The organism is Streptomyces sp. NPDC002643, from assembly GCF_053592555.1.
Genome location: NZ_JBSFVY010000005.1, coordinates 230,178 through 345,520, shown reverse-complemented (window position 1 = coordinate 345,520; position 115,343 = coordinate 230,178). Strand labels below are relative to the sequence as shown.

At 71.7% G+C, this 115,343-nt stretch carries 75 protein-coding genes and 2 pseudogenes (2 of these 77 cut by a window edge); 34 read left to right on the top strand and 43 right to left on the bottom strand.

Going from position 1 to position 115,343, the window contains the following annotated elements:
- Positions 1–436, bottom strand: the start of a protein-coding gene (locus tag ACWD4G_RS10355; RefSeq protein ID WP_451292191.1) for a dihydrolipoyl dehydrogenase family protein. 1,046 nt of this gene lie to the left of the window's left edge; 436 of the gene's 1,482 nt are visible here — the first part of the coding sequence; it begins with the start codon at positions 434–436; the stop codon falls past the left edge of the window.
- 128 nt (positions 437–564) lie between these two features.
- On the opposite strand from ACWD4G_RS10355, the gene trxA reads away from it, so the two are divergent.
- The gene (trxA, locus tag ACWD4G_RS10350) at positions 565–951 is read left to right on the top strand and encodes a thioredoxin (protein ID WP_451292189.1); all 387 of its coding nucleotides are present in this window, start codon (positions 565–567) and stop codon (positions 949–951) included.
- Between the two features lie 174 nt (positions 952–1,125).
- Here trxA and ACWD4G_RS10345 read toward each other — a convergent pair whose 3' ends face one another.
- Complete coding sequence (locus ACWD4G_RS10345) at positions 1,126–2,160, bottom strand: LacI family DNA-binding transcriptional regulator (protein ID WP_451292187.1); 1,035 nt, start codon at positions 2,158–2,160, stop codon at positions 1,126–1,128.
- 170 nt (positions 2,161–2,330) lie between these two features.
- Between ACWD4G_RS10345 and ACWD4G_RS10340 the strand changes: the two genes are divergently transcribed.
- The 3 genes from ACWD4G_RS10340 to ACWD4G_RS10330 all read left to right on the top strand — a co-directional run bounded on the left by ACWD4G_RS10340 (position 2,331) and on the right by ACWD4G_RS10330 (position 5,618).
- A complete protein-coding gene (locus ACWD4G_RS10340; protein ID WP_451292186.1) occupies positions 2,331–3,359 on the top strand; it encodes an FkbM family methyltransferase in 1,029 nt (342 codons plus the stop codon).
- A 355-nt stretch (positions 3,360–3,714) separates the two neighbouring features.
- Complete coding sequence (locus ACWD4G_RS10335) at positions 3,715–4,695, top strand: alpha/beta hydrolase (RefSeq protein ID WP_451292184.1); 981 nt, start codon at positions 3,715–3,717, stop codon at positions 4,693–4,695.
- Between the two features lie 59 nt (positions 4,696–4,754).
- Positions 4,755–5,618 (top strand): Fpg/Nei family DNA glycosylase, encoded by an 864-nt coding sequence (locus tag ACWD4G_RS10330; RefSeq protein ID WP_451292182.1) that lies wholly within the window; start codon positions 4,755–4,757, stop codon positions 5,616–5,618.
- Here the strand turns inward: ACWD4G_RS10330 and ACWD4G_RS10325 are convergent.
- From ACWD4G_RS10325 to ACWD4G_RS10310, 4 genes are all read right to left on the bottom strand, one after another.
- Positions 5,575–6,786: an iron-containing redox enzyme family protein gene (locus ACWD4G_RS10325; RefSeq protein ID WP_451292180.1), complete on the bottom strand. Its 1,212-nt coding sequence runs from the start codon at positions 6,784–6,786 to the stop codon at positions 5,575–5,577. The genes ACWD4G_RS10330 and ACWD4G_RS10325 overlap by 44 nt on opposite strands.
- A 6-nt stretch (positions 6,787–6,792) precedes the next feature.
- Positions 6,793–7,005: a CDGSH iron-sulfur domain-containing protein gene (locus ACWD4G_RS10320; RefSeq protein WP_451292178.1), complete on the bottom strand. Its 213-nt coding sequence runs from the start codon at positions 7,003–7,005 to the stop codon at positions 6,793–6,795.
- Entirely contained in the window at positions 6,989–7,669 is a 681-nt protein-coding gene (locus ACWD4G_RS10315; RefSeq protein WP_451292176.1) for a HemK2/MTQ2 family protein methyltransferase, read from the bottom strand. The genes ACWD4G_RS10320 and ACWD4G_RS10315 overlap by 17 nt, the downstream gene beginning before the upstream one ends.
- A 159-nt stretch (positions 7,670–7,828) precedes the next feature.
- A complete protein-coding gene (locus ACWD4G_RS10310) occupies positions 7,829–9,415 on the bottom strand; it encodes an FAD-dependent oxidoreductase (RefSeq protein WP_451292174.1) in 1,587 nt (528 codons plus the stop codon).
- 141 nt (positions 9,416–9,556) lie between these two features.
- Here ACWD4G_RS10310 and ACWD4G_RS10305 point away from each other — a divergent pair, with 141 nt between their 5' ends.
- The 3 genes and pseudogenes from ACWD4G_RS10305 to ACWD4G_RS10295 all read left to right on the top strand — a co-directional run.
- On the top strand, positions 9,557–9,745 hold the full coding sequence (locus ACWD4G_RS10305; protein WP_451292172.1) for a hypothetical protein: 189 nt from the start codon (positions 9,557–9,559) through the stop codon (positions 9,743–9,745).
- Positions 9,746–9,780: 35 nt separating this feature from the next.
- Complete coding sequence (locus tag ACWD4G_RS10300) at positions 9,781–10,821, top strand: SDR family oxidoreductase (protein WP_451292170.1); 1,041 nt, start codon at positions 9,781–9,783, stop codon at positions 10,819–10,821.
- A gap of 17 nt (positions 10,822–10,838) precedes the next feature.
- Positions 10,839–12,057: pseudogene (locus tag ACWD4G_RS10295) on the top strand (aminotransferase class I/II-fold pyridoxal phosphate-dependent enzyme); the annotation flags it as partial.
- 58 nt (positions 12,058–12,115) lie between these two features.
- Here the strand turns inward: ACWD4G_RS10295 and ACWD4G_RS10290 are convergent.
- The 5 genes from ACWD4G_RS10290 to ACWD4G_RS10270 form a co-directional block, all read right to left on the bottom strand.
- Entirely contained in the window at positions 12,116–14,524 is a 2,409-nt protein-coding gene (locus ACWD4G_RS10290) for a bifunctional serine/threonine-protein kinase/ABC transporter substrate-binding protein (protein ID WP_451292168.1), read from the bottom strand.
- Positions 14,524–16,848, bottom strand: a complete 2,325-nt coding sequence (locus tag ACWD4G_RS10285; protein WP_451292167.1) for a bifunctional serine/threonine-protein kinase/ABC transporter substrate-binding protein — start codon at positions 16,846–16,848, stop codon at positions 14,524–14,526. Before ACWD4G_RS10285 ends, ACWD4G_RS10290 begins: the two co-directional genes overlap by 1 nt.
- Positions 16,848–17,636, bottom strand: coding sequence for a hypothetical protein (locus ACWD4G_RS10280; protein ID WP_451292165.1), 789 nt, complete (start codon positions 17,634–17,636; stop codon positions 16,848–16,850). Before ACWD4G_RS10280 ends, ACWD4G_RS10285 begins: the two co-directional genes overlap by 1 nt.
- A 275-nt stretch (positions 17,637–17,911) precedes the next feature.
- On the bottom strand, positions 17,912–18,178 hold the full coding sequence (locus tag ACWD4G_RS10275; RefSeq protein ID WP_451292163.1) for a DUF1876 domain-containing protein: 267 nt from the start codon (positions 18,176–18,178) through the stop codon (positions 17,912–17,914).
- Between the two features lie 95 nt (positions 18,179–18,273).
- Positions 18,274–18,972 carry a polysaccharide lyase family 7 protein gene (locus ACWD4G_RS10270; protein WP_451292161.1) on the bottom strand — a complete coding sequence of 233 codons (699 nt, stop codon included), beginning with the start codon at positions 18,970–18,972 and terminating at the stop codon, positions 18,274–18,276.
- 214 nt (positions 18,973–19,186) lie between these two features.
- Between ACWD4G_RS10270 and ACWD4G_RS10265 the strand changes: the two genes are divergently transcribed.
- Positions 19,187–21,523 (top strand): glycosyl hydrolase family 95 catalytic domain-containing protein, encoded by a 2,337-nt coding sequence (locus ACWD4G_RS10265; protein WP_451292309.1) that lies wholly within the window; start codon positions 19,187–19,189, stop codon positions 21,521–21,523.
- A 25-nt stretch (positions 21,524–21,548) separates the two neighbouring features.
- Positions 21,549–23,468: a glycoside hydrolase family 97 catalytic domain-containing protein gene (locus ACWD4G_RS10260; protein WP_451292159.1), complete on the top strand. Its 1,920-nt coding sequence runs from the start codon at positions 21,549–21,551 to the stop codon at positions 23,466–23,468.
- Positions 23,469–23,550: 82 nt separating this feature from the next.
- On the opposite strand, the gene ACWD4G_RS10255 is transcribed toward ACWD4G_RS10260, so the two are convergent.
- Positions 23,551–24,483, bottom strand: coding sequence for an NADP-dependent oxidoreductase (locus ACWD4G_RS10255; protein WP_451292157.1), 933 nt, complete (start codon positions 24,481–24,483; stop codon positions 23,551–23,553).
- Between the two features lie 120 nt (positions 24,484–24,603).
- On the opposite strand from ACWD4G_RS10255, the gene ACWD4G_RS10250 reads away from it, so the two are divergent.
- Entirely contained in the window at positions 24,604–25,152 is a 549-nt protein-coding gene (locus tag ACWD4G_RS10250) for a MarR family winged helix-turn-helix transcriptional regulator (RefSeq protein WP_451292155.1), read from the top strand.
- Here the strand turns inward: ACWD4G_RS10250 and ACWD4G_RS10245 are convergent.
- The 10 genes from ACWD4G_RS10245 to ACWD4G_RS10200 form a co-directional block, all read right to left on the bottom strand.
- Positions 25,133–26,365 carry a PP2C family protein-serine/threonine phosphatase gene (locus tag ACWD4G_RS10245; protein ID WP_451292153.1) on the bottom strand — a complete coding sequence of 411 codons (1,233 nt, stop codon included), beginning with the start codon at positions 26,363–26,365 and terminating at the stop codon, positions 25,133–25,135. The genes ACWD4G_RS10250 and ACWD4G_RS10245 overlap by 20 nt on opposite strands.
- Before the next feature lie 251 nt (positions 26,366–26,616).
- Positions 26,617–28,944, bottom strand: a complete 2,328-nt coding sequence (locus tag ACWD4G_RS10240; protein ID WP_451292151.1) for a hypothetical protein — start codon at positions 28,942–28,944, stop codon at positions 26,617–26,619.
- Positions 28,941–32,930 carry a DUF5682 family protein gene (locus ACWD4G_RS10235; RefSeq protein ID WP_451292149.1) on the bottom strand — a complete coding sequence of 1,330 codons (3,990 nt, stop codon included), beginning with the start codon at positions 32,928–32,930 and terminating at the stop codon, positions 28,941–28,943. The genes ACWD4G_RS10240 and ACWD4G_RS10235 overlap by 4 nt, the downstream gene beginning before the upstream one ends.
- Positions 32,927–34,087: an ATP-binding protein gene (locus tag ACWD4G_RS10230; RefSeq protein ID WP_451292147.1), complete on the bottom strand. Its 1,161-nt coding sequence runs from the start codon at positions 34,085–34,087 to the stop codon at positions 32,927–32,929. Before ACWD4G_RS10230 ends, ACWD4G_RS10235 begins: the two co-directional genes overlap by 4 nt.
- A gap of 155 nt (positions 34,088–34,242) precedes the next feature.
- A complete protein-coding gene (locus ACWD4G_RS10225) occupies positions 34,243–39,156 on the bottom strand; it encodes a DNA-binding protein (protein ID WP_451292145.1) in 4,914 nt (1,637 codons plus the stop codon).
- Positions 39,153–40,025: a DUF4132 domain-containing protein gene (locus ACWD4G_RS10220; RefSeq protein ID WP_451292143.1), complete on the bottom strand. Its 873-nt coding sequence runs from the start codon at positions 40,023–40,025 to the stop codon at positions 39,153–39,155. Before ACWD4G_RS10220 ends, ACWD4G_RS10225 begins: the two co-directional genes overlap by 4 nt.
- 375 nt (positions 40,026–40,400) lie before the next feature.
- Positions 40,401–41,645, bottom strand: a complete 1,245-nt coding sequence (locus ACWD4G_RS10215) for a MalY/PatB family protein (RefSeq protein WP_451292141.1) — start codon at positions 41,643–41,645, stop codon at positions 40,401–40,403.
- Positions 41,646–41,730: 85 nt separating this feature from the next.
- The gene (locus ACWD4G_RS10210) at positions 41,731–42,657 is read right to left on the bottom strand and encodes a hypothetical protein (RefSeq protein WP_451292140.1); all 927 of its coding nucleotides are present in this window, start codon (positions 42,655–42,657) and stop codon (positions 41,731–41,733) included.
- Positions 42,658–42,737: 80 nt separating this feature from the next.
- The gene (locus ACWD4G_RS10205) at positions 42,738–45,431 is read right to left on the bottom strand and encodes a right-handed parallel beta-helix repeat-containing protein (protein ID WP_451292138.1); all 2,694 of its coding nucleotides are present in this window, start codon (positions 45,429–45,431) and stop codon (positions 42,738–42,740) included.
- Positions 45,428–55,648 (bottom strand): scabin-related ADP-ribosyltransferase, encoded by a 10,221-nt coding sequence (locus ACWD4G_RS10200; protein WP_451292136.1) that lies wholly within the window; start codon positions 55,646–55,648, stop codon positions 45,428–45,430. The genes ACWD4G_RS10205 and ACWD4G_RS10200 overlap by 4 nt, the downstream gene beginning before the upstream one ends.
- 285 nt (positions 55,649–55,933) lie before the next feature.
- Between ACWD4G_RS10200 and ACWD4G_RS10195 the strand changes: the two genes are divergently transcribed.
- The 5 genes from ACWD4G_RS10195 to ACWD4G_RS10175 all read left to right on the top strand — a co-directional run bounded on the left by ACWD4G_RS10195 (position 55,934) and on the right by ACWD4G_RS10175 (position 65,636).
- Positions 55,934–58,186 (top strand): hypothetical protein, encoded by a 2,253-nt coding sequence (locus tag ACWD4G_RS10195; protein ID WP_451292134.1) that lies wholly within the window; start codon positions 55,934–55,936, stop codon positions 58,184–58,186.
- A gap of 105 nt (positions 58,187–58,291) precedes the next feature.
- Positions 58,292–58,591, top strand: a complete 300-nt coding sequence (locus ACWD4G_RS10190) for a hypothetical protein (protein WP_391805905.1) — start codon at positions 58,292–58,294, stop codon at positions 58,589–58,591.
- A 377-nt stretch (positions 58,592–58,968) separates the two neighbouring features.
- Positions 58,969–59,544, top strand: a complete 576-nt coding sequence (locus ACWD4G_RS10185) for a sigma-70 family RNA polymerase sigma factor (RefSeq protein WP_451292132.1) — start codon at positions 58,969–58,971, stop codon at positions 59,542–59,544.
- Complete coding sequence (locus ACWD4G_RS10180) at positions 59,541–60,806, top strand: hypothetical protein (RefSeq protein ID WP_451292130.1); 1,266 nt, start codon at positions 59,541–59,543, stop codon at positions 60,804–60,806. Before ACWD4G_RS10185 ends, ACWD4G_RS10180 begins: the two co-directional genes overlap by 4 nt.
- Positions 60,807–61,001: 195 nt before the next feature.
- On the top strand, positions 61,002–65,636 hold the full coding sequence (locus ACWD4G_RS10175) for an FtsK/SpoIIIE domain-containing protein (RefSeq protein WP_451292128.1): 4,635 nt from the start codon (positions 61,002–61,004) through the stop codon (positions 65,634–65,636).
- 59 nt (positions 65,637–65,695) lie between these two features.
- Here the strand turns inward: ACWD4G_RS10175 and ACWD4G_RS10170 are convergent, their stop codons facing one another.
- The 6 genes from ACWD4G_RS10170 to ACWD4G_RS10145 all read right to left on the bottom strand — a co-directional run bounded on the left by ACWD4G_RS10170 (position 65,696) and on the right by ACWD4G_RS10145 (position 74,343).
- On the bottom strand, positions 65,696–67,501 hold the full coding sequence (locus ACWD4G_RS10170) for an RICIN domain-containing protein (protein WP_451292126.1): 1,806 nt from the start codon (positions 67,499–67,501) through the stop codon (positions 65,696–65,698).
- A gap of 19 nt (positions 67,502–67,520) precedes the next feature.
- Positions 67,521–69,677 carry a beta-galactosidase gene (locus tag ACWD4G_RS10165; protein ID WP_451292124.1) on the bottom strand — a complete coding sequence of 719 codons (2,157 nt, stop codon included), beginning with the start codon at positions 69,675–69,677 and terminating at the stop codon, positions 67,521–67,523.
- A gap of 69 nt (positions 69,678–69,746) precedes the next feature.
- Positions 69,747–70,673, bottom strand: a complete 927-nt coding sequence (locus tag ACWD4G_RS10160) for a carbohydrate ABC transporter permease (protein ID WP_451292122.1) — start codon at positions 70,671–70,673, stop codon at positions 69,747–69,749.
- On the bottom strand, positions 70,670–71,611 hold the full coding sequence (locus ACWD4G_RS10155) for a carbohydrate ABC transporter permease (RefSeq protein WP_451292120.1): 942 nt from the start codon (positions 71,609–71,611) through the stop codon (positions 70,670–70,672). The genes ACWD4G_RS10160 and ACWD4G_RS10155 overlap by 4 nt, the downstream gene beginning before the upstream one ends.
- Before the next feature lies 1 nt (position 71,612).
- Positions 71,613–72,998, bottom strand: a complete 1,386-nt coding sequence (locus ACWD4G_RS10150; protein WP_451292118.1) for an ABC transporter substrate-binding protein — start codon at positions 72,996–72,998, stop codon at positions 71,613–71,615.
- A gap of 184 nt (positions 72,999–73,182) precedes the next feature.
- Positions 73,183–74,343 (bottom strand): LacI family DNA-binding transcriptional regulator, encoded by a 1,161-nt coding sequence (locus ACWD4G_RS10145; RefSeq protein ID WP_451292116.1) that lies wholly within the window; start codon positions 74,341–74,343, stop codon positions 73,183–73,185.
- Positions 74,344–74,606: 263 nt separating this feature from the next.
- Between ACWD4G_RS10145 and ACWD4G_RS10140 the strand changes: the two genes are divergently transcribed.
- The 3 genes from ACWD4G_RS10140 to ACWD4G_RS10130 all read left to right on the top strand — a co-directional run bounded on the left by ACWD4G_RS10140 (position 74,607) and on the right by ACWD4G_RS10130 (position 78,275).
- On the top strand, positions 74,607–75,896 hold the full coding sequence (locus tag ACWD4G_RS10140; RefSeq protein ID WP_451292114.1) for a CaiB/BaiF CoA transferase family protein: 1,290 nt from the start codon (positions 74,607–74,609) through the stop codon (positions 75,894–75,896).
- Between the two features lie 263 nt (positions 75,897–76,159).
- Complete coding sequence (locus ACWD4G_RS10135) at positions 76,160–77,179, top strand: sugar ABC transporter substrate-binding protein (RefSeq protein ID WP_451292112.1); 1,020 nt, start codon at positions 76,160–76,162, stop codon at positions 77,177–77,179.
- Between the two features lie 79 nt (positions 77,180–77,258).
- Entirely contained in the window at positions 77,259–78,275 is a 1,017-nt protein-coding gene (locus tag ACWD4G_RS10130) for a Gfo/Idh/MocA family protein (RefSeq protein ID WP_451292111.1), read from the top strand.
- 179 nt (positions 78,276–78,454) lie between these two features.
- Here the strand turns inward: ACWD4G_RS10130 and katG are convergent, their stop codons facing one another.
- The gene (gene katG / locus ACWD4G_RS10125) at positions 78,455–80,647 is read right to left on the bottom strand and encodes a catalase/peroxidase HPI (protein ID WP_451292109.1); all 2,193 of its coding nucleotides are present in this window, start codon (positions 80,645–80,647) and stop codon (positions 78,455–78,457) included.
- A gap of 34 nt (positions 80,648–80,681) precedes the next feature.
- Entirely contained in the window at positions 80,682–81,116 is a 435-nt protein-coding gene (locus tag ACWD4G_RS10120; protein ID WP_451292107.1) for a Fur family transcriptional regulator, read from the bottom strand.
- A 329-nt stretch (positions 81,117–81,445) separates the two neighbouring features.
- Between ACWD4G_RS10120 and ACWD4G_RS10115 the strand changes: the two are divergent.
- Together ACWD4G_RS10115 and ACWD4G_RS10110 are read left to right on the top strand one after the other, a co-directional pair.
- Positions 81,446–84,156: pseudogene (locus ACWD4G_RS10115) on the top strand (FAD-binding and (Fe-S)-binding domain-containing protein).
- A complete protein-coding gene (locus tag ACWD4G_RS10110; protein WP_451292105.1) occupies positions 84,153–84,839 on the top strand; it encodes a UdgX family uracil-DNA binding protein in 687 nt (228 codons plus the stop codon). Before ACWD4G_RS10115 ends, ACWD4G_RS10110 begins: the two are co-directional and overlap by 4 nt.
- Before the next feature lie 34 nt (positions 84,840–84,873).
- Here the strand turns inward: ACWD4G_RS10110 and ACWD4G_RS10105 are convergent, their stop codons facing one another.
- The 7 genes from ACWD4G_RS10105 to rhaI all read right to left on the bottom strand — a co-directional run bounded on the left by ACWD4G_RS10105 (position 84,874) and on the right by rhaI (position 93,845).
- Positions 84,874–85,668 carry an SAM-dependent methyltransferase gene (locus ACWD4G_RS10105; RefSeq protein WP_451292103.1) on the bottom strand — a complete coding sequence of 265 codons (795 nt, stop codon included), beginning with the start codon at positions 85,666–85,668 and terminating at the stop codon, positions 84,874–84,876.
- A 130-nt stretch (positions 85,669–85,798) separates the two neighbouring features.
- A complete protein-coding gene (locus ACWD4G_RS10100) occupies positions 85,799–86,452 on the bottom strand; it encodes a LutC/YkgG family protein (protein WP_451292101.1) in 654 nt (217 codons plus the stop codon).
- Positions 86,449–87,969 (bottom strand): LutB/LldF family L-lactate oxidation iron-sulfur protein, encoded by a 1,521-nt coding sequence (locus ACWD4G_RS10095; RefSeq protein ID WP_451292099.1) that lies wholly within the window; start codon positions 87,967–87,969, stop codon positions 86,449–86,451. The genes ACWD4G_RS10100 and ACWD4G_RS10095 overlap by 4 nt, the downstream gene beginning before the upstream one ends.
- The gene (locus ACWD4G_RS10090; protein ID WP_451292097.1) at positions 87,966–88,721 is read right to left on the bottom strand and encodes a (Fe-S)-binding protein; all 756 of its coding nucleotides are present in this window, start codon (positions 88,719–88,721) and stop codon (positions 87,966–87,968) included. Before ACWD4G_RS10090 ends, ACWD4G_RS10095 begins: the two co-directional genes overlap by 4 nt.
- Before the next feature lie 171 nt (positions 88,722–88,892).
- Positions 88,893–90,368 (bottom strand): rhamnulokinase, encoded by a 1,476-nt coding sequence (locus ACWD4G_RS10085; protein ID WP_451292095.1) that lies wholly within the window; start codon positions 90,366–90,368, stop codon positions 88,893–88,895.
- Between the two features lie 8 nt (positions 90,369–90,376).
- Complete coding sequence (locus ACWD4G_RS10080; protein ID WP_451292093.1) at positions 90,377–92,416, bottom strand: bifunctional aldolase/short-chain dehydrogenase; 2,040 nt, start codon at positions 92,414–92,416, stop codon at positions 90,377–90,379.
- Positions 92,417–92,684: 268 nt separating this feature from the next.
- Complete coding sequence (gene rhaI, locus ACWD4G_RS10075; protein ID WP_451292091.1) at positions 92,685–93,845, bottom strand: L-rhamnose isomerase; 1,161 nt, start codon at positions 93,843–93,845, stop codon at positions 92,685–92,687.
- A gap of 257 nt (positions 93,846–94,102) precedes the next feature.
- Here rhaI and ACWD4G_RS10070 point away from each other — a divergent pair, with 257 nt between their 5' ends.
- The 10 genes from ACWD4G_RS10070 to ACWD4G_RS10025 all read left to right on the top strand — a co-directional run bounded on the left by ACWD4G_RS10070 (position 94,103) and on the right by ACWD4G_RS10025 (position 105,079).
- On the top strand, positions 94,103–95,620 hold the full coding sequence (locus ACWD4G_RS10070) for a sugar ABC transporter ATP-binding protein (protein WP_451292089.1): 1,518 nt from the start codon (positions 94,103–94,105) through the stop codon (positions 95,618–95,620).
- On the top strand, positions 95,617–96,657 hold the full coding sequence (locus tag ACWD4G_RS10065; RefSeq protein ID WP_451292087.1) for an ABC transporter permease: 1,041 nt from the start codon (positions 95,617–95,619) through the stop codon (positions 96,655–96,657). Before ACWD4G_RS10070 ends, ACWD4G_RS10065 begins: the two co-directional genes overlap by 4 nt.
- Positions 96,650–97,675: an ABC transporter permease gene (locus ACWD4G_RS10060; RefSeq protein WP_451292085.1), complete on the top strand. Its 1,026-nt coding sequence runs from the start codon at positions 96,650–96,652 to the stop codon at positions 97,673–97,675. Before ACWD4G_RS10065 ends, ACWD4G_RS10060 begins: the two co-directional genes overlap by 8 nt.
- Before the next feature lie 96 nt (positions 97,676–97,771).
- The gene (gene rhaS, locus ACWD4G_RS10055) at positions 97,772–98,854 is read left to right on the top strand and encodes a rhamnose ABC transporter substrate-binding protein (RefSeq protein ID WP_451292083.1); all 1,083 of its coding nucleotides are present in this window, start codon (positions 97,772–97,774) and stop codon (positions 98,852–98,854) included.
- 17 nt (positions 98,855–98,871) lie between these two features.
- Positions 98,872–99,192, top strand: coding sequence for an L-rhamnose mutarotase (locus tag ACWD4G_RS10050; RefSeq protein ID WP_451292081.1), 321 nt, complete (start codon positions 98,872–98,874; stop codon positions 99,190–99,192).
- Between the two features lie 56 nt (positions 99,193–99,248).
- Complete coding sequence (locus tag ACWD4G_RS10045; RefSeq protein ID WP_451292080.1) at positions 99,249–100,673, top strand: BNR repeat-containing protein; 1,425 nt, start codon at positions 99,249–99,251, stop codon at positions 100,671–100,673.
- Positions 100,674–100,797: 124 nt separating this feature from the next.
- The gene (locus tag ACWD4G_RS10040; protein ID WP_451292078.1) at positions 100,798–101,829 is read left to right on the top strand and encodes a LacI family DNA-binding transcriptional regulator; all 1,032 of its coding nucleotides are present in this window, start codon (positions 100,798–100,800) and stop codon (positions 101,827–101,829) included.
- Between the two features lie 169 nt (positions 101,830–101,998).
- Complete coding sequence (locus ACWD4G_RS10035) at positions 101,999–103,300, top strand: alpha/beta fold hydrolase (RefSeq protein WP_451292076.1); 1,302 nt, start codon at positions 101,999–102,001, stop codon at positions 103,298–103,300.
- Positions 103,301–103,451: 151 nt separating this feature from the next.
- Positions 103,452–104,207 (top strand): PIG-L deacetylase family protein, encoded by a 756-nt coding sequence (locus ACWD4G_RS10030; protein ID WP_451292074.1) that lies wholly within the window; start codon positions 103,452–103,454, stop codon positions 104,205–104,207.
- A complete protein-coding gene (locus ACWD4G_RS10025; protein ID WP_451292072.1) occupies positions 104,204–105,079 on the top strand; it encodes a pentapeptide repeat-containing protein in 876 nt (291 codons plus the stop codon). The genes ACWD4G_RS10030 and ACWD4G_RS10025 overlap by 4 nt, the downstream gene beginning before the upstream one ends.
- Here the strand turns inward: ACWD4G_RS10025 and ACWD4G_RS10020 are convergent.
- Complete coding sequence (locus tag ACWD4G_RS10020) at positions 105,047–106,594, bottom strand: cytochrome P450 (RefSeq protein WP_451292070.1); 1,548 nt, start codon at positions 106,592–106,594, stop codon at positions 105,047–105,049. The two genes, ACWD4G_RS10025 and ACWD4G_RS10020, sit on opposite strands and share 33 nt — an antisense overlap.
- Positions 106,595–106,702: 108 nt before the next feature.
- Between ACWD4G_RS10020 and ACWD4G_RS10015 the strand changes: the two genes are divergently transcribed.
- Entirely contained in the window at positions 106,703–107,314 is a 612-nt protein-coding gene (locus tag ACWD4G_RS10015; protein ID WP_451292068.1) for a TetR/AcrR family transcriptional regulator, read from the top strand.
- Positions 107,315–107,432: 118 nt separating this feature from the next.
- Positions 107,433–108,158, top strand: a complete 726-nt coding sequence (locus ACWD4G_RS10010; RefSeq protein ID WP_451292066.1) for a DUF2470 domain-containing protein — start codon at positions 107,433–107,435, stop codon at positions 108,156–108,158.
- Here ACWD4G_RS10010 and ACWD4G_RS10005 read toward each other — a convergent pair.
- The 4 genes from ACWD4G_RS10005 to ACWD4G_RS09990 form a co-directional block, all read right to left on the bottom strand.
- Positions 108,126–109,373 (bottom strand): lactonase family protein, encoded by a 1,248-nt coding sequence (locus ACWD4G_RS10005; RefSeq protein ID WP_451292064.1) that lies wholly within the window; start codon positions 109,371–109,373, stop codon positions 108,126–108,128. The two genes, ACWD4G_RS10010 and ACWD4G_RS10005, sit on opposite strands and share 33 nt — an antisense overlap.
- Before the next feature lie 136 nt (positions 109,374–109,509).
- Positions 109,510–110,676 carry a hypothetical protein gene (locus ACWD4G_RS10000; protein ID WP_451292062.1) on the bottom strand — a complete coding sequence of 389 codons (1,167 nt, stop codon included), beginning with the start codon at positions 110,674–110,676 and terminating at the stop codon, positions 109,510–109,512.
- A gap of 115 nt (positions 110,677–110,791) precedes the next feature.
- A complete protein-coding gene (locus tag ACWD4G_RS09995; RefSeq protein ID WP_451292060.1) occupies positions 110,792–112,042 on the bottom strand; it encodes an FUSC family protein in 1,251 nt (416 codons plus the stop codon).
- A 170-nt stretch (positions 112,043–112,212) separates the two neighbouring features.
- Complete coding sequence (locus tag ACWD4G_RS09990) at positions 112,213–112,707, bottom strand: FBP domain-containing protein (protein ID WP_451292058.1); 495 nt, start codon at positions 112,705–112,707, stop codon at positions 112,213–112,215.
- A 318-nt stretch (positions 112,708–113,025) separates the two neighbouring features.
- On the opposite strand from ACWD4G_RS09990, the gene ACWD4G_RS09985 reads away from it, so the two are divergent.
- The gene (locus ACWD4G_RS09985) at positions 113,026–113,991 is read left to right on the top strand and encodes a phosphotransferase family protein (protein ID WP_451292056.1); all 966 of its coding nucleotides are present in this window, start codon (positions 113,026–113,028) and stop codon (positions 113,989–113,991) included.
- A gap of 45 nt (positions 113,992–114,036) precedes the next feature.
- Positions 114,037–114,693, top strand: coding sequence for a M15 family metallopeptidase (locus tag ACWD4G_RS09980; RefSeq protein WP_451292054.1), 657 nt, complete (start codon positions 114,037–114,039; stop codon positions 114,691–114,693).
- A 241-nt stretch (positions 114,694–114,934) separates the two neighbouring features.
- On the opposite strand, the gene ACWD4G_RS09975 is transcribed toward ACWD4G_RS09980, so the two are convergent.
- Positions 114,935–115,343: the end of a PHP domain-containing protein gene (locus tag ACWD4G_RS09975; RefSeq protein WP_451292052.1), read on the bottom strand. It continues 638 nt past the right edge of the window; only the last 409 of its 1,047 coding nucleotides appear in the window; the start codon falls outside the window, past its right edge; it ends in the stop codon at positions 114,935–114,937.

Genomic DNA, 115,343 nt, shown 5'->3' with positions numbered 1-115,343 from the left:
GGGCCTCGACCTCGACCCGGCGGGCCCCGGCGAGCCGTCCCCGCCCCCGGTACAGGTCGGCGCCGATGCTCTCCAGCCAGGAGGCCTGGCCGTCGTCCTTCCAGTGGGCGGTCTCGTAGTCCCGGTGGGCGAGCACCTCGGCGGCGTCCAGGTCACCGCCCACCAGATGGCGCAGCCCGGGGACGCGACGGGCGTCGGCGCGGGCGATCACCGGCCGCAGCAGGGCCTTGCTGGGCATGCACGCCCAGTACGAGCACTCCCCGCCGACCAGTTCGCTCTCCACGACCGCGGTGGCGAGGCCCGCGGCGCGGGTACGGTCGGCGACGTTCTCCCCCACGGGTCCGGCCCCGAGCACCACGACGTCGTACTCGCGCACCGCGGCTGCCTCGGCGTTCTCGGCGGTCCCGGCGTTCTCGGCAACTTCCGTATCCGTCATGGGGTCAGTCTGGTTGGTGGTGTGCGCCGTGGCCACACGGGTACGCGCGCGGAATACGCCGCCGGTGGGCGGCGTTGTCGACGACGGCTCGCCCCCGAGCACCGAGACCAGGAAGAGGGATGCACGCCATGAGCAGCACCGTGGAGCTCACCAAGGAGAACTTCGACCAGACGGTCACCGAGAACGGCTTCGTCCTGATCGACTTCTGGGCGTCCTGGTGCGGTCCGTGCCGTCAGTTCGCGCCGGTCTACGAGAAGGCCGCCGAGGACAACCCGGACCTGCTGTTCGGCAAGGTGGACACCGAGGCGCAGCCGGAGCTGGCCGCCGCGTTCGGCATCCAGTCGATCCCGACGCTGATGATCGTCCGTGACCAGGTGGCCGTGTTCGCACAGCCGGGCGCGCTGCCCGAGGCCGCGCTGACCGATGTCATCGGACAGGCCCGCAAGCTGGACATGGACGAGGTCCGCAAGGCCGTCGCCGAGCAGCAGGCGCAGGCCGGACAGAACGGCGCCTGACCGGGCGGACCCACTTCGGCACAACTCGCCTCGGACACAACTCGCTTCGGACACAACTCCGAGTGGCGGTCGATAAGTTGTGCCGATCCCCCGTCGTGCGCTCGGACGAACGCACGCACTGACGTCGTACACGTCATGCGGGTCGTGCAGGTAATGCGGGTCGTTCGCGGGCCCTCAGCTGGATTCGCGCTGGACGATCCGCGTGCCGAGGATCTCGTGGGTCGTGGGCAGTGTGCTGGAGTCCCGTACGGCGCGGTCGACCAGTTCGGCGAGGTCGCGTCCGGCGGGCAGTTCGATGTGGACGGTGCTGAGGCGGGGCCGCAGCAGCCTGCCGAGCATGAGGTCGTCGGCGCCGACGACGGCCGTCTCCTCGGGGATGGCGATGTCCTTGTCCTGCAGGGCCCGCATCAGAAGACTCGCGTAGTCGTCGTTGTACCCGAACACCGCGTCCAGTTCGAGGGATCTCCAGCGCTTGGCGAGGTCCGCCGCGGCCTCCTCGTCGTAGGACAGCGGCAGTTCGGTGACGGTCGCCTCGGTGCCCTGCACCGCGCGCCGTACGCCCGCGAGCCGGGGCCGGGAGAAGACCCCGTGGCCGGGTTCCTGGGGCACCACGACGCCGATACGGCGATGGCCGCGCTCGACCAGGTGCCGGCCGGCGCTGTGGCCGACATAGCCGTGGTCGAGGACGAGGACATGGGCGCCCTCGACGGGTTCGGGGCTGAGGGTGACGACCGCGCGGGCGCCCGAGCGCTTGAGGATGGCCACGCCCTGCGGGCCGAGCCCCTCGCCGGGCACGATCACCGCGACGGGGCGCAGCTCGGCCCAGGCACGGGCGGCCTCGTCGCCGCGCAGACCGATGCCGCCGTACTGCACGACGGTGTAGTCGAGGCGGCTGAGGGCCCACTGGAGGTCGCTGAAGAACTGGCTGTAGAGCGGGCCGGCGGGCACATTCGGGGTGGGCATGACCACCATGCGGCTGTGTCCGGCGCGCAGGCTGCGGGCCGCCGCGTGCGGCACGTATCCGAGTTCCTTCGCGGCCTCGTGGACCCGACGGCGCGTGGGCTCGCTGATACGGACGGCGCTGGTGTTGTTCAGGACGTAGCTGACGGTCGCGCGCGAGACACCCGCCAGGCGGGCCACATCGGCGCTTGTGGGTACGGATCGTTGCAGGGGAGCGGGCGGAGCGGGCTCTTTCGGTATCTGCACCATGAGGTGGGCATCCTTGCAGAAGCGGTGAGGGGCGTTCCGGCCGGGGCACTTCCGGCCGCCGATGGCTCGGGTCCGGGCCATCGATCTTTGTGGCTGGGCAGTTTGGCGAATGCGTTCGAAACCCGTTCGTGGCTACAACCATTTCGCGCCATTTCTGCGAAGGTGGGTTGATGGCAACCCTCTACCGAAGGCTCCTCGGGTTCCTGCCCCGTCTGGGCCTGCAGACCACCGACCTCGGCCCGGGCACCGCCGTGGTCTCCCGACGCGGTGCGCGCACCGCGATTCCGCTGGAAGCGGGCGCCGACCTGGTGGTCGGAAAGAAGAACCGGTACACCGTCTCCCGACCCGCCCAAGATATGTGGCTGATCCACGGAAAACCCTCCCAGCGGCCCGCGAAGGCCACTTCCCGCCCGGAACGGCCCTCCGACGACTGCAAAGCGGTCCGATTGGGCGACAGCGGGGCATATCTGCTGGTGGACGGGCATGCGAGGGCCGACGAACGCCGAACGCAGCTCGCCGCAGCCGAGTTTCTGTGCGCCCAGCACGTCGCCGCGATGCTCGAAACGTATGGCGTGAACTGTGTGTTCGATGTGGGTGCGAACGCGGGTCAATACGGCAGACGATTGCGCAGTCATGGCTATCGCGGCCGCATCGTGTCCTTCGAGCCCACGGCCGACGCCTTCGCCCGGCTCCGGCGTACGGCCGAGAAGGACCCGGACTGGCACGTGCACCACCTGGGGCTGGGCCGCGAGGACACCGTGGCGGAGATCCACACGGGCTGGAATTCCATGAACTCCCTTCTCCCGCCCACCGATTACGGCCGCGAACGCTACAAGCGCTTCGCCCGCACCCGCACCGAACACATCGACGTCCGCCGCCTCGACGGCCTCCTCGACAAGGCCCTCGACGGCATCACCGACCCCCGCCCCTATCTCAAGATGGACACCCAGGGCTATGACCTGGAGGTCTTCGCCGGCGCCGGCCGACGCGTCGACGACTTCGTGGGCATGCAGTCGGAGGTGGCCGCGCTCCGGCTCTACGAGGGCAGCCCCACGATGAACGAATCACTCAGGGTGTACGAGTCGAGCGGCTTCCGGATCACCGGGATGTACCCCGTCACCCGTGAGCCGAGGACGGGGTGTGTCGTGGAGTTCGACTGCGTGATGATGCGGGGGGAGGCGGTACGGGGACGGGATTGAGCGGGGCGCCCCGCCGGGGTCGGCACCACCCGCCCGGGGATCGGCAAGGGGCGCGGGGAACCGCGCGACAAGCCACAACGATCCCGCACCCGCCAACGATCCCCACCCCCCGAGCCATCAGGCGCCCAAGGGGGCCCAAGGGCACAGCCCCTGGGGAAGGGACGGGTAGGGGCGGCGGGGGCGAGAACACCGGGGCCGCCGGGACCGGCACCTCCCGGGATCAGCACCACCCGCCGGATGGCGGGTAACCGCCGCCGTACGACGGCCCTCGTATGCCCCGGGACGCGCCCAGGATCACCGTACGCACCGCGTTTCACGGCCGTCCGTACGGCACCCGCATGCAGGAGGAGAAGCCATGAGCCCGACCCCGCCCCCACCGCCGTTCGATCCGGAACTCGCGGCAGTGCTGCGGATCGTTCGGGACCGGCTTCCGGAGGAGCTGACCCTGGACATCATCCCGGCCATGCGTGAGGGCTCGGACGCCGAACTCCTCGCGCAGCCGGACCTGACGATGGGCGGGGCCTTCGAGGTCGAGGACCGGTGGGTGCCGGGGCCGGAGGGGGCTCCGGAGATCTCGCTGCTCATCTGTCGCCCGACCGCTCCCCCGAGGCCGGGCCCGCTGCCGGTGATCTACTACGTCCACGGCGGCGGCATGGTCATCGGCACCAACCGGGTCGGCGTCGACTCGGCCCAGGCCTGGGCGCGGGAGGTGGGCGCGGTGGTCGTGTCCGTGGAGTACCGGCTCGCGCCCGAGCATCCGCATCCGGCGCCCGTGGAGGACGTCTACGCCGGGCTGCTGTGGACGGCGGAGCACGCGGAGGAGATCGGGGGCGACGCGGAGCGGATCGTGATCGCGGGGGCCAGTGCGGGTGGGGGGCTGGCCGCCGCGCTGGCGCTGTTGGCGCGGGACCGGAAGGGGCCTCGGCCGGTCGGGCAGATGCTGCAGTGCCCGATGCTCGACGACCGCAACGACACGCCCTCGGCCCTTCAGATGGCGGGCCTCGGTATCTGGGATCGCCAGGCCAACGAGGTCGGGTGGACCGCGCTGCTCGGTGAGGGGCGGGGTGGGCCGGATGTCTCCGCGTACGCGGCTCCCGCCCGGGCCGCGGATCTCTCCGATCTGCCGCCGGCGTTTCTGGATGTGGGGTCCGCCGAGACGTTTCGGGACGAGGTGGTGGCGTATGCGTCGCGGTTGTGGCAGGCCGGGGGGTCGGCGGAGTTGCATGTCTGGCCGGGAGGTTTCCATGGTTTCGACGGGCTCGCGCCTCAGGCGAGGTTGTCGCAGGATGCGCGGGGGGCGCATGTGCGGTGGCTCCGCCGGGTGCTTGCGGAGTAGTGAGCGGCGGGGGCGCCCAGTAGCTCGGGTGGAGGCGGTTGCGTGGCGGCTGCGGGTGGGTGGGGGTCGTTCGCGCAGTTCCCCGCGCCCCTGAAAAAGCGGGGGCTGCGCCCCGCTTTTTCACGGCCCGAAGGGCCGCCTTTGAGGGCCTGAGGCCCGAAAACAAGGGGCGCGGGGAACTGCGCGACCAGCCCCCACCAACCCGCAGCCGCCCCACCACCTCCCCACCCGAGCTGCGGGGCGTCACCGCGCGAAGGCTGCGGCAGGACCTGCGCGGCAGACGCTTCGGCACGGCGTGGCGGCACGGCAAGTGGCTGTTCGTGCCGACCGACGGCGAGCAGACCCTCGTCTGCCACTTCGGTATGACCGGCTCCCTGTTCTGCTGCTCCCCGGACGACCCCGTCGAGGCCCACGACCGCGTCCTGCTCACCCTCGACGGCACCCGGGGGACCCGCAGCCTGCGCTACCGCGACCAGCGCAAGCTGCAGGGCGTACGGCTGGCCGACGGGCCGGCGGTCGACCGGATCGAGGCGAAGCTCGGCCCCGACGCCCTGACCGTCGGACGCGACGAGTTCCGTGAGCTGCTCTCCGGCCGCAGGGGTGCCGTCAAGGCGGCGCTGATGGACCAGTCGGTGCTCGCGGGACTGGGCAACCTCCTCTGCGACGAGATCCTGTGGCGGGCCCGCATCCTCCCGCGCACCCCCGCGCGCGACCTCGACGACAAGGCGGTCCGCCGCCTCCACACGGCCATGAAGGGCGTCCTGGACACCTCCGTCCGCGCCACCCGCGTACCCCCGCGTCGCACCTGGCTCACCGGCCACCGCGACGACCCCGACCCGCACTGCCCCCGCTGCGGCCACCCGCTGTCGTCGGGCCGGATCACCGGCCGCCACACGGTGTGGTGCCCCGACTGCCAGGCATGACGGCGTGGGCGGGTGCCGGCGTCCGCAGGGCCGTCGTCCCGTTGCGCCAGGCGCCCAGCAGACGGACCGTCAGCCGGTTCTCCAGATACGAGGTCGCCCGGATGCCGAACACCACATCGGCGTCCAGCCGAGGCTCGCTCTCCAGCAGCCCTCCCACGACGTCGTGCCGTACGACCTGCTCGTGCACCGCGTCCGCCTCGACATGCTCCATGTAGAACCGGACGGCAGCGGGCCCCGCCCCCACGCGGCGCAGCGCCTCGGCCAGTCGGCGCGAGGCCGGGGGCGAGGTCACCTCCACGGCGGCGAAGTGCCCGACGAGCGCCCCGCGCAGCTCCCGGTGCAGCCCGAACAGCGACATCAGATTGACGGTGGCCAGCGCCTCGCCCGGCGCGGCGTCGACATAGTGCCCGTAGGAGGTGTTCAGTCCCAGGTCCGCCATCAGACCGGCGAACAGCTCGGCGTGGATCTCGTCCGCCCGGCCCCCGCCGAACTCGTCGAACTCCACGGCGACCATCGCCGCCTTGGCCCGCCCACGCAGCCGGGGGATCACCCAGGCGTGCGGATCGGCCTCCTTGAGGTGGTACAGCGAGCGCAGCGCCGCGTACTCGCGCAGATGCCTCAGGGTGCCCTCGTCACGGAGGAAGTGGGAGACACCGGTCCCGTCGCCGCCCGCGGGTTCACGCTGAAGTTCCTCCAGCGCCCGCTCGGCCGTCTCGGCGGGGCCGACCCGTACATCGGTGCGCAGCGCCCCGAGGAAGTGTTCCTCCAGCGCGCCACGACAGGCCAGCAGCCCGAGGTCCCACTCGAAGTGCTCGGGCACCCCCGCGAAGCCCTGGTAGTACAGCTCGTACAGGACATACAGCGCCAGATGCAGATCCTCGCCGTACGCGGAACCGTACCCGGGGGCGGGCAGCCGACAGGGGTCCGGTCCGCGCAACGCGGACAGCACGGCGGCCGAGATCGGACCGCGCGGCTGGGGGAGCGGGGGCGGACGCAGGGGCACGGCGGGCCGGGCACGCGAGGTCTCCGCGCAGCCGGACGGCGTGGGGGCGCCGGACGGTATGAGGGCGCCTGATGGCGCGGGGGTGCCGGACGGTATCGGGGCGCTGGGCGGCGCGGGGGCGCCGGAGGGCGTAGGGATGCCCGGCGGTGTGGGGACGGTTGTCATACGGCATCACTCTCGCGGTTCGCGCCGCTCGCGGCGGCGGTGGCTGGTGTCGCACCAGGGAGGAGTGCGGGTGCGGCGGCAGGTGCAGACCGCGACGGTGAAGCGCGTCGAGACGGTCAGCTCGCCGTCCTCGCCCACCACTTCCACCGGCCCCTCCACCAGCAGGGGGCCGTCGCGCTGTATCCGGATGCGGCGCGGCCGCTCAGGAGGGTTCGGCACGGATCACCACCAGCTCCTCCGTCGTACCGTCCGTCGCCAGCCCCCGTTCGCGCAGCAGGCCCAGCCGGGAGCGCAGTACACGGCCGAAGGGCAGCCGGACCCGGTCGACCACCTCGGCGCGCAGCCCGGCCCCGGTGAGCCGGGCCAGTGTGTCGTCGACGCCGCACAGATGCGAGTGCACGAGCAGCAGCGCGCCCGCCGACCGCAGGATCAGCGGGGCCATGTCGCAGACCCGGTCGATCAGCAGCCGGCCGTTCCACCCCGCGTCCCAGGCCCGCGCGGTGCCCCGGGGCGGGACGGCGCCCGGCGCGGGGACGTACGGCGGGTTGGCGACGACGAGGTCGAAGCGGCGGCCGGGCAGCACGGCCGAGGCCAGGTCGCCATGGCGTACGCGTACGCTCTGGCCGTTGAGCAGCGCGTTGAACCGGGCGGCGGCCACAGCCCGCCAGGAGATGTCCACGGCGGTGACCCGACCGCCCATCCGGGCCGCCTCCACCGCCAGCACACCGCTGCCGGTGCCCAGATCCAGCACGTCCGCCCCACCGGCGATCCCCTCACGGCGCATGGCACGCCCCAGCAGCCGGGTGTCGGCCTGCGGCCGGTACACACCCCGGGGAACCCAGTAGCGGGCGCAGGGCGCGACGGCGTGGGAGTCGGTGGTCATCAGCAGTGCTCCGTGAGCGATCGACGGAAGGTGACCGGTTGCGCGCCGGACACGCTCCGGCGGTGCCACACGGGTACCCCTGGGACGCGGACGTAACGACGGCGGCGGAACGCGACCGGGATCGCGGCCATGGCGGCGGTGCGTGAAGAGCCTCGGCGATCAGAGGTCGCGCCGCTCCAGCGGTCGTACGGCCGGCCCCTGGACGACCTCGCCGTTCGGGGTGAAGCGGGAGCCGTGACAGGGGCATTCCCAGGTCCGTTCGGCCTGGTTGAAGGCCACGACGCAGCCGAGATGGGTGCAGTGGGCCGAGACCGAGTGGAGCTGTCCGCCCTCGTCGCGGTGGACCGCGCACCGCCGCCCGCCGACCCGCAGCACGGCACCGTCGCCCGGGGCGAGGTCCTCGGGCGTGGCCCCGGAGGCGGAAGTCAGCCGGTCGCCGACGAAGTGCCGGGCCACATGGGCCTGGTGCTTCACGAACGACGCCCCCTCACGGACCACCGACGCCATGCGGCGCGGATCGTACAGACCGGCCCACTCGACGTCCTCGCCCTCGATCAGACCGGTCAGCAACCGGCCCGCCATGATGCCGCCGCTCAGCCCCCACCCGCCGAACCCGGTCGCCACATACGTGTGCCTGGCGCCCGGGTGGAACGGTCCGACGAGGGGCACGGAGTCGGTGGAGTCGTTGTCCTGGGTGGCCCATCGGTGGGTGAACGTCAGCCCCCGGAAGCGGCCGTCGGCCCAGTCGGTCAGCCGGGCGAACCGCTTCTCGACATCGGCGGTACCGGGCGCGAAGTGCTCCCCGGTGACGATCAGCAGCCGCTTGCCGTCCCCGTACGGGGCACTGCGCACGGACCGTGTGTTCTGCTCCGGCGTGATGTACATGTCGCGCGGGGCCCGGTCCTCGTCGAGGAGCCCGGCCACGACCAGCTCGCGGCGCGGCGAGAGCCGGGTGAAGAGCAGGGCGCGGTCGAAGACCGGGTAGTGGGTCGCGACGACGACGTCCTCGGCACGCACCGACACACCCGCGTCGGTCGTCAGCACACACGGCGCACCCGAGCCGTGGCCCTCACCCCGGCCGTCCTCCCGGCCGTCCTCCCGGCCGTCCCCCCGGTGCTCCTTGAGCCCGACGACCCGTGTGCCCTCGTACACCGCGCCGCCGCGCCGCCGGAGGTCGTCGGCGAGGGCGAGCAGATACCGGCGCGGGTGGAACTGGGCCTGCCCGCTCACCCGGACCGCCCCGACGACCGGGAACGGCAGCTCCGTCTCCGTCGTGAACTCGGCCGGCAGCCCCGCCTCCCGCGCCGCCTCCGCCTCCGCCCGCAGCCGGGCGACCCGCCACGGCTGCTCGGTGTACGTACAGGCCGCCGCCTCCTCCCAGTCGCAGTCGATGCCGAGTTCGGCGACGATCTCGGCGGCACGGCCGATCGCGGCGGACTGCGAGCGGGCGTACAGCCGGGCGCCCTCGCGGCCGCGCGTGCGCCGCAGACGGTCGTAGACCAGGGTGTGCAGGGCGCTCAGCTTGGCCGTGGTGTGCCCGGTGACCCCGGCCGCGATCCGGTCGGCCTCCAGCACGGCGACCTCCCGCCCCCGCCGGACCAGCTCCCAGGCCGTACTGAGCCCCGCGACACCGCCGCCCACCACCGCGACATCGACCGAGAGGTCCCCGGCCGGCGGGGGAGCGGGGTCGCCGGGCGGCGCGGTGTCGAGCCAGTAGGAGCCCTGGATGCCGGTGTGTGCGTTCATGGCGCCCGAGTGCCCGTTGTCGGGGCAACCGGAACAGGGCGGCCCTCCGTTGTTTTGCCCCGCCCGTGCGCGGGGACCCGGCACGGGACCAGGACCGGCCACGGGGTCGGTGAACGCCGAGACGACCAGGGGTGCCCACGGATGTCCCACCCACAGCAACCCGAGCAGCGGCGCGGCCACAAGGGCGGTGCCACACCGCAGCACAGCGGTGAGCACAAGGCAGGACAGGACCGGCTGAGGGCCGGACACGCCCATGGCACCGACAAGGGCGACAAGGGCGGCGGCGAAGGCGGCGGGGTGCCTCCGGACCAGCGACCCGAACACCCGTGAACCGAGTCCGGGGCGGGCCCGGAGAGGAGCCGAGCATGAGCAGGGAGAAGGATGTGTCGGGCACCGGGGTCGTCGTCACCGGGGCGACCGGCAACGTCGGGACCAGCCTGGTACGGCTGCTGGCCGAGGACCCGCGGGTCGAGTGGGTGCGGGGCGTCGCCCGGCGCGCACCCGGCCGGGAGCCCACCGGGACCGAGTGGCGGACCCTCGATGTGGCGTCCGAGCGGACGGACCTCGCCGAGGTGTTCCGGGGAGCGGGCGCCGTGGTCCATCTGGCGTGGGCGTTCCAGCCGACGCACGACCCGGCGAAGACCTGGCGGACCAACGTCCTCGGCAGTATGCGCGTCTTCGAGGCGGTCGCCAGGGCGGGCGTGACCACGCTGGTGTACGCCTCGTCGGTCGGCGCGTACTCCCCGGGCCCGAAGGACCGCCCGGTGGACGAGTCCTGGCCGACCCACGGCTGGCCCGACGCCGCCTACTGCCGTGAGAAGGCCTATCTGGAGCGGGCGCTGGACGTCTTCGAACGCGATCACCCCGAGATCCGGGTGGTGCGGATGCGCCCCGCCTTCCTCTTCAAACGGGAGTCGGCGAGCGAGCAGCGCCGTATCTTCGGCGGACGCTTCCTGCCCGGCCCCCTGGCCCGCCCCGAGCTGATGCCGTTCCTCCCGGACGTACCCGGTCTCACCGTGCAGGCGCTCCACAGCGACGACGCCGCCAGGGCCTACCACCTGGCCCTGCGCTCCCACGACGCCCGGGGCGCCTTCAACCTCGCCGCCGAACCCCCGGTCGACACCGACCTGCTCGGCGGGATGCTGGGCCTGCGCCCGGTACGACTTCCCCGGACGGCGGCTCGATCCGCGATCGCCGCCGCTTGGGGACTCCACCTCCTGCCCGCCTCGCCCCACCTCTTCGACGCGGTCCTCCGACTGCCCCTGATGGACTGCTCCCGCGCCCGTACGGAACTGGGCTGGGAACCGGAACACACCACGACGGCGGTACTGCGGGAGTTCCTGGACGGGCTGCGCGAGGGCGCCGGCGCCGCCACGGAACCCCTGCGGGGGCGCAAGGTCGGCTGAGGGACACCACGACGACCATGACCCCGAACCTGAACCACGACGAGGCACCCGTCCTGGACGCCCTCGCCCGCTACCACGAACTCGGCGAACTCGGCTTCACACCACCCGGCCACAAACAGGCACGCGGTGCGGACCCCCTCCACCTGCGGCAGCTCCCTGTCCGTGAAGGCCGCCATGCTCACGGTGACCTGCCCCGGCCAGAGCATCCTCGTCGGGCGGGACGCCCACAAGTCCGTCGTCGCCGGGCTCATCCTCTCCGGGGTCCGCCCCCTGTGGGTCGAGCCCGAGTGGGACGCCGAACGCCATCTCGCCCACCCTCCGTCGTCGGCGGCGTACGACAAGATGTTCACCGAGCACCCCGACGCCGACGGTGCCCTCGTCACCAGCCCCACCCCCTACGGTTCGGCCGCCGATCTGCACGGCATCGGCGAGGTCTGCCGCCGCCGGGACAAACCGCTGATCGTCGACGAGGCCTGGGGCGCGCACCTGCCCTTCCACGACCGGCTGCCGTCCTGGGCCATGGACGCGGGCGCCGACATCTGTGTGACCAGCATCCACAAGATGGGCAGCGGCCTGGAACAGGGCTCCGTCTTCCATCTCCGGGGCGACCTGGTCGACCCCGCCGAACTCGCCTCCCGCGCCGACCTGCTGGGCACCACCAGCCCCAACGTCCTGCTGTACGCCGGCATCGACGCCTGGCGGCGGCAGATGGTCCAGCACGGCCACGACCTCATCGACCACGCCCTGAACCTGGCCGACCGCACCCGCGCGGCCATCGAGGCTATCGACGGCATCCATGTCGACGACGCCGACGACTTCTGCGGCCCCGGCCTCGCCGCCGACTTCGACCCCCTGCCGGTCGTGATGGACATCGGCGGCCTGGGCACCACCGGCTACCGGGCCGCCGACTGGCTGCGCGAGCACCACCGCGTCGACATGCACCTCTTCGACCACCGCCGCCTCAGCGCCCAGCTCACCCACGCCGCCGACGACCACACCACCGGCCAACTCCTCACCGCCCTGCGCGATCTGGCCGACCACGCCGACGAACTGCGCGACGCCCCACGCGCCGACGCCCCCGATCCCGGGGCCCTCCGCATGGAACAGGTCCTCCTCCCGCGCGACGCCTACTTCGGCCACCACACCGACGTGCCCGTCCAGCGGGCCGAGGGCCGTATCGCCGGCGAAATGATCACTCCCTGTCCCCGGGGCATCCCCGCGATCCTCCCCGGCGAGGAGTGAAGTCGGCGGAGGACCGCACCGTGCCCTCGTCGAGGCCGCCCAGGGCCGGGGGTCACAGCTTCGCCCGCTGGTACTGGCCGAGGAAGTCGAACGTCCCGTCGGCGACGCGGAACAGGAACAGGGCGTCGCTGTTGTAGCCCTTGTCGGTCGTGAAGGCGATGGTCCGGCTGACGCCCTGGTGACGGACCTCCCGCATCCGGCGGGCGATCGCGCCGCGTTCCGTCAGCGGGGCGCCCTCGCCCGCGCACACCCGGGCCAGGAACATCACCGCGTCGTACGCCTCCGCCGCGTACCGGCCCGGCGGTTCGCCGTAGCGGGCGCGGTACGCGGCGGTGAAGGCGCGGGCGGCCGGGGTGGCCGTCGGGTCGACGAAGGCGGTGGCGAAGACCCAGCCGTCGGCGGAGTCGCCCGCCGCCTTCAAGAAGCCCGCGCCGAAGGCCCGTTGGGTGGCCACCCGGGCTCCCTCGAACCCCGCCTCGCGCAGCGCGGACGACAGGGCGCCCGCCCGCTGTGCGCCCCCGCTGAACACGACCGCGTCCGCGCCCGCCGCGACGACCTCCCCGGCGAGCCCGGCGGCGTCCAGCCTCCCGGCGGGAACGGTCGTCACGGTCGTCTCCCTCCCGTCGCGCCCCAGCGCGCGCCGCATGTCGTCGCACAGGGTCCACGCGAAGTCGCCCTCGGCCCGGTCCTCGACCAGGAACACCCTGCGGGCGTCGACCGAACCCGAGAGAAACGCGTTGCACGGCGCGGCGAGCAACCGGTCGGTGGGCGACAGTTGCGCGTGCGGGCGGACGGTGGTCAGACCGGCGTCCCTGACCTCCGGGGACACCCCCACCGACACCGTGAGGACGGGCAGCACCGCCTTGGTGTACGTGGCCTCGGAGGCGAGGAAACAGTCGTCCGTGGTCGGGCCCAGCACCGCGAGGACCTGTTTGTCCTCCGCCAACCGCGCCGCCCGGTCCAGCGTCCGGCCGGGCTCGCCCCCGTCGTCGTACGCGCGCAGTCCGATACGTATCGGCCGGTCGCCGTCCGCGTTGATCTCGGCGACGGCCAGCCGGGCCCCGTCGAGCTGTGCCTTGCCGGTCTCGGCGGTGGCACCCGAGAGGTCGCCCTGGAAGGCCACGAGGAGTTCGGTGCGCGGCGGCGCGGAGGAGGACCCGCCACCCGCTCCCTGGGAACCACCCCGCCCGCTCCACCACCACGCCCCGCCACCCACCGCCAGCACCCCGACCCCCGCCGAGCCGAGCGCCAGAAACCCACGGCGAGTCGGGGAACGCACCTCGGGCCGCGCCCCCTGAAGCGAGGTCACCGTCACCGCGTCCGGCGCCGGCACGGCATCCGACGGCGCCCCGTCGGCCCGGGATGGCCTCCCGGTCGGCGACGGCTCGCCATCCGACGGCACCACAGCATCCGAGGCCGGCGCGGCACCCGCCGGCGCCCCGCTGACCCGGGACAGCCCCCTTTCCGGGTTCTGTTCGCCCTGCGATGGCGGCACCCCCTGCGATGGCGGCGGGCCTTGGGACGGCGGCGGGCCGTCCGGCGCCGACGCCCGGGTCGGCTCTATCGCGCCCAGCGCCAGCACCGCCGCCGAGCGGTCCGCGATCAGGCGGGTCACCGGTTCCGGCAGCCAGCGCTCCCGGTCGTCGGGCCGGCCGGCCGCCGCGTCCAGCGCCGCATGGACCTCCACGGCGGTCGGCCTGCGCGTCGGCTCCTTGTCCAGGCAGGCCCGTACGACGGGCTCCAGGGCGTCCGGGATGCCGGGCAGTTCCGGCTCGTCGTACACCGTGCGCAGCAGCATCCCGGCGACCGCGCCCCCGCCGAACGGCCGTACGCCGGTCGCCGCGTAGGCGAGGACGCAGCCCAGCGAGAAGACATCGCTGGGCGGGCCGATCTCCCCGCCGCGTGCCCGCGCCTGCTCGGGGGAGAGGAAGCCGGGCGAGCCCACGACGACGCCGGTGGACGTCAGCGCCGTACCCTCCGGGGCGCGGGCGATACCGAAGTCGATCAGGCGCGGTCCGTCGGGGGCGAGGAGTACGTTGCCGGGCTTCACGTCGCGGTGGACCAGCCCCGCCCGGTGGACCGCGTCCAGCGCCTCGGCGAGCCGCAGCCCCAGCACCGACACCGACGCGGGGGACAGCGGCCCATGGGCCTGCAGTACCTCCGCAAGGGAGGGGCCGGGGACGAACGCGGTCGCCAGCCACGGTTCCTCCGCGTCGGCGTCCGCGTCCAGCAACGGCACCACCCAGGGGCTGCCGACCCGCCGGGCCACCTCGATCTCCCGCCGGAACCGGGCCCGGAACCCCCGGTCGTCGGCATGGGAGGCCCGTACGACCTTGACCGCCGCGAACGCCCCGCCGGGCGCGCGGGCCAGGAAGACCACGCCCATGCCGCCCGCGCCGAGCCGCCGCAGCAGACGGTAGCCGCCCAGCCGCGACGGGTCGGCGGCGCGCAGCGGTTCCATCAGGCCTGTAGCGGCGCGGGGCCGTCGTAGACGAAGGTGCCGTTCTCGACCCGCCAGAGGTGGCCGCCGGTGCCGTCGATGACCGGCAGACCGGTCTTCTGGAACCCGTAACTCCTGGTGACACCCTGGTACTTCGCGGCGAACAGGGCGGCGAGCAACTCCTCACGGGTGCGGCTCCTCGCCGACAGACCGGCCAGCGTCGTCAGCACCATGCCGGTCATGTCGTACGCCTCCGCCGCGTACCGCGGCGGCGCCTCCTTCCACCGCTCGCGGTAGGCGTCCACGAACGCCCGCGCGCCGTCCACCCGGGTCGCGTCGACGACCGGCGCGACGATCGACCACCCCTCGGCGGCCTCCTTCGCCTCCGTCAGGAAACGCTCGTCGAGCAGCGCCGGACCGGAGGCACGGGCGCCGGAGAAACCGCGCTCGCTCAGGGCGCGGGCGAACGACACACCCCGGTCGTGCAGCCCGGCGAAGGCGAACGCGTCCGTCCCGGCGGCCAGCAGATCGTCCACCGCGTCGTCGAAACCGGACCGCATGGCGCTGACCACGCGGGGTACGTACGGCTGCGCCGCCGTGTGCAGCTGTCTGCTGAGCGTGGTGCCGATCTCCGAGCCGTAGGTGTCGGACGCCCGGTCGACGACCAGGCCGACCCTGCTCGGGCGGCCACCGCGTACGACCGCGTCGAGGTAGATGGCGAGGATCGTGTCGGACAGCCGGGCGTTCAGGAACGAACGGAAGCCCTGCACCGAGAGGTTGATGCCTCCGGTGGACACGGACACCACGGGGAGGAGAGCGGCGTCGTAGGCGGCCAGTGCCGTCTGGGCGCTCGCGTCCGTGGTCGGGCCGACCACCGCGAGCACCGACTTGTCCTCGGCGAGTTCCTTGGCGAGCCGCGCCGCCTCGGCCGGATCGCCACCGTCGTCCACGGCACGCACCCTCACCTGGAAGGGGGCGTCCTTCCGCTCGTTGAACTCCGCGACCGCCAGCCGAAGCCCACGCTCCTGCGCCCGCCCGGTCACGCGTGCGGTACCGGACAGATCGCCGTGCAGGGCGATGGTGTGGGTGGGCCGCCCGGAGGACGCGGCGACGGACGGCTTCCCGCCACCCGTGCCGTCGCCCCGACCCACGGCCCACCAGACCGCCCCACCACCGCCGACGAGCAGCGCACCCGCACCGGCGAGGAGAAGGGCCCGACGCCGCACGGGCTTGTCGCTGTCCGTGGCCGTGGCTGTCGGGAGGGCGTCGTCGGCGCCGGACACCGGGACCGCCGCGTCGGGTTCGCGGACGTGAGGTCCGGCCTCGGAGGAGCCGGAGCCACGCGCACCGGTTCCGTCCGCGGAGCCGTCCGGCTCGGCGCCCACGGACGAGCCGTCCGCCGAGATCTCGGTGTGCTCGATGTCCGGCAGCGCCAGCGCCTCGCTCGAACGCCGGGCGATCAGCCTTACGACGTCCTCGGGCAGCCAGGGCTCGGGGGCACCGCCGGGCGCGACCGCCGGGGCGTCGTCCCCCGACTCCTCCGGCAGCAGCTCCCGTACGACCTCCCCGGTCCCAGGCCGCCGTGTCGGGTCCTTCTCCAGGCAGCGGGACAGCAGGTCCGTCAGCGGGGCCGGGGCGTCGTCGAGGTCGGCGGGGTCGTGGACCGCGCGGAAGAGGAGGGCGTCGAGGGGGCCCTCGCCGAAGGGCGGGCGGCCGGTCGCCGCGTAGGCGAGGACGCAGCCGAGGGAGAAGATGTCGCTCGCCGGGCCGATGGTGCGGGCGTCGCGGCCGTCGGCCTGTTCCGGGGCGAGATAGCCGGGCGTGCCGACCACGAGGCCCGTCGCGGTGAGCGCGGTGTCCTCGGGGGCCCGGGTGATACCGAAGTCGATGAGCCTCGGCCCGTCGGCGGCGAGGAGGACGTTGCCGGGCTTGAGGTCCCGGTGGACCAGCCCGGCCCGGTGGACCTCGCCGAGCGCCTGGGCCAGCCGGCCGCCGAGGACCCGCAACCCCCGTTCGCCGAGCGGCCCATGCGCGGCCACCGCCTCGGCCAGCGACGGGCCGGGCACGTACGCGGTCGCCAGCCAGGGCGACTCCGCGTCCGCGTCGGCGTCCACCAGCGGCACCGCCCACGGGCTGCTGATCCGCCGGGCGACCTCCACCTCACGGCGGAACCGGTCCCGGAAACCCCGGTCCTCGGCGTACTCGGCCGCCAGCACCTTCAACGCCACCAGCGAACCGCCGGGCGTACGCGCCAGATACACGAGCCCCATGCCACCCGCGCCGAGCCGCCCGAGCAGCCGGTGGTCGGCGATCCGCGCCGGATCGGAGGAACGCAGCCGCCGCATCAGCCCTCACCCCCGCCCAGCTCGAAGCGCACCCGGTCGAGCATGGTGGTGGTGCCGCGTGTCGCGTACTGCTGCAGCTCGCTGTCGGTGTAGCCCTCGGCGCCCTTCAGCGACACGGCCAGCGTCACCTGGCCGAGCCGGGTGACCATCCACCGGTAGGTGGCCTTCCCGTCGTCGGTGAGATAGGAGCCCGTCTCGAAGACGGAGTCGTCGGAGTAGGTGTTGTCGCGCAGGCCGAGGGGCGTGCCGATGGAGTTGAGGTCCGTGATCCGTTCGTCGGTGCGTACCTGCTGCTCGGGGCAGCGAAGGGTGTCCTCCAGCGTCTCGGCCATCCGGTCGTCGGCGCCGAGCACCGTGGAGTGCACGGTCACCGCCGCCGTCACCTTGACCGTGCCGCGCTTTCCGGTGCCGGGCAGTTCGCTGTACAGGGACAGCGAGGCGAGCACACCGTCGGGCAGGGCCCGGCGCTGCCACCGGCACTCCTCGTCCAGGACGGCGAAGGTGCCCTCCGCGCTACGGGCCAGCGGCTGCGCCTGGAACCCCGGCCCCCAGTCCTGGGGCCGCATCACGACGGCCTCCGCGAGCGCGGCGGCCTGCTCCCCCGACTTCGGTACGCGCCCGGGGTCCGCCTCGAACGGCGTCGCCGACGGCTGCGCACCCTCCCGCGCCACCTGACCGGAAGCGGAGGGCGCCGGCGACCCGGAAGCCTCGGCTCCGGGCCGGTCCGTCCCCTCCGCCGCCCCGGCACTGCAACCGCACAACAACACCGCCGCCGCGGTCCCCGACATGACGGCCCTGAACCGCCAACCACCTCTCGGACCAGTCGATTTGTCTTCCAACGCCGCCCCCTCCGCTGCCGTACCCCCGTACGTGACCGGTGATCGTACAGAGGTACGCATTCCAGGAGCGGACGGTTCCCACGAGACTTGTCGCACACACCGGAACCATTGACGCGGAAGGTGAACTGCCCCACGGAAAACGGAGGTTCGGGACCGGATGGGGCAGGGGTGGCACGGGGGCGACGCCGGAACCCGGAGTCCCGGACGGGGGGGCGGCGGCGCCGTCAGGGACGTACGGGGCCGGTCAGCTGCACGATGTCGTCGGCGGCGACGTCGTGCAGCCGGATGGCGAGGTCCTCCAGGGCCCGGCTCGCGGCGAGTTCGTCACCGATCTCGGGGACCGGCCGGTCGATCGGATTGCGCCGGGCGGTCCCCTTGCCGGTCACGGTGGACGAGCCCTGGGTGTCCAGCACGGCACGGGCCCGGGTGTCGTCGCCGTCCTCGGTGATATAGATCTGCACGGTCCACTGCTTGTCTTCCACTGCGATCACCTCCGGGCGGGAATCCCCTTCACTCCTCAGGCTGCGCTTCTCGGGGGGAGCGGTCCAGCCGAGGACGAGGGCCACCACCCGGAGGCCGGAGCCGGTCAGCGTCTCCAGTGGCGGATGTCGCGGAAGCGGGCCTCGACCCGGCCCGAGCCGTGGTTGTAGACGCCGTTCTTGAAGTAGCGGGTGGCGGGGCCCCGGTCGGCGACGGTGAGGACGAGGGAGTCGTCGAAGTAGACCTTGATGGTGCCGGTCCCGCTGGTCGCCTGGTGGGCGATCTTGACGTTGAACCAGGTGTCGTACGCGTTGGTCTTCAGCACGGTCCCGTCGTAGCGCCGTACGGTGCCGCCGCCGGTGTTGTAGACGTTGAGCATGATGTCGGTGGCGAAGGTGCCCGCGGGGCGGACGCCGCGCAGGATCTGGACGAAGGACGCGCCGTCGCTGCCCGACGGCAGATAGACGTCGGCGTCCCACATGCGCTCACCCGTCGTGTACTCGGCCTTCCAGCGCATCTCGCAGCGCGGGTCGGTGGCGCTGCCCTCCTGGAAGGGCTCGTCGGTGGCGTACACCCACATCCGGTGCACGCCCCCGCTGTAGCCGTGCCGCTCGGAGAGGTCGAGATTCCAGGGCTTGTGCCAGTTGTACGTGAACGAGGTCTGCGTCCAGCCGTCGGTGGGGTCGGCGGTCGGCGCGGGCGTCGCCGCCGTCGCCGGGCCGGTGAGCGGGCCCTGCGGTACGGCGAGCGCGGCACCGCCGGCCAGTAGTCCGGCTCCGGCGCGTAAGGCGGTTCTCCTGTTCATCGCGAGTCCTCCGATGAGTGTGGGGGAGGGGAAGTGACTCGCAGAGAACCCCAATACATCGGATGAGTCAAGAGTCTAGACCTTTCGTTCGTCCCTGTTCTCGCGCTGTCTGACTCATTGACAGGTGCGCGACGCGCTGCCTACGTTCGCCGAGACACCCGATGTATCGATGATCCATCAGGTCTGGAGGACAAGGATGACCTCACAGCCAAAGATGACCTCACAACCGGGGAAACGTTCACCGGTGGCCCGCAGAGCCGTGATCGGCACCGCGCTGGGCGGCGCGGCAGCCGCGGCCTTACCCGCGACGGCCCATGCCGGGCCGGGGTTGTCGGCGGAGAGCACCGCCGGGACCGATCAAGTGGCCGGACGTCACCGGCGCCCCTGGAAGCTCCGCGACACCATGACCGGCGACCGCGCCTGGGAGACGTTCCTGCGCGGCCAGGACCTGCTGTGGAGCAGGCTGCCGACCCTCTGGTACGAGGGCCCGTTCCTCGGGGACGGACAGCTCGGCAGCATGGTGTACCAGGAGCCGGGCGCCAACAAGATCCGCTTCACCGTCCAGCACGGCCGGGTCCAGGATCACCGCCCCGAGTTCGGCAGCGGGTGGGGCACCTGCCGCCTCCCGGTCGGCCATCTCACCCTCGACCCGGTCGGCACCATCACGGCCGTCGACTGGCGGCTGAGCCTGTGGAACGCCGAGTTCACCGGCACCGTCACCACCACCGAGGGCACCCTCACCCTCTCCGCGCTGATCCACGACGAGGTCCTGGCCCTCCGCGCCACCGCCACCGGCGGCGAACGGGTCACCTGGACCTTCCACCCCGAGGAGGCCATCAGCCCCCGGAAGATCAGCGAGGCCCCGCCCTCCGGCTACACCGCCAACCCCGCCTGGACTACCCGCACCACCGCCGACGGCACCGAACAGGTCCTCCAGCCCCTCATCGCCGGCGGCCAGACCGCCACCGCCTACCGCCGCGCCGACGACGAACTGCTGCTCAGCGTCGGCCACAGCTTCCCCTCCGACACCGCCGCCGAGACCGCCTCCCTGCGCAACCTGCGGCGCGCGTCCTCGTACGCGGCCCTGCGCCGTAAGCACCTGCGCTGGTGGCGGGCCTTCTACCGCAAGAGCTTCGTGTCGTTCCCCGACCAGCGGCTGCAGAGCTTCCACTGGATCCAGCTCTACAAGGTCGCCTCCGCCAGCCGCGCCGGCGGCCCCGTCATGGCCACCTGCGGGCCCTGGCTGGAGGCCACCCCCTGGCCCGCCGTCTGGTGGAACCTCAACATCCAGCTGGAGTACTGGCTCGTCCACGGCTCCAACCACCTGGAACTCGACTCGCTCGCCACCACGGTCCGCCAGAACCAGGAACAGCTCATCGCCAACGTCCCCGCCGCCTACCGTTCGGACAGCTCGGGCGTCGGCCGCAGCTCCGACATGTTCGCCAACCGAGGCGTCGGCCGACCGGGCACCGGCGCCGAAGTGGGCAATCTGGCCTGGGCGTTGCACAACGTCTGGCTGACCTACCGGCACTCCATGGACGAGGCCCTGCTCCGCGACACGGTCTTCCCCGTGCTGCGCCGGACCGTCAACTACTACCTGCACTTCCTCACCCCGGGCGCCGACGGCAGACTCCACCTCCCGAGCACCCTCTCGCCCGAGTACCCCGTCGTACCACCGCAGGACACCAACTACGACCTCGCCCTGATCCGCTGGGGCTGCCAGACCCTCGTCGAGTCCGCCGAACTCCTCGGCATCGACGACGAGTTGATCCCCCGCTGGCAGGAAGTACTGGCCCGCCTGGTGCCCTACCCGGTCGACGGCAACGGCTTCATGATCGGCGCCGACACCCCGTACGCCCAGTCCCACCGCCACTACTCACACCTGCTGATGGTGTACCCGCTGTACCTCGTCACCTGGGAGCGGCCCGAGAACCGGGAGCTGATCTCCAAGTCGGTGGCCCACTGGCAGGCGCTCGGCAGCGCCCACCGGGGCTACAGCTACACCGGCGCCGCCTCCATCCACGCGATGACCGGCGACGGCGACACCGCGATCACCTATCTGCGGAAGTTCTTCGACACCACCACCCGCTACCCGTGCCGGCCCAACACCCACTACGCCGAGGCCGGCCCGGTCATCGAGACCCCGCTGTCCGCCTCGCAGTCCCTGCACGACATGTTCTGCCAGAGCTGGGGCGGAGTGATCCGCGTCTTCCCGGCCGTCCCCTCCGCCTGGGCCGACCTCACCCTGCACAACTTCCGCACCCAGGGCGCCTTCCTCGTCAGCGCCGTCCGCAAGGCGGGCACCACGCGCTTCATCCGGGTACGGAGCCTCGCGGGCGAACCGCTCAAGCTCCGCCACGGCCTCACCGGGACCCTCACCGTGCTCCTCGACGACGGCAGCCCGGCCCGCACCCGCGACCTCGGCGACGGCACCCTCGCCATCGACCTGCCCAAGGGCCGCGAGGTCCTCGTCCACTCCGGCCCCCGCCCCGACCTCGTCATCGCCCCGGTCGCCGTCACCGAACCGGGCCCCGCCTGGGGCCTGCCGTAGTCACCCAGCAACAGGGAGGATCTCCATGGCGGTTCCCAGGGCGGTTCCGTATCGGACCGCGGTCGTCTCCGCGCTCTGCGCCGGGCTGGCGGCCACACTGCTCACCACCGGGCCCGCACGGGCCGACCAGCCCATCGCCGGCGCCGCCGACCACGTGTGGTCCCTGTCGACGGCACCCCACGCACCCCGCGCACGGATCGCCCTCGACGGCACCACCGGCGCACTCGCCCTGTCGGTCTCCCGCGACGGCCGTACGGTCATCGAACCCTCGCCCGTCGGCATCGTCACCGAACAGGCCGACTTCTCCGAGGACTTGCGCTTCCTGCACCGCGAGGACCGGCGGATCGACGAGCGGTACCGGACGAAGTCCGGGAAACGGCTGGAGCGCCGGGTCCGGATGAACGAGACCCGACTGTCGTTCGCCACCCCCACGGGCGCCCGGCTCGACCTCGTCGTCCGGGCCTCCGCCGACGGCATCGCCTACCGGTACGCGCTGCCCGCCGGGCACGGCGACGTCCTCGGCGAGACCTCCGCGTTCCATCTGCCGCCGGACGCGGGCACCTGGCTCAGCAAGTACCGGGCCGACAACGAGGGCCAGTTCGTCGAGTACACCGCCGCGAGCGCGCCCACCGGCGAGTACTCGGACCAGGCACTCTTCTCGACCGACGGCGGCTACACCCTGCTCGCCGAGTCCGGCCTCACCGGCGCCTACTCCGGCGCCCGGCTCGCCCACGACCAGGGCACCGGCACCTACCGGATCAAGCTCGCCGACGAACGGGTCGAGACGGACGGCCCGCTCGTCACGCCCTGGCGGGCCATGGTCACCGGCGATCTCGCCACCGTCACCCGCTCCACCTTCACCGACGACCTCGCCCCCGCCTCCCGGGTCGCCGACCCCACCTGGGTCAAGCCAGGAACCGTGCTGTGGACCTGGCTCGCCGGAGGCAGCGCGGCCGGCCAGAGCCTCACCGCGCAGAAGGCCTACGTCGACTACGCCGCCGAACGGGGCTGGCCGTACGAGGCCGTCGACGCGGGCTGGTACTTCAAGAAGGACGAGTGGGACACCACCGACCCCGACTGGCAGACCAACAGCTGGATGCCGGAACTCGTCGAGTACGGCCGGGCCAAGGGCGTCGGCATCATCGTCTGGATACACCAGCGCGACCTCGACACCCCCGAGGAACGCGCCCGGTGGCTACCGACGTTGGAGCGGTGGGGCGTCAAGGGCGTGAAGATCGACTTCATGGACTCGGAGGCCCAGTCGACCCTGAAGTGGTACGACGACATCCTCACCGGGACCGCCGCCCACCACCTCATGATCGACTTCCATGGCTCCACGATCCCCAAGGGCATCCAGCGCACCTGGCCCCAGGTGATGACCCTGGAGGGCGTCGCAGGAGAGGAGAAACGCACCAACACCGCCGCCCACCTCACCACCCTGCCCTTCACCCGCAACGTCATCGGCTCCATGGACTTCACCCCCGGCGCCTTCCACCGCGTCGGCCTGCGCCCCAACTCCGACGCGGCGGAGACCGGGATGGCCGTCCTCTACGAGTCGGGCCTGCAGATGTTCGCGGGCACCCCCGAGTCGTACGACGCCCGCCCGCTCGCCCGGGAGTTCTACGACCAGGTCCCCGCGGCCTGGGACGACACCCGGCTCCTCACCGGCAGCCCCGGCCGGGACGCGGTGCTGGCCCGTCGCAGCGGGGAGCGCTGGTTCCTGGGCGGGGTGTACGCGGGGGAGGCCAGGACGGCGGAGGTCCCGCTGGCCATCGGCCGAGGGCGCTGGCTGGTCGAGACGATCACCGACGGCACCGAAGGGCTGGTACGGGAGCGCCGGGTCCTGAACGGAGGCGACACCCTGGGCGTCGCCGTCGTGCCCAACGGCGGCTTCGCCGCACTCGCCTGCCCCTGGCGGCCGGGCATCACCACCTGCCACCGCTGAGGCGGAGGGCCGCGTGGGGGCCGGGAGGCACGGGCCGTCGGGAATGTCCCGACCGGCGGCCCGTGCCGCCGGGGCGCCCCGCTCAGGGGAGCAGGACGATCTTGCCCCGGGTGTGGCCCCGCTCCAGTTCCGCGTAGGCGTCGATGACGCGGTCGAGGGGGTAGGTGGCGGCGATCGGGATCTCGACGGCGCCCGAGGCGACCAGATCGACCAACTCGATCTGGATCGCCCGGTCGGTCGCGTTGTGCCGGCCGTCGGCCCTGGCCCCGATCTGCGCCGCGCGCTCCATGGCGGCGGTCGTCTGGACGCGGTGCGGCGCCACACCGAGAGCGAGGGCGATGTCGAGGTAGATCGGCCCATGGAGGTCGATGAACGCGTCGACGCCGTCCGGCCCCGCCGCCTGACGGAGCCGGTCCAGCAACCCGTCCCCGTACGGCACCGGGACGACACCGTGCCGCTGTAGCCACCCGGCGTTGCCCGGCGAGGCGATCCCGAGCACCCGCACACCCTCGTGGACGAGCAGCTGGACCAGGAACGACCCCACCCCGCCCGTGGCGGCGGACACCACCACGGTCTCCCCGGGCTTGGCCTCGACGGCACGGGCGGACGCGTACGCCGTACTGCCGACCATGTGCAGCGAGCCCGCCGCCTCCCAGCTCAACTCGCTCGGGAGCGTCAGCAGTCGGGCCACCGGAACCGCCACATGGGTCGCGTGCGCGGAGCGGTCCGGCGACCAGCCCAGCACCTGGTCGCCGACGGAACGCCCCGACACCCCGGCACCGACGGCCACGACGACCCCGGCGAGATCCATGCCCTGCGCGGCGGGGAAGTTCAGCGGGAAGTGGTCCCGGACGACCCCGGAGCGGAGCAGCGAGTCGAAGGGGTTGACGGCGGCGGCCCGTACCTTGACCACCACCTCCCCGGGCCCTGGCTCGGGCATCGGGACATCGGCCAGATACAGCACTTCGCGTTCGCCGTACGCGTCGAACCGCACGGCACGTGCATATGCGCTCATGACTTCTCCGTACTTCTCCGGTCCACCGAGACGCCGAGGTCGCGGAATGCTTCAAATTTGAAACCTCGTTCGGGGACGATAGACTCTTGTTCCAATTTGAACAACAGGTAGGGTGGTGACATGGGTCATACGCGATGGCTGAACGACGAGGAGAAGCGCGCCTGGACGGCCTTCACAACGGCGCACGCGCTGCTGCTCCGTCGCCTGGAACAGCGGCTGAAGAGGGACTTCGGCCTGTCCGGCCTGCAGTACGAGATCATGGCCCGGCTCAGCGGATCACCCCACCATGAGCTGCGGATGGCCGAACTGGCCTGCGCCCTGGTCAACTCCAAGAGCGGGCTGACCTATCAGATCGGGCAGATGGAGAAGGCAGGCCTGGTACGCCGCCGCTCCTGCCCGAGCGACGAGCGCGCGGTCTACGCCGTCCTCACCGACGACGGCATGGCCCTGCTGGAGCGGGCGGCACCGGGCCATGTGGAACTGGTCCGTGATCTCCTCATGGACGCCCTCACCCCCGACCAGGTGACCGCGCTGGCCGACGGCCTCGGCGCGGCGACGCGCCGGATGACCGCCGGCCCCGACGGAGCACCCGCCGGCGCGGACGACGCGGACGGCTGCCCGGGCGCCACCCCCGAACCCCGGGACCGGGTCACAGACGCAGCACGATGAGGGCCGTGTCGTCGGTGTTGCCGGACACGGGCAGCAGATCGCTGAGGAGAGCGTCCGCGAGGGGCTCGGGAGCGAGATGACGGTGCCCCGCGAGGGACTCCGCCAGCCGCGCCAGGCCCCTGTCGATGCCCTCGGTACGGCGCTCGATCAGCCCGTCCGTGTACAGCACCAGCGCGGCACCGTCGATGAACGGGATGTCGGCCTGCGGACGGGGCAGCGCCTCCGGGCGGGCGCCGAGCGGCGGATCGGTGGCCAGGTCGAGGAAGGTGACGGTGCCGTCGGGACGCAGCAGCGCGGGCGGCGGGTGCCCGGCACTGCTGTAGGCGATGGTGTGGCTCTCCCAGTCGATGAACGTCGTCACCGCGGTCGTCGACTCGGCGCCCTCGACGGCGCGGGCGTACAGATCCAGCGAGTCCAGCGCCTGCGCGGGCCCGCCGGCGACCCGGGTGGCGCCGCTCAGCGCACTGCGCAACTGCCCCATGGCACAGGCCGCGGCCAGCCCGTGCCCCACGACATCCCCGACGGCGACCGCGAGGCTCCGCCCCGGCAGATCGACCAGGTCGTACCAGTCACCGCACACATTCAGCCCGCCCACGGCCGGCCGATAGCGCAGCGCGACCTCGTACGGTCCCGTCGGGCGGGGCGGCGGCAGCATCGCCGCCTGCAGGGCGAGGGCGACCTCGCGCTCATGGGCGTGCGCCCGGCGCAGCCGTTCGTTGACCTCCTGCAGTTCACGGGCGCGGGTGTACAGCTCGGCCTCCAGCACCCGGGCCCTGCTGTCGTCGCCGCCCGGACCGCCGAAGGCGCGGATCAGCTCGGTGACCTCCTCGACCCGGTGGACGATCAGCACCACCTTCCCGTCGGGGCCGAGGACGGGGGCGTTGACCGGGCTCCAGAAGTGCTCCTCCCAGTGGCCGGGCCGCTCCGGGTCCTCGATGTCGTAGCGGAGCAGGGCCATCGTGTCCCGCTCGCCCGTCGCCACCGTGCGCAGCATCGACGACTCGGTCTCCCGCATACCGGCTGCCGCCGGGTCGTTGGGGTTCTCGGGGAAGACATCGAAGATGTAGCGGCCGAGCAACTGCTCACGGGTGCGCCCGGCCAGCCGGAGGAAGTCCTCGTTGGCGTCGGCGTACACCAGATCGGGAGTGAGCAGCGCCACCATGCCGGGCAGGGCCCGGAAGACCGCCGCGTAGTCGATGGGCGGTTCCGTCATGTCCTGCCTGCCTCGACACCGAACGTCACTGTGCGGTTCCACGATAGAAGCCCACACCCTACATGGCGCCCGCGTTGCTCCCTCCGGGTTCGGAAAGGGGTGCGCCCACAGGGGATGGAAGGGGCCGGGTGGAGTATCTGCATCACTCGAACGGGTGACGCGGTCCGGCGTGGAACCACCACCGGGCGTGACGGATTCCCCGGCCCGGGCTTCGAGTTCGGGCCGGGCCGGGGGCTGTGCCGTTCGGGTGTCTAGGTGGTGGAAGGGGTTGATGTCATGGCGGCTGGGGCTGGGGCTGAAGCCGGGGCCGGGGCCGGGTTCGGGGCCGGTTGCCAGGTGGCCCGGACCAGGGCCTGTTCCGTGGTGCTCAGATAGGCGGCCGCGGCGAGCCACGCTCGGGCGTAGCCGTCGGGGTCGGCCTCCTCGGTGCGGCCGAACACGTCACGGGTGCGGCGGTCGGCCTCCGAGGTGAGCGCGATGGCCAGATCGGCGGCGGCCCGGAATCCGCTGCGGCGCAGTGCCGCCCCGGCTCCGGCCCGGTCGCCGTCGCGTGCCGGTTCGGCCACCGCCCGGCGGCCCCCGGACACGGCGACCTCGACCAACCGGCGCAGCCGCCACAGCGGGGCCTCGGCCAACGGGTCCGGCACAAGCGCGGCGAGCCCCTCCACAGGCGGCAGCGAGTCGGCCGGTGGGAGATGTACGCCTTCGAGGCGGTCGTATCCCAGGTCGGCGCGGCCCTGCCAGTCCGAGGGCAGCCGTAGCGTCGCCTCGATGCCCGGCACCGGGCCGACCGCGAGCGGGCGGAGCGTGGCGGCGCGGTCGGGGTCCAGCCGGCCGATCACCCGGAGCCGTAGCCCCGGCCGGGAGGCGAGCCGATGGAAGTTGGCCGTGTGGGCGAGGTCGGGGTGGCCGTTGGCCGGGGTCAGCCGGATCAGCGGGCCCTCCTCGACCGGCCGGCCGGGGGCCAGTTCACGGGCGAGCAGCTGATCGCCCGCCGCACCGACCAGCACCAGGTCGCACCCGATCAACTCACGCGCCGCCTGCTCCGCCCGCTCCGGATCGGCACCCGGCGCCCCTGCCAGCCGCTCGGCGACGGCCTCCGCCAACGGGCGCGCGAACAGCGCCGCGAGCGGGCCCGATCCGGGGCCGACGCCCGTGCCTGATCCCGCGCCCGTGCTCGTGCCCGATCCCGTGCCTGACCCTGCGCTCGCGTCTGAGCCCGCTCTCGTACCTGCGCCCGTGCCCGTGCCCGTGCTCGTGCTCGTACCTGCGTTCGCGCCTGCGCCCGCTCTCGTACCTGTGCCTGTGCCTGCCCCGGCGCTCGCCCCCGGCTCCGACGTCCATGGCAGGCCGGCGACCGGAGTCGCGCGTACGCCCTTGCCGGAACCCAGGCGGCCGTCCGGGGAGAGCGTGGCACCGGTGATCAGCAGCCCGCCACGGGAGAGTTGGGAGTGGTTGAGGCTGCCCGAACCTAGTGCCACGGTCGCCGTGGCGGCACCCCGGGCACGTGCGGGGCCACCCGGCTTGACGTCGGCGATGGAGAACCACCGCCCGTCGTCGGAGACGAGATGCGTCACGACACCGCCGTAACCGGTCGCCGCGATCACCGGCTCCCGGCACACGCCGTGGACTCTCAGGCCCCCGCCCGGCCGGTAGGCCCGCCGCGCGGTGCCGATCAGGGCCTGATCCGGGTCCGCGACCATCAACAGGCCTGCGGTGAGCAGCAGTTCGCGGACGTTGGCGACCAGATCGGCAAGCCGGTGACCGTCGTGCCGGGCCCGTGCGCCGCGCAGTCCGCGCACGACCCTGAGGGCCGCCGCCTCGGCCCGGTGCAGCCCCGCGAGCCGAGCCGTGTGCGCCGCCCGCAACAACTCCGCCTGCGGTACCGCGCCCGCCGCCGGGACACCGGCGGAGAGCACGGCAGCGGCAGCGGCCCACAGGGCCCTCGCGGCGGACACCTGGGCGGAGGTGGGGGCGGCGGGCGTGCGGCCGGCGGGATTGGCGTCGGTAGGGGCGCGGCCTGCGGAGTTGGGGTCGGCTGGGGTGCGGTCGGCGTCGGCAGCGTTGCTGCCGGTGGGGGTGGGGGCGGTGGGTGCGGCCGTCCGGGCGGAGGCCGGGGCAGCGGGTGTTGTCGCGGCGGGAGCCACCGTGGTCGCCGAGGGCTCGACGGAATCCGCGGGTCGCGCGGGAGTTCCACCGGACGCCGAAACGCCGGCCTCGCCGTGGGCCCCGGCGCCCGCGCCGGACGCGGCTGTGGTCTCGGCGGGCATGTCGGCCAAGTCGTCCGCGTCGGCCACCGGGCAGACGCCGAGGACGGCGGCGCGGTGCAGACAGCGGGGGGCCAACAGGCAGCTGCAGAGCACCTGTTCAGGGTCGGTGAGCGCGCCGGACGCGCCCGGGGTGAGGGTGACCTCCGCGTCCTCGCCGCACCGGATGCGCAGGGCACCGGCGTCGGCCGTGACGGGCAGGGCCGCGTACGACTCGATCGCGGCGTCCAGTTTCTTGCGCAGCCGGGAGGTCAGGCTCTCGACGGCGGCGGCGACCACATCGGGCGCCGCCGGGGGCAGTTCGGCGTTCATCGGGTCTCTCCCCGGAGGCGTTCGCCCACCCAGCGGGCCAGGGCGAGGGGACTGAGGGCGGCGACGGGCATACCGGCCGCGACGAGCTGCTGGGCGATGGGCACCGAGTAGCGCGGGGTGCCGGTGTCGTCCAGGGCGGCGCACCCCATCAGATGCACCCCGGAACCGGCCAGGGCCCGTACCTCCCCGAGGAGACCGCCCAGCGGGTAGCCCTCCTCGAAGTCGCTCACCACGGCCACGAGGGTGCGGCTCGGCACGGTGATCAGGGAGCGGGCGTGGGCGAGCCCGGCCGCGATATGGGTGCCGCCGCCGACCCGTACCTCCAGCAGCAGCGACAACGGGTCGTCCACCCGGTCCGTCAGATCGATCACATCGGTCGAGAAGGCGAGGAAGTGGGTGGAGAGGGTGGGCACCCCGCCGAGGACGGCCGCCGTCAGCGCCGACCAGATGACCGACGCCTCCATGGACCCGGACACATCGACCACGAGGATCAGCCGCCAGTCCGCCTCCTTGCGGGAGCGGGTGCTGAACACCGGCCGCTCCGGTACGACGAGGGTTCTGCCGTCGGCCGTGCGGTGGGTGGAGGCGAGGTTGGCGCGCAGGGTGCGCGGCAGATCGAGTCGGCCGCCGGGGCGGCGGGTCGGGCGCGGGGTGGCCAGGCCCGTCAGCGCCGGGCGCATCCGGGTGGCCAGCTCCTTGGCCAGCTCGTCGACGAGGCGGCGCACCAGCGGGCGCAGCTTGGCCAGTTGCTGTTCGGGCATGCCGCCCGCGAGGTTCAGTACGGAGGTCAGCAGATCGACCGAGGGGCGGACCGACTTGGGGTCGAGTTCGGCGAGGACGTCCGTACGGCCGTGGTCGGCGGCCCGTGCCAGGACCTCCTCGCGGACCTCGGCGCCGAACAGCGCGTCCAACTCCTCGGCCCACTCCCGGGCCGTGGGGAAGGAGGCGTCCTGCCCGCCGCCCTGCCCCCGGTCGCCGTCCCGCCCGAAGTCCGAGGCGCCTTCGCCACGCCCGGCCCCGTACAACTCGTCGAGTGCGTACGCGTAACGCCGGGCCCCTTGCGGCAACTTCTCGCTCTCCCGTCCCAGCAGCAGCCGCCAGCGGTCGGTGGGGGAGAGGTGGAGGAGGGAGGGGGCCGCGGGGGCGGGTGGCTCCGTCGGGTGGGTGGCGGGGGCGGGGGATGCGGTGTCCGCCGCGCGAGTGGCGGGTGTGTGACTCGGTCCGGCCGTGCCCTCGATGCCGTCGGCGCCATCGGTGACCGCCTGGTTCCCGGCTGCTTCGGCCGACGCCGTCCGCTCAGCACGCTCGGCTTCCACAGGGGCCTCGGCGGCCTCTGCGGCCTCCGAGGCCTGGGCGGCGTCCGGCGACTCCGGGTGCGCTCCGCCACCGGGCTTCTCGGCGGTCTGCGTCTGCGTCCCCAGCAGCAGACGCAGGGAACCCAGTGCCGCCAGGCCCGTCGTGTCCGCCGCGGTCCACAGCGCCAGAAGCTGGGGTGAGGCGCCGAGAGAGAGGTCGAGGCGGTCGCCCAGGCGCTCGGTGACCGTGTTCAGGAGACGGTCGCGGGCGGCCGGGCTCAGTGTGTCGAAGCCGCCGCGCAGGGCCGGGAGCCGGTCCAGGAAGCCCTGATCGTCGAGCGTGTCGATACGGTCGAGCAGAGGGTCGAGGGCGGTCGGGGCCGACTGGAGCAGGGGTGCGGCACCGCTGAGCAGACCGGTCAGACGGCGGGACAGGGACTGTCGGCCGTCCGGCCCGGTGGCCGTGTCGACCCAACCGGCCGCCCGTGCGCCGAGCGTGTCCGCGTCGTCGAGGTCGAGCAGGACCCGGGCGGCCAGCGCGGCCCCCTGGACGAGCGGGGAACCGGTGCGGGCCAGGGTGCCCAGGGCGTCGTCCATCCGCAGACCGAGGTGGTGTTCACCCGCCCGCGAGGCCAGCCCGATGAGCGCGGCGGCGTCCTCCGGCTGGTCGCTGCCCGCGAGTCCGGGCAGCGCGCGGACCGCTGCCTCCAGCAGATCGGCGGCGAGCGCCGCGGCCTCCTCCCTGCTTCCGTCCGTCGTACCGGGCAGATGGCCCCGGCGCAGTGCCTCCAACAGGTCGAGTGCTTCGAGGAGTTCGGGCAGGGTGGCCGTCGTGGGGAGCACGTCGGCCGCGTCCGTGAGCCGCTCGGCGACCAGCCCGGGCAGATCGCAGCGAGCGGCGTCCCGCAGGCCCGCGAGAACGAGGGCACAGGTGGGGCCGCCCTCCGCCGACTCCCGGCGGAACGTCTCCCGCAGAGTGCCCTCGGCGGCCAGCGCCGCGGTCACCCCGCGAACACCGGCCAGATCCAGCCGTACGGGGACCGCCGGGGTCCACTTCAGCCGCCACCGCGTGGTGAGCGCCGTACCGTCACCCGTGCCGGATACTTCCACGGCCTCGCCGTACCCCGCCCCGCACACCGCCAGCCGCTGGAGCAGGATCTCTCGGCGGCCGTCGAGGGCCGAGCGCAACGGGTCCAGCCGCAGCTCGCGCGAGGCGGGGTCGTCCGGGCCGGGCAGCCGCAGCGCGGCCAACTCGGCCTCCACGGAAGGGCCGAGCCCGGACCGGGGGGTGCCCGGCGCGACCCGGCCCCGGTCGGTGCCGACCAGCACCACTTCCAGCGCCCGAGCCAGGGCCCGGCCGCGACCGAGCGGCTCCCCCTGACCCATCACGGTCGTCAGCGCCTCCAGCACCTCGCCCCGCCCCGGCGCCGTGAGCCCACGCAACGCGGCCAGGTCGCACGCCACCCGCAGGGTCTCGGCGGCTTCCCCCGTCCCCGCCGTGTGCCCGGCGGCCCGCAACTCCCGGCACACATCGGTGATCGCCCGCGCGGCGGCGGCGTGCAGCGACTCGGGGTCGCCCCCGGCCATGAACACCGCCTGCTGCCACCGGGGGTCCCGAATCCCCGCCGGATACCCGGAACGCGAGTCCAGCAGATCGAAGGCGTACGGCACGAGCGAGGTGACGACCGGGGGCCGCTCCCCGACGAGCGCGGCGCCCGGCACGGAGGCCGACGCCGACAAGGCCGCCGAGACGGAAGCCGAGGGCGAAGCAGAGGCCGAGGACGGAGTCGGGGCGGGACCAGCAGTCGGAGCCGAGGCCGACACCGCAGTCGAAGTCGACGCGGCAGTCGAGGCCGGGGCGGGCGGACGTGCGGTCGATGCGTGGCCGCCCGACGCGTCGTCCTCCGGGCCCGCCCCGTTCGCCAGCGCCGGGGCGTGGAAGGCGCCGATGACAGCGGCGACCTTGCGCCCACCCGTCGAGGCACGGGCGATCGTCGCCCGCATATGTGCCTCGCGGGCCAGGTCCACCGACGGCACGCCACCCGACGACTCGGCGTCCCGGCGCAACGCCCACCCCACACCGAGCGCCGCCCGCCGGACGGCCTCGGGCGCACAGCCGGGCGCGAGCACCTCGACGCCGCGGTCCCAGAGGTCGTCCCCGTCCCGGCCGGTCCCGGCGGCGACGAGCGCCTCGGCGAAGGCGGTCGGCGCGACCGACGGCACGACCTCGCCCACCACGTTGGCCGTGGACCCTGGTGCGTCGGGGTCGTCTGCCGGGCCCGGACAGCCCGCGCCGTTCGCCGCGCCCGCCCCCGATGAACGCCCCCCGGTCCACGCCGGGTCCGACATCGGCAGGTCGCAGCACACGACCTCGACGCCGTGTTCGCGTGCCCAGCGGAGGGCGGCGAGTTCGGGGGAGAAGTCGGCGAAGGGGTAGAAGCCGAGCCGGCCGCCCTCGCTCGCGCCCGCGAGGGCGACCGGGGCGAGGGTGCCCGGGGCGGCGAGGTGGGGGAGCCAGTGCTGGAAGTCGGCGGGCAGCTCCACGCAGACGACCTCCGCGCCGGAGGCGTCCAACAGCGCGGGCACCGCCGCGGCGAGGGCCGGGCTGTGGTGCCGTACGCCCAGCAGATACGGCACCGTCGAGTCGGCGAGGGCCGTGACGGCCGTCCGCGGGTCCTGAGCGATCGTCACCGAAGGTTCTCCCGCAGATCCCAGAGGCGGCGCCACGTCGCCGAACCGTCCTCGGCGCGACGACGCACCGGACCGTCCCAGTAGCCGAGCAGCCGGGCATGGTCGGCGGGGTCGTCCTTGCGGACCACGCCCAGCAGATGACCCGGTACGAGATCGAGGGCGTCCCCGCCGGGCAGATACGCGGCGGCCACCCCGAGGGAGGCGGCGACCTGCACGGCCTCGGCGGTCGACATCACCGTGCCCGGCCGCTCCACGTCCCAGCCCTCGCCGGACCGTCCGCCCCGCAGATCGCGGAAGACGGTGACCAGGACGTCCAGGACCGCGTCGTCCACCGCGAACGCCGCGCCCGCCCGCTCGACCGCCGCCGTGGCCTGGCGCCGTACGAGCGCGGTCTCGGCGTCGACGTCCGCGATCGGGTGCACGGTCTCGAAGTTGAAGCGGCGCTTGAGCGCGGCGGACATCTCCGAGACCCCTCGGTCGCGGAGGTTGGCCGTGGCGATCACGGTGAAGCCGGGGGCCGCGGGGACCTGGGCGTCGTCCGTGCCGGACAGCTCGGGCACGCTCACCCGGCGGTCGGAAAGGATCGACACCAGGGCGTCCTGCACCTCCGGCAGACAGCGGGTGATCTCCTCGACCCGCGCCACCCGGCCCGAGCGCATCGCGCCGAGGACGGGGGAGTCGACCAGCGCCTGCGGGGTGGGGCCCTGGGCCAGCAGCAGGGCGTAGTTCCAGCCGTAGCGGAAGGCGTCCTCGGTGGTGCCGGCGGTGCCCTGCACGGTGAGCGCGCTGGTACCGCACACGGCGGCCGACAACAGCTCGGAGAGCATCGACTTGGCCGTACCGGGCTCGCCGACCAGCAGCAGACCGCGCTCACCGGCGAGGGTGACCACGCACCGCTCCACCAGGGCGCGTTCACCGACGAACTTGGGGGCGATCACCAGCTTCTCGGGCAGCGTCTCGTGCGGCTTGGGCAGCTTCAGGGTCTCGCCGCCGCTGCCGCAGACGAAGGTGACCACGGAGCGCGGCGTCAGCCGCCAGCCGGGCGGCCGGGGCCCCTCGTCGTGGGCCGCGAGAAAGGCGAGTTCGGTGGCGTGGCGCTCCTCGGCGGGCAGAGTCTGCCGGGCCGGAAGAGCCGTCACCGTGTCGGTCGAGGTCATGGATGTCCTTGGTCGATGGGTCGATTGATCGTCTGGATCAAGGGTGTGGTCGGGCATGGATGTGGTCGGGCACGGACCAGCGGTGGCGGGTGGGACGCCGTGCTCGGCGCCCCACCACCGCCCGCCTGCTTCTGGCGGCCGGGCTCGCGCCGTGCTCAGCGGCGGCGGCCCCGCCTGCTCACCTTCAGCTCCTCGAAGCGAGGCCCGTCCCCGTCCTGGACGCGCTGCCAGGCCCTGCGGTACAGCTCGGCGTGCGGTTCGGTCGGGACGATCACGCTGAACAGCGGGGTCTCGTCATGCAGTACGTCGCCGAACAGCGGCAGCTTCCACCGCTCCAGCGGCACCCGCGGCGACTTCGGCTCGACCCAGCCGCCCGGCAGGAACAGCGAGCGCGACGCCCTGGTCCGGGTGGCCTCCACGACCAGGTCGGTGGCGGCCAGTTCGGCGCGGGCCGCCTTCATACGGGCCGGCTTCCACCCGGTCCACCGGGCCGTGAGGCGGTCGGTGGGGTCGGGCATCGCGAGGAGCATCAGATAGAGCGTGGCGGCGTCCTCACCGATGCCGTACTCCTTGGCCACCTCGGTCACCAGCTCGGGCACCGAGCGGCCCGGGTCCTGCGGCCACCACACGCCGTCCTTGTCGCGCTCACCGGCCAGAGGTTCGCCCGGATCGGCGAGCAGGGCCGCGAACCGGGGCGAACGGGCCAGCCGCAGCGCCACCTCGGCGGCGAACGGCCGCTGGTCCTCGATGCGCAGCGCGGGCAGATACGGGTCCTGCCCCGCCTCGTCGAGGAGATCGACGCGGACACCCGGGGCCGGGCGGTCGTCGTGCGTGGCCAGGATGACCGCGCCGTACCGCTCGAAGTCCTTGCCGACCTCGGTCGGTGCGCCCGCGACCTTGCGGAACCCGGGCAGGTGGATGTACCGCCCGAAGTCGAGGACCAGGCCGGGGTGGGCCAGCCGCTCGCGCACGGCGGTGAGCGCGGGCGGCAGCGCGGCCCGGACCGGGTCGCCGGCCGGCAGCCGGTGGGCGAGCCAGGCGGCCAGGACCGTCACACCGACCAGGGTGTCCGCCGTGAATCCGGCCGCGTTGTTTCCGACCGGCTTGACCCGGTCGCCGCTGACCGCCCACTCCAGGTCCCGGGTGAGCCGGGGCGCGGCGGCGGGGTCCAGCAGCGCGGGCAGCGCCTCCCGTACCTCCCAGCCGCTGTGCTTGACCGCGCGCACCGCGTCGCCCAGCAGCGCCTCGGGGACGGCGGTCCGCCTGCCGACCCCGCTGTTCCACACCTCGGCCGCGGCAGCGGCGTCCGGGCCCTCGGTCCACAGCCGGGCCGGGTCGGCCGGCAGCAGCGCGGCCACCACCGCGGCCCGGATCTGGCCGTCGACACGGGCCAGTTCGCTCTTGGCGTCGGCGGCCGCGACGGCCTTCACCCCGATGAGACTGCGGGCCTCGGTCGTCAGGAACGTCCGCTCGTACACATCGACGTTCGGCAGACCGGCCACGATCAGCCGGGCCATCGTGTCGGTGACCCCGGTGAGCCGGGCGAACTCCTCGGCCGCCTCCGGGAACCAGGGCGCCGGACCCCGCGCGTCCAGCTCCGCCAGGAACGCACCGAGTCGGCCCGCCTCCATGTCCTCGCCCAGCGGGGACGACGTACGGAGCGTGTACGGCTCGGGGGTCTCGAACCGGCCGGTCGGGTCGTGGAACAAGCCCGTGAACACGCAGCCGTCGTCCGAGTCGTACGTCGACGTGTGCTGCGTGAACGCGATGAAGGCGCCTCCGCCCAGGGGCAGCAGTCCTTGCCACTGACCCTGGCGCCACTCACCCGACGGCGAGCGCAACAGGACCGCGTCCAGATGCAGTTCGACCCTGCGCCACCGCTCGGGCGCGGCGGTTGCGCCCAGGCCCAGGGCCTCGAACTCGCCGAGCAGCGCGCGCAGTGCCGCACGGTGCTCCTCGGAGGTGGTGCCGGCCGTCGCCCTGAACGCCATGGCCTTGGCACGGTCGACCAGCGCGTCCAGCTCCGGCTGTCCGGACGGCAGTCCGGGCCCGTCGAGGTGGAGACGCACCGTCCGTTCCTTGGGCACGGCGGTGCCGCCCGCACCGGCGGCCCGCGCCATCGACCGCAGGGAGCGGAAGACGGTGGTGATCTCCTCGTCGCGGTTCCACCAGTAGCCTCCCACCACGCCGAGCCCGTTGAGCGCGTTGATGAGCACGACATCCGGCACGCCGACCGGACCCTCGTCCTCCAACTCGCCGTCCAGCGCCCGGGTGAGCCGGGCCGACGCCGCGTCGAGGACCGCCTGCTGACCGGCGGCGTACCGGACGACTCCGGCGACACCCGCGACGAGCGCGTCATCGGTGACCGGCAGCAGCGCGCGGATCGCGTCGGGCAGCGCCTTCTTGTCGTCCTGCGCGGCGGCCTTCAGCAGTGCCGCCGAGGTGTCCCGGTCGATACGCCGCAGCGCCTCGGAGCCGACGACGTCACGGGGCGTCATGCACTCCCAGTACTGCACCGGCGGCAGCAGCAGCGTGCCCTCGCCGAAGACACCGGGCGTACGGTCGGTCTTGGCGGTCGCGGTGACGACGCCGTCGGGGTCGACCAGCTCCAGCTGCCAGCCGTTGCGGACCACGGCCACGGCCTGCTCGGCGCCGGGGAACACCACCAGCGCGGAGGGGCGGCCCATGCCCGGCGCCAGGGTGACGGAGTGCCCGGCGAGGTCCTCGGTGCGCCGGGAACCGTCGGGCAGCTCCACCATGCGCAAGCCCACCAGACCGTCCACGGGAGCGGAGGCCGGGGTGGCGCCGGAGGCCGGCGAGATGCCCAGCCAGCCGCCGGCGAAGTCGCTGCCCGCCGGGGCGTCGCGCAGGGCGTCGGCGAGGAACGCGGGCATGCTCATGCGTCCGAACTCACCGGTGGCAGGGTCGTACTCGTACCAGCCGTTCTCCTTCTCCTCCTCGTCCGGACGGTGCCACACCCAGTACGAGACACCGTCGGTGACGATCGGTCGCTCCACGGGGAGCGTGGTGTCCCCGGCGTGCACCACCCCGCCGCCGGTGGCCCGGCCGCCGCCCGGCAGGGGCACGGTGAGGGGGAAGTCGCCGCGGTACCAGTCCATCTGGGTGCCCCGGGTGCTCTGCGGGCCCTCCAGGCTCAGCACGCGGTCGGCACGGGGGTGCCAGTAACCGCGCAGCCCGTCGTTCCGGGTCCGCCAGTACACCAGCAGTTCGCCGTCGACGTGGTGGAAGCCCGGGTCGCCCCAGGTGTCGTTCGCCGGGAGCCGCAGATCGTGAGTGAGGAGGGTGCCCTCGGCGCCGATCACCCGGGCCTGGGCGGCGCCCGCCACGATGAGGTGGGGCCAGGCGTCGGCGACGACGATGTCCTCGACGTCGTTCTTGGGCACGAGGGTGGTGGTGGCGTCCTCCCAGGCGGGCCAGCCCAGTTCGTCGAAGAGACCGGCCTTGAGGGTGCGGCCCAGCACCGGGGCGAGATCGGTGGCCAGGGCGCCGCGCACCTCCTCCTCGGCCAGGACCAGGGCCTCGGCGGGCAGCCACCTCAGCCGGGACAGCGCGTCGGGCAGCTGGGGCAGACCGACGACGGTGAACCGCCGGACGACCTCGCGCACCCACTCCGCCAGCATCGGGCGCCCGCCCGGCGACGCCGCGAGCAGCCGGATCGCCCGCAATCCCTGGGCGTTGTCGCCGAATTGGTCGGCGCCCCGTCGGAACGCCGCGTGGAAGCGGGAGTCGGCGGCGATCGACAGCAGGTCGCGCTGTCCCTCGCCCGAGGCCCACGGCGTGAGCAGCAGCGCGTAGCCCTTCGTGGGGGCGGCCACCGGCACGTCCAGCGACAGCAGCAGATCGAGCAGATCGACATCCGCGGTGATCTTCAACTCGGCGCCCGACGCGGTGAGTTCGGCCCGCAGTACGTCGGCCACCCGCTCCACCAGCGCATACAGCTCCGGCATCCGGTCCGAGGAACGGTAGGACTGCTGGCGGAACTTCAGGAACCGCTCGAACCAGCCCGCCGTACCGTCGCCCGGCCGCTGCTCGGCGGGCAGCGAGGTGTCCCACAACCCGGCCAGGGCACCGGACGCCTCCAGCACGCCCAGCCACAGCGCGGGCATCTCCTTGTCGTGGACCGACGGGACCAGGTCCAGCAGCGTGCCCCGTACCCGGGGTTCACGACCGGCGAGCGCCACCAGGGCCGCACGGTGGCCCTTCCACCAGCCCGCCGCCGCCCGCAGCGTGGCCGGGAGACCCAACAGCTCGGCCAGATAGTCCTGTTCGGCCAGATCCGCGTCCTGCCCGGCCGCGCGGGCGAGCTTGCGCAGATCGTTCGCCATCTGCGCCGACGGCGGCAGACCGCCCGCCGTACGGCGCAGGCACAGCTTGGTGAAGCGCCGCAGCGCCTCCTCGGCCGGCACCCGGCCGGCCAGCTCCTTCACATACGCCGACAGCACCTTCACCGGCAGCGCCCCGGCCAGCGCGAACTCCAGGAACACGGCGTCCAGCCGCTCCTCGTCCACCACCAGCCCGTGCTCGGCCTCCGCCTTGCGGGCGCGGGTGAACAATTGGGCCGCGTACGTGGCGTTCTCCTCGGCGAGGAAGACCCGCCCGGCCTGCTCGTAGAACGTCGGCAGGAAGTGCGGCACCGAGGCCGCGAGCCGGGTGCCCAGCTCCAGATAGGCGTCCATGGCCGCCTTGGGCTTGGACCTCGCCTGCCGGGCCACCTTCTCCAGGTCCGGTACGACACCCAGCGCGTGATGGCCGTCCTCCGGGTGGTGCACCAGCACCCACTCCGGGAAGCCCAGCGACTGGCGCGGCCCGAGCCCCACCACGGCCGGCTCCGCGTCCCGCTCAAGTCCCAGGAACCCGGCGGCCAGATCCTCCGCCGCGCCCAGCTCCCCGGCGACCAGCCGCACCACCACCCGGTCGTCCAGCCCCGGATGACGGTACGCCCGCGCTGTCAGCGGCACCGCGCGCTCACCGGCGCCCTCGGTGTCCGGCGGCAGCACCCCGCCCGCCGTCAGCAACTCCTCGTACGACACCCGCGTCCCCCCGCTCATGCGTTCTTGCCCTCCTCGATCTCGCGCCCCGCGTACAGCGCCGCCGCCATCCGCATCCCCTCCGACCAGGCCACCGGGCCCACCTCGCGCAGCGGTATCGCGCGGCCCTCCGGGTCGTGCCAGGTCAGGGCGCCGGTCTCCACGTCGTCGTCCCAGTACGGCTCACCGATCCACACCGAGGCCTCGACCGCGCCCGCGGGCCCGCCGTCCCGGACGCGGGCCGTGGCGTACCCGCCGGAGACCCGGTAGCCCAGCGAGGAGGCGCGGGCGGCGAGGGCGAAACGGGAGCGGAAGGAGCCGCCGGCGAACTCCTTGACCTCGGTGGCCTTGGCGGCCACGTCGTCCGGGCGGCGCCAGATCGCCCGGTGGATCTGCTCGACCCGCTGCACGATGCCCAGCTCCGCCGCGAACTCCCGTACGTCGTCCAGGTCCGGGAGCAGCACCGGATGCGGGAGCGTCACCGTGCGCGGGGAGAGGCGGACCGTCTCGCCGTCCAGGTTCACGACGCGCAGCTCGCCCGACTCCGTGGCGCCGCGCAGGAAGCCCACCTCGTCCGGGTCGTCACCGACCACCGCGAGGTCGCGCAGCGCCGACTGCCAGGCCTCGTCCGGCCACACCCGGGCCAGCAGGCCGGTGGGCACGGGCAGTGACGACACCATCCAGGCGTCGACCTGGGCGACACAGCTCGCGGCGTGCCGATCCAGCCACTCGGCGAACCGCCGCAGCCGGTCCACCTCCGGATGGTCCTTCAGCGCCTTCGGCAGCGACTTCAACTGCCGCCCCGCCGCACGGCCCGAGGTGGCGCGAACCGCCACCCGCCCCTCCACCAGGGCGACTTCATATCCGTCGCCCGCCGACAGCCAACCCACGTACCCCAGCCCCTCCGCAACAAGAACGCCAAAAGAAAGCACAGTTCAGCCGGGGAGTCCGGCCGCAGTGCGACGATGTGCGGAACGCTAGCGGCTGCCACTGACAATCGGCCCCGGGCCCCCTCCGGATCGGTCCGTCCAAGATGCCGAAACGGCGTCAAACGGGCGCGGGAAGCGATTCCTCCGGCTCGGCAAGCCAATCCAACGGAGATCACCCCCGCATCCGTGGAGCTACGTAACGGACTACGTATTACCGGCCAGTTGTTGTGCGTGCACGTGTCAGCGTCGGATCGCCGAGGGGCGTGACTCTCCGTACGCGCCGGTAGTACCGGCGGGTAGCCGCTCGCCCCCGCCCTGTCATTCGCCCGGCCCCGGTCAGACGAGCGCGGCGGCCATACGGCGTACGCCCTCGGTGATCAGCTCGGGGGAGGTCGCCAGGTTCATCCGGACGAAACCGGCGCCGCCGGTGCCGAAGGAGGGGCCGGAGTTCAGGGCGACCCGGCCGCGGTCCAGGAAGACGGCCGCCGGGTCCTCGCCGAGGCCCAGCTCCCGGCAGTCCAGCCAGGCCAGATAGGTGGCCTCGGCGGGTGTGTACCGCACGGCGGGCAGCCGCTCGGCGAGCAGTGCGGACAGCAGCCGCCGGTTGTCGTCGAGGCCCGCCAGCAGGGCGTCGAGCCACGCGCCGCCCTCCCGCAGCGCGGCGGTGTGGGCGATGACACCGACATGGCTCGGGCCGTGGCCGACCTCCTCCGGAAGGCGGGCCAGATCCTCTGCGGACTCCGGCCCGGCGATCGCGACGGCGGCCTTGAGACCGGCCAGGTTCCACGCCTTGGACGCCGACATCAGCGACAGCCCGCCCTCCCCGCCCGGCACGCTCAGATACGGCACGAACGCCGCACCCGACGCCACGATCGGAGCGTGGATCTCATCGGCGACGACCCGCACACCGTACGCCCGCGACAGCCGCGCCACCTCCGTCAGCTCGGCGGCGGTGTGCAGGGTCCCGGTGGGGTTGTGCGGGCTGCACAGCAAGTACACCGGGCGACTCGAAGCGCCCCCGGCGTACTCCCGACGCGTCCGAGCGTCCCCGTCGCGCTCCGGCCGAACCCTGGCGCCCCCGGCGCGCTCGAACGCGCCCTCCAGCACCGCGAAATCGATCCGCCCGTCCGGGCCGAGCGGAGCCTCCACCACCCGGCGGTCCATGTTCTCGACGAACTGGTAGAACGGCGTGTACACCGGTGAGTTGACGATCACCGGGTCGCCGGGGCCGGAGACCAGCTTGATCATCTCGACGACGCCCAGCATCACGTCCGGGACGATCGCCGTACGCTCCACCACGAGCCCGTCCCAGCCCCACCGCTCACGCGCGAAACCGGCCAGCGCCTCCGCGTAGGCCGTGCCCGCCGGATAGCCGGTGTCCCCGAGCGCCACGGCGTCGGTGATCGCCCGCGCGACCGGCTCGGCCAGGGCCACATCCATCTCGGCGACCCACAGCGGCAGCACATCGGCCGGATACGTCCGCCATTTCATGCTCGTCCGCCGTCGCAACCGCTCCAGGGACAGTTCCCGCAGCGGATCGGCGACAGCGGGGGCGACCATGTCATACGACCTGTGCTCCATACGCCAAGGCTAGGTCGATTCCCCCACGGGCGGCATGCCCATGCCGGACGGAGGGCCCCGGCCAACCCCCGGCCCCGCGGGCGGCCTAGAAACCGCCCTTCTTGAACTCGGACGCCGAACCCGTCGTCGTCGCCGTGACGTTGTAGCGGTCCCCGCCCGCGTCACGGCGGCCCTGGGAGTGGTTGTACTGGAACTTGAAGGTGTAGGTGCCGGGGCCGATGGTGGTGCCCGACTTCAGGGTGACGACGTACGCCAGCTGACCGCTGTCCGCCGCCGAGGACACCGAGACCTTGTCGCCGAGGCTGCTCCAGACGCCGGTGCTGGAGACACCGCCGGTCTGGTCGATGCTGACGACGACCTTGAGCGCGGTCAGGGACTCGGTGGTCCTCACCGTGACCGTGCTCTGGTCCCAGTAGTCGTTGGTGTCGGAGTCGACGCTGCCGTCGGTCCACAGGAACCCGGTCGTCGACTGCGTACCGCTGTTCTCGGAGGTCGTGCTCCGCTCCTCCTGGCCGCCGGTCGAGCCGGAGGAGCCGGTCGCATCGCCGGTGGAGTCGGACGCGCCGGACGTCGGGTCGGAGTCGGGCGTGGCCTCGCCCCCCGCACCCGCATCCGCGCCCGTCCCGGCTCCCGAACCGGACCCGGCCGCCCCGCCGGACACCGGGACGTAGACGACGTCGGGGCCCTCCTCGCCCCCCTCCTTCTCCTGCGGCGAGGGGGAGGCCGACGCCTTCTCGGTGTCACCGGGGGTGGCCTTCGCCTTCGGGACCTCGTCGGCGGCCGTGGTGACCTTCTCGGCGGAGTCGGAACTCCAGTCGACGGCGGCGACGGCCGCGGCGGAGCCGGTGATCACCAGTGCCGCCGCGGCGGACGCGCCGACCGCCTTCCAGACCCGGCGGCCGGGCAGGAAGCCCCGGAGCGGAGTGCGTGCCTTGCGGGCGAACAGATCGGCGAACTCGCCGTCGCTGCGGGCGCCGTCCCGGCCGTTCGGGCGAGCGGGTGTCTGCGGCATGGAGTGGGTCCTCACGGGGTCGTCGGGTGGGAAGAGGCTTGCGGTGCGGGGGAAAAAGAGGGGGGAGAGGGGCTGCCTGGTCACAGGGACTCCGGGATGTCCTCCGGTTTGAGCGTCATCACGTCGGACTCCGAGGCATCCGGCAGTTCGGCCACGCGGTACGCCTGGCGTTCCGTCATGGCCTGGAACAGCTGGCGTGCCGTACGGCCGTTGCCGAAGCCGCGGTCGCGGGGCATCGCGTCGAAGCGCGTGCCGAGCGCCTCGCGGGCGTCCGGTGTCAGCTCGTACTGGTGCTGCGCGGCCTGGTGCTCGACGATGCTGACCAGTTCGGCGCTGCCGTAGTCCTCGAAGAGGAGAGTGCGGTTGAAGCGGGAGGCCAGACCGGGGTTGGAGCGGACGAAGACCTCCATCTCCTTGAGGTATCCGGCCACGATCACCACCACGTCGTCGCGGTGGTCCTCCATCAGCTTCAGCAGGGTGGCGATCGCCTCCTGGCCGAAGTCGTTGGACCCGGCGTACTGGGTGAGCGAGTACGCCTCGTCGATGAACAGCACACCGCCCCGGGCCTGTTGGAAGACCCGGCTGGTCTTGGGCCCGGTGTGGCCGACGTACTCGCCGACCAGGGCGGAGCGGTCCGCCTCGACGAGGTGGCCGCGCTCCAGCAGTCCGACGGCGGCGAGGATGCGGCCGTAGAGGCGGGCGATCGTGGTCTTGCCGGTGCCCGGGTTGCCGGTGAAGACGAGGTGGCGGCTGAGCGGGGGCGGGGCCAGGCCCATCTCCTCGCGGCGGCGCACCATCTGCATCAGCTTGACCAGCGACGAGACGTCGTTCTTGACGCGCTCCAGACCGGCGAGGCCCTGGAGTTCGGCGAGCAGGTCCTCCAGGTTGTCCTCGGGCGGCGCCTCGGTCTCCCGCGCGGTGGTCCCGGCTCCACCCGAGGTCTCCGGGCCCCCGGCGGCCGACAGGGCCTGTTCGGCGCCGGTCGGCAGGGACGGGTTCTTCACATCGCGGGACACACAGTCGTCGAACACCGGGCGGGCGCCCTTCTCCAGCGCCACGTCCTCCTCGGAGTGCCGGACCAGACAGCCGCGCAGCACGGGCGCACCGCCCGCCGAGACATGCAGGGCGGGGAAGGCCGAACCGTCGGTGCCGGCGCCGGTGAAGACGCAGTCCTCGAACGTGCCGCGGGCCTTCTCACCCACGAACAGGCTGTTCTTGCCGGTCCTGGCCACCGTCACGGCCCGCACCCGGGGTTCGGCGCGCGGGCCCACGACCACGCCGGAGCCCGCCGCGTCCCGGACCACGCAGCCCTCGACGCTCGGTGTGGCCCGCTCACCGATGACCAGGCCGGCCGTGCCGGTCCCGCTGATCCGGCAGTCCCGCAGCACCGGAGCGGTATCGGTGCCGCAGGAGATCCCTGCCCGTTCGGCGCCGACCACGTCGCACTCCTCCAGGACCACCGTCCCGGACGACTCGGTGGTGATCCCGGCCCGCCCGCGCGTCACGGACAGCCCGCGCATCCGCGCCTCGGCCGCCCCGTCGATCCGCACCCCGGACAGCCCGCAGTCCGAGATCCGGCCGCCCTCCACGGTGAGCCCGGCCCGGTCGGTGGCCCGGACGCCGTGCTCGGCGGTGGAGCCGATCCGGCACGCGGTGAGCGTCACCCGGGAGTCGTCGCAGGCGTGCACCGCGCTGAACGAGCACTCCGTCATGTCGCTGGAGTCCATGCGCACCTCGCTGCGGTCACCCGCCAGCAGCCCGTTCGCCCGGCTGCCCGTCACCGAGGAGCCCTCCGCGGACAGCCGGGCCGTGCCCCGGGCCACCAGACCCGAGCCGTGCGCCCCGTCCACCTGGCAGTCCACCAGCTCGGCCCGGCTCTCGCCGTCCGCGCTCACCCCGGGCCCCGAACCGTCCCGCAACCGGCAGTTCAGCAACAGCACATCCCCGGCACCGGAGACCGCGACCCCGTCCCCGCCGGTACGCGACACCTCGCAGCGGGCGAGCACCACCCCGCCCTCGGCGGACTCCCGGTCGGCCGGGGGCACCTCGGGCCGCGCCGAACTGCCCAGCACCCGGACGCCCTCGGCGGCCGTCTCCTCCACCCGGCAGTCCAGCGCGGCGACGGACGCGTCGTCCTCCACCAGCAGCCCACTGCGCCCGGGACCGGAGATCCGGCACTCGCGCAGCACCGCGCGGGCGCCGCCCCGGACCCGGACCCCGGACCCGGTCACCCGTCGTACGGTCAGCTCATGGGCCTCGGCGCGGGCCCGGGAGCCGACGACGACACCCGTGCCCTCCACGTCCTCGACGACGACCCGCGTCAGCCGTGCCGACCTGGTGGTGTTCAGGTGCACGGCCGCCAGCTCGGCGCCCGTGACCCGGCAGTCCGTCAGGGCGAGCGAGGAGTCGCCGCCCGCCTCGACCCGCCCGCCGGAGACCTCGCAGCCGTCCAGTTCCAGATCCCCGGCGTCCACCAGCACGGCGGGCAGCCCCGGGTCCTGCCCGATCAGGGCGAGGCCCTCGACGCGCACGTCCCGGGCGGCGACCTCCAGCACCGGGCGGCCGGGGGAGGCCGCCAGCAGCCGTACGGTGTGGAGCGGGCCCTCCTCCGGCAGCAGCCGCACCGTACGGTCGACGACCACGTGTTCGACGTACTCGCCGGGGGCGATATGGATCTCGTCGCCGTCGCGGGCGGCGCGCAGGGCCGACGCGATGCTGCGATGGGCGCCGCGTCCCTTGGGGGCGACCCGGTGCACGGTGGCGGTGGGGGTCACAAAAGCTCCGTTCCGTCGGGGAGGGCGGCCGGGTCGATGGTGAGCGGCTGCGGGGTCGTGGGTGCCGGGGTCGGCGTGGTGGGTGTCGTGGGTGCGGTGGGTGTGCCGCTCGTGGACGGGAAGGCGCGGGCCGGCACGATGTTGGCGCCCTGGTTGTTGATCTGCCAGTTGAGAACGCCCGCGCCCAGCGACTCGGCGGCCTGCCAGATCAGCTCGCCGGGGCCGCCCCGGTGGAAGATCCTGGAACCCGCCTTGGCGTGCCAGGCGTAGCGCAGAAGACCGCTGGTGACACCCGTGAACGCCGAACCCGCCGCACCCCACGCACCGGCCTCCAACGCTTCGAGACCGGTGCGCTTCTCGCCGCCCACCCCGAACACGGCCGCGTTGACGGCGTTGTTGACGAAACCGGTGAGGACACCGACGCCCAGGCCGTTGAAGAAGTCGTAGGAACCGGAGCGCCAGCGGGTGGGGTTCTCGTACACGGTCCACTCGCCGGCCCAGTCGTCGCTGGAGGCGAGGGGATGGCGGTGCCAGTCCTGGCCCTGGTCGAGGTTGGTCAGACCGTACTTGAGGTAGCCGAGGCGCGTGGTGTCGTACAGGACGTTGACGCCGACGCGGATACCGCCGCCGATGGCGCCGTTGAGCGCCGCCCGCTGCAGGGCGACCGTCGGGTCGAACTTGGTGTTGCCGAGATCCGCGACGATGGCGGACACGGCCATGCTGGTGCCGAACTCGATGAGATAGCCCATGGTGAAGTCGGTGACGGCCTTGCGGATCTGGTGCCGCCACATCGGCATGGCCTTCGAGGCGCCGTCCTCGACGCCGGTCCAGATCTCGTGGAACACATCGCGGAACTCACGGTTGAAGCCGCGCAGTTCGGTGGTGTAGCCCCGGAAGTCGACCTCGCGTCCGATGAGCTTCCAGCTGCGGTGCCCGTCCAGACCGACCTCGCCGCCGACCTTGGGCAGGCTGCTGATCTCGGGCAGCTTGGCGATGTCGAAGTTCGACCAGCGGCCGAAGGCGTCGGTGGCCCAGACCCGTCCGGCGATGGTGCGCTGCGCCACCAGCCGGCCGTCCTGGTACTCCCGCCACTGGTTCCAGATCGACTCCGACTCCCGGAACCGGCCCTCGACGCCCTCCACCGGATCGCGGCGGCGGACGACCTTGCCCATGTCGAACTCCTGCCAGACCTCCCGGTTCACGGTGGCCGACACATCGGGCTCGAAGTGCCGCGCGGACCGCGAGAGGAGATCGGACAGGGTGATCCGGCCGGTCTCCGCGGGCGGCGGGACGACCCGCTCGTTCACCGTGTACGAGAACTCACGCACCCGGCCGCCGTCGCGGAACCGTACGACATCGGTGCCGATGTGGTCGCTCCAGCGGCCCTTGGCGAGGTCCTGGTAGGTGCGGATGCCCTTGGAATCGACCGTGCCGTCCGCCTTGACCTTCTGCCAGGACCAGGTGCCGTCCGCCTCCCGGGTGGCGTCGACCCAGACGGTGCCGTCATCGGTGGCGTTGCGTTCCCGGATCGCGTCGCCCCGCCGGCCGCCGGGCAGCCGCTCGAAGTCGATGAACGAGTCGTCCCATGTACGGGTGTGCACCAGTGAGCCACGGTTCTGCACCCGGATGCCCTCCGTGACCTCCCCGTCCGGCCCGGTGGCCTTCCATGTCCACTCGCTCTTGCGGGGGTTGCCATGGGACTCGATGTACAGATCGCCCCAGTGGTCGCGGCGGCCGGTGATCTGGAGCTGGGTGTTCTTGTCCACCCACACCCCGGACGTGTCGTCGGCGCCGATGCCGCGCGCCGGATTCTCACCGAGGTACTCACGCGTCCCCGTGCCCTGCGAGCGCAGCGACAGCAGCTCGTTGCCGTCCGCGTCCTTGAACACATCCACGAATCCGCCGTCGCCGGAGACATACCGAGTGCCGGTGGTGCCGCTCTTGGTGTCCAGCCACGGCAGCTCGTACGACTCGGCCGTGCCGTTCCACTTCGGGGCCGGGGCCCACTGCTTGGGGTCGGCGGTATTGCGGCCCACCTCGATGACGTGGCCGTTCTCCAGGGTGCGGTGCTCACGGACGATCCGGCCGAACTGGTCGACGTCCTGCCAGCCGCGGTTCGCGTGCGAGGCCAGCCGGACACCGCGCAGTCTGGCGCCGTCGGCGGCGGTCTCCGTCCATGTGGACACCGTGAACTGGCCGTCGCCGCCGACGAAGTTCTTGAAGAAGCCGTCGAACCGGCCGTGGCCGGCCCTCGGGTACCAGACGGCCGCCGGGAGACGCTGGTCGGAGATCCGGGAGACATGCAGCGTGCTGCCGTTCGACAACCGCTCCGTCTCCTCGCTGATCTCCTCGATGAAGTCGTTCGGCTTGTTGTTCGGGCCGATGGCGTTGTGTGTCACCGGGTCCGTGCGCATCCCGCCGGGGGCGGGGCCGGACAGTATCGGGTCCTCCATGTACTGCCGGGAGCCGTGGTAGCCGTTCAACGGCCAGATGTCGCCACGCTGCTGGGCCACGGTCCGCTGTCCGGTCGCCGGGTCGAGATAGCTGTCCTTGAAGCCGATCCGGGTCCACGTCCAGTCACGGGTGCCGTGCAGCACCTCCGTGCCGTCCATGTCGAACCGCGTCCAGGCCCAGTTGCCCTCGGCGTTCTTCTCCGCCCGGATCAGCCCGCCGTCGAGGGACTTGGTGTACGTCCGTACGTCGAGGACGTCCATCGGGGCCCAGCGGTACGACAGCGTGTCGTGGTAGGTGCGGCGGTCGCCGTCGAAGATGCGCTCCCCGGACCGCAGTTTGTTCCCGGCCTCGTCGAACTCGGTCCAGCGGGCCCGGCCGTACTGGTCCAGGTCGACATGGAGGACATGGCCGTTGCCCAGGACCTCCCGTTCGAACAGCGTCACCTTGCCCTCACCGACCAGCTTGTACTGGCCGGTGGCGGACTTCGCCGGCTTGGCCGTGTCGAAGCGGCTGGTGAGCGGCGTACCCGAGTCGTCGATCCGCACGGCTGTGCCGCCCGCGTGGTCGATCTTCCAGTACTGGCCGTTGACCTTGCCGCCCTTGACCCGTACGGCGACGGTCTCCTCCACCAGCTTGCCCGCCGGGTCGAACACCGCCCGCTCCAGGGGCTGGGCGCCCTTGCCGGTGGGGACGAGGGCGACCTTGCCGTTGTCGAGCATCTCCACACGGAAACCGGGCAGTTGGTGACCCGCCGAGTTCAGCACCCGGGGAGCACCGGCCGCTTCGAAGCGCAGGACGCCCCGGTCGCCGGGGAGTTCGACGTCCCGGAAGGCGTGCACGCCCTCGGGGCCGTAGTGCCAGTGGGTCGTGCCGGCCTCGTCGGTGAGGGTGAGACCGCCACGCGGTTCGGTGCTCGGGGCGACCGTGAAGAGGTCGTCGGCGGGGCGGGCGCCGACGAAGTCGACGTCGGTGGGCGTCCACGCGCCGCCGTCCACCGAGCGGCCGGTCACGCCCAGCTTCAGTCCGTCCAGGTCGGCCGGGCCACCGCGCAGGAACACCTCCTGATGGACGAGCCCGCGGTTCGCGTCGAAGCCGAGGGTGATGTCCGAGGGGTTGTGGTGCACCGTGAAGCGGCTGCCGCCGGGGCCGCCGTGCGGGGTCTGGGTGACCGTGAAGTCGCCGAGGACACGGCCCGTCGGGGTCGGGGACCGGAGGTCTTCGAGACGGGTCGCGAGCGGGAGGTCCAGATAGTCGTTGAGGGCGCCCATGGCCCCTCGCCGCAGGCCCAGCCGGGCCTGCTCGGTCATCTCCCGCAGCTGGTCGCCGAGCAGATCGGGGCGCAGCCCGAGCCGGTCGAGCGAGGCGTTCGCGTCGTCCATGAGCCGCCGCACACCCGGCAGGTCCAGCCCTTGGAAGATCTGTGAGTCGGGCGCGGCGTGCAGGAAGTCCATGGCACCGGCGATACCGGACATGTCCGCCGGGGCGCCCTCGGGCACCGTGCGCAGCCCCGACGCCTCGTCGAGCGTACGGCCGAACATGTCGGAGAGTTCGGCGTTGCTCAGGGCGTCGTCCAGGGCCTCGTGCTCCGGGATGGAACCGATCGGGAAGCGCTCGCCCAGATCGCCGCCGAAGTCACCGAGTTCGTCCAGCCGTACAGGTGGTGTGTCGGCGCCCTCGGTGAAGCGGAGGAGACCGGAGCCGTCCTCGGCCGGGAGATCGCGGAAGGCGAGGCGGCCGGTGTGGTCGAAGTGGAAGCGTGAGCCGGTGATGCTGTCGGTGAGGGTGAACCCGCCGGGCAGTCGCCCGGACAGCGTGTTGTCCAGTCCGGTGAACCGGATGGAGCCGGTGGTGCCCGGAGGGCCGACCACATCGACCCCGACCCGCCGGGTGCCGTCCCCCAGCGGTGTGATCGTCACATTCAGCCGCATTCCCTGCGGCAGCCCGTCGTAGGCGAGCGCGGTGTGTCGCCCGAGGAAGCCGCCGTCCGGCCCGAACGTGAACCGGGTGGTGCCGGTCGGGTCGATGACGGCGAACCGGCCGCTGTCGTCCAGCAGTTCCACGGTGAAGTCCGAGGCACGCACCGGTCCCGTCCCGCCGGGGGTGCGGTCGGTCAGTTCGAGCCGGTACGAGCCCTGCGGCGCCTCGTCGGTCGCCGGGAGGCGCGTCACCCGTAGGTCGAAGTCGGCCAGGTCGTCCACCCCGGACAGCGGCACCTGGAACGGCTCGTCCGCGCCCCGGGGCCCTCCGTCCATCTGCCGGACGTTGTCCAGACGCGCCCGGAGGGCGTCCAGTTCGGTGTCCGACAGGTCGCCGAGTTCCGAGAGGGCGTCGGTGCGTGGCGGTGAGTCGGTGGTCCAGAGACGGTTCAGATCGTCGGGTGACACGGGCTGGGTCAGGTTGCTCCAGAGGTCGTCGACGAGCGCCCGCTCCGCCGGGCCGAGACCGTCCAGGCCCGGGAGGGCGTTCGTACGCGGAGCGTCAGGGCCCGTGAGGCGGCCCAGGTCGTCGAGGGGGCCGCGTACTCCGCCGCCCGCCTCGTCGAGCGTACGGTCGAAGATCCGCGCCAGGTCGCCGAGATCGCCGCCGAAGTCTCCGAGGTCGCCGAGGTCGCCGAGTTCATCGAGGCGGACCGGTGGGGTGCCGGGGGCCGCGTCCTCGGTGAAGCGGAGGAAGCCGGAGCCGTCGTGGGCCGGGATGTCCCGGATCGCGAGGCGGCCGTCGGCGGCGAAGTGGAAGCGGGCGCCGGTGACGGTGTCGGTGACCGTGAAGCCGCCCGGCAGCCGCCCGCCGAGCGAGCCGTCCATCGGACCGAGACGGAAGGAACCGGTGAGGTTGGCCGGGCCGGTGAGTTCGAGGACCCTCGTCGTGGTGCCGCCCGTTCCGGGGGTGACCGTCACCTTGACGCCGAGGCCGGCGGGGCCGTCGAGGCCCGGGAGGGTGAGCGGGAGCTCCTGCCCGCGCAGGGTGCCACCGGGTTCGAACCGCCACACCCCGGTGAGGCCGTCCATGTCCGGTATGGGGGCCCGTACGGTCAGCTCGGTGAGCGTGTGGGTGGCGTCCCGGACCGGTGTGAGCGTCGCGCCCTGGACCGGCAGCCCGTCGGGGCCGACCACCCTGGGCATCGGGTTCAGGGCGTCGTCGGTGAAGCGCAGTGCCAAGTCGGTGCCGTTCAGGGGCAGTTCCCGGTACTCCAGATGACCCAGCGCGTCGAACTGCCAGCGCACCCCGCCCCGCGTGCCCGACACGCCGACCCCGCCGCCCTCGCGAAGGGTGACGTTCACGTTCTCCAGCCGTACCGGGCCGCCGGGGGCGCCGAAGTCCACCACGTCGATCCGGAACGACGCCGGCGCGAGATCGGTCGCCGGGAACTCCGTCACCTGGAGCCGCAGATCCGTCAGCTCGTCCGCGCCGGACAGCGGCATCCCGTCGAACCGGGACGGATTGACGGGAACCGGGGCGCCGTCGATGACATTCGCCGTGAACCGGGTGTCGAATCCGGCGGTCCCCGGCGTCAGATCCGTACGCGGCAGATCGGGCAGGGAGAGCCGGTTGAGCGAGCCCACCTCGCCGAGGTCGCCGACGCGGCCGAGATCGCCGACATCGCCAAGGTCACCGAGCCGGCCCAAGTCGCCGAGGTGGCCCGAATCACCGAGCCGGCCGAGGCTCCCGAGGTCGCTGAGGTCGCTCAAGTCGCCCAGGGCCGAGGGCAGGCTCACCGTCGAGTCCGGCGTGGCCGACCCGGACACATCCAGCCGTATCGACGGCGTCCCGTCCACCGGAAGGTCCACGAACCGGCCACCCCGGTCGAACACGAACCGCGTCCCGGTCGCCGTGTCGGTCACCGAGAAGCCGCCCGGCAGCCGCTGCGCGAGATCCCCGTCCAGACGTACGACATTGAAGGCGCCGTCGCCGAGCCCCGGTACGGCCAGCCGGAAGGTCGACGACTGGGCGCCGCCCGGCAGTTGCGTGAACGTGGTGGTGAGCCGGGACCCGGTCAGCTGGCCGGTCGGGATGCCGGACAGGACCAGCTGCTCCGAGAGCCGCGTACCGTCCAGGTCGAAGCGGGCCATCCAGGTGCCGTCGAGTGACCGCACCCGCACACCCGTGACCACGCCCAGCGCGCCCCTGACCGGCTCGATCGTCGCACCGCCGGGCAGCGGCACCCCGTCCTGGCCGACGATGCGGGGCAGCGATCCCGGCCCGGTGTCGGCGTCGAAGCGTACGAAGGTGTCGCCGTCCGGGATGCGGATGTCGGTGAACTGCCGGACCTCGCCGGTGTCGAACACCAGCCGGATGTCCCCGGCCTGGTCGGTGAACTGGAACCCGCCGTTCTCCAGCGGGGTCCGCTGCCACTCCGTACGGAAGCCGGTCACCCCGGCGAAATCCGCGGGGTCCACGACCACGGTGTCGGTCCGGGGCGCGGGCGCGTCGAAGCGGTCGAACCGGAAGTCGTCCGAGAGATAGCCGAGATCGTCCAGCCCGCTTCCGAGGTCGTCCAGGGAGCCGGCCCTGCTGAGGGAGCCGAGGTCGTTCAGTGAGCCGGCGTCGTCGAACGCCCTGGTCCCGCCCAGGTCGAGCTGGTCCAGCAGCCGCAACTGGTCGTCCAGGGACAGGCCCTGGAAGTCGAGCGCGCTGATGCCCGAGGTGCCCTCCCCGGCGCCCCCCAGATCCACCACCTTCAGCTCGGGGAAGGGGTTCTCGCCCCGGAAGTTGGGGTTGGGGACCCACTCAAGGAGGTTATTCTGCGCGTCCATCCGGTACGCGCCCCGGATGAACTCGGGGGCGATACCGCCGGGGAAGGCGATCTCGTTCTCCGAGGCCCAGCCCGAGGCCCGCCAGGCGTCCGGGCCCATGGAGCGCTCGAAGGTCTTGCCGACGTCGATACCGCCGGAGGCCTCGATCTCGAACTTGAAGATGCCGTCCCAGAGGAGGTTCTGGTCGGTGGTCGTGCTGACGAACGCGGACGGCTGGCCGGTGCGGACCATGACCTCCAGGTTGGTCTCCAGCGGTTCGCGGACGGTGAACCCCTCGCGGAAGATCTGGTCCAGGGGCCGCTTGCCGCCGATGCGCCACAGTGTCTCGTCGGTCGTCCGCCAGACCGGGGCCGGATCGATGGCCTGGATGTCGACGGACCGGTCGGCGGCGAAGGCCAGCCGGTCCGGCCGTCCGTCGGCACCGAACCGGGTGACGATCCCCTCGGGGGTGGTGACGGTGAAGGCGCCGTCCACCATCCGCACCTCGACGTCGGGGACGATCCCGGCGTCCGTCCGGAGCACCCAGCTGACGTTCTGCCCCGGCTGCATGGTGATCCACTGACCGGTGGGCCGCCCCAGGTCGTCCAGGAGCCGCAGTTCACCGGTGGGCAGTCCGGCCGCCGGGCCGTCTATGCGGGTCATCATCACCGTGATGTCCCGGCGGACGGTGTCCAGGTTCATCCCCAGCCGGTCGAACGCGATCCGGGACTGGTTGAAGTCGAGTTTGGCGGCGCTCAGGTCCAGCTCGGCCTGGGCGCGGCTCAGCGGCGGTACGTCGGCCAGTTCACTCAGCTCGCCGAGTTTGCGTCCGGCGGTGTCCAGCTGGAACTGGGCGGACTGGGTGCGCAGCCAGGTCTGGAAGCGCTCGGTGGCGAGCTTGCCGGTGGCGCCGCCGGTGACGATGTCCCGCAGGGTCAGCGCGGTGAACGGCTTGGTGGCCGGGGGAGTGGCGACGTCCGTGCGGATCGGGCCGAGACCGAGCAGGTCGCGGGCGGTGCGGGAGCCGTCGCCGGTGTCGGGGAGCAGCCGGGTGAGGTCGTCGAGTTTGATCCCCAGGTCGTCCAGGCCCTTGGTGCCGTTGGCCGTGCTCCAGGTGGGCACCTTGGGGTCGGCGGGGCCGAGGACGTCGATCTTCACCCCGTCCTTCAACCGGACTCGGACATCGACCGGATCGGTCTTCCCGATGCGCAGGACCACCCCGTCCGGGGTGACCCTGACCAGGTCGATCTCACCGTCCATGATCTGCCGCACCTGGGTCTCGGTCAGTCCGCCGAGCCTGCCGTCGAGGCTCAGCTCGGCCAGGTCGTCGAGGGGTTTGAGCAGCCCGGTCGAGGTGCGTTCCATACCGGTGAGGGTGTCGAGGTCGCGCAGTTCGTCGAGTGCGGTGGGCGGCGGCAACAGGTCGTCGCCGACACGGCCGTTCATGGGGTCGAGGACGCGCAGGCGTTCGTTCACCGGGCTGGGGAAGCCGAGGCGCTGTCCACCTGGGACCGTACCGACCGGCAGGCCCACCGTGTCGAGGCCGTTCAGGGTGTCGAGACGTACGCCCATGTCGTCGAGGCGGCCCGGCATCCGGACGGGGTTCGTGCCGGGCAGCGAACTGAAGCCCGGTGCACGGGTCGTCGTCGGCGGTGTCACCGAGATGTCGGCCAGCTCGTCGAGGGTGTCGTTGAACTCCGGGGTGCCGGGCACGGCGAGCCTGTCGGAGCCGGTGCCGTCGAAGGGACGCGGCGTGCCGCCCCGGTCGAGGTTCCGGCCCGGCATCTCCATGAGGTCCCCGGCCAGGGAGCCCGTCCGGGTGAGGGTGCGGGTGCCCTTCGAGGTGAAGCTCATCCCCCGGCTGATGAACCCCATGCGGGCCGCGCCCCGGTAACCGAACCGGGCGATCTCCGAGTACCGCATCGGCAGCAGCGCCGAGGTCGTGAGCCGGCCCAGGCTCATGATCGTGAAGACGCCGATCTTCGTGGCCATGTTGCCGGTGATGAACGCCGTCGACTGGTAGAAGTCGCGGCTCAGCGCGGACCAGCCCTGCCGGAACGAACTGCGGGCGAAGCGGCCCATGTACCGCAGGGTCGACCCCACCAGCGAGGGCGCCTTCGACAGCATCCGGGGCAGCGCCATGAAGCCGCTGCCGGCCCGATTGGCCAGCCCTCCGCCGAACCTGACCAGCCCCTGCCCGGCCAGGGACAGCAGCCGGCCGGGGGAGGACATCAGCATTCTGCCGCCCCGGAACAGCAGCCGCCCGCTGGCGGAGAGGGCGCCGCCGAGGGCCTTCGTACCCGCCGAAGCCATCCGGGCCAGCCCGCCGATGGTGGTGAGGCCCTTCGTCGAGGGGAACAGGATGCCGAGGAAGGCGAGGCCCAGGCTGAGGGCGTTGCCGTTGCCCATGGCGTAGTCGACGAGGGCCTTGGCGAAGAGCACCGCGCCCAGTCCGAAGGCCACCAGGCCGAGCGGGCCGCCGATGACGGCGGCGACGAGGGTGATGACCAGCGCGACGATCTCCAGCACCTTGAAGAACGTCGACACGAACCGCTTCCAGAAGCTCTTCTTCGGCTTCTTCACGGGCCTCGACACCAGCCGGGACGCCTCGTGCAGCGCGTCCTCCAGGATCTTGGCCTCCGCCTGGATGGCGTCCGTCTCCGCGTCCACCTCGCCCCGGGCACGGGTCAGCTCCGGATCGTTCTCGGGCAGCGGTTCACCGCCCACCCGCTCCAGCGCGGCCACGGTGTCCGCGGCGTTCTCGGCGCGGTCCTGGGAGTCGCCGAGGGCGCGGGCATAGCGGGCCGTGGCGTTGGCGGCCATGTCGAACGAGCGGTTGATGTTCGCCATGAACGTCTTCAGCTCGTCCTTGACGTACGTCCGCAGCGCGTCCGCCGTACGCCCCTCGAAGCCGCCGTCCTCGGCCTTGGTCAGCAGGGTGTCGAGGCCGCCGCTGACCCGTCCGGCGAGGTCGGCGAGGTCACGCAGCTCCTTGGTGATGTTCTCGATGACGCCCGGATTCCCGGTCACCGGGTTACCAGTGAATCCGACTCTGCTCCACTCGTCGGAGGTGGCCAACGAATCCTCCACGCGGTCCGGGACTTGGGGTACCGAATGCAGACGTTCCCAGAGGGCTTGAGAGTTCAAGAAAGTGGCGCACGCCACAGTTTCCGCCGGTCAGCGCGGTGCGGCCGAAAAATTCTTTGAACCATCCGGACCCGAACCCTCGTCTACAGGGCGGCTCGGCACCGACGCCGAGAGGGACTTCCGGCACCGACGCCCGGCAGCGACCGCTTCGAGGAAAGGACGGCAGACATGGTGCGCGTCTCCTACGACTACGACCTGATGACCGTCCTCGCCCGCCATCTGTGGCACCTCCGCGACGAACTGGACGTCACCTCGCAGACGGACAAGACGTTCGCCGCCGGGGACATCGGCCCCCGCCGGGAGACGGCCGAGGCGCTGGAGGACTTCTACGGCGCCTGGAAGAAGTCGTTCCAGGAGGGTTGGCAGGTCATGACCGACCTGGGCAACCTCCTCGACAAGGCGGGCAAGGCCTTCTACGACCAGGACGCCTCCCATGCCGCCGGCGCGGCCGGGCAGGTCGCCTCGCAGGTCCGCGACGAGGCCACCCGGCAGAACGAGATACGCAAGCAGACCCTGGAGGGCAAGCGCCGCGAGGCGATGGCCAGAAACGCCGAGGCCCGCTACAAGACCCAGCAGGCCCGTCTCAAGAAGGACCAGGACGCCCTCGTCGAGAAGCGGAACAAGCTCGACGAGCAGACCGCGGCCCAGGAGAAGCGGCAGCAGGACCTCAACAAGGAGCAGGAGGAACTCGCCAAGAAGCGGGAACCCCTGCTCAAACAGCAGGACGAACTCCAGGCCAGACAGCAGCAGCTCTGGCAGGAGGAGAAGGAACTCCTCAAACAGCGCGAGGCGGAACTCCAGGCCAAGCGGGACGAACTGCAGAAGGAGTACGAGGACCTCCGCAAGGAACAGGAGCCGTTGCGGAAACGGCAGGAGGAACTCCAGGCCAGGCAGCAGCAGCTCTGGGAGGACGAGAAGGCCCTCCGCGCGGAGCAGGACGCGGCGATCGAGAAGAAGGCCACCGCCCTCGAACAGGAGCAGAAGGCCTACGACGCCAAACAGGACGCCCTCCAGGAGCGGCAGGAAGCCCTCTGGCAGGAACGGCAGACCCTGCTCGCCAAGGACGGTGTCACCCAGGCCGACCTAGACGCCTGGCAGCGCAAACAGGACACCCTGGACAAGGACCGGGACGCCCTGTGGGAGTCCGAGGGCAAGGGCCTGGAGGAGCGCTGGGACGCCCTGGAGCAGGAACAGCGCGACCAGCAGAAGGCGTTCGCCCCGCTGGACGAGCGGCAGAAGCAGATCGACGCCGAGCGTGACGCGCTGAGCGAGGACCAGAAGCCCCTCTCCGAGCGGCAGGACGAGCTGCAGAAGAAGCAGCAGGACCTCTGGGCCATGGAGAAGTCCTCGCAGAACGAGGTCGAGGCCACGATCAAGGGCAAGCAGGACGGCCTCGACGCCGAACGTACCGACCTCCAGTCGAAGATGGACCCCCTGGACCAGGAGTCGAACGACCTCCAGGCCCGCCAGAAGGAACTGTGGGACGACCAGTCGGACACCGAGGACGCCCAGACCGCGCTGACCGAGGAGGAGAAGCCCGTCCAGCAGCGGCAGCAGGACCTCCAGGACGGCTTCGGCGACGAACTCGACAAGATCCGCGACCGGGACTTCGACAAGGACCCGGACCCCGGTCAGCTCAGGGGAATGCGCGGCCAGTTGGAGGATCTGCCCCCCGAGGCCTTCGTGCCCAAGGGCTACACCATCGAGGACGAGAACAGCACCACCACCGTGTCGTTCCAACTCGACGAGAACGGTGAGATCAAGGTCGACAAGAACGGCGACCCCGTCGAGACGACCACCACCGTCACCAACAAGAACACCGGCCTGACCTACTCGGAGACGTACCACCCGCTGGAGCGCGAGGGCGACTCCGTGACGACGATCCGCAGCTCCGACGGCACCGTCACCAAGGTCTTCACCGACGCGAACCCCGAGGGCTCACCCGACGGTTGGGAGAAGCGCTACGTCACCGACGAGACGGGCACGGACACCCTCCAGATCTGGACGAAACGGCCGGGCGAGGACTGGAGCCTGACCATGGACAAGGAGGAGTACCTCAACTCCGAGGCCGGTCAGCAGGACGCCCAGCAGCGGCTGGACCGCCCGCCCGCGTACCTCACGCAGGAGAAGCCCCTGGTCGACTCGTCCGGCCGGCCCGCCGACTCCACCGACCCGGGGCAGACGACCACCGTGCAGGAAGGCGTCACCCGGACCAACTACACGGCCTCCGACGGCTCCCTCACCAAGGTCGTCACCAACGAGAACACGGGACAACGCTTCGTCGCCGACGCGAACAACGAGATCCAGGAGATCTGGCAGCGCGACGAGAACGGCGACTGGTACCTGAGGGATTCCATCACCCAGCACGAACGCACCAGCGATGAACCACCCCTGGGAACCCTGGGCGAGTTCTGGCGCTGACCCGCACCGGGCGCCCCGCGCGCCCCACCCCAAGCTCCCGGCGCACGCCCAGCGCGCCGCCGCCGGGTCCCTCGCACAACGAACACGACAAGAACGAGGTGCACCATGCCGAAGAACGTCATCGACGACGAGGAAATCGAGTCCACCGCGAAGAAGCTCGACTCCGCGGTCAGCGACACCCTCGTCCCCCAGCTGTCCTCGCTGCAGGCCGATGTCGAGAACCTGCTCCAGGGCGGCCTGCTGCTGACGGCCACCAGCCCGAAGATGCAGACCTCCTACGCCAACTTCAACAAGTCGTTGACGGAGGCAGTGAACAACATCACTCAGTTCTCCAAGCAGTTCCGTGACATCTGCAACGCGGTGAACAACCTCGACTCGCAGATCGCGGGCGGCATCCCCACCTGAGCCATTCCGAGACGGGGTGCCGACACCCAACTCCCCCTCCGTCGGCACCTCTTGAGCAGGGGCGTCGGTTCCTCCCCCAGGACCGGCGCCCCTGCCGCCTTTCGCCCGCTGTTCGATGGCTCGAACCTGTCGCTCCGCTGTCGATTCTCCAGGACATCTACCAGCAAGATTTCGTTCTCGTCAGTAACCTCAGGTTCTTCTCAGGAAGTCTTGAAACATCCGGAAGCCCTCATAGACTCCCCTGCGGAACCTCACCTTCCACCCATGAACCGTGAGGCCACCCCGGGTACCCGTGCTCAGCCCTTGCCCAGCCAACGCCGCCGCCGCGGCGCCCGACCGGACCGGCTCAGAGGTCCACGCCTGTCCTGGGGGAATCTATGAGAACGCCCACGCCCAGTACCGCCGCCGACGGGAGCGCTCCCGCAACCGGCGACGACTCGCCCTCGGGCGACCATTCCGTCCGCCGGCTCTACGAGGAGCACCACGGCCCCCTGCTGCGCTATGTGTCGAGCCTCATCCGGGGCGACCGCCAGCGGGCCGAGGACTTCGTCCAGGAGACCCTGGTACGCGCCTGGTTGAGCACCGCGAGCCAGCCCCCGGGCTGGTCACCGTCCCGGACCTGGCTGATGAGGGTGGCGCACAACCTGGTGATCGACTGGTCCCGGCGCGAACGGGTGCACACCGAGATCCAGCACGAACACACCCTGGACAAGCACCTCGAACCCGTGGACCCGATGAGTCAGGCCGTCCAGCGCCGCTTCATGGTCCACGCCCTCTCCCGGCTCTCGCACCCCCACCGCGAGGTCCTCTTCTACGTCTACGTCCTCGGCTGCACCGGAACCGACGCCGCCGACGCCCTGGGCATCCCCCCGGGCACGGTCAAGTCCCGCACCCACCACGCGATACGCGAACTGCGCCGCCGCCACCCCGAACACGCGCTGGCGGCGGCATGACCCACCTCATCGCGATCGGGAAGCCCAGCGACTCGGTGCTCACCGTCATCATCGTGGGCGTCGTCGTCCTGATCCTGCTCGTCCTCCTGCTGCGGCACCTGATCCGCAAGCGGGGCGGCTGGCGGCGCTTCCGACGCCGGGTCGGCCGTGAACTGACCCTCACCCGGCGGGCCTTCGGCGAACCCCTGCGCGCCTACCGCCGCCACCGCCGGGGCGTACGCGCCCTGGCCCGGCAGCTCTCCGACCCCCGGGGCGGCCTCCTCGTGCGCCGGCTGCTCGACGCGGCGGCAGCGGCCCTCGCCGACGCCCCCGGCGCCGTACCGCACGCCGTACGCCTCGAACCCGGCTGGGCGTCCGTGCAGATCGCCGCCCGCCGGCTGCCCGACCCGCCCGAGCCCTGGGAGGCCCCGGCCGAACCCGGCCCCCAGCGCTGGGAACTGCCCCTGGACGACGAGGACGCGCTGCCTCCGGGCCGCACCCGCGCCGGTGCGCAGCTGAGGCCGCTGCCGGTGGCCGTCGGTATGGCGGACGACGCCTGTGTCCACCTCGATCTGGCCGCCGGACCACGGATGATCACCGTCGAGGGGGACGGCGCCGCCCGCACCCGGCTCTTCCAGGCACTCGCCGCCCAACTGGACCGGCCCGGCAGCGGAGCCTCGGTCGTCGTCGCGGACGGGGTCCATCCGCAGCACCGGGGGCAGCGGCTCGACACGCTGCTGAGGGAGCTGGAGACGGGAGCCGCCGAGCCCGACGAGACCGATGAGCTGGGCGAGTCCGGCCGTGCCGCCACCACCGTGGTCGTCTGCACCGCCCCCACCCCGGACCAGGCCCGCAGACTCGGCGCCCTCGCCGCCTCCGGTGCCGTGGTCTGCCTGGTCGACGGCTGGGCCGCCGGGCACACGTGGGCCCTCCGGGTCGACGGACGGGGCCGGGTGATCGCGCCCGAACTGGAGCTGGACGCCGACTCCGGTCCGCTCGGCCGGGCCGTCGTCGCCGCGGTCCGCGCCGACCGCCGGCGGCTGCGCCGGGAGTCGGCGCCGGGTCGGGCCACACCCGCGCCGCGTACGCGCGAGTCCCGGCCGAGGGAGACTGAGGAGACCCGGCCCCTGGAGGAGGTCGAATCCCTCCGGGAAGCGCCGACGGAACCCATCCCCCAGGCCACGGCGCCCGTCCGCAGCACCACCGGCTCCGACCTCCTCGCGGAACCGGACACCGCCCGCGAACGCACGACGGCGGCTTCGTCCGGCACGAGGGAGGAGTAGGCGCTCCGCTGGTACTGCCGCGATGTGCCGTCGCTTGTGTGCGGCGCCGTCGTGGCTGGTCGCGCCCACGCGGCGGAGCCGCACAATGTACCGCCCCGCGCCCCTTAAGGGGCGCGGCCGCACCACAGCGGAATTCACCCGTCCCCCGGACCACCAGAACCACCCCCAACCCCCGAACCACCCCCAAGGCGAGACGTGAAACTCCTCATCACCACCGTCGCCGACGGCGATCCCCACGGCAGTCAGGACGTTCTGCTCACCGCGTCCGGCGGCACCCCCGTCGAGGACGTCGCCGCACATCTGGCCCATCTGCGCGGCGGGGACGCCGGCGAGACCGGCGGCTCGTTCCCCGCGCCGGGGCCCGCCCCGGCCTGCTACCTCGGCGACGAGCCCCTCGCTCCCGGCACCCCGCTCGCCGACACCCGGCTGATGGACGGCAGCGTCGTCGCCCTGGGCGCCCCGCAGGCCCCGACCGTCACCGCGTACGGTCCTGAGCGCGACGCCATGCCGCAGCCGCACCGGCTGGACCACGCCCCGGTGGTCGAACTGCAGATCGTGGGCGGCCCCGACGCCGGACGCGTGCACCCCCTCGGCCTCGGCACCCATGGCATCGGCCCCCTGGAGGACGCCGCCGTGCCCCTGGAAGGCCGGGGCCTGCCCAGCGAGGGCATCCGGGTGACCGTACGCCCGGACGGCTCGGCCATCGTGGAGCTTCAGGAGGGCGGCCCCGCACGGCTGTCCGTACCGGAGCCACCGGAGCACCGGGGCAGGCCCAACACCCCGCTGCTGCCCCTCGCCGAACAGGACGAGGAGGACGAGAAGGACGCGGCGTTCCCGGACGACGCCGACAGCGCGGAACTCCCCGACGGCTGGCACGAGTGGGCCATGGGCGCGGAGCTGTCCGTCGGCGAGTATCTGCTGCGGCTGACCGAACCGACCCCGAGGGACGCGGCGGTGGTGCCGTCCGAGGGCGGAGGCGGCCTCGACTACAACCGTCCGCCGCGCATCCTGCCCCATCTGGCACCCGAGCGGTTCCGGCTGCCCGGCCCGCCCGACCCCCCGGCCCGCAGACCGATCCCGCTGATGGTCTCGCTCGCCCCGATGGTCTTCGGCGTGGCCATGATGCTGTTCTGGAACTCGTACTTCTATCTCATCTTCATGTTCCTCTCGCCGGTGCTGATGGCGGCGAACTACATCAGCGGACGGCGCCAGGCACGCAAGGACTACGAGGAGCGGTCCCGTGTCTACCGGCAGCGCCGGGCCTCGCTGGAGGAGGACGTCCGCGAGAAGGTCGCCACCGAGCGGCGGTTGCGCACCGAGAGCGCGCCCGACCCGGCGGTCGCCGGACTGTGGGCGGTCGGCCCGGGCCGCAGGCTGTGGGAGCGCCGCCGTGGCGACCCGGACCATCTGGCCCTGCGGATCGGCACCGCCCCGCAGCCCTCGCTGCTCGGCATCGACGACACGGCCCGCGAGGACAACCACACCGCCGTGCACTGGACGATCCCGGACGCCCCCGTCAGCGTCGACCTGGTCGACAGCGGAGTGGTCGGGCTCGCCGGAGCGCCCGGCCCGGTCCAGGCGCTGGCCCGCTGGATGACCGCCCAGGCCGCGATCCTGCACACCCCCCGTGACCTGCGGATCGTCGTCCTCACCGACAAGGGCTCCCAGGACTCCTGGCACTGGGCCCGCTGGCTGCCCCACTCCCGTGACGGCCTCCCCGGCACGCGGGGCGGGGCCGTCACCCTCATCGGCAACGACCCCGAGACGGTCGCCAACCGCGTCGCCGAACTGGTCTCCACCCTCCGTACCCGCCAGCGAGCCGCCGAGTCCACCATGAGCAAGGCGCTGCTCAGCGAACCCGACGTCCTGGTGGTCATGGACGGCGCCCGGCGGCTGCGTGACGTCCCCGGTGTGGTGTCGATCCTCAAGGAGGGCCCCGGAGTCCGGATCTTCCCGCTCTGCCTGGACCAGGAGGAACGGCTGCTGCCGGAGGAGTGCACCGCCGTCGTCCGCCACGAGAACCACCGGCTGACCCTGCGCCGCACGGGACAGCCCGACATCCCCGACATCCGCCCCGACCTGGTCGAGCCCGACTGGTGCGAGCGCGCCGCCCGGGGCATCGCCCCGATCCGCGACGTCACCCCGGACGCCTCCGAGGGCCTGCCCGGCAAGGTGGGCCTGCTGGAACTCCTCGGGCTGCACCGGCCGGACCCCGAGCTGATCACCGCCCGCTGGTCGCAGCGCCCGGCGTCCACGGGTGTCCTGCTCGGCGCCGGCTACGACGGCCCGGTCGCCTTCGACCTGGTCAAGGACGGCCCGCACGGACTGGTCGCCGGTACCACCGGCTCCGGCAAGTCCGAGCTGCTGCAGACCTTCGTGGCCTCCCTCGCCGCGATGAACCGACCCGACGAACTCACCTTCGTCCTCGTCGACTACAAGGGCGGCAGCGCCTTCAAGGACTGCGTCGACCTGCCCCACACCCTCGGCATGGTCACCGACCTCGACAGCCACCTCGTCCAGCGCGCGCTCACCTCGCTGGGAGCCGAACTCACCCGCCGTGAACACATCCTCGCCGAGGCCGGCGCCAAGGACCTGCCCGAGTACCAGGGCATGCGCCGCCGCAACCCCGACATGGCGCCCGTGCCCCGGCTGGTGATCATCATCGACGAGTTCGCCACCCTCTACCGGGAGATCCCCGACTTCATCCCCGGCCTCGTCAGCATCGCCCAGCGCGGCCGTTCCCTCGGCATCCATCTGATCCTGGCCACCCAGCGCCCCGCCGGAGTCGTCAACTCCGACATCCGGGCCAACACCAACCTGCGCATCGCCCTCCGGGTCACCGACTCCTCGGAGAGCATGGACGTCATCGACACCAAGGACGCCGTCAGCATCTCCCCGGCCACCCCCGGCCGCGCCCTCGCCCGACTCGGCCACGGCACCGTCGTACCCTTCCAGACCGCCTACGCCGGCACCCCCCTGCCCATCGCCAAACCCTCCGCCGAGGCCAAGGCCCGCCAGGAACGGCAGGCGGCCGAGGAAGCCCGCATCTGGGGGACCGCACTCCAGTGGCAGCGCCTCGGCCGAGCCGTCGCCCGCCCCGGCACCCCGGAGGGCGAGCAGAACACGGACACGGCGGCGGACCTGGAGACGGAGGAGGCACCCACCGACCTCAACGCCCTGGTGGCGGCCCTCTCCGAGGCCGCGCGACTCGCCGACTGCGTACCGCAGCCCAGCCCGTGGCTGCCCGCGCTCGGTCAGGACGTCCTCATCGACGACCTCCCCCAGCCCGACGAGCCCGGCGGCGCCCGGCTGGCCCCCGTCTCCTGGGGCCTGTCCGACATCCCCGAGGCCCAGGCACAGCTGCCCGTCCGCCTGGACTTCGCCGAGTTCGGACACCTGTACGTCATCGGCATCCCCCGCTCCGGCCGCTCCCAGGTGCTGCGCACCATGGCCGGAGCCCTGGCCCGCGCCCACTCCAGCGCCGACGTCCACCTCTACGGCATCGACTTCGCCGGTGGCGCCCTCACCGCGCTGGGCGTCCTCCCGAACACCGGGGCCGTCGTGCCCCGGGGCGACATCGAACGCCTGGAGCGGCTCTTCGCCCGGCTGGACGCGGAGTTGGAGCGCCGACAGGGACTCCTCACCCAGCACCACGCCGGCAACCTCACCGAACTGCGCGAACTGATCGCCGCCGGGGCCCGACCGGCCCACATCATGCTGTTCATCGACGGCTGGGACGCGATGATCGAAGCGGTCGCCGACCACAACGGCGGACGCCTCGTCGAACAGGTCAACCGGCTGCTCAGAGAAGGCGCAGCGGCGGGCATCCACCTCGTCGCCACCTCCGAACGCGCCCTGCTGTCCGGCCGGGCCACCGCCCTCAACGACAACAAGCTGCTGCTGCGCCTGAACGACCGCACCGACTACCACGCCGTCGGCAAGCGCTCCCGCGACATCCCCGACATCATCCAGCCCGGCCGCGGCTGGACCTCCGACGGAGGCACCGAGATCCAGGTGGCCCTGCTCGCCCCCGGAGCCACCGGCCAGGAACAGACCGAGGCACTGCGCGCGATCGGCGCCGAGGCGACCCAGCGCGACACCGGCATCCCGGCCGAGCGCAGGCCCGCCGGAATCGGCACCCTGCCGGTCAAGGTGGCCTTTACCGATGCCTACGAGAAGGTGCCGACGCAGTCCCGCCGCCCCATGTGGGGCCTGCTGGGCCTCGGCGGCGACGACGTCTCACCCGTGGGCGTCGACTTCGCGGACCTCACACCCGCGTTCTCGGTCGTCGGCCCGCCCGGCTCCGGCCGCAGCACCACCCTGGCCTCGCTGTCGGTGTCGCTGCTCGCCTCCGGCACCCGACTGGTGATCCTCGCCCCGCGCGAGTCGCCGCTGCGTACCCTGGGGAACCACCCCGGCGTACGGCTGCTCACCGCGACGGAGCCCACGGAGGAGGAGTTCACCGAGGCCCTGGAGAGCGGCGGCGACGGACCCAGGGTGGTCGTCGTGGACGACGCCGACCTGTTCGTCCTGCCGGACATCGACCAGCAGTTGCGCTCCCTCTCCCAGTCCGGCAAGGACCGGGGCATGGGCATCGTCATCGGCGCCACCGCCGAGACGATGACGGGCGCGATGGGCTGGCTAGGCGCCCTCAAGCGCCACCGCAAGGGCGTCCTCCTCGGCCCGCAGAGCATCCTGGAGGGCGACTTCATCGGTGCCCGCCTGGCCCACGCCCATCTGCGCGGCCGCAAGGTGGGCCGGGGCCTGACCGTCGACCCGCGCACCGGGGAACTGATCAACGTACAGATCCCGGAGACACCGCTCGACTGACGCGATGGCATGAGTGTGGGGGCGCCGATCGGCGCCCCCACACTCATGCCCCAACTGCCCTACTGGACGAGCTCCCAGTCCTGGGAGCCGTCCGAGGTCGCGTTCTGCAGGGTCAGCGGCGCTCCGGCGGACGCGCCGGTCAGATACAGGCTGGTGTTCTTCACCGACTGCAACTTGTAGAACCCGTCGCTGGTCTTGACCAGGTTCCAGCTGCCGGTGGCGCTGTTGTCGACCCACTGGCCGATCCGCTGGCCGACCGTCGCGTTCCCGGTCCAGATGGCCGCCGCCCGGCCACCCGACTTGTTCAGCAGGGTCATCCCGCCGTTCGGCTCGGTCACCACGTGCCAGAACTGGGTGTCGGGGTTCGCCGCCGAGCCAGGGGCTTCCAACCGCACATCGGGTACATCCCCGTTGCCGATGTTCGCGTCGTTGGTCTTGTCCCCGGTGCCGATCACCTGGTCCGTCCTGCGGTTCACCAACTGGTAGTAGGCGCCGTCCGATTGACCGAGGTCGACCTCGGCGAACTTCAGCGTCGAGCTGCCCTGGTTGTTGAGGATCACGACGCGGCCGGTGCCGTCGACGTACTGGAGGTTGCGGCTGTAGCCGGCCTGGGAGGTCGTCTGGTACTCCGTCCACGCGCCGTCGCTGCGTCCGCTCTCGTTGACCCAGACGTTGCCGCTGCCCGCGGCGTTGTAGACCAGGCGCCCTCCGGGAAGCCGGATGAGGACCGGGCTGCCGTTCGCGGCGAGAGCGCGCGAACCGCTGTTCAGCGGCAGCGAGTTGACGCCCGTACCGGTGGGTGAGCCGGTGTAGAACTTGAACGGGTCGTCGGAGAGCCGGTACCGCGTGTTGGCCCCGCCGCCCCAGTACTCATACGTGAGCAGCCACTTGCCGTCCGTCGTCCGCACGACGTTCGTCATGCCCGGCCGCCCACCGCCGATCTCGCTCTTGCCGCCGCCCATGTCCTGGGTGAGGCCCGCGATGTCGACGACGGGGGTGCTCCAGTTGGCGCTGCGTCCGTCCCACGTCTTGTGCACAAGGATCTGCCCGTGCGAGTCCGTGGCCGTGTCGTTCGCCGGATCGAGGGTCGGCACACCGGTGTTCGGGTCGAAGCCGGTGTAGTCGTTCTCGTCGGAGTAGTAACAGACGAGTTGGCCCTTGTGGACCATCAGATACGGTTCCCACAGGGGGTCCACCTGCTTGCCGGTGTTCGCGGCGGCGATGTTCTGCCCGACCGCGCCCGCGCTGCCGCCCTGCCAGCCGCCGGTCGCCACGACGTTGACGACCTTCCAGGTCGCGCCGTCGTCGGTGCTGGAGTACAGGGCGATCGCGAGGTCCTTGCGGTCGCCGTCGTTGGACGGCGTCCAGTTGGGATCGGCGGCCTTGTGCTCCTTGTAGTAGTAGTCGTCACCGGACACCACGCTCGCCAGCAGCAGCGTGCCCTGCTTCAGGTCGCCGACGTCCTGCGGGACCACGTACAGATAGGGGTTGGTCCAATTGCTCGTGTACTTGGCGTACTTGGCGTCGCCGGACAGGTACGCGGGCGCCTTCACCTCCGACAGCGGCTGCCACGACGTGCCGTGGTCGTCGCTCTTGTACACCGGCAGTGTCTGCCCGGCGGCGCTGCCCGACGACGACACGACCGTCGACTTCTCGAACGAGGCGACCAGCCGTCCGCTCGGCAGCTGCGCCGACTTCGGGTAGATGGCACAGTTGCCGCGCCCCTTCAGACACGGCTCGCTGCCGAGCTGGTAGAGGGTGCCGCCGGTCGGGTTGTACGCGTGCGCACTGGCCGCGGTGAGCGCCAGCATCGCGGAGGTGGCGGTGAACGTACCCAGTGCTCTGGCGAGTCTTCTTCTGCGCATGGTTCTTCCTCGGGGTCGGTCAGGAGGAGTGGTGGTCGGCGCCGGAGACCAGGACGCGTACGTCCCAGGGGCCGAGGTCCAGGGCAGAACCCGCCGCGACGGGCGTGTCGTTCAACGCGTCGGTGAGGTCCACCGGGGCGGGCACGCTCGCGGGCTCCCAGCTCCAGTTGTGGACGATGTGCACCCGGCGGCCGTCGGATGCCCTGCCCGTCGTGGCGGTGACAGAGGCCGGCAGCTCCCCCCAGCCGTGGCGGGCGGTCGGCGTCAGCCACTCGGCCAGCGCCCGGCCCAGATCGCGGTCGGGCACCGTACCCACATATGTGACCCGCCCCGCCCCATGACGGCGCGTGGTGAGCGCGGGCCAACGGCCGAAGTGGGGATGCTCGTACGAGGCCAGCACCTCGGCGTCGACGACGGTCAGTCCGTCCGCCCAGCGGGTCGCCCCGGCGCCCTCGGGCAGTCGCAGCGGGCTGTCCGGCGCCGGGCGCACCGGGATCTCGCCCGTCAGATTGCTGAACTCGTCGTACTGGACCCCGGCGGCCTCGGTCAGCCGCCCGGGAGCCGGTTCGGTCCGGGCCCTGGCCTCCTCGTCGGCGTACCCGGTACGCGGGCCGAGCACCAGATGGCCGCCCGCCTCGGCGTACGCGGCGAACCAGTCGAGCGAGGAGTCGGCGGCCAGGTACAACGCCGGTACGACGAGCACGGGATGGCGGCGGGCGGCCGCCACCGGAGTCAGGCCCTCACGCTCCCCGCGCGGGTCGTGCAGCTGGCGGGCGTGGACGATACGGACCTGGCGGCCGGCCTCGAAGGCACCGCGATAGAGCGGGTCGAAGACGCGGTGGTAGGCGGCCGGGTCGGGCTCGCCGTCGGGCTTCGCCAGCGGCGGGTACTTCTGCATCAGCCACTTGCTCGGCGTCGAGTACACCATCGTGATGTCCGCGTCCGGTTCGAGCCCGGCCACCAGCGGGCCAGCGGTGTCGAACTCGCCGCCCAGCCGGGCCAGTTCTGCGTACGCCCGCCCCGGGCGACCGGTGTGCGGCAGTACACCGCCCCAGTAGGTCTCCGCGCCGAAGTGCAGCGTGTTCCAGTGCCAGTACTCGATCATCCGGGCCCCGCGCCCGACCAGCGCCCACGCGGCCTGCCGCCACTGGCCGTCGTACGCCGGGCGGTTGTCCCAGGGAAAGCCGATCGAACCGGCGTTGGTCTCGGTGACGAGGAACGGTTCCTGGCGGGAGGAGAACATCCAGTCGGCGGTCTGGTACAGCGCCCACACACCGGTGGTCTTCCACTTCTGCTCGTGGTCGTCCGGTGTCGGGTCGGGCAGCAGGAGGCCGTCCTGCATGTCGTAGTACGGGTTGCCGGAGGCGATGTCGAGACGGAGGCTCAGCTCGTCGTCCTCGACGCCCTGGCGGGTGTAGGAGATACAGGTGGTGACGAACTGCTCGGGCCGCGCGTACTCACGCACGATGTCGGCCTGCCAGCCGATGAACTCGGTGACCTGCCGGGCCTGGAACTCCCGCCAGGCGACGTCGTACTGCGGCTGCGCGTTGCCGTCGGGCGTCCACAGGTCGGCCCACGTCGACAGCCGGTGGGACCAATAGACCAGTCCCCACTCGCGGTTGAGGGTCTCGATGTCCCCGTACTTGTCCCGCAGATGGTCCACGAAGCGCTGGAAGACCCCGTGGTTGTGGAAGAGGTGCAGACCGGGTTCGTTGTCGACCTGGAAGCCGATGACGGCCGGGTGGTCGGCGTACCGGGCGACGATCTTCCGGATGACCCGCTCGGCGTGGAAGCGGAACGCCGGGTGCGTGAAGTCGACCTCCTGCCGGGCGCCCCAGCCGTGGCGCCGGCCGGTGGCGTACTCGGCGGTGATCTCCGGGTACTGACGGGCCAGCCACGGCGGCACGGCGTACGTGGGTGTCCCGAGGACCACGGAGATACCGCGCTCATGGGCGCCGTCCAGCACGGGCTGGAGCCAGTCCAGGTCGAAGCGCCCGCTCGTAGGCTCCCAGGTCGACCACACCGACTCACCGACCCGGATGACGGTGACATGCGCGTCCGCCATCAGATCGAGGTCGGTCTTGAGGCGTTCGTCGGGCCGTGCGGTGCCATGGGTCGGCCGGTACTCGTGGTAGTACGCGGCACCGAACAGGACGCGGGCAGGCAGAGCCGCCATGAAGGAAACCTCCGAAGAGCGAGAGGACGTGGGGGAGTTGGGTAGCTGGGGGAGTCGAGGATCGGTGAGCTACTGCTTGACGCCGCCGGCGGCCAGGCCGCTCTGCCAGTAGCGCTGGAGCATCAGGAATGCCCCGACGAGGGGGACGATCGAGATCAGCGAGCCGGTCACGACCAGGGCGAGCATGTCGCTGCTGGCGCCGGCCCCGCCGTTCTGCGCCTGCGCGGCCCAGGAGGAGAGACCGACGGTGATCGGATACAGCTCCGGGTCGTTGAGCATGATCAGCGGCAGGAAGTAGTTGTTCCAGGTCGCCACCAGCGTGAACAGCAGCACGGTCACCAGACCGGGACCCAGCAGCCGCAGCACGATCCCGAAGAAGATCCGCGCCTCCCCGGCACCGTCGATCCGGGCGGCTTCGAGGATGCTGTCCGGGACGGCGTCCTCGGCGTAGATCCGCATCAGATACAGCCCGAAGGGATTGACCAGGGACGGCAGGATCACCGCCCACGGAGTGTTGACCAACTCCGCCTTCGCGAACAGCAGATACGTCGGGATCGCCAGCGCGGTCGTCGGGACCATGACCGCGCCGAGGACCAGATTGAAGGCCGCCCGGTCGCCACGGAAGCGGAACTTGGCGAAGCCGTATCCGCCGGCCGCCGCCAGCAGCGCCGCGCCGACCGCGCTGACACCGGCGTACAGCACCGTGTTCAGCAGCCATCGCAGGAAGACCCCGTCGTCCTGGGTGAAGGTCTCCTTGATGTTGGCCAGTAGCTGCGGGGTGTCCGAGAACCACAGGCCGAAGGTGTTGATCAGGTCCTGGGTGTCCTTCGTGGAGGCGATGAGCAGCCAGAACAGGGGGAGGAGGAAGTACGCCAGGGCGGCCAGCATGGCGATGGTGAGCGGAGTGCTGCGGCGGGCGGCCGGAGACCGCCGCTTCGTGGAGACGACAGGCTCGGTCACCTTCGTGACCCGTGCCGTCGGGGTGGTCGTCGTCATGAGGTCGTCCTCCTGCGGTTCGCGGTCAGCAGGACGGCGTAGGAGGCGACGACGATGACGAGGCCGAGGAGGAAGGAGACCGTGGCCGCGTAGTTGACCTGCTGGCCGGTGAAGGCGAGGGAGTAGGCGTAGAGGTTGGCGGTGTACGAGCTGGTGAGCACGTCCGGGGCGATCTTCATCAGCAGGCTCGGCTCGTTGAACAGCTGGAAGCTGCCGATCACGGAGAACAGGAGGGTGAGCAGCAACGCGGGCCTGAGCGCCGGGAGTTTGATGGACCAGGCGATCCGCCAGGCGCCGGCGCCGTCCATCGCGGCGGCCTCGTACAGCTCCTGGGGGATCGTGCGCAGGGCGGCGTAGAGGATGATCATGTTGTAGCCGACGAACTCCCAGGTCACGATGTTCGCCAGACTGCCGAGCATCCAGCCCTCGCTGAGGAAGTCCGGGACGGGCAGGTCCAGGTTCCGGCCGAGCTGGGCGAACGGGCCGAAGTCGGGGCCGTACAGATAGCCCCACATCAGCGTCGCGACCACGCTCGGCACGGCGTACGGGACGAAGATGCCGAGCCGGATCACCTTGGCCAGGCGCAGCAGACCGCTGTCGAGTGCCAGGGCGAACAGCAGCGCCAGCACCAGCATCACCGGCACCTGGATCAGGAAGAACAGCGCCACCCGCCCGACGCCGCTGAGGAACTGGGAGTCCCCGAACGCCTGGACGTAGTTGTCGAGGCCGACGAAGACCGTGCCGCCGATCAGCCGCTCCTGGAAGAGGCTGAGGTAGGCGGCGTAGCCGAGCGGGGCGAGGAAGAGGAGGAGGAAGAGGACCATGAAGGGGGCGATGAACAGGGGGCCCTTGGAGTGGTGACGGCGCCCGCCGGTGCGGCGAGGGCCGGGTTCCGCCCGGCGCCGGTCCTTGGTGGACGTCACGGTCGTGGCGGCCATCTCAGCTCCCCTTGACCGTGAAGCCCTGGTTCTTCGCGTACGTCGTCAGCCGCGACTGCCAGGTGCCGAGCGCGGCGACCGTGTCGTCCTTGTCGGCCAGCGACTTGCCGACGGTCTCGGTCCAGTCGGTGGCCGCCTGGTCGAGGAACGGCGGCCACTGGAAGGAGGAGTCGACGGTGGAGGAGATGTCCGCGAACAGCTCGTTGACCTTCTGGCCGCCGTAGAAGGAGGGCGCGTCCGCGAGGAACTCCTGGTCCGCGAGGAGGGCCTTGGTCGCCGGGAAGAAGAACTGCTCGGTGGCGAACATCTTCGCGCTCGCCGGGTCGCTGTTGAGGAACTGGGCGAACTGGGCCGCCGCTATGGGGTTCCTCGTCGAGCGGATGACGGCCGTGGTCGAGCCGCCCCAGTTGCCCGAGCCGGGCTTCGCCGCGTCCCACTGCGGCAGCGGCGCCGCCCGCCACTTGCCCGCCGTGGCCTTGGCCGAGCCGGACAGGAACGCCGGGCCCCAGGCGGCGGTGAGCCAGGTGGCGTACTTGCCCTTGTTCAGGGCCGCGTACCAGCCGTCGGTGAAGTCCGGCTCGACCCCGATGACGCCCTCCTTGGCGAGGGCGCCCCAGTACTCGCCGAGCTTCTTCGACACCGCGTCGTCCACGCTGATCGTGATGTCGCTCTTGCCGGAGGTGACATACGGCCTGGCGCCCGCCTGCCACAGCAGACCGTGCCACGCGGCGGGCTGGTTGGCGGCGAGGTTGGTGAGATAGACGTCCGGATCGGCCTTGTGCAGTTTGCGGGCCGCCTCCGCGAACTCCTCCCAGGTGCCCGGCACTTCGATGCCGTGCTTGTCGAAGATGTCCTTCCGGTACAGCATGCCCATGGGGCCCGTGTCCTGCGGGATCGCCCACACCTCACCGTCGGTGCCGCTGACCTGGCCCCAAGTCCAGTCCACAAACTGCGACTTGAGCGCGGAGGCCCCGTAGGGGCGCAGGTCCAGCAGACTGTCGGTGATCGTGAAGGTGGGGATGGCCTGGTACTCCATCTGCACCATGTCCGGCGCCCCGTCACCCGCCTTCAGCGCCGTACGCAGCTTGGTGTACTGCGGGGTGCCCTGGCCGGCGTTGACGATCTTGATCTTGATGGCCGGGTACTTCTTCTCGAAGAGCGCGACCTCCTTGGCGATGTTCGGGACCCAGGTCCAGAACGTCAGCTCGGTCGGTGTCTTCATCGCCTTGTCGATGTCGGCCTGGCTGACCGGCTTCGCGGACGCCGACGAACCGCCGGAGTCACCGCCGCCGCACGCCGTCAGCGCGGCGCCCAGCGACAGGGCGCCCGTGGCGGTGAGGAACAGCCGGCGGCTCATGGTGGAACGGCCGGACGCGGACATGGACATGGGTCGGTGCATGGATCGGGGCATGGTGAACTCCCGCCGGTGATGAGGGTGAGGGCACGCCTGGCGAGGCCGTGCGGAGGCATGTCGGAGGAGGCGGGCAGCGCACGACAGGAAAGAGGGCGCGGCCGACCAGAGGGAAAGGGGAGAGGAGAGGCAAAAAGGGGGGGCGGGCGGAGCCGGTGGCTCAGCTCAGGTGACGGCTCCCGCCGGGCGGCGGTGCGGTCGACGTACGGACCACGAGGTCGACCGGTGGGTCGCTCGCCGGCAGGGGATCGGCGTCCGGGTTCTCGATGGTGTGCACCAGACGCTTCAGCCCCTCCTGGGCCACGGCGTCGAACGGTTGCCGCACCGTGGTCAGCGGAGGAGTGACGAAGGCGGCGACGGGGATGTCGTCGAAGCCGACCACACTCACGTCGTCCGGGACGCGCCGCCCCGCTTCGGTCAGCGCGCGGATGAGGCCGATCGCCATGTCGTCGTTCGCGGCGAACACCGCGGTGACCTCACCGTTCGCGGCGAGTTCACGTCCCGCCGCGTACCCGGAGGCGGCCGACCAGTCGCCCTCGACGGCCGCGGGTGTGTCCCTGCCGTGCTCGACGAGCGTGGTGCGCCAGCCCTCCAGCCGGTCCCGGGCGGCGAACCACCGCTGAGGTCCGGCCAGATGATGGACCGTCGTATGCCCGAGCGCCAGCAGATGCTCGGTGGCGGTACGGGCCATCAGATCGGCGCCGTCCCCGGCCGTCAGCACCGTGGGCGCGGTGACGGGGGAGGGGGCGCCGATGACGAGGACGGGGACGTCGACCCGGAGGGACGAGACCGGACCGCCGGCCCGCGCTCCGCCCTCTCCGGCCGCTCCACCCACTCCGGCCACTCCGGCCACTCCGGCCACTCCGGAGTGTCCGCCCTGTCCGTCCTCTCCGTCCGTCCGCTCGTCGATCGGCTCGGAGATGACGATGCCGTCCACGCCCTGATCGAGGAGCGAGTCCACGGCGCCGGCGACACCCGCCGGGTCGCCCTCCATCGTGTTGACCACGCGGAGCGCGTAACCGGTGTCCCGGACGACCCGCTCCACGCCCATCAGCAGCGACGCGGGCCCGTACAGCGCCGTGCCCAGCGTCACGACGCCGATCGAACGCGTCCGCCCCGAGGCCAGCGCCCGGGCGGCGTTGTTGCGCCGGTACCCGAGCCGCTCGGCGGCCTCCAGCACACGTCCGCGTACCTCGGCCGAGACATACGGCTCGTCGTTGAAGACCCGCGACACCGTCTTCTGCGAGACCCCGGCCAGCCGGGCCACATCCACGCTGCGGGGCGCCGCGGAAGTCCCGTCCCGCCCTGTTCCTCGCGTCATGGTGTCTCCCGGTCGGCCGAACGATCGCGCCAATGATGTCAGACGGATACCGGACGGATGCCTTGCACCGTCTGGCTGACTGCGTAGTCATGTCTGCGCTGTCATGTCTACGCAGTCATATGGGCGGCGTCAAGGGGTCGGGACGGATCGGGAGCGAGCGTTCATGATGTCCCGAGGAATCACCGAGCACCGCCGCACCCGGCTCCGCCGCACTCCACGTCGGCGGGGCGCCGACCCGAGAAGCCCGTCCCGGAGGCCATCGCATGACCGAGCGCAGCAACGAGCGCGCACCCTTGAGCGGGACCGAGAGCGGGACTCGGAGCGGGACCGACGCGTCCGCGGTCACCCCGTCCCCGTCCTCGCCGTCCCCCGCGCTGCCGCTCGCCGGTATCACCGTGGTCAGCGTCGAGCAGGCGGTCGCCGCACCGTACGCGACCCGTCAACTGGCCGATCTCGGCGCCCGGGTCATCAAGGTGGAGCGCCCCGGCGGCGGTGACTTCGCCCGGCGGTACGACACCACCGTGCACGGCGAGTCCAGCTATTTCGTGTGGCTCAACCGTTCCAAGGAGTCCCTGACCCTCGACCTGAAGTCTGCGGCCGGACGCCGGGTCCTGGAGCAACTCCTCGGGCGCGCCGATGTGTTCGTACAGAATCTGGCGCCCGGAGCCGCCGCTCGTCTGGGCCTCGGCGCGGACGCGCTGCGCGAGCGCTTCCCGTCGCTGATCCCCTGCGCGATCACCGGCTACGGCTCCACCGGCCCCTGGTCCGACCGCAAGGCGTACGACCTGCTGATCCAGTGCCAGACCGGCCTGGTCTCGCTCACCGGCGGCCCCGAGGAACCCGCCCGCGTCGGTATCTCCGTCGCCGACATCGCCGCCGGGATGTACGCCTACTCCGGTATCCTCACCGCCCTGTTCGCCCGCGCCACCACCGGCGTCGCGAGGGCTGTCGAGGTGTCGCTGTTCGAGGCGCTCGCGGAGTGGATGCACCAGCCCGCGTACTACACCCGCTTCGGCGGCACCCAGCCCCCGAGGATCGGCACCCAGCACGCAACCATCGCCCCGTACGGCGCCTACACCTGCGCCGACGGCAAGGACGTCCTGTTCTCCATCCAGAACGAACGCGAATGGGTCGCCCTCTGCGAACGGTTCCTGGGGGACCCCGGCCTCGCCGACGATCCGCGCTTCGCGACCGCCTCCGCCCGGGTCGCCCACCGCGCCGAACTGAACGTCGTGGTGGCCGAGCGGTTCGCCCGGTCCCCGAGCGCCGAGGTGACGGGGCTCCTGGACGAGGCGGGCATCGCCAACGCCGGTGTCAACGACATCGAGGAGTTCCTGGCCCACCCCGTACTCGGTGCCCGGGACCGATGGCGAGAGGTCCCGATCCCCGGCGGCAACCAGGTCCCCGCGCTCGTCCCGCCGGCCGACCTGGCGGGCGTACCACCCCGCATGGACCCCGTACCGGCACCGGGCGAGCACACCGACGGCATCCTGGCCGAACTCGGCTACGACCCGGAGGGCCGGGCCCGGCTGCGCGCCGAGCGAGCGGTCTGAACGCCGGCCGGTCGCCCTCGGCCTCACTGCCGGCGGCGAGGAGCGCCCGAGCACGCGGTTCGGCGCGGTGCGCGTCGCAGGCCACGGTCCCGCTCGCGGCGGCTGCCGTACGATGCACAGACCGGCGAGGGAAACCTCATCGACGACGCCGCCCCGGAGCGCTTCCGCTCCGCGCGCCCCGGTCACCCGCGGACCACTCCCCGTCACCCGCGACCATCCCCGGCCCCCACAGGTCTCCAGTCAGCACAGCGAGGTGCCCAGACATGAACCGTTCACTCTCCTCCCGCTCCCGCGGACTCGCCCCCATCGCGGCCGTCGCCGCCGCGGCGGCCCTCGTGCTCGCCGGATGCTCCAGCGGCTCCGGTGGCAAGGAGGCGGAGGAGAGCGGGTCGGGTGCCTCGGCGGGCAAGGCCGACACCCCCCGGATGACGGTCGCGATGATCACGCATGCTGTCCCCGGCGACACCTTCTGGGACATCATCCGCAAGGGCGCCGAGGCGGCGGCCGCCAAGGACAACGTCAAGCTCGTCTACTCCAACGACGCCAACGCCGCCAACCAGGCCAACCTCGTCCAGAACGCGATCGACCAGAAGGTCGACGGCATCGCGGTCACCCTCGCCAAGCCGGAGGCCATGAAGGACGTCATCGCCAAGGCGGAGAAGGCCGGCATCCCCGTCGTCGGCTTCAACAGCGGCGTGGACGACTGGAAGGAACAGGGCCTGCTGGAGTACTTCGGCCAGGACGAGCAGATCGCCGGTGAGGCCCTCGGCAAGCGGCTCGGCGAGAGCGGCGCCAAGCACGCCGTCTGCGTCATCCAGGAGCAGGGCCATGTCGCCCTGGAGGCCCGCTGCGCCGGTGTGAAGAAGGGCTTCTCCGGTGAGACCGAGAACCTCTATGTCAACGGCTCCGACATGCCCTCGGTGAAGTCGACCATCACCGCCAAGCTGAAGCAGGACAGCTCCATCGACGAGGTCGTCACCCTCGGCGCCCCGTTCGCGCTGACCGCCGTCCAGTCCGTCGACGACGCGGGCAGTGACGCCAAGGTCGCCACCTTCGACCTCAACAAGGAGCTGACCGGAGCCATCGAGAAGGGCGACATCGAGTTCGCCGTCGACCAACAGCCCTACCTCCAGGGCTACTTGGCCGTCGACTCGCTGTGGCTGTACAAGACCAACGGCAACTACATGGGCGGCGGCGAGCAGCCGGTCCTCACCGGCCCGGCCTTCGTCGACAAGTCCAACGTCGACACGATCGCCGAGTTCGCGACCAAGGGCACCCGCTAGCGGGGACCTCAGGACTCCCCACGACATCCCCCGGCCCGCCACGGCTTGCCACGAGGTGTCCACGACGTGAAAGGACGGCATGTCTCAGCAGAGCTCACTCGGTGTCGCGGTCATCGGCACCGGCCGGATGGGCGCCGACCATGCACGCCGGATCAGCGAGGTGATCAGCGGCGCCCATGTGGCCGCCGTCGTCGACGTGGACATCGACCGGGCCGGGGCGGTCGCGGCGCGCGTGGGCTGCGCCGCCTTCGCCGCCACCGGCGAGGCCCTGGCCTCGCCGGGCGTCGACGCCGTACTCGTCGCCTCCCCGGGCCCCGCCCACGAGGCGGCCCTGCTCACCGCCTTCGAGCACGACCTGCCCGTACTCTGCGAAAAGCCCCTCACCCCCGACCCCGCCTCCGCGCTACGCGTCCTGGAGGCCGAGCGACGGCTGGGCCACCGCCGGGTGCAGGTGGGCTTCATGCGGCGCTACGACCAGGAGTACGTCAAGCTCAAGGCGCTCCTGGACGGCGGGGAACTCGGCCGCCCGCTGATGCTGCACAACCGGCACCGCAACGCAGCCGCCCCGCCCGGCTTCACCAACGCCATGATCATCAACGACTCGGTGGCACACGAGATGGACGCCACCCGCTGGCTCCTCGGTCAGGAGATCACCGCCGTCACCGTGATGCGGCCCCGGCCCTCCGACCACGCTCCCGAAGGTCTGCTGGACCCCCAGTTCGTGATCTTCGAGACCGATGGGGGCGCCCTGGTCGACGTCGAGATCTTCCTCAGCGCCCGCTACGGCTACCAGGTCCAGGCCGAGGCGGTCTGCGAGCGGGGTACGGCCCGGATCGGCGACGGCCACGACCTGCTCGTCAACGCCGCCGGACGCTGGGGCGGCACGGTCACCCCCGGCTATGTCGAGCGCTTCGAGGACGCCTACGACCGTCAGGTCCAGGCATGGGTGGACGCCACCCGCCGGGGCGAGGTCACCGGCCCCAGCACCTGGGACGGCTACACCGTCGCCGCGATCTGCGAGGCGGGTGTCAGGTCCCAGACCGAGGGCCGCCGGGTGGAGGTGGACATCGTCGAACGGCCGGTCCTCTATCGCTGAGGAGCGGAGGCGCCGTCGATGCGACGAGCGACCGCCGAGGCGGCGACCGGCCACGGCCGAGGCGACTCGTCGGCCCTCGCCCACGCGGCACACGAAAACGTCCGGGCCGACCCGTAGGGGCCGGCCCGGACGCCGTGTCCGGTGATCAGCGGTCAGCGATCAGCGATCACCGAGGAGGATCAGACGAGGTCGAACCGGTCCAGGTTGGAAACCTTGACCCACGCCGCGACGAAGTCCTTGACGAACTTCTCCTTGGCGTCGTCGCTCGCGTAGACCTCGGCGAGGGCACGCAGCTCGGAGTTGGAACCGAAGACGAGGTCGGCACGGGTGCCGGTCCACTTGACCTCGCCGGTGGCCGCGTCACGGCCCTCGAAGAGGGTCTGGTCCTCGGAGGTCGACTTCCACGTCGTGCCCAGGTCGAGCAGGTTGGCGAAGAAGTCGTTGGTGAGCTTGCCCGGGGTCTTGGTGAGGACACCGTGCGTGGACTGGCCGGTGTTGGCGCCGAGGACACGCAGACCACCGACGAGGACGGTCAGCTCGGGGGCGCTCAGGTTGAGCAGGTTGGCCCGGTCGAGCAGCAGGTACTCGGCGGGGAGGCGGTTGCCCTTGCCCAGGTAGTTGCGGAAGCCGTCGGAGGTGGGCTCCAGCGCCGCGAAGGACTCGGCGTCGGTGTGCTCCTCGGTGGCGTCCACGCGGCCCGGCGTGAAGGGGACCTCCACGTCGAAGCCGGCGTCCTTGGCGGCCTTCTCCACGGCGGCGGCACCGCCGAGGACGATCAGGTCGGCCAGGGAGACCTTCTTGGCACCGGAGTTGAACTCCGACCGCACGCCCTCCAGGACGCTCAGGACGTGACGCAGCCGGTCGGGGTCGTTGGCCTCCCAGCCGCGCTGCGGCTCCAGGCGGATACGGGCGCCGTTGGCACCGCCGCGCTTGTCGCTGCCGCGGAACGTCGAGGCCGACGCCCACGCGGTGAAGACCAGGTCGGAGACGCCGAGGCCGGAGGCGAGCAGCTTGGCCTTGAGCGCCGTGATGTCGGCGGCGTCGATGACCTCGCCCTCGGCCTGGGGCAGCGGGTCCTGCCAGAGCAGGGTCTCCTCCGGGACCTCCGGGCCGAGGTACAGCGACTTCGGGCCCATGTCACGGTGGGTGAGCTTGTACCAGGCGCGGGCGAAGGCGTCCGCGAACTGGTCGGGGTTCTCGTAGAAGCGACGCGAGATCTGCTCGTAGATCGGGTCGAAGCGCAGCGACAGGTCGGTCGTGAGCATCGTCGGCAGGTGCTTCTTCGACGGGTCGTGGGCGTCCGGGACGATCGCCTCGGCGTCCTTGGCGACCCACTGCTTGGCGCCGGCCGGGGACTCGCTCAGCTCGTACTCGTACTCGAAGAGGTTCTTGAAGAAGCCGTTGCTCCACTGCGTGGGCGTGGCGGTCCAGGTGACCTCCAGGCCGGACGTGATGGTGTCGCCGCCCTTGCCCGTGCCGTAGCTGTTCTTCCAGCCGAGGCCCTGGTCCTCCATGGTGGCGCCCTCGGGGTCGGCGCCGACGTGGCTGTCGGGGGCCGCGCCGTGGGTCTTGCCGAAGGTGTGACCACCGGCGATGAGGGCGACGGTCTCCTCGTCGTTCATCGCCATACGGCGGAACGTCTCACGGATGTCGCGGGCCGCGGCGATCGGGTCCGGGTTGCCGTTCGGGCCCTCCGGGTTGACGTAGATCAGGCCCATCTGGACGGCGCCGAGCGGGTTCTCCAGCTCACGGTCGCCGCTGTAGCGCTGGTCGTCGAGCCAGATCTTCTCGGGACCCCAGTAGACGTCCTCCTCGGCCTCCCAGACGTCCTCGCGGCCGCCGCCGAAGCCGAAGGTGGTGAAGCCCATCTGCTCCAGCGCGACGTTACCGGTGAGGATCATGAGGTCGGCCCAGGAGATGGACTGGCCGTACTTCTTCTTGACCGGCCACAGCAGACGGCGGGCCTTGTCCAGGTTGGCGTTGTCCGGCCAGCTGTTCAGCGGGGCGAAACGCTGCTGACCGGCACCGGCGCCACCGCGGCCGTCGCTGATGCGGTAGGTGCCCGCGCTGTGCCAGGCCATACGGATCATCAGCGGGCCGTAGTTGCCGAAGTCGGCCGGCCACCAGTCCTGCGAGGTGGTGAGCACCTCGGCGATGTCCTGTTTGACGGCGGCGAGGTCGAGGTTCTTGAACGCCTCGGCATAGTCGAACTCCTCCCCGAGCGGGTTCGCCACGGCGGGGTTCTTGGCGAGGATCTTCAGGTTGAGCCGCTCCGGCCACCACTGGCGGTTCCCGCCACCCTGGGTCGGATGCGCCGCACGGTCGTGCGCGACCGGGCACTTCGCCTCGGCAGGGACGTTGCTCTCGGACATTGGGGGAATCCTTCCAAAACGGGGGATCTCGGTGCTAACTGCTTGCGGTGGAACAGGAGGGGCACAGGCCCCAGTAGATGACCTCGGCCTCGTCGATGGCGAAGCCGCGGTCGTCGGACGCGGTCAGGCAGGGGGCGTGGCCGACCGCGCAGTCGACGTCGACCACGACCCCGCACGACCGGCACACGAGGTGATGGTGGTTGTCCCCGACGCGGCCCTCGTACAGGGCCGGACTGCCGGGTGGCTCGATACGGCGGACGAGGCCCGCCTCGGTCAGCGCGTTCAGTGCCTCGTACACGGCTTGCAGCGATATGTGGCCCACACGATCGCGAACCCCGGAGGCGATCGCTTCGACGCCGAGGTGGTCGCCGTCCCGCACGGTATCCAGCAGCGCGACACGCGCCGCGGTCACCCGCAGGCCGGCACCGCGCAGCTCCTCGGCGGTGGTCGGAGTCGGGGATGCGGTCATGGCGAACAACCTACAGCCAGAAACACGAACAGTTCAAGAAAACGAGCGATCCAAGTTTGGAAGTCCGTATGGCGCTTCGCCGGCGCCCGCCCGTGGCGGTCATGTGCCGTCCCGCCTGTGCCGTCCCGCCTGCGCCGACCGAGCCGCGCCCGCCCGGTCCCGGCGGCGGCCCGCAAGCGGCGCGGGCCCCGTACGGCGCTTGTCCGGGGGGCCTCGCGGGTACCCGGTCGCCCGACCAACGACCGGGCCGCCGGCCGGTCACCGCCCGGGGCGACCGCGGGTCACCGGTGGTGATGCGAGTCGTGCGGCGGTGGTGCGAGGAGGTGTTCATGGGGCTCGCAGGGGTGGATGCGCCGGTGCTGGACCCGGCCGCGCTGGAGAGGGCGCTGCGCGCGCGGGTGGACGGGGAGGTGCGGTTCGACGCGGGGAGCCGGGCCGCGTACTCGACCGACGCCTCGAACTTCCGGCAGACCCCGATCGGCGTGGTCGTCCCCCGCACCCCCGAGGCGGCCGTGGAGACCGTGGCGGTCGCCCGGGAGCACAGCGCGCCCGTGCTCTCGCGGGGCGGCGGGACCAGCCTCGCCGGGCAGTGCGCCAACACGGCCGTGGTGATCGACTGGTCCAAGTACTGCACCCGCCTGGAGTCCGTGGACGAGGCGGCCCGCACCTGTGTCGTCCAGCCCGGCATCGTCCCCGACGAACTGAACCGCCTGCTCGCGCCGACCGGTCTGCGCTTCGGGCCCGAACCCGCCACGCATATGAACTGCACGCTCGGCGGCATGATCGGCAACAACTCCTGCGGCGCCACCGCCCAGCGCACCGGCAAGGTCGTCGACAACATCGCCCGCCTGGAGGTCCTCCTCCACGACGGCACCCGCTTCTGGTGCGGCGAGACCGACGACGAGGAGTACGCCGAGATCGAACGCCACGGCGATCCGCGCGCCACCCTCTACCGACGGCTGCGCGCCCTGCGCGACACCTACGCCGACGAGATCCGCCGCCGCTACCCGGACATCCCGCGCGGGGTCTCCGGCTACAACCTCGACTCCCTCCTGCCCGAACACGGCTTCGACATCGCGGGCCTCCTCGTCGGCAGCGAATCCACCCTGGTCACCGTCCTGCGGGCCGAACTGGAACTGGTCCCCGTCGTCAAGGAGCGCACCCTGGTCGTGCTCGGCTTCCCCGCCGTCGACCGGGCCGCCGACGCCGTCCCCGCGATCCTGCCGTACGAGGGCTGGGAGGACTCGGCGGTACCGCCCGAACGGCTCGGCGACTATCTGCGCCGACTGCGCGGCCTGTACGAGGAGTTCGGCTACCAGAGCGACACCGGCCCCAGCCTCTACGGTCACTTCGGCCAGGGCTGCGTCCACACCCGTATCCCCTTCGACCTGTACACCGCCGACGGTGTGGCGGCCTACCGGCGGTTCATGGAACGCGCCGCCGACCTGGTGGTGGAGTTCGGCGGTTCCTTCTCCGGGGAGCACGGCGACGGACAGAGCCGAGGCGAACTGCTGCCCCGTATGTTCGGCCCGGAACTGTCCGAGGCGTTCGGGCGCCTCAAGGCGATCTTCGACCCGCTGAACCGGATGAACCCCGGCAAGGTCGTCGCCCCCTACCCCCTCGACGACAACCTGCGGCTCGGCGCCGACTGGGCCCCCTACGACCCGAAGGACCTCCACTTCCGCTTCCCGGACGACGGCGGCTCCTTCGCCGAGGCCGCCAACCGCTGCGTCGGCGTCGGCAAGTGCCGGCAGCTCACCAACAAGGGCGGGGCGGTGATGTGTCCGTCCTTCCAGGTCACGCGGGAGGAGGAGCACTCCACACGCGGACGGGCCCGGCTGCTGTTCGAGATGCTCGACGGCCACGGCGACAGCGCGATCCGGGACGGCTGGCGCTCCGAGGCGGTCCGCGACGCGCTCGACCTCTGTCTGGCCTGCAAGGGCTGCAAGAGCGACTGCCCGGCCGACGTGGACATGGCCACCTACAAGGCGGAGTTCCTGGCCCACCACTACGCGGGCCGCCCCTGGCACCGCCCCCGCTCCGACCTCACCCTGGGCTGGCTCCGCTCGCGGCCGAAGCCGTGTCCCGCGCCCGGCTGGGGCCACTGGTCAACGCCCTCACCGGTATCGCGCCGCTCGCCCGCGCCGCGGCGGCCGCGGCGGGCGTGGAGAACCGGGAGGTGCCGCCGTTCGCGGGGGAGACGCTGAGACGGTGGTTCGCGAGGAGGGCCGTACCGGACGACGACAGCTCGCGCGGCACGGTCCTGTTGTGGCCGGACACCTTCACCGATCACTTCCATCCGCAGGTAGGGCGGGCGGCGGTGCGGTTGATGGAGGACGCGGGCTGGCGGGTCGAGTTGCCCGGCGGTGCGCTGTGCTGTGGTCTGACCTGGATCTCCACCGGTCAACTCGGCATCGCCGAACGCGTGTTGAGGCGTACGGTCCGGGCGCTGGCCCGGCATGTGCGCGCCGGTGGACTGGTGGTCGGGCTGGAGCCCAGCTGCACGGCCGTCTTCCGCTCCGACGCCGGGGAGCTGTTCCCCGGTGACCACGACGTACGGCGGCTGGGGCGGCAGACGGTGACGCTCGCCGAGCTGCTGACCGAGCACAGCCCCGGGTACGAGCCGCCGAGGGGACCGGCGCACGCGTCGCGGGCGCTCGCCCAGGTGCACTGCCATCAGCACGCGATCCTGGGCTGGGGCGCCGACCAGGAGCTGCTGGGCCGTGCCGGTGTGGAGGCCGAGCACCTGGAGTCCGGCTGCTGCGGCCTCGCGGGCAACTTCGGCTTCGAACGCGGCCACCTCGACGTCAGCCGGGCCTGCGCGATGGGGGTGCCCCCGCGCGAGCGTATTCGAGCGTGGGGGAGCGTGCTGCTGCCCCGGCTGCGCGAGGCGGACGAGGAGACCGTCGTCCTCGCCGACGGCTTCAGCTGCCGCACCCAGATCCATGAACTCGACAGCGGCGGCCACGAGGCCGTCCACCTGGCGGAACTGCTGACCACGGGCCTCGCACCACACTCCGGAGGAGGTGGCCTCGCATGAGCCCCACCCAACAGCGCGTCTACGACGCGAGCCCCTATCTGCCGAGCCGTGGCGGTCTCGCCGCGCACCGGAGGGCGGCGGCCGACTGCCGGGGCTGCCCCCTGTACGAGAACGCCACCGGCACCGTCTTCGGCAAGGGCGCCGCCCACGCGCGCCTCATGCTCGTCGGTGAACAGCCCGGGGACCAGGAGGACCGACAGGGGGAGCCGTTCGTCGGACCGGCCGGGCGGCTGCTGCGTCGGGCGGTGGAGGAGGCCGGGATCGACATGGACTCGACGTATCTCACCAACGCGGTCAAGCATTTCAAGTTCACGCGGACCGCGGGCGGCGGCAAACGCCGTATCCACAAGGCCCCCGACCTGCGTGAACTGTCCGCCTGCCGCCCATGGTTGGAGGCCGAGCTGCGCCTGGTCCGACCCGAGATCGTGGTGGCCCTCGGCGCGACCGCGGGCAAGGCCCTGATGGGCGGCTCCTTCCGGGTCACCAAGGACAGGGGAGCCCTGCTCACCATGGAGCCGCCCCAAACGGCCCAGGACGACGACCGGGACGGCGACCGACCGCACGTCGTCGCCACCCTCCACCCCTCGGCCGTACTCCGCGCCGACGACCGCGACAGCGCCTACGCGGGACTGGTGGCCGACCTGAAGGTGGCGGCCCGAGCACTGGGCGAGACAGGCACCTAGCCGCAGCCGCAGCCGCAGCGGCACCGGGCCGGGCCTACGGCTTGCGGCCCACTCCGCCGAAGCAGTCCACTTCCCACGGTTCGGCCGACTCTCCCTTCTCGGCATGCCACTGGGCCACCGACATCAGTCCCGGCTCCAGCAGTTCGAGCCCGTCGAAGAACCGGGCGAGCTGCTCGGGGGAGCGGTTGACGCGCGGGTTGTCGCTGGTCTTGTTCCAGTGCTCGACCATCGCCCGCATCGCCTCCGGCCGGTACACCTCCGTGCTGTCGGCGAACACCAGATGGCTTCCGGACGGCAGCGCGTCGAGCAGCCGGGTGACGACGCCGTACACGCTGTCGTCGGGTACGTGGGCGGCGACACCGAGCAGGATCAGGGCGACCGGGCGGCTGAGATCCAGCGTCTCGGCGGCGCGTTCGAGGATGGTGCCGGGGTCGCGCAGATCGGCGTCGATGTACGCGGTGGCGCCCTCGGGGGTGCTGGTCAGCAGGGCCGTGGCGTGGACGAGGACGGTCGGGTCGTGGTCGACGTAGACGATGCGCGCGTCACCGGCGATCCGCTGGGCGATCTCATGGGTGTTGTCGACGGTGGGCAGCCCGGTGCCGATGTCGAGGAACTGACGGATGCCCACCTCCCCGGCCAGCCGTTCCACAGCCCTGCGCAGAAACGCGCGCTGCGCACGGGCGATGTCGACGATCTGGGGGTTCGTCCGGCGTATCTCGTCACCGACCTGTCGGTCGATCTCGTAGCAGTCCTTGCCGCCGAGCCAGTAGTTCCAGATACGGGCCGAGTGCGGCACCCCGCTGTTGATCACCGGACGGTCATGTGGCATGGAAACTCCCCGTGTTGACAGGTGTAGCAGTCAACCAAGCTAGCAAGATCACGGCAGTCGTGATCGTGCGGGGCCGTCGGGGCGGCCGTTCACCGTCGAGATCCGGCCGCGTAGAGGCCACGTGCCCGCGCTACTCCGTGCCTCCGCTCAGCAGCACCACCTCCAACGTGCGCGGCCCGTGCACCCCCTCCACCCGGTCCAACTCGATGTCGCTCGTGGCGGACGGGCCGGAGATCCAGGTCAACGGGCGTGTCGGGTCGAGGCGTTCGAGGCCCTGGGGGACGGAGGAGACGACCTGGTCCGGCACCCGTACGACGCAGATGTGGTGGTCGGGGACGAGGGTGATCCGGCGGCGGCCCTGGTCGGGGGAGCCGTCGAGGACGATCGTGCCGGTCTCGGCGATGGCGACGGCGCAGCCGGTGACGACGCTGTCGACCCGGTCGAGCTCCGCCGGGGTGCTCACGGCCCGGTCATGGATGCGCACCGGATCGGCCGCCTTGAGCCAGTACGGCGGCAGACCCGGCGGGACCAGGACGGTCCCCGAGCCCCGCTCGGCCAGCAGCCGCATGAGCAGCTCCGACAACTCCTCGTCCGCGCAGCGATGGACGATCGCCCGATAGTCCGCGAGGTTCTCCGCCAGCAGATCCACCGTCTCCTCGACGCTCCGCTCACCGTGCTCGCGCAGATACTCGCGCGGAACGGCCTGGTCGTACGGAGTGTCGTCCCGTGGTACGTCGGCGAGGGCGCGTCGTACCCGCCCCAGGATCAGCTCCCTGCTGCTCACTTGCCGCTCTCCTTCCCGGCGACCTTCGTCTCACCGCTGCTCTTCGCCCCGCTCTTCCCGCCGTTCGTCCGCTGCCACCAGTCGCGGAACGGCTCGGCCGGCACCGTCGGCAGATCGCGGCTCCCGCTCCACGCCTTGCCAGGGCCCGGCAGGGTGCGCGGATGGAAGCGACGGCTGCGTGAGGCGACCCGCTGTCCGGCGCGCAGGGCACCGGGATGGCTGAGCGCCCAGCGGGCCGCACGCATCGCCGCCCGCTCGGCCGCGTGCCCCTTCGCGGGTTTGAGGACGACCTTGTCGCCCTTCTCCGTCACGGCACCGCCCTGCACGACGCGTTCCCGCAGATGCACCAGCACCTCGGGGATGTCGATGGCGACCGGGCACACCTCGTAACAGGCACCGCACAACGAGGAGGCGTACGGCAGGGAGGCGTCGATCTCGCTTGCCGTGCCCCTCAGCTGAGGGCTGAGGATCGCGCCGATCGGCCCGGGGTAGACCGACCCGTAGGCGTGGCCGCCGGCCCGCTCGTAGACCGGGCAGACGTTCAGACAGGCCGAGCAGCGGATGCAGCGCAGGGCCTGGCGGCCGACCTCGTCGGCGAGGGTGTCGGTGCGGCCGTTGTCGATGAGGACGAGATGGAAGGTGCTCGGCCCGTCCTCGTCGGTGATGCCGGTCCAGGTGGAGGTGTACGGGTTCATCCGCTCGGCCGTCGAGGAGCGGGGGAGGGTCTGCAGGAAGACCTCCAGGTCCTGCCAGGTCGGCACGATCTTCTCGATGCCGACGACCGAGATCAGGGTCTCCGGCAGGGTGAGGCACATCCGCCCGTTGCCCTCGGACTCCACGACCACCAGGGTGCCGGTGTCGGCGACCATGAAGTTGGCGCCGGAGATCCCGACCTTGGCGCGCAGGAATTTCTCCCGCAGATGCAGCCGCGCCGCCTCCGCCAGCTCGGCGGGCGTGTCGGTGAGCCCCTCGGGAGCCGGGCGGCCCCACTCGCTCATCTCACGCGCGAAGATGTCCCGAATCTCACCGCGGTTGCGGTGGATCGCCGGGACGAGGATGTGGGAGGGCCGGTCCTTGCCCAACTGCACGATCAGCTCGGCGAGGTCGGTCTCGTAGGCGTGGATGCCCTCGGCCTCCAGCGCCTCGTTCAGCCCGATCTCCTGCGTGGCCATCGACTTGACCTTGACGACCTCGGTCTCACCGGTCGCCTTGACGAGATAGGTGACGATCCGGTTGGCCTCGTCGGCGTCGGCGGCCCAGTGGACCGTGCCGCCCGCCGCCGTCACCGACTCCTCCAACTGCACCAGATACCGGTCGAGACGACGGAGCGTATGGTCCTTGATCCGCTTGCCGGCCTCGCGCAGCTCCGCCCAGTCCGACACCTCCGTGACGGCCGCCGCCCGCTTGGCGCGGATGGTGTGGGTGGCGTGGCGCAGATTGCCGCGCAGGGTGGCGTTGTTGACGGCCTCGTGGGCCGCCTTCGGAAACGCCGGCATTCCGAGATACGTGCCGCTCATACGGCCGGTTCCTCCTCCGTGCTCGCCAGGATCTCCGCGATGTGCACCGGCCGCATCCCCGTGCGCAGCCGGGTCATCGTGCCGCCGATGTGCATGAGACAGGAGTTGTCGGCGGCGCACAGCACCTCGGCACCCGTCGACTCGGCGTTGCGCACCTTGTCCGCGCCCATCGCCGCCGAGACATCGGAGTTCTTCACCGCGAACGTCCCACCGAAGCCACAGCACTCCTCGGCCCCCGGCAGCTCCACCAACTCCAGCCCCTTCACGGCTTCGAGCAGCCGCCGGGGCCGTTCCCCGAGTCCCAGACCCCGCAGCCCGTGACAGGTCGGGTGGTACGTCACCCTGTGCGGGTAGTACGCCCCGACATCCGTCACACCCAGCACATCCACCAGGAACTCGGTCAGCTCGTACGTCTTCGGCACGACCGGCGCCAGCGTCCGCGCCAGGGTGTCCCCGCGCCCCTCCGCCCGCGCCCGCTCACCCATGCGCGGATACAGCTCCCGCACCATCGCCCCGCACGAGCCGGAGGGCGTCACGATCGCCTCGTACTCCCGGAATACATCGGAGAACTGCCGGGCCAGAGGCTCGGCCTCATGGCGATAACCGGTGTTGTAGTGCGCCTGCCCGCAGCAGGTCTGCCCCATCGGGAAGTCGACCTCGACGCCCAGTCTGGTCAGCAGTTTCACCACGGCGCGGCCGGTGTCCGGATAGAGCGTGTCGTTGACACAGGTCAGGAACAGAGCGACACGCATCGCGGCTCCTAGGGGATCGATCATCGGATGAGTGCAGAGTACGGCGCGACCGCGCCCAGGGCGAGAGGCCCCGCCGCCGGTGGTGCGGCGACGGAGCCCGCTCACGATCGGAGGCGGGGCCCGCTCACCATCAGAGGCGGGCCCGCTCACCAGCGGCGGCGGGTCCCGGGCTCACCGCCCGGCGAGCCTGGCCTCGGCCGCCCGCCAGGCCGCCGGGTCGCCCTGGGGCTCGTACCGCACCAGCGGCTGGGTACGGGCGAGCAGGTCCCGCATGGAGGCCCGGTCGCCGACCAGGCCGTGGGTGCGGGCCTGGACCAGGACATTGCCCAGGGCCGCCGCCTCCGCCGGGCCCGCCACCACCGGCAACCCACAGGCGTCGGCGGTGAGTTGGCACAGCAACGCGTTACGGGTGCCGCCGCCGACGATGTGGACGACGTCCACGGGGTGATCGGCGAGCGTCTGGGCCTCGGTCACGGCCCGCCGATGGGCGAGGGCCAGCGAGTCCAGAATGCAGCGGGTGATCTCACCCGGCGTCTCGGGAACCGGCTGCCCCGACTCCCGGCACGCCTCGGCGATCCGCTGCGGCATCCGTCCGGGCGCCAGGAACACCGAGTCCCCGGCGTCCACCACCGACCGCAGCGCGGGCACGGTCGCAGCGGCCCGCAGCAGCTCCCCGAGATCCGGGTCGCCCCACTCCCGTACGCACTCCTGGAGCAGCCAGAGCCCCATGATGTTGCGCAGATAGCGGACCGTGCCGTCGAGCCCCAGCTCATTGGTGAAGTTGGCGGCCCGGCTGGCCTCGGTCAGCACCGGGGCCTCCAGCTCCAGCCCCGCCAGGGACCAGGTGCCGGTGCAGATATAGGCGAACCTTTCCCCGGTGGCCGGTACGGCCGCGACAGCGGACGCCGTGTCGTGGGACCCGACGGCCGTCACCGGCACCGGCCCGCTCAGGCCGGTCTCGTCCAGCACCCGCCGCTGAAGCAACCCGGCCGGATCACCCGGCTGCCGCAGCGGAGCGAACAGACCGAGGTCGATGCCCAGCCGGTCCGCGACATCACGCGACCAGTCACGGGTCCGGGGATCGATCAGCTGAGTGGTGGAGGCATTGGTCAGCTCGGTGCCCACCTCCCCGGTCAGCCAGTACGACAGCAGATCCGGGATGAGCAACAACCGCTCGGCGAAGCCCAGTTGGGCGGAGGAGCGGGCGGCGACGAGCTGGTACAGGGTGTTGAACGGCGCGTACTGCAACCCGGTCGCCGCGTACAGCTCGTCGGCCGGCACGGTGGCCCACACCTTCTCCGCGACACCCTCGGTACGGCTGTCCCGGTAGTGCACCGGGTTGCCGAGCAGCGCCCCGTCGGCGTCCAGCAGCCCGTAGTCCACGGCCCAGCTGTCGATACCGACGGAGTCCAGCTGCCCACCGCTGAGCGCCCCGGCGGCCTTGAGGCCGTCGAGGACACCCGCGTACAGCCCCAGAACATCCCAGCGCAGCCCCTCGGGCGTGCGCACCGGCCGGTTGGGGAACCGGTGCGCCTCGACCAGCTCCAGCGTGTCCCGCCCCGCGCGGCCGACCATGACCCGCCCACTGGAGGCGCCCAGGTCGACCGCCGCGTACGACCTCACGGCCGTGTTCGTGGACGTACCCATGGTCGTGCTCATCGCAGGAACGCGGCGGCCACGCCGGCGTCGACCGGGATGTGCAGACCGGTGGTGTGCGTCAGGTCACCGCCGGTCAGCGCGAACACCGCGTTCGCCACGTGGTCGGGCAGCACCTCGCGCTTGAGGATGGTCCGCTGGGCGTAGAACTCGCCCAGCTTCTCCTCCTCGATCCCGTAGGTCGCGGCCCGCTGGGCACCCCAGCCGGCGGCGAAGATGCCCGAGCCGCGCACCACACCATCGGGGTTGACACCGTTGACGCGAATCCCGTGCTCGCCCAGTTCGGCGGCGAGCAGTCGCACCTGGTGGGCCTGGTCGGCCTTGGTAGCGGAGTAGGCGATGTTGTTGGGCCCGGCGAAGACGGCGTTCTTCGAGGCGATGTAGACGATGTCACCGCCCAGCTTCTGCGCGATCATCACCCGCGCCGCCTCACGCGACACGAGGAACGACCCGCGCGCCATGATGTCGTGCTGCAGATCCCAGTCCTTGGCCGAGGTCTCCAGCAGCGGCTTGGAGATCGAGATGCCCGCGTTGTTGACGACGAGATCGACGCCGCCGAAGGCCAGCACACCGGCCTTGAAGGCCTCGGCGATCTGCTCCTCGTCGGTCACGTCCACGGTCACGGCGACGGACTTGTCCGCCCCGCCCAGCTCCTCGGCGACGGCGGCGGCGTTCTCCGCGTTGAGATCGGCGACGACGACACACGCGCCCTCGGCGACCAGCCGGTGCGCGATGGCCTTGCCGATCCCGCTGCCCGCGCCCGTCACCAGCGCGACCCGCGTCGCGAGCGGCTTCGGCTTGGGCATCCGCTGAAGCTTGGCCTCCTCCAGCGCCCAGTACTCGATGCGGAACTTCTCCGACTCCTCGATGGGCGCGTACGCGGAGACCGCCTCGGCGCCCCGCATCACATTGATCGCGTTGACGTAGAACTCGCCGGCGACCCGAGCCGTCTGCTTGTCCTTGCCGAAGCTGAACATGCCCACGCCCGGGATCAGCACGATCGCCGGGTCGGCACCGCGCATGGCGGGGGAGTCGGGCTCGGCGTGCCGCTGGTAGTAGGCGGCGTACTCCTCGCGGTACTCCGCGTGCAGCTCCGTCAGCCGGGCGATCGCCGTGTCCAGGTCGGCGGTCGGCGGCAGGTCGAGGACGAGCGGCCGCACCTTCGTACGGAGGAAGTGGTCGGGGCACGACGTACCGAGCGCGGCGAGCCGTGGATGCTCGGCACTGGCCAGGAAGTCGAGGACGACCTCGGAGTCGGTGAAGTGCCCGACCTGCGGCCTGTCCTGCGAGGCGATGGCCCGGATGTGCGGAGCCAGAGCGGCGGCCCGCTCCCGCCGCTCGGAGGCGGCCAGCGCCGCGTACCCCTCGATGACGGGCCCGAACGGCTCGTCCTTCCCCTTCTCGGCCAGGAACTCCTCGGCGGTACGAATGATGTACAGCGAGTTCTGCTCGCACTCCTCGGCGGTGTCACCCCACGCCGTGATCCCATGCCCGCCGAGAACACATCCGACGGCCTGTGGGTTCTCCCGCTTGACGGCCGCGATGTCCAGCCCCAGCTGGAACCCGGGCCGCCGCCACGGCACCCACACCACCCGGTCACCGAAACACTCGGCGGTCAGCTTCTCCCCGTCGGCGGCACAGGCCAGCGCGATCCCGGAGTCGGGGTGCAGATGATCGACATGGGCGGCGTCGACGAGCCCGTGCATGGCGGTGTCGATCGAGGGAGCCGCCCCACCCTTCCCGTGCAGGCAGTAGTCGAACGCGGCGACCATCTCGTCCTCACGCTCGACGCCGGGGTACACGTCGACGAGCGCCCGCATCCGATCCAGCCGCAACACGGCGAGCCCGGCCTCGGTGAGCGTCCCGAGGTCACCCCCGGACCCCTTCACCCACATCAGCTCCACATCACCCCCGGTGACGGGATCGGTCTCGCTCCCCTTGGCGGAGGCATTGCCTCCGGCGTAGTTGGTGTTACGGGGGTCGGCGCCGAGACGATGGGACCGAGCGAGAAGGGCGGCGGCTTCGGGATGGGTTGCCATGTGCGATCAATCCTTACGGTGGGATGGGTACGGGGTACGGGGTACGGGGTACGGGGTTCAGCTCGGGGCTCGGGGTGCGTTGCCGGGTGCGGGCGCGTGGGGGCTGGTCGCTCAGTTCCCCGCGCCCCTTAAAAGCGGGGGCCGCGCGTGAGTTTTTGTCTTTAGGGGCGCGGGGAACTGCGCGACCAGCCACAAACGGTCCGCAGCCTGCAGCCGGCGGTTACCCGGCAGACGAGACTCAGCAAGCGGCTTCAGCCGAGCGCAGCGGTCACGCCCCCCAACCCGCCTGCTCTCCACCGACCCGCTCCTCAACGATCTTCGACGCCCACCCCGACCGGCGGTACGCCTGCATGGGCTCGGGGTCCAACCCCATCTCCTCCCGCACCTCACGCAGCAAGGGCCGCACATCGGTGTTGTACGCGTCCATCAGGACCGCATTCGCTTCGAGCACATCACCAGAAGCCTGGGCGGCAGCCAAGGCACCCCGGTCCACAAGAAGCGCCTTCGCCGTAGCCTCCTGCACATTCATCACCGACCGAATGATCGCCGGGATCTTCGCCTCGATGTTGTGGCACTGATCGAGCATGAACGCGACCTCGGGAGTGAACCCACCCCCGCGCACCACCTCGTACATGATCCGGAACAGCTGGAACGGGTCGGCGGCCCCGACCATGAGGTCGTCATCGGCGTAGAAGCGAGAGTTGAAGTCGAACGCGCCGAGCTTCCCCTCGCGCAGCAGCGTGGCCACGATGAACTCGATGTTGGTGCCGGGCGCGTGGTGCCCGGTGTCGACGACGACCTGCGCCTTGGGGCCGAGCTTCAGGCAGTGGGCGTACGCCGTGCCCCAGTCCGGCACATCGGTCGTGTAGAAGGCCGGCTCGAAGAACTTGTACTCCAGCAGCATCCGCTGCTCGTCGCCCAGCCGCTCGTACACCTCGGCGAGCCCCTCGGCCAGCCGGTCCTGGCGCCCGCGTATGTCGTCCTGGCCGGGATAGTTCGTACCGTCGGCGAACCACAGCTTCAGATCGCGGGACCCGGTGGCGTCCATGATGTCGACGCACTCCAGGAGGTGGTCGACGGCCTTGCGGCGGATCGCCGCGTCCGGGTGGCAGATGCTGCCCAGCTTGTAGTCGTCGTCCTGGAAGGTGTTGGAGTTGATGGCCCCGAGCTTCACCCCGCGCTGCTCGGCGTGCTTGGCGAGGGCGGCATAGTCGTCGACCTTGTCCCACGGGATGTGCAGGGCGACGGTCGGGGCCACGCCGGTGAACTCGTGCACCTTGCCGGCGTCGTCCAGCTTCTCCCAGGGAGTGCGGGGGACGCCCGGCTGGGCGAACACCTTGAAACGGGTCCCGGAGTTCCCGTACGCCCACGACGGCGTCTCGACGGCCTGGGTTTTGAGGGCGGCCTTCACCGCGGCGAGCTCGGTCACGTCAGGGCTCCTACCGGCTTCGATGTCTGAAACGATTCAGCACGGGAAACTATGAGCGGCTCGCCGTACTGTCAACCCCTGTGGCCGAAGAGGGCCGCCGTGACCCTGTTGTGACCTGTTTGGTCGAAAACTTTTCGGCCGAGACCCATTGACGTGACCAGCGTGTGGTGCCTAACGTCCCGGCAACCTAGTTGAAACCTTTCACGACGCAGTGGGGCAGCGGAACGCTGGCCACCGGACGTCGTCGAGGAGCCCCCATGACCCACCCGTCCGACACGGGTCCGGCCCCCGTCCTCGCGCTGAGGGACATCTCGAAGTCCTTCGGCGCCGTACGCGCCCTGAGGAACGTGTCCCTGGAACTGTTCCCCGGAGAGGTGCACGCCCTCGCCGGGGAGAACGGCGCGGGCAAGTCGACCTTGATCAAGACGCTCGCCGGGGTGCACCGACCGGACTCCGGTCAGGTGCTGCTCGACGGTGAGCCCACCGTCTTCCACGGTCCGGCCGACGCCCGTGACGCGGGTATCGCCGTGATCTACCAGGAGCCGACGCTCTTCCCGGATCTGTCGATCGCCGAGAACATCTTCATGGGCCGCCAGCCCCGGCGCGCTCTCGGCCGGATCGACCACAAGGCGACCCACGCGGCCACTCTCGCGCTGATGCAGCGCCTCGGTGTCGAACTCGACCCCGACCGCCCGGCGCGCGGCCTGTCCATCGCGGACCAGCAGATCGTCGAGATCGCCAAGGCGCTCTCCTTCGACGCCCGCGTCCTCATCATGGACGAGCCGACGGCGGCCCTCACCGGCAGTGAGGTGGCCCGGCTCTTCGGCGTCGTCCGCACTCTGCGCGAACAGGGCTCGGCCGTCCTCTTCATCTCCCACCGCCTGGAGGAGATCTTCCAGATCTGCCAGCGGGTGACGACGCTCCGCGACGGCGCCTGGATCTCCAGCGAACTCCTCGACGGCATGACCGAGGACGACCTGGTCCGCCGTATGGTCGGCCGCGACCTGGACGAGCTGTACCCCAAGCAGGAGGTCGAGGCCGGCGAAGTGGCGCTCAGCGTCCGTCGGCTGACCCGCGAGGGCGTCTTCACCGATGTCTCCTTCGATGTCCGCCAGGGCGAGATCGTCGGCCTCGCCGGACTCGTCGGCGCCGGCCGTACGGAGGTGGCGCGAGCCGTCTTCGGGATCGACCGCTGGGACGCGGGCGAGGTCGACGTCGCAGGCAAGGCGCTCACCAACGGCGCCCCCTCCACCGCCATGGCCGCCGGGCTCGCCCTGGTCCCCGAGGACCGCCGCGCCCAGGGCCTGGTGATGGACATGTCCATCGAGCGGAACATCGGCCTCACCGGACTCCGTACGACCGTCAAGGCCGGCCTCGTCGACCGGGGCGCCGAACGCAGCCGCTCCCTCGACTGGGCGGTCAAGCTCCAGGTGAAGTACGCCCGGATCGCCGACACCGTCAACACACTGTCCGGCGGCAACCAGCAGAAGGTCGTCCTCGCCAAGTGGCTCGCCACCGGGCCGAAGGTGCTGATCGTCGACGAACCGACCCGAGGCATCGACGTCGGTACGAAGGCCGAGGTGCACCGCCTGCTCAGCCAGCTGGCCGCCGACGGCGTCGCCGTACTGATGATCTCCTCCGACCTGCCCGAGATCCTCGGCATGGCCGACCGCGTGCTCGTGATGCACGAGGGACGCCTCACCGCCGAGATCCCACGCTCCGAAGCCACCGAGGAAACCGTGATGGCCGCAGCCACCGGGAGGGCCGCCGCATGACGGTGACCACCCCCGAAAAGACCCCCGTCGCCGAGGTGCCCAAGTCCAGCGGCACCCGGCTGGTGGACCGCGTCTTCAAGATGCGTGAACTCGCCATCCTCGTCGTCTTCGTGGCGATGATCGTCCTCACCCAGCTGGGCAACAGCGAGTTCCTCACCGAGCAGGGCATCAAGGACCTCCTGCTCAACGCGACGATCCTGGTGCTGGTCGCCATCGGTCAGTCGCTGGTCGTCATCACCCGGAACGTCGACCTGTCGGTCGGCTCCACCCTCGGCATCAGCGCCTTCGCCGCCGGAACCTATCTCCAGGACGGCGGAAACCCGGTGGTCGCCGTGCTGTTGGCGGTGCTGATGGGCATTGGCTTCGGACTGCTCAACGGGCTCCTCGTGAGCCTCGGCCAGGTGCCCGCGCTCGTCGTCACCCTCGGCAGCATGTACATCATCCGGGGCATCGACTCCATCTGGGTCGGCTCCCGCCAGATCGTCGCCTCCGCCCTCCCGGACGGCTTCGTCGACTTCGGCTCCGGCGGCATCTCCGCCGTGCCGTATCTGGCGCTCATCGCGATCGCGGTGCTGGTGGCCACGGCGTACTACCTGAAGCACTTCGGCAGCGGACGCGAGCTGTACGCGCTCGGCTCCAACCCCGAGGCCGCGCGGCTCGCCGGTATCCCGGTCCGCAAGCGCATCCTCGCCGCCTACACCTTCTGCGGCGCCCTCGCCGGACTCGCCGGCGCGATGTACCTGGCCCGGTTCGGCAACGTCGACTCCAGCACCGGCAACGGCTATGAACTCACCGTCGTCAGCGCGGTCGTGGTCGGCGGCGTGGTCTTCACCGGCGGTTCCGGCAGCGTCTACGGCGCGGCCCTCGGCGCGCTGCTGCTGACCTCCATCAACAGCGTGCTGCCCGCCCTCGGCGTCAGCTCGGTCTGGGTGCTCGCCATCAACGGCATCCTGCTCATCCTCGCCATCGCCGTGGACCGCGTGGTCGCGCTGCGGGTGGCGACCGCCCTGAAGAAGAGGAACGCCCGCAATGGCTGACTCCACGTTCTCGCGTGCGGGCCGCTGGTCCTCCTTGAAAAGGTGGGATTCTGCGGTCGGCGCCCTTCTCATCGTCGTCCTGCTGCTGTCCTTCGGCACCGTCGACGGCTTCGGCAACGCGCTCAACCTGTCCTTCCTCATCGGCAACACCCTGCCGATCGCGCTCATCGCCCTGCCGATGACCCTGCTCGTGGTGGCCGGCGAGATCGATCTCTCCGTCGCCTCCACCGCCGGACTCTCAGGCGCCGTGATGGGTGCCCTGTGGAACCAGGGCCTGACCATCGAGGCGATCATCCCGATCTGTCTGCTGCTCGGCGTGGTCTGCGGACTGATCAACGGCCTGCTGGTCACCCGGCTCGGACTGCCCTCCCTCGCCGTCACCATCGGCACCCTCGCCGCCTACCGGGGCATCGCACAGATCGTGCTCGGCTCGGACGCGGTGACCGACTTCCCCACCCAGTACCTGGACTTCGCCGCCGGACGCATCGGGGACTCCTTCGTCCCGCAGGCCTTCATCCCCTTCCTGGTCCTGCTCGTCATCGCGGTGATCGCCCTGCACGCCACCCCGTTCGGGCGCTCCCTGTACGCGATCGGCGCCAGCGAGGAGGCCGCGCGCTTCACCGGTATCCGCGTCAAGCGCCAGAAGCTGATCCTCTTCACGGTGACCGGTCTGATGGCCTCCCTCACCGGGATCTTCTGGGCCCTGCATTACGCCAGCGCCCGCTACGACAACGCGACCGGGCTCGAACTGTCCGTCATCGCCGCCGTGTTGCTCGGTGGTATCGACTTCGACGGTGGTAAAGGCACTCTCGGCGGTGCGATCGCCGGTGTGTTCCTGCTGGGGGCTCTGCAGAACGTGATGAGCCTCGTCAATGTGTCCGCGCAGTCGCAGATCGTCGTGACGGGTGTGCTGCTCGTTGTGTCGGTGCTGGGGCCGCGGGTGGCTCGGCAGATCGCGGTTGCAAGAGCCGGTCGAAAAGCGGCTGTTGGCCCAGCCGACGTCGGAAAGGTCGTTTGAACGCTGCGGGCCGGTTCGTGGCTGGTCGCGCAGTTCCCCGCGCCCCTAAAGATAGCGGCGCTCCCGTTCCCCGTACTCAGAGAAGGACCCCATCCCATGCGTAGAAACACCCTCCGCCGTTCCTGTGCGGCTCTCGCCGCCGTCACCTCCTTCGCCCTGGCCGCCACCGCCTGCGGCGGCACCACCAAGGAGGATGTCAAGAGCGAAGGCGCCTCCGCCGCCGCCACCGGCAAGGCCGACCCGAACGCCGAGCTGAAGAAGGGGCTCACCGTCGGGTTCCTGCCGAAGCAGGTCAACAACCCGTACTTCACCTCCGCCGACAAGGGCGGCGAGGCGGCCCTCAAGGAGCTGGGCTCCAGCTACAAGGAGGTCGGGCCGTCCAGCGCGACCGACACCGCCGGGCAGGTCTCGTACGTCAACACGCTCACCCAGCAGCAGGTCGACGCGATGGCCGTGTCCGCGCAGGACCCGGGCGCGCTGTGCACCGCGCTGAAGCAGGCCATGAGCAACGACATCAAGGTCGTCACCTACGACTCGGACACCAAGCCCGAGTGCCGCAACGCCTTCGTCTCGCAGGCCAGCGCCGAGGACCTGGGCCGCACCGAGGTCCAGCTGCTCGCCGAGCAGATCGACTACAAGGGCGAGATCGCGATCCTGTCGGCCGCGCAGACCGCGACCAACCAGAACACCTGGATCGAGTTCATGAAGGACGAACTCAAGCAGGACAAGTACAAGGACATCAAGCTCGTCAAGGTCGCCTACGGTGACGACGACGCCCAGAAGTCCTTCCAGCAGACCCAGGGCCTGCTCCAGGAGTACCCGAACCTGAAGGGGATCATCTCCCCGACCACGGTCGGCATCAAGGCCGCCGCCCAGTACCTGTCCGGCTCCAAGTACAAGGGCAAGGTCATGCTGACCGGCCTCGGCACCCCCAACGACATGCGCAAGTACGTCAAGAACGGCACCGTCGAGGGGTTCGAGCTGTGGGACCCGTCGAAGCTCGGTGAGCTGGCCGCCCGTACCTCCGTCGCCCTGGTCTCCGGCCAGATCACCGGCAAGGAGGGCGAGACCTTCACCGCCGGCGACATGGGCGAGTACACCATCGGCAAGGACGGCGTCATCAACCTCGGCAAGCCGACCGTCTTCACCAAGGACAACATCGACGACTTCGACTTCTGATTCCTGGAGGGATGTTGATGAAGCGCGTGTGCTTCCTGCTGAAGGTCAGGGCGGATCGCCTCGACGAGTACCGTGAGCGGCACGCCGCCGTGTGGCCCGAGATGCTCGAAGCGCTCTCGGCCACCGGCTGGCACAACTACTCGCTGTTCCTGCGCGAGGACGGCCTGCTCGTCGGCTACCTGGAGACGGCGGACTTCGAGGCCGCGGTGGCCGGCATGGAAGCCACGGACGTCAATGCCCGCTGGCAGACGGAGATGGCGCCGTTCTTCGAGTCGTTGGACGGCGCCCGCCCCGACGAGGCCATGAAACCGCTCACCGAAGTGTTCCACCTGGACTGAACCCCCTGTTCGGCCCCTTCCCCTCCCCACCTCGCTCGACAATGGAGTCCCCCGAGATGAAGAGACGTACGCTGCTCGGCGCCGCCCTCGCCGGCGCCGTGGTGACCCCCGCCCTCGGCTCCGTCACCGCCAGCGCCGCCGACCCCGGCCCCTCCGTCACCCAGACCGGCAGCACCCTGCTGGACAGCCAGGCCATCTTCTTCGTGTCCTACGACGGACTGGTCAACAACAACTCGTTCCAGAAGAACGCCCTGTTGACCTACAAGGGCTACCAGTACGCCGTCTGGTACACCGCCGACCGCAACGCCGTCGTCGGCCGCCGTGTCCTCGGCTCCAGCACCTGGTCCACCGTCAACGTCGGCCACACCCTGCGCTACAACGACTCCCACAACGTCATCTCCATGGGCGTCTCCAAGGTCGACGGCCGGCTCCACCTGAACATGGACTCCCACAGCGACGGCTTCACCTACGTCAAGTCGGTGGCCGGGCTGATGGACAACCCGGCCGGGCTGAGCTGGACCACGAGCCGCTTCGGCGCCCCGCAGTCCACCCTCGACGGACTCGCCCTCACCTCGCAGTTCACCTACCCGCAGTTCATCTCGATGCCCGACGGAAAGCTCCAACTGAGCTACCGCGCCGGCATCTCCGGCAACGGCCGCAACGCGCTCGCCGAGTACAACGGCACCTCCTGGACCAACCTCGGCGAGTGGACGTCCTCCACCGGCACGTACACCAGCGAGCACGGCTCCTCGACGGCCCGCAACATGTACCTGCACGGCATCGACTACGACAAGAACGGGCGCCTGCACGCCATGTTCACCTGGCGTGAGCAGAACGGCGCCGTGATGTGCAACGGCGGCGGCATCACCAACCACGACACCGGCTACGTCTACTCCGACGACCTCGGCCGAACCTGGCGCAACAACGCGGGCACCGTCGTCGGCACCACCGGCGGCTCCGACAAGGTCTCCGTCACCGACTCCGGCCTCGTCGTGGACGCGCTCAACCCGGACCACTCGCTGATGAACCAGGAGAGCCAGTGGACCGACTCCGCCGGCCGACCGCACGCCATCATCAGCTACGTCCCCGGCCGCTTCGGCCAGTGCACGACGAACTACGTCTCCGACCGCACGGCCAACGGCCGCGCCTTCCTCGTCCGCAAGAGCTCCTCCGGCGCCTGGGCGAAGACCGAGATACCGGTGCCGTTGAACTCCAGCCAGCGCACCAAGCTGGTCATGGACAAGTACAACAACGCCTACGCGATCTTCCCGTTCGGCCGGATCGCCGGTGCCTCGGTGGCCTCCGGACACACGGACTGGCAGATCCTGTTCGACGGGTCCGGCCTCAACGCCTTCGGTGAGGTCGTCCTCGACGAGACGCGCATCGCCCAGGACAACGTCCTGTCGGTGATGTACCAGGAGAAGTCCAGCGGCACCACGCCGTCGGCGCTCCGCGTCATCGACTTCGCCCTGCCCGCCTGATCCACGTTCCACCGCCCCCCACAGCGGCTGCGTTCCCACCCCCGAAGGGTCCGTGACCCGGACACCCCGACGGTAATGTGAACGTATGCCCGCCGATCCGCACCTTCCTGGAGGTCCCCGTCCGATGTCGCAGTCGGTGGGTATCAAGGACGTCGCCGCTGCCGCCGGAGTCTCCGTCGGCACGGTGTCCAACGTCATCAACCGGCCGGACTCGGTGGCCTCCGGGACCCGGGCCCGGGTGCTGGCCGCGATCGACCGCCTCGGCTATGTCCGCAGCGAGTCGGCACGCCAGCTCCGGGCCGGGCGCAGCCGGATCATGGGGCTGCTCGTGCTCGACATGGGCAACCCGTTCTTCGTCGACGTCGCACGCGGTGCCGAGCGCGCCGCGCGCGACGCCGGGCTCGGCGTGATGGTCTGCAACAGCGCGCAGAGCGCGAGCGAGGAGTCCGAGTATCTGTCCCTCTTCGCCGAGCAGCGCGTGCGGGGCGTCCTGCTGACCCCGGCCGACGAGAACGGCCGCAACATCGAGGCGTTCCGCCGTCACGGCATCCCCTTCGTCCTCGTCGACCGGGTCGCCGAGGACGCCGCCGGATGCTCGGTGTCCGTCGACGACATCGCCGGGGGCGCCCTCGCCGTACGGCACTTGGTCGACGCCGGCCACCGTTCCATCGCCTACGTCAGCGGTCCCGCCGGACTCAACCAGGTCCGCGACCGCCGTACGGGCGCCCTGAACGCCCTTGAGGAGGCGGGGCTCGGCCCTCAGGCCCTGCGGGAACTGCCCACCGAGCGCCTCGATGTGGCCGCCGGCCGTGACGCGGGCGCCCGCCTGCTCGGCCTCGCCGACCGCCCGACCGCCGTCTTCTGCGCCAACGACCTGCTCGCCCTCGGCGTCCTGCAGGCCATGTACGCGGCCGGTGTCAGCGTCCCCGACGACCTCGCCATCGTCGGCTACGACGACATCGAGTTCGCCGCCGCGGCCGCCGTCCCCCTCACCTCCGTACGGCAGCCCGCCGTCACCATGGGCGCCCTCGCCGCCGAACTCCTCCTGGAGGAGACCGAGGCCGAGAACGAGACCGCGCCCACCGCGCACGAACACCGCCGGGTCGTCCTCCAACCCGAGCTGGTGGTCCGCCGCTCCAGCCTGTCGGCCCGCTGAACGGCGGCTGAACGGCGGCGGCTGCGCCCCGACGGCCGAGCGGCGAGGCTGAGCCGCGATGCGTCGATGTGGCGAGTGGACGGGATTTTCTTGATCCTCGGGGTCGGCCGGGCGAAGAATCTGTGTTGGACTGGACCACGGCCTGGAATCCGTTCGTCAAGGAGCCCCGTTGTCCGTCAGCTACCGGCAGCCCGGTGTCGTCCTCACCGACCGTCGCTTCGCCGTCCCCCTCGACCACGACGACCCGGCGGGGGAGCGGATCGAGCTGTACGCGCGCGAGGTCGTCGCCGGCGACAAGGCGGACGCCGAACTGCCCTGGCTGGTCTATCTCCAGGGCGGCCCCGGCTTCGGAGCGAACCGATTCGTCGGGCGTGAGGCCTGGCTGGAACGAGCCCTGGAGGAGTACCGGGTACTGCTGCTCGACCAGCGCGGCACCGGCGCCTCCACCCCGGCCAACCGCCAGACCCTCCCGCTGCGCGGAGGTCCCCGCGAACAGGCCGACTACCTCGCCCACTTCCGCGCCGACTCCATCGTCCGCGACTGCGAGGCCATCCGCCGCCAGGTCACCGGCGGCGCCCCCTGGACGGTCCTCGGCCAGAGCTTCGGGGGCTTCTGCGCGGTCACCTATCTGTCCGAGGCGCCCGAGGGCCTGAGCCGCGCCGTCATCACGGGCGGCCTGCCCTCCCTCGACGCGGGCGCCGACGACGTCTACCGCGCCGCCTACCCGCGCATCGAACGCAAGGTCACCGCGCACTACACGCGCTACCCGCGGGACGTGGAGCGGGCCCGGCAGATCGCCGAACACCTCCTCCAGCACGACGTCGTCCTGCCGAACGGCTACCGGTTCACCGTCGAGGCCTTCCAGTCCCTGGGCATCCTCCTCGGCCGCGCAGACGGCAGCCACCGACTGCACTTCCTGCTGGAGGACGCCTTCGTCCGCACCCCGCAGGGTCCCGCACTCTCCGACGCCTTCCAGGAGGAGGCGCAGGGCCTGCTGTCGTACGCCGGGCATCCGCTGTACGCGCTGCTCCACGAGGCGATCTACGGCCAGGAACCGGGCCCCACGGACTGGGCCGCCGACCGGGTACGAGCCGAGTTCCCGCAGTTCGACGCCGCCAAGACACTGACCGGCGACGGCCCGCTGCTGTTCACGGGCGAGTCCGTCCACCCCTGGATGTTCGAGAACGACCCCGCCCTGCGCCCGCTCCACGAGACCGCACGGGACCTCGCGGAGGAGCGCGGCTGGCTGCCCCTGTACGACCCCGCCCGGCTCGCCGTCAACGAGGTGCCGGTGGCCGCCGCGATCTACCACGACGACATGTACGTCGACCCCGCCCACTCCCTCGAAACCGCCCGGGCCATCCAGGGGCTGCGCACCTGGGTCACGGACGAGTTCGAGCACGACGGTCTGCGGGTCGGGGGACCGCGTGTGCTGGACCGTTTGCTGGCGCTGACGCGGGACGAGGTGTGAGGGCGGGCACGGGCGAGGTGTCAGGGCAGGCACGGGCGAGGTGTGAGGGCAGGCACGGGCGAGGCGTGAGCGCGGATGCTCGGGCCGGGTCGGGGGAGGGGCCGCGTGTGGGCCCGGCTCGATTGTCAGTGGCGCGGGCTAATGTGCCTGCATGACCGATGACCAGCAGCAGGACCGGCCTGACCAGCTGAAGCCCATGCCCGACGACTGGCAGCGGGCGCTCGCCGTGGTGGCCCACCCGGACGACCTCGAATACGGCTGCTCGGCGGCGATCGCCGCCTGGACCGACGCGGGCCGCGAGGTCACCTATGTCCTGGCGACGCGTGGTGAGGCGGGCATCGACACCCTGCCGCCCGCCGAGTGCGGTCCGCTGCGCGAGCGCGAACAGCTGGCGAGCGCGGCCGTGGTGGGCGTGAGCGAGGTGGAGTTCCTCGACCACCGGGACGGCGTCATCGAGTACGGCCTCGCCCTGCGCCGGGACATCGCCGCCGCGATCCGCAGACACCGCCCCGAGCTGGTCATCACCCTCAACCACCGCGACACCTGGGGCGGTGTCGCCTGGAACACCCCCGATCATGTGGCCGTCGGCAGCGCCACCCTGGACGCGGCGGCCGACGCCGGGAACCGCTGGATCTTCCCGGAGCTGGTGGAACAGGGCCTGGCGCCCTGGAGCGGCGTCCGCTGGGTGGCCGTCGCCGGTTCCTCCACCCCCACCCATGCCGTCGACGCCACCCCCGGCCTCGACCGCGCCGTCGCCTCCCTCCTCGAACACCGCACCTATATCGAGGCGTTGACGACACAGGACCCGGAGACATACGTGCGCGACTTCCTCATGGGCTACGCCCGGACGACGGGCGAACGCTTCGGCGGGAAACCGGCGGTGGCGTTCGAGGTGTTCAGCCGATGACCTTCGAACCCTTCGAACCTTTCGAATCCCTCGAATCCCCTGAACCCCTTGAACCCTTCGAACTGCTCGACCTGCGTGATCTGCGCGGCGACTGCGGCAGTTGCTTCGGACTGTGCTGTGTGGCGCTGCCCTTCGCCGCCTCCGCCGACTTCGCCGTCGGCAAGGCGGCCGGCAGCCCGTGCCGGAACCTCCGCGAGGACTTCCGCTGCGGCATTCACACCCGGCTCAGAGGCGAGGGATTCACCGGGTGCACGGTCTACGACTGCTTCGGCGCCGGACAGCGCGTCTCGCAGGGCACGTTCGGCGGACGGGACTGGCGGGCGGGCGGCGGGGAGCACGCCCGACGCATGTTCGACGTGTTCCCGGTCGTACGCCAACTCCATGAGCTGCTGCGGTACTTGACGGAGGCGCTGACCCTGTCCGCCGCCCAGCCGGTGCACCCGGCGCTGCGCCGGGCACTCGACGAGACCGAGCGGCTGGCCGGGGGAAGCGCCGAGGAGCTGGGCGAGTTGGATGTGGCCGCGCATCGGCAGCGGGTCAATGAGCTGCTGCTGCGGACCAGTGAGCTGATGAGGGCGGGCGCGGGAAAGAAGAAGAACCGCCGGGGCGCCGACCTCATCGGCGCCCGTCTCAAGGGAGCCGACCTCAGCGGGGCCAACCTGCGGGGCGCCTGTCTCATAGCCGCCGACCTGACCGGGGCCGATCTGCGCGGCGCGGATCTCATAGGCGCCGACCTCCGGGACACCGACCTGACCGACGCCGACCTGACCGGCGCCTTCTTCCTGACCCAGCCCCAGATCAACGCGGCCCGTGGCAGCGCCGCCACCCGCCTCCCGGCGTCAGTCACCCGCCCCGGTCACTGGGCAGCGTGACGGCGGCGACCCCGCTTCCGGGGACCCGGCAGCGCCCGTAGGCGTGCCCTGCGCCCGCCTCTGGCCGAGCCGCAGCCGCAGCCCCTCCGGCATCAGCGTCAGCCGCTCGGCCACCCGCAGCTCGTACGCCGGTTCCGGGCGCAGCTCGTAGCGGCGCAGCAGCAACCCCAGTACGAGCGTGGCCTCGTGGAGGGCGAACTGGCGGCCGATGCAGGCCCGCGCGCCGGTGCCGAACGGCTTGAAGGTGTGCGGGGGCCGGGCGCGTACGGCCGCGGCGTCGAAGCGGTCCGGGTCGAAGGCCTCGGCGTCGGCGCCCCACACCTCGGGGTCCCGGTGGAGCATCGCGGTCAGCACCAGTGCCCAGGCCCCCTGCCGCATCGGGTGCTCACCGCCGAGCACGGTGTCGACGCGGGCCTCCCGCGAGAACGCGGGCGCCGTCGGCCACAGCCGCAGCGACTCGTCCAGCACCCGGCGGACATAGCGCAGCCTGGCCACCTGGTCGTAGCCGGGCCGGGCCACGTCGCCCCACACCCGGTCCACCTCGGCGCGGGCCCGGGCGGCCAGCTCCGGGTGCCGGGCGAGGTAGTGCAGGGCGAAGGACAGCGCGCCCGAAGTGGTCTCGTGCCCGGCGACCAGGAACGTGATCACCTGTCGGCGGACGTTCTCGGCGGAGAGCCGCTCCCCGGTCTCCGGATGGGCCGTCTCCAGCATCCGGTCGAGCAGATCGCCACCACCGCCCCCGGCGCCAGGCTCCCTCCCGCCGCCGGAGGACCGCCGGGCCCGGATCACCCCGTCGACCGTGTCGTTCAGCAACGCGATGTCCGCCGCGTTGCGCCGGGTCGCGCCCCTCAGCAGCAGGGGAGCGAGGGCGTCCGGGACCAGATTGCGGTGCTGGGCGAACGACAGGGTGCCCACCATGGCGGAGACGAAGGGATGCGGCCGGGCGCGTTCGAAGGAGCCGAAGTCATGGCCGAAGCCGGTGCGGGCGATCGTCTCCAGGGTCAGCTTGGTCATGTCACCGGGCACGTCCACGGTCCGCCCCGCCGCGCGCGCCCGGTCCCAGTGGTCCATCAGCCGCTCGGCGACATCGAGCATCATCGGGTGGTAGCCCGCCATGGCGTCCCGGCTGAAACCCGGGGCCAGGACGTCATGCGCCAACTGCCAGTTCGGCTCGTGGTTGTACGCCGTGAACAGCCCGTCGCCGGCCATCGGCCGCAGATTGGCGACGCCCAGCCCCACATGCTTGGCGAACCGGGACTCGTCCGCCATGTCCGCCGCGAGCCGGGCACCGCCGACGAACACGATCTCCTTGCCGAACGCCTTGCGCCGGAAGATCGGCCCCAGCTGTCGGCCCGTACGCAGGGAAGCCTGTACCGGGGTACGGAGGTTGGTGCGCAGCGCGTCACCGACGACCGGGAGCCGGTACGGCGGGTGCGGGATGCGATACAGCTCCGGCCAGCCCAGCTCCGCACTGCGGAAACCCCGGACAGCCGTGGCCCCTGCCGTCTCCGTCATGACCACATCTCCCTTGTGCGCACGCCGTGTTCGACGCTGTTGTACGCGGGTTCAATAGCGTTCCCAGTCTCGTCCCGTTGTTGAATCGACGTCAAGTAAAGTGCTCGTATGGCAGCCAGGGGCGAGGAGCGTCCGCGTCGCCGGCTCGGCACGGCGGAGCGGCGGGAGCAGCTTCTCGACGTAGGGACGCGCCTGTTCTCCCAGAGCCCTTACGACGAGGTCTGGATCGAGCAGGTGGCGGAGATCGCCGGTGTCTCGCGCGGTCTGCTCTACCACTACTTCCCGAACAAGCGGGACTTCTTCGCCGCCGTCGTGGAGCGCGAGAGCGAGCGGATGCTGCGGATGATGGAGCCCGCGCCCGGGGACTCCGCGCGCGAACGGCTCGCCAACGCACTCGACGTCTTCATCGGCCATGTCGAGGAACACGCCCATGGCTACCGGGCCTTCCACCGCTCCGAGGCCTCCGGTGACCAGGCCGTGCGCAAGGTCTATCTGCGGGCGCTGGCGGTGCAGGAGGCGCGGATTCTGGAAGCGCTCGCCACGGACGCCGAGTTCGGCGCGGCGCTGGACGCGCGACGGCCCGAGACCCGGCTCGCCGTTCGCGGGTGGCTGTCGTTCACCACGGCCGTCTGCCTGGAGTGGCTGAGGGGCTCCGAGCTGTCCCGCGAACAGGTGCGGGATCTCTGTGTCCGGGCGCTGTTCGGGGTGCTCACGCCCTGAGCGCGCCCCCGGCTCGCCCCACCCCGCCGAACAGGAAGTCCACAGACTCCCGTGTTCTGGTTGGCGAACGCCCTGATCTCCGATAGCTTAGGCAAGGCTTACCTAAGGGAGGTTGGGAATGGGTGACCGTCACACCTGGACGGCCGCGCCCGCCGCGGCGGAGCGTGCCCGCTCGGTGCTCACGGCGGCGTGGTCCTGCGCGGTGACCGCCGAGGGCGGGCGCGAGGAGTTCGTCGGCGCGCACCGCGTCACCGAGGACGGCCGGGTGATCCTGTGCGTCCCCGAGGACAGCGCGCTCGTCGCCGCCGCGATCTGCGCACCGCGCGGCGAGCCGTCCGCCGTGCTGGAGTTCGCCGACGTCGCGCCCGTTCCCGTGCGGGGCCGCATCCGGGCCCGGCTCTGGCTGGCCGGCTGGTTCGCGCCCAAGGACGGCGACCTGGAGTTCCGGCCCACCCGGATCGTGCTGCGCGAGCCGTCCGGCGCCGTCGTGATCGACCTCGACGAGTTCGCCGCCGCCCGACCCGACCCGCTGGTCACCGCCGAGCCCCGGCTGCTGACCCACCTCGCCGAGGCCCACCCCGACGCCGTCGAACGCCTCACCCGGCTCGTCCCGCACGACAGCCTGCACGGCGCCGTACGCGTCCAGCCCCTCGCCGTCGACCGGCACGGCCTCACCCTGCGCATCGAGCGGGCCCGCGGCCACGGCGATGTACGGCTGACGTTCCACAAGCCCGCCGACGACATGGCGCAGCTCACCGAGCGCATGCACATCCTGCTCTCCCAGGCCGCCGCCGCGTCCTGCCCCCGCGCCCTACAGCGGCAGCGCACAGACGGCGACGGGTGACGCGAACGGCTCGCCCGCGCGCCGCAGTTCACCGCTCTCGGGGTCGACCCGGAAGACCGTGACCGCGCTGGACCGCTGCAGCGCCGCGAACAGCAGGGAGCCGTCCGGCGAGAGAGCGATCTGCCGAGGGAACTCCCCGCCGACCGGCACCGTGTCGAGCAGCCTCAACCGTGAGCCACCGGCCTCGACCGCGTACCGCGTCAGACTGTCGTGCCCCCGGTTGGCGAGATACGCGTACGCGCCGTTGGGCGTCACCACCAGCTGCGCCGGGTAGTTCGTGCCGGAACCCGTCCCCGTGGACCGCGGCTCGCCGAGGGTGAGCCGGCCGTTGTCCGGGTCGTACGCGCAGACGGCGACCGTGTTGTCGACCTCGCACGCGAGATAGGCGTACCGCCCCTCGGGATGGAACGTCAGCTGGCGCGGCCCCGCACCGGCCTTGGTCCGCGCACGCGAAACCTCGGTGAGCGTGCCTTGGGAGTCGTCCAGGCGATAGTTGTAGACGGTGTCGCTGCCCAGGTCGACGGCGAGGACATGGCCGCCGTCGGGGCTGGTGACGATCTGGTGCGCATGCGGGCCCTCCTGCCCCGGGCCGGGCTTCGGCGTGCGGTGCACCACCAGATCCGTGCGCTCCCCGAGCGCGCCCGACTCCTCGACGGGGTGCACCGCCACACTGCCCGTGCCGTAGTTCGCGCTCAGCAGCCAGCGCCCGCTCGGATGCACCGACAGATGGCAGGGCGCCTCACCCCCGGTGCTCCGGGTGCCGAGCACCCGCCGGTCGGAGATCCGTACGGCGGTCACTCCGCCGTCCGTGCGCTCATTGACGGCGTACAGCGTGCGCCCGTTCGGATGGACCGCGAGATACGACGGGTCGCCGATCCCCGAGATCGTCCCCTCGCCCGTGATCGCGCCGCTCCGGGCGTCGTACGTCGCCACGCCGATCCCGGTGCCGCCGCCCTCGGCGGAGGTGTAGGTGCCGAGGTAGAGCGGCCGAGGTCCCGTGGGGGTGGGGGAGACACTTCCGGTCGCGGCCTCCACCTGCGGTGATGTCGGGGTCGAGGCGTTCCGCGCGGGCGAGGACGACGCCGGTCCTGCTCTGCCGTCCGGACCGGACCCGGAGCATCCGGCCAGAGCCGTCGGTACGGCCGTGGCCGCCAGCAGCCCCAGCACCCGCCGCCTGCTCCAGCCGCTCGTGTCCCCTGCGGCCCCACTCGTCATACGCGCACCTCGGATGATCGCTCGTCCCGTCCGTCCCCCCACCTTGACGGTTGTGAGCGCCCCGGCGCAAAGGACGACGGTGGGCGTTGCGCGCCATGCAACGCCCACCGTCGAGGTCAACGGGCCGGGGCCGGGCCTACCAGTCCCCGTCCTGGATCGGTTTCCCCGGCGCGTCACCCAGCGGCTTGACCTGGCCGGGGGCCGGGGGCTGCCAGGGGTCGAGGTCGGTGCCGAGCCAGTCGCCGACCGGCTTCACCTCGGTGAGGGTGTCGGTGGGGGCGATGTCCTGGGCGTCCTGGTCGTAGTAGTCGAACCAGGGGAGCCCGGCCTTGGTGTACGCCGCGCGGTCCACCGGCGACGGCGGCGGGGCCTCGCCGGTGATACGGCGCCACTCGGGCGGGGTGACGAGGTGGACGAAGACCCGCCCGGCCGGGCGCCCGGCCCAGCTGCCGCGCGGCCAGTGGTCCTGGTAGACCTCCTGCCGCATCGAGCCGCCGACCCCGAGGCCCATCGCGGCGGGCGTCCGGGGCGGACCGGCGGGAGCCGCGGCCCTGGGCGCCGCACCCGGAGCGGCCGGACCCCCGGGCGCCGCCGCCATCGGGAACGCGACACCCGGCGGCGGCAGCGGAGCCCCACCGGGCGGCGGAGGCATCGCACCCGGCGACGGCGGCGGCATCGGCACGGCACCCGGCGGAGCGGGCATCGGCGGGCCGCCGTAACCACCGGCCCAGGGCGCGCTCCGCTCCCGCCGCTCCCGCTGACGCTCCTCCTCCCGCCACAGGGCCAGCTGCCCGTCGTTCAGCGGGAAGGACTGCAACTGCACCCCGCCGAACACCTCCTCGCCGGTTACCTGGCCCTCGACCGTGGCGCCGAGCCCCAGCGGGACGGCCACGAACTGGCGGACCGTGCCCTTGCCGGAGTTGATGCCGTCGAGCCACGGCTGACGCGGCAGCACCACATAGTTCTGCGGACTCCGGCTCAGCTCGTCGCTCCACGGCTTGCCCGACACCGCGCACACCTTGCCGACGCCGACCTGGAGCGCGGCCGGTTCCGTCGTACCGCCGAAGGCCAGCCACATGGCCTCGCGCAGATACACCGGGAGCATCACCCCGCCCCGCGCCCGCATCTGCTCGGGGGCGGTGTGCGGATAGTCCTCCACCCGGCGGATCGGGAACTCGCCCAGCCCCGGCGGGAGTTGGTGCGTGCCGGTCTCGGGCAGCCGCAGGGTGCGCATGAAACGCACCTGCACCCCGCCCGGCAGATGGAGTGTGGTCCCGTCGATCCGTACGGCGCCCTCGGCCATTCCGTACGCTCCCCTCGCTGTCGCCTCGTGCCTTGCCACCTAGTACGTCCGGCGGGGGAGGGCCGGTTCCGCCCGAAAGGGATCAGGAAGGGATCAGGAAGGGATCAGGAAGGGATCAGGACCTGCGGGGGGATCTGCGGGCGGACCTGCGGGGGGTCAGAACGCGTACGCGGTCGAGGAGGCGGGTCAGATGCGGGGAGCGCTCGCGCTGTTCGCGGGTGCAGCGGTCGAGTTCCTCCAGCAGTCGCCGGGAACGCTTCTCGGTGTCCAGTTCGTCGAGGACGCGGTTGACCTCCGTGAGCACGGCACCGTGCAACTGCCAGTGCCGGGGATCGCGCTGGATGTCCTCCAGCAGCAGCTTGGCCAGCCGGTCCCGGGTCGCGACCGCCGTGGCCAGCTCGGCGGTGAGCCGTTCCTCGGCGGACTCGGCACTCTGGCTGACATCGGTGGTCACCAGCACCGCGAAGCTCACCACCGCGTCCCCGATCTCGGCCAGCAGCCTTTCGAGGGCCGCCCCGACCGGGGGTGAGAACAGCGGTTCGGGTTCCCTCTCGCGGGCGAGGTCGGTGAGGGTGCGGGCCAGCACCCGCAGGACCACCGTGCAGATCTCCAGCGTGTCGAGACCGGTGCGCAGCACGATCCGGTGCAGCAGACCCTCCCGTACACGGGGGTTGAGCCTGATGCTCTCCTCGGCCTGTCTGAGGTCCGCGTCCACCTCGACGATGTCGAAGTCGAGCTGCCGGGCCTCGTCCAGCCGGGCCGCCGCGGTCTCCACGGCGGTACGGCCCGAGGCCTCCTCGCCGACCCGGATCATCAGCCGCCGCATCCGCCGGGCCAGATCCTCCAGCGACTCACCGGCCGCCTCCACCCACACCGGGGGAGCGAGCAGGAAGTTGAAGGCGAGCCCGACGACCGCGCCGATCAGTGTCTCCAGCACCCGTGACCAGGCCGTGTCCCCGACCCTGGTCACTCCGAGCACCAGCATCGCGCTGATCGCCACCTCGGGCACGTACTCGCTGACCCGCACCAGATGCCCGACCGCCAGTGAGGCGAGGATCAGCAGGGCGAGACTCCACCAGGTCAGACCGACCAGGACACTGAACCCGATGGCGATCACCACGCCGGCCACCACCGAGTTCACCCGGCGGATGCCATTGGTGAGCGTGGCGTAGAGGGTGACCTGCACGACGAGGAGCGCGGTCAGCGGGGCCGTCAGGGGCGCCGCCTCCGAACTGACATGCAGCGCCACCACATACGCCACCGTCGCGGCGGCCGCCGACCGCACCGACTGCACGATCACCGGGTCCTGCCGCCACTTGGCGACCCGGCCCCTGACCGCGGCCCACACCCCACGTACGTCTCGCATCCCCGATCCGTTCCCCTTCCGCCGGCAGACCGAACGCCTGCGCGAGGACCTTAACCGTAGGAACGTGCCTGGTGGGAGAGGGGGTGCCAGGACGCGCAGGAAGCCTCACGGGAGGCGGGACCACCTCCGGCGGCTCCGGTCCACGGGCCGCCCCCATCCGGCCGCGCGGCTCACACGTACAACTTCTCCAGGAACGCTGAGAGATTGCCCGTCATCCGGGCGATCTGCTCCTCCAGGGTGAGGCTCTCCTCGAACCGGCTCCCGGAGTCGAGGGCCTTCTTGCCGCGCACATACAGCGAACACGCCAGATCGGCGCACATGTACACCCCCACCGAGTTCCCCTCGCGCCCGGCCGCGCCCGCCTTGCGGGCCGTCATCAGCGAGACCCCGTTGCCCCGGTGGGTCGTCAGGCACAGCGAACACATGCTGCGATGCAGAAAGCCGCGCTGGGCGGAAGGAAACCTCAGGGTGACCCCGACGAGCCGCCCGGCGTGCTCGGTGACGAGATAGCTGCGATCGGGCGCCCCCGCGTCCCGCCAGCCGAGGAAGTCCAGATCGTCCCAGGGGCGCTGGTCCAGATCGCGGGGCAGGGAGATCCGCTTGGCCTCCCCCTTGGAGCAGTTCATGAACGAGTCGCGGATCTCCGGCTCGGTGAGCGCCTTCATGGTGGGTCCTTCGGTGAGGGGATGAACTAAACCTAGGGCTCCTAGGTTTATGCCTAAAGTACGCGGCCTCGGCGGCGAGAGCCAATGGATTTCGCTCGGCCCCGGCGCAACCGGAACCGGCTCGGCTCGGAGCTGGCTCGGCTCGGAGCCGGCTCCAGCCAGGACCTGATCCGCCCGGAACCGGCTCCGCCCAGAAACCTGCTCCTGTTCGCCTTCGGCCGACAGCCGCCCGAAGGGCGCCTCACGGGGGGTGCGGCGGGCGGGGTCCGCCTGGCAGAGTGGGCCCGGGCATGATCAGCGTGAGTGAGGGGGAGTTCGGTGGACGAGTGGGAGCGCGCACGGCTGGTCCTCGCGGCGGCGGGTCTGAAGCCCGACGCCCTCGCCGAGCGGCGGCCGCTCGGCGGTGGCACGTACAACACCGTCGAGGCGCTGCACCTCACCGACGGCACCCGCCTCGTCCTCAAGATCCCCCCGCCGGTGACCACCCCCGGCCTCGCCCACGAGCGTGAACTCCTCGGCGCCGAGGCCGAGTTCTGCCGGGCGGCCCAGACCGTGGGCGTCCCCGCACCCCAGGTCGTGGGCGTCGCCATCGACGACAACGCGCCGACGGGCCGCCATCTGCTGCTCACCCACTGCCCCGGCACGGCCTGGGAAGCCCTGCCACCGGCCCAGGAGGCCGTACTGCGCCGGGAGCTGGGCGGCCTCGTGGCCCGGCTCCACCGGGTGACCGGCCCCGCCTACGGCTATCCGTCCGGCGCCCTCGGCCCGCTCGCCCCCGACTGGCGCACCGCCTTCACCACCCTGTACGACGCCGTCCTCGACGACGCCCGCCGCTTCGACGCCTGGCTGCCCCGCCCCGTGGACGAGGTGGCCCGCACCGCCAAGGCGGCCTACGACATCCTCGACGAGGTGACCGAGCCGCGCCTGGTCCACTTCGACCTGTGGCCGGGGAACATCCTGGTCGAACTCGACGACTCCCCGCGCATCGGCGGTCTGATCGACGGCGAGCGCATGTTCTGGGGCGATCCGATCGCGGACTTCGTCTCCCTCGCCCTGCTCGGCGACATCCGCCAGGACGACGACTTCCTGACGGGCTACCGGGAAGCGGGCGGCACCGTCGACTTCACCCCGGCCGCCTCCCGCCGCTACGCCCTCTACCGCAGCTACCTCTACCTGATCATGCTGGTCGAGGTGGTGCCGCGCGCCATGGACGAAGGGCACCTGGAGTGGCGCCGCGAGCATGTGGCACCACAACTGACCGCCGCCCTGGACGAGTTGAGCTGAGCGCCGCCGGGCCACGGCGGCGCGGACCCGCGAGATGATCACCCCATGACCGAGATCATCCTGATGTCCGACCCCAAGGTCGCCGCCGTCCCCGTCCACGACATCGACGAACCGCTCGTCGACGTACGCGGGGGCGGCGACCTCCTCGTCGACGACCGAAAACGCGACACCACCGGCGCCTACGCCCACCTCCGCGCGGGCGTCCTCGACCGACTCGTCCAGGCCCAGTCACTGCTCCCGCACGGCCTGCGCCTGCTGTTCATCGAGGGCTACCGCCCGCCGTCCCTGCAACGCCACTACTTCGACTCGTACGCCGACGAACTGCGCGCGCTGCACCCCGACTGGGACGCCGAGCGCGTCCGCACGGCCGCCAGCCGCTATGTCTCCCCGCCCGAGATAGCCCCGCACTCCGCCGGCGCCGCCGTGGACCTCACCCTCGTCGACGCCGACGGCCGCGAACTCGACTTCGGCACGCGGGTCAACGCCAGCCCCGAGGAGAGCGCCGGCGCCTGCTACACGGGCGCCGACACCATCACCGCCGAGGCCCGCGCCCACCGCGACACCCTGGGCGCCGCCCTCACCGGGGCGGGCCTGGTCAACTACCCCACCGAGTGGTGGCACTGGTCCTACGGCGACCGCTACTGGGCCCTGACGACCGGCGCCCCAGCCGCCCTGTACGGCCCCGGGGAACTCCCGGCCTGACGGCCCCCGCACAAGCCCGGCCACCCACCGGACAAAGCTGAGCCCCGACCGGACGGGGGAATCACGGTCGGGGCAGCCAGTGGGCGGGCGCGAATCGGGGGGCGTCGCGCCACACACCCACGCTTGGATAAACGCGAAAGTACCAGCCACCGTTCCCTACGTATCCGGACAATTTCGGTGATCTGCATCACGCCGGTCGATTCTCCTTGCTAAAGGGCAACCGCGCTCAGCATGGGGCGCACTACTCGCCCCCGGCCCCCACCCCCGCCGGAATCTCCCTCTCCCGAGCCCACCCCAACACCTCCTCCACCCCCCACGTGGTCACCACTCTCTCCCCCGGCACCCCACACTCCTCGGCCCGAGCACACCCATGCACCTGCCACGTCAACTGCCCCGGCGCATGCGCGTCCGTGTCAATGGAGAACAGCACCCCCGCCTCCACGGCCCGCCGCAACAACCGCCGAGGCGGATCAAGCCGCTCCGGCCGGGAGTTGATCTCCACGGCGGTCCCGGTCTCGGCGCATGCGGCGAAAACGGCGTCCGCGTCGAACGACGACTCCGCCCGCCCCCGCCCGGTGATCAGCCGCCCGGTGCAGTGCCCCAGGATGTCGGAGCGCGGATCGCGTACGGCGGCCACCATGCGCCGGGTC

Coding starts and splice junctions, on each gene's coding strand:
- trxA (WP_451292189.1), top strand. CDS start 565: ATGAGCAGCACCGTGGAGCTCACCAAGGAGAACTTCGACCAGACGGTC.
- ACWD4G_RS10345 (WP_451292187.1), bottom strand. CDS start 2,160: ATGGTGCAGATACCGAAAGAGCCCGCTCCGCCCGCTCCCCTGCAACGA.
- ACWD4G_RS10340 (WP_451292186.1), top strand. CDS start 2,331: ATGGCAACCCTCTACCGAAGGCTCCTCGGGTTCCTGCCCCGTCTGGGC.
- ACWD4G_RS10335 (WP_451292184.1), top strand. CDS start 3,715: ATGAGCCCGACCCCGCCCCCACCGCCGTTCGATCCGGAACTCGCGGCA.
- ACWD4G_RS10325 (WP_451292180.1), bottom strand. CDS start 6,786: ATGACAACCGTCCCCACACCGCCGGGCATCCCTACGCCCTCCGGCGCC.
- ACWD4G_RS10315 (WP_451292176.1), bottom strand. CDS start 7,669: ATGACCACCGACTCCCACGCCGTCGCGCCCTGCGCCCGCTACTGGGTT.
- ACWD4G_RS10310 (WP_451292174.1), bottom strand. CDS start 9,415: ATGAACGCACACACCGGCATCCAGGGCTCCTACTGGCTCGACACCGCG.
- ACWD4G_RS10305 (WP_451292172.1), top strand. CDS start 9,557: ATGTCCCACCCACAGCAACCCGAGCAGCGGCGCGGCCACAAGGGCGGT.
- ACWD4G_RS10300 (WP_451292170.1), top strand. CDS start 9,781: ATGAGCAGGGAGAAGGATGTGTCGGGCACCGGGGTCGTCGTCACCGGG.
- ACWD4G_RS10290 (WP_451292168.1), bottom strand. CDS start 14,524: ATGGAACCGCTGCGCGCCGCCGACCCGTCGCGGCTGGGCGGCTACCGT.
- ACWD4G_RS10285 (WP_451292167.1), bottom strand. CDS start 16,848: ATGCGGCGGCTGCGTTCCTCCGATCCGGCGCGGATCGCCGACCACCGG.
- ACWD4G_RS10280 (WP_451292165.1), bottom strand. CDS start 17,636: ATGTCGGGGACCGCGGCGGCGGTGTTGTTGTGCGGTTGCAGTGCCGGG.
- ACWD4G_RS10270 (WP_451292161.1), bottom strand. CDS start 18,972: ATGAACAGGAGAACCGCCTTACGCGCCGGAGCCGGACTACTGGCCGGC.
- ACWD4G_RS10265 (WP_451292309.1), top strand. CDS start 19,187: ATGACCTCACAACCGGGGAAACGTTCACCGGTGGCCCGCAGAGCCGTG.
- ACWD4G_RS10260 (WP_451292159.1), top strand. CDS start 21,549: ATGGCGGTTCCCAGGGCGGTTCCGTATCGGACCGCGGTCGTCTCCGCG.
- ACWD4G_RS10255 (WP_451292157.1), bottom strand. CDS start 24,483: ATGAGCGCATATGCACGTGCCGTGCGGTTCGACGCGTACGGCGAACGC.
- ACWD4G_RS10250 (WP_451292155.1), top strand. CDS start 24,604: ATGGGTCATACGCGATGGCTGAACGACGAGGAGAAGCGCGCCTGGACG.
- ACWD4G_RS10245 (WP_451292153.1), bottom strand. CDS start 26,365: ATGACGGAACCGCCCATCGACTACGCGGCGGTCTTCCGGGCCCTGCCC.
- ACWD4G_RS10240 (WP_451292151.1), bottom strand. CDS start 28,944: ATGAACGCCGAACTGCCCCCGGCGGCGCCCGATGTGGTCGCCGCCGCC.
- ACWD4G_RS10230 (WP_451292147.1), bottom strand. CDS start 34,087: ATGACCTCGACCGACACGGTGACGGCTCTTCCGGCCCGGCAGACTCTG.
- ACWD4G_RS10225 (WP_451292145.1), bottom strand. CDS start 39,156: ATGAGCGGGGGGACGCGGGTGTCGTACGAGGAGTTGCTGACGGCGGGC.
- ACWD4G_RS10215 (WP_451292141.1), bottom strand. CDS start 41,645: ATGGAGCACAGGTCGTATGACATGGTCGCCCCCGCTGTCGCCGATCCG.
- ACWD4G_RS10210 (WP_451292140.1), bottom strand. CDS start 42,657: ATGCCGCAGACACCCGCTCGCCCGAACGGCCGGGACGGCGCCCGCAGC.
- ACWD4G_RS10195 (WP_451292134.1), top strand. CDS start 55,934: ATGGTGCGCGTCTCCTACGACTACGACCTGATGACCGTCCTCGCCCGC.
- ACWD4G_RS10190 (WP_391805905.1), top strand. CDS start 58,292: ATGCCGAAGAACGTCATCGACGACGAGGAAATCGAGTCCACCGCGAAG.
- ACWD4G_RS10185 (WP_451292132.1), top strand. CDS start 58,969: ATGAGAACGCCCACGCCCAGTACCGCCGCCGACGGGAGCGCTCCCGCA.
- ACWD4G_RS10180 (WP_451292130.1), top strand. CDS start 59,541: ATGACCCACCTCATCGCGATCGGGAAGCCCAGCGACTCGGTGCTCACC.
- ACWD4G_RS10170 (WP_451292126.1), bottom strand. CDS start 67,501: ATGCGCAGAAGAAGACTCGCCAGAGCACTGGGTACGTTCACCGCCACC.
- ACWD4G_RS10165 (WP_451292124.1), bottom strand. CDS start 69,677: ATGGCGGCTCTGCCTGCCCGCGTCCTGTTCGGTGCCGCGTACTACCAC.
- ACWD4G_RS10160 (WP_451292122.1), bottom strand. CDS start 70,673: ATGACGACGACCACCCCGACGGCACGGGTCACGAAGGTGACCGAGCCT.
- ACWD4G_RS10155 (WP_451292120.1), bottom strand. CDS start 71,611: ATGGCCGCCACGACCGTGACGTCCACCAAGGACCGGCGCCGGGCGGAA.
- ACWD4G_RS10150 (WP_451292118.1), bottom strand. CDS start 72,998: ATGTCCATGTCCGCGTCCGGCCGTTCCACCATGAGCCGCCGGCTGTTC.
- ACWD4G_RS10145 (WP_451292116.1), bottom strand. CDS start 74,343: ATGACGCGAGGAACAGGGCGGGACGGGACTTCCGCGGCGCCCCGCAGC.
- ACWD4G_RS10140 (WP_451292114.1), top strand. CDS start 74,607: ATGACCGAGCGCAGCAACGAGCGCGCACCCTTGAGCGGGACCGAGAGC.
- ACWD4G_RS10135 (WP_451292112.1), top strand. CDS start 76,160: ATGAACCGTTCACTCTCCTCCCGCTCCCGCGGACTCGCCCCCATCGCG.
- ACWD4G_RS10130 (WP_451292111.1), top strand. CDS start 77,259: ATGTCTCAGCAGAGCTCACTCGGTGTCGCGGTCATCGGCACCGGCCGG.
- katG (WP_451292109.1), bottom strand. CDS start 80,647: ATGTCCGAGAGCAACGTCCCTGCCGAGGCGAAGTGCCCGGTCGCGCAC.
- ACWD4G_RS10120 (WP_451292107.1), bottom strand. CDS start 81,116: ATGACCGCATCCCCGACTCCGACCACCGCCGAGGAGCTGCGCGGTGCC.
- ACWD4G_RS10110 (WP_451292105.1), top strand. CDS start 84,153: ATGAGCCCCACCCAACAGCGCGTCTACGACGCGAGCCCCTATCTGCCG.
- ACWD4G_RS10105 (WP_451292103.1), bottom strand. CDS start 85,668: ATGCCACATGACCGTCCGGTGATCAACAGCGGGGTGCCGCACTCGGCC.
- ACWD4G_RS10095 (WP_451292099.1), bottom strand. CDS start 87,969: ATGAGCGGCACGTATCTCGGAATGCCGGCGTTTCCGAAGGCGGCCCAC.
- ACWD4G_RS10090 (WP_451292097.1), bottom strand. CDS start 88,721: ATGCGTGTCGCTCTGTTCCTGACCTGTGTCAACGACACGCTCTATCCG.
- ACWD4G_RS10085 (WP_451292095.1), bottom strand. CDS start 90,368: ATGGGTACGTCCACGAACACGGCCGTGAGGTCGTACGCGGCGGTCGAC.
- ACWD4G_RS10080 (WP_451292093.1), bottom strand. CDS start 92,416: ATGGCAACCCATCCCGAAGCCGCCGCCCTTCTCGCTCGGTCCCATCGT.
- ACWD4G_RS10070 (WP_451292089.1), top strand. CDS start 94,103: ATGACCCACCCGTCCGACACGGGTCCGGCCCCCGTCCTCGCGCTGAGG.
- ACWD4G_RS10065 (WP_451292087.1), top strand. CDS start 95,617: ATGACGGTGACCACCCCCGAAAAGACCCCCGTCGCCGAGGTGCCCAAG.
- ACWD4G_RS10060 (WP_451292085.1), top strand. CDS start 96,650: ATGGCTGACTCCACGTTCTCGCGTGCGGGCCGCTGGTCCTCCTTGAAA.
- rhaS (WP_451292083.1), top strand. CDS start 97,772: ATGCGTAGAAACACCCTCCGCCGTTCCTGTGCGGCTCTCGCCGCCGTC.
- ACWD4G_RS10050 (WP_451292081.1), top strand. CDS start 98,872: ATGAAGCGCGTGTGCTTCCTGCTGAAGGTCAGGGCGGATCGCCTCGAC.
- ACWD4G_RS10045 (WP_451292080.1), top strand. CDS start 99,249: ATGAAGAGACGTACGCTGCTCGGCGCCGCCCTCGCCGGCGCCGTGGTG.
- ACWD4G_RS10040 (WP_451292078.1), top strand. CDS start 100,798: ATGTCGCAGTCGGTGGGTATCAAGGACGTCGCCGCTGCCGCCGGAGTC.
- ACWD4G_RS10030 (WP_451292074.1), top strand. CDS start 103,452: ATGACCGATGACCAGCAGCAGGACCGGCCTGACCAGCTGAAGCCCATG.
- ACWD4G_RS10025 (WP_451292072.1), top strand. CDS start 104,204: ATGACCTTCGAACCCTTCGAACCTTTCGAATCCCTCGAATCCCCTGAA.
- ACWD4G_RS10020 (WP_451292070.1), bottom strand. CDS start 106,594: ATGACGGAGACGGCAGGGGCCACGGCTGTCCGGGGTTTCCGCAGTGCG.
- ACWD4G_RS10015 (WP_451292068.1), top strand. CDS start 106,703: ATGGCAGCCAGGGGCGAGGAGCGTCCGCGTCGCCGGCTCGGCACGGCG.
- ACWD4G_RS10010 (WP_451292066.1), top strand. CDS start 107,433: ATGGGTGACCGTCACACCTGGACGGCCGCGCCCGCCGCGGCGGAGCGT.
- ACWD4G_RS10005 (WP_451292064.1), bottom strand. CDS start 109,373: ATGACGAGTGGGGCCGCAGGGGACACGAGCGGCTGGAGCAGGCGGCGG.
- ACWD4G_RS10000 (WP_451292062.1), bottom strand. CDS start 110,676: ATGGCCGAGGGCGCCGTACGGATCGACGGGACCACACTCCATCTGCCG.
- ACWD4G_RS09995 (WP_451292060.1), bottom strand. CDS start 112,042: ATGCGAGACGTACGTGGGGTGTGGGCCGCGGTCAGGGGCCGGGTCGCC.
- ACWD4G_RS09990 (WP_451292058.1), bottom strand. CDS start 112,707: ATGAAGGCGCTCACCGAGCCGGAGATCCGCGACTCGTTCATGAACTGC.
- ACWD4G_RS09980 (WP_451292054.1), top strand. CDS start 114,037: ATGACCGAGATCATCCTGATGTCCGACCCCAAGGTCGCCGCCGTCCCC.